77 protein-coding genes and 6 pseudogenes (1 of these 83 running past the window's edge) are annotated in these 98,898 nt (G+C 69.9%); 40 read left to right on the top strand and 43 right to left on the bottom strand.

Translation table 11 applies throughout. The annotated features are described in order from the left end of the window. Window positions 1–49: the 5' end (the start) of a DMT family transporter gene (locus ACZ7DL_RS13110; RefSeq protein ID WP_470773954.1), read on the bottom strand. Its footprint begins 878 nt before the window's first position; 49 of the gene's 927 nt are visible here — the first part of the coding sequence; it begins with the start codon at window positions 47–49; its stop codon lies beyond the left edge, outside the window. A gap of 142 nt (window positions 50–191) precedes the next feature. Here ACZ7DL_RS13110 and ACZ7DL_RS13115 point away from each other — a divergent pair, with 142 nt between their 5' ends. Next, window positions 192–725: a CGNR zinc finger domain-containing protein gene (locus tag ACZ7DL_RS13115; RefSeq protein WP_470773956.1), complete on the top strand. Its 534-nt coding sequence runs from the start codon at window positions 192–194 to the stop codon at window positions 723–725. A gap of 66 nt (window positions 726–791) precedes the next feature. On the opposite strand, the gene dhaL is transcribed toward ACZ7DL_RS13115, so the two are convergent. Further along, a complete protein-coding gene (gene dhaL, locus ACZ7DL_RS13120) occupies window positions 792–1,463 on the bottom strand; it encodes a dihydroxyacetone kinase subunit DhaL (RefSeq protein WP_470773957.1) in 672 nt (223 codons plus the stop codon). Between the two features lie 194 nt (window positions 1,464–1,657). On the opposite strand from dhaL, the gene ACZ7DL_RS13125 reads away from it, so the two are divergent. From ACZ7DL_RS13125 to ACZ7DL_RS13150, 6 genes are all read left to right on the top strand, one after another. Beyond that, entirely contained in the window at window positions 1,658–2,365 is a 708-nt protein-coding gene (locus ACZ7DL_RS13125; RefSeq protein WP_470773959.1) for a response regulator transcription factor, read from the top strand. A gap of 337 nt (window positions 2,366–2,702) precedes the next feature. After that, window positions 2,703–3,449 carry a polyprenyl diphosphate synthase gene (gene uppS / locus ACZ7DL_RS13130; protein ID WP_470773960.1) on the top strand — a complete coding sequence of 249 codons (747 nt, stop codon included), beginning with the start codon at window positions 2,703–2,705 and terminating at the stop codon, window positions 3,447–3,449. 34 nt (window positions 3,450–3,483) lie between these two features. Continuing rightward, entirely contained in the window at window positions 3,484–4,587 is a 1,104-nt protein-coding gene (locus ACZ7DL_RS13135; RefSeq protein ID WP_470773961.1) for a terpene synthase family protein, read from the top strand. Between the two features lie 46 nt (window positions 4,588–4,633). Continuing rightward, window positions 4,634–6,010 (top strand): cytochrome P450, encoded by a 1,377-nt coding sequence (locus ACZ7DL_RS13140; RefSeq protein ID WP_470773963.1) that lies wholly within the window; start codon window positions 4,634–4,636, stop codon window positions 6,008–6,010. Then, complete coding sequence (locus ACZ7DL_RS13145) at window positions 6,007–7,065, top strand: polyprenyl synthetase family protein (protein WP_470773966.1); 1,059 nt, start codon at window positions 6,007–6,009, stop codon at window positions 7,063–7,065. The genes ACZ7DL_RS13140 and ACZ7DL_RS13145 overlap by 4 nt, the downstream gene beginning before the upstream one ends. Window positions 7,066–7,171: 106 nt before the next feature. Further along, window positions 7,172–8,176 (top strand): Rieske 2Fe-2S domain-containing protein, encoded by a 1,005-nt coding sequence (locus ACZ7DL_RS13150; RefSeq protein WP_470773968.1) that lies wholly within the window; start codon window positions 7,172–7,174, stop codon window positions 8,174–8,176. A gap of 6 nt (window positions 8,177–8,182) precedes the next feature. Here the strand turns inward: ACZ7DL_RS13150 and ACZ7DL_RS13155 are convergent, their stop codons facing one another. From ACZ7DL_RS13155 to ACZ7DL_RS13180, 6 genes are read right to left on the bottom strand one after another with little or no spacing between them, the layout of a single operon-like run. Beyond that, window positions 8,183–11,200: an alpha-mannosidase gene (locus tag ACZ7DL_RS13155; RefSeq protein WP_470773969.1), complete on the bottom strand. Its 3,018-nt coding sequence runs from the start codon at window positions 11,198–11,200 to the stop codon at window positions 8,183–8,185. A 29-nt stretch (window positions 11,201–11,229) separates the two neighbouring features. Beyond that, window positions 11,230–13,290, bottom strand: coding sequence for an endo-beta-N-acetylglucosaminidase (locus ACZ7DL_RS13160; RefSeq protein WP_470773970.1), 2,061 nt, complete (start codon window positions 13,288–13,290; stop codon window positions 11,230–11,232). Beyond that, the gene (locus tag ACZ7DL_RS13165) at window positions 13,287–14,543 is read right to left on the bottom strand and encodes a glycoside hydrolase 5 family protein (RefSeq protein WP_470773971.1); all 1,257 of its coding nucleotides are present in this window, start codon (window positions 14,541–14,543) and stop codon (window positions 13,287–13,289) included. The genes ACZ7DL_RS13160 and ACZ7DL_RS13165 overlap by 4 nt, the downstream gene beginning before the upstream one ends. Before the next feature lie 28 nt (window positions 14,544–14,571). Further along, a complete protein-coding gene (locus ACZ7DL_RS13170; protein WP_470773973.1) occupies window positions 14,572–15,477 on the bottom strand; it encodes a carbohydrate ABC transporter permease in 906 nt (301 codons plus the stop codon). Further along, a complete protein-coding gene (locus ACZ7DL_RS13175) occupies window positions 15,474–16,361 on the bottom strand; it encodes a carbohydrate ABC transporter permease (RefSeq protein WP_470773974.1) in 888 nt (295 codons plus the stop codon). Before ACZ7DL_RS13175 ends, ACZ7DL_RS13170 begins: the two co-directional genes overlap by 4 nt. A gap of 6 nt (window positions 16,362–16,367) precedes the next feature. Next, window positions 16,368–17,654, bottom strand: a complete 1,287-nt coding sequence (locus tag ACZ7DL_RS13180) for an ABC transporter substrate-binding protein (protein WP_470773976.1) — start codon at window positions 17,652–17,654, stop codon at window positions 16,368–16,370. Window positions 17,655–17,911: 257 nt separating this feature from the next. Here ACZ7DL_RS13180 and ACZ7DL_RS13185 point away from each other — a divergent pair, with 257 nt between their 5' ends. The 5 genes from ACZ7DL_RS13185 (at window position 17,912) to ACZ7DL_RS13205 (ending at window position 26,081) form a co-directional block, all read left to right on the top strand. Continuing rightward, a complete protein-coding gene (locus ACZ7DL_RS13185; protein WP_470774088.1) occupies window positions 17,912–18,943 on the top strand; it encodes a LacI family DNA-binding transcriptional regulator in 1,032 nt (343 codons plus the stop codon). 58 nt (window positions 18,944–19,001) lie between these two features. Beyond that, complete coding sequence (locus ACZ7DL_RS13190; RefSeq protein WP_470773978.1) at window positions 19,002–19,358, top strand: CU044_2847 family protein; 357 nt, start codon at window positions 19,002–19,004, stop codon at window positions 19,356–19,358. A 2-nt stretch (window positions 19,359–19,360) separates the two neighbouring features. Beyond that, window positions 19,361–24,109, top strand: a complete 4,749-nt coding sequence (locus ACZ7DL_RS13195; RefSeq protein WP_470773980.1) for a trypsin-like peptidase domain-containing protein — start codon at window positions 19,361–19,363, stop codon at window positions 24,107–24,109. A gap of 155 nt (window positions 24,110–24,264) precedes the next feature. Next, window positions 24,265–25,617 (top strand): amidase, encoded by a 1,353-nt coding sequence (locus tag ACZ7DL_RS13200; protein ID WP_470773981.1) that lies wholly within the window; start codon window positions 24,265–24,267, stop codon window positions 25,615–25,617. A gap of 176 nt (window positions 25,618–25,793) precedes the next feature. After that, on the top strand, window positions 25,794–26,081 hold the full coding sequence (locus ACZ7DL_RS13205; protein WP_362032382.1) for a hypothetical protein: 288 nt from the start codon (window positions 25,794–25,796) through the stop codon (window positions 26,079–26,081). Between the two features lie 450 nt (window positions 26,082–26,531). Here the strand turns inward: ACZ7DL_RS13205 and ACZ7DL_RS13210 are convergent, their stop codons facing one another. Beyond that, a complete protein-coding gene (locus ACZ7DL_RS13210; protein WP_470773982.1) occupies window positions 26,532–27,071 on the bottom strand; it encodes an SRPBCC family protein in 540 nt (179 codons plus the stop codon). A gap of 137 nt (window positions 27,072–27,208) precedes the next feature. Here ACZ7DL_RS13210 and ACZ7DL_RS13215 point away from each other — a divergent pair. After that, a pseudogene (locus ACZ7DL_RS13215) lies at window positions 27,209–28,340 on the top strand (IS630 family transposase). 7 nt (window positions 28,341–28,347) lie between these two features. Here the strand turns inward: ACZ7DL_RS13215 and ACZ7DL_RS13220 are convergent. Then, window positions 28,348–28,833: a GNAT family N-acetyltransferase gene (locus ACZ7DL_RS13220; protein ID WP_470773983.1), complete on the bottom strand. Its 486-nt coding sequence runs from the start codon at window positions 28,831–28,833 to the stop codon at window positions 28,348–28,350. Window positions 28,834–28,892: 59 nt separating this feature from the next. Then, window positions 28,893–29,066, bottom strand: a complete 174-nt coding sequence (locus tag ACZ7DL_RS13225) for a hypothetical protein (protein ID WP_470773984.1) — start codon at window positions 29,064–29,066, stop codon at window positions 28,893–28,895. Window positions 29,067–29,558: 492 nt separating this feature from the next. Here ACZ7DL_RS13225 and ACZ7DL_RS13230 point away from each other — a divergent pair, with 492 nt between their 5' ends. Beyond that, a complete protein-coding gene (locus tag ACZ7DL_RS13230; RefSeq protein ID WP_470773985.1) occupies window positions 29,559–29,954 on the top strand; it encodes a hypothetical protein in 396 nt (131 codons plus the stop codon). 112 nt (window positions 29,955–30,066) lie between these two features. Here the strand turns inward: ACZ7DL_RS13230 and ACZ7DL_RS13235 are convergent, their stop codons facing one another. The 6 genes from ACZ7DL_RS13235 to ACZ7DL_RS13260 all read right to left on the bottom strand — a co-directional run bounded on the left by ACZ7DL_RS13235 (window position 30,067) and on the right by ACZ7DL_RS13260 (window position 39,270). Beyond that, entirely contained in the window at window positions 30,067–31,584 is a 1,518-nt protein-coding gene (locus ACZ7DL_RS13235) for an SDR family NAD(P)-dependent oxidoreductase (protein WP_470773986.1), read from the bottom strand. 389 nt (window positions 31,585–31,973) lie between these two features. Then, window positions 31,974–33,305 carry a wax ester/triacylglycerol synthase family O-acyltransferase gene (locus ACZ7DL_RS13240; protein WP_470773988.1) on the bottom strand — a complete coding sequence of 444 codons (1,332 nt, stop codon included), beginning with the start codon at window positions 33,303–33,305 and terminating at the stop codon, window positions 31,974–31,976. Between the two features lie 146 nt (window positions 33,306–33,451). Next, the gene (locus ACZ7DL_RS13245) at window positions 33,452–35,773 is read right to left on the bottom strand and encodes a GH92 family glycosyl hydrolase (RefSeq protein ID WP_470773989.1); all 2,322 of its coding nucleotides are present in this window, start codon (window positions 35,771–35,773) and stop codon (window positions 33,452–33,454) included. 284 nt (window positions 35,774–36,057) lie between these two features. Further along, the gene (gene glgC / locus ACZ7DL_RS13250; protein ID WP_470773991.1) at window positions 36,058–37,278 is read right to left on the bottom strand and encodes a glucose-1-phosphate adenylyltransferase; all 1,221 of its coding nucleotides are present in this window, start codon (window positions 37,276–37,278) and stop codon (window positions 36,058–36,060) included. Between the two features lie 50 nt (window positions 37,279–37,328). Further along, window positions 37,329–38,480: a glycogen synthase gene (glgA, locus tag ACZ7DL_RS13255; RefSeq protein ID WP_470773993.1), complete on the bottom strand. Its 1,152-nt coding sequence runs from the start codon at window positions 38,478–38,480 to the stop codon at window positions 37,329–37,331. Between the two features lie 40 nt (window positions 38,481–38,520). After that, window positions 38,521–39,270, bottom strand: a complete 750-nt coding sequence (locus tag ACZ7DL_RS13260) for a (2Fe-2S)-binding protein (protein ID WP_470773994.1) — start codon at window positions 39,268–39,270, stop codon at window positions 38,521–38,523. 228 nt (window positions 39,271–39,498) lie between these two features. On the opposite strand from ACZ7DL_RS13260, the gene ACZ7DL_RS13265 reads away from it, so the two are divergent. After that, window positions 39,499–40,797: a DMT family transporter gene (locus tag ACZ7DL_RS13265; protein WP_470773996.1), complete on the top strand. Its 1,299-nt coding sequence runs from the start codon at window positions 39,499–39,501 to the stop codon at window positions 40,795–40,797. Here the strand turns inward: ACZ7DL_RS13265 and ACZ7DL_RS13270 are convergent. Beyond that, the gene (locus tag ACZ7DL_RS13270; RefSeq protein WP_470773997.1) at window positions 40,787–41,956 is read right to left on the bottom strand and encodes a transglycosylase family protein; all 1,170 of its coding nucleotides are present in this window, start codon (window positions 41,954–41,956) and stop codon (window positions 40,787–40,789) included. The genes ACZ7DL_RS13265 and ACZ7DL_RS13270 overlap by 11 nt on opposite strands. Before the next feature lie 283 nt (window positions 41,957–42,239). Here ACZ7DL_RS13270 and gndA point away from each other — a divergent pair, with 283 nt between their 5' ends. Continuing rightward, window positions 42,240–43,679, top strand: a complete 1,440-nt coding sequence (gene gndA / locus ACZ7DL_RS13275; RefSeq protein ID WP_470773998.1) for an NADP-dependent phosphogluconate dehydrogenase — start codon at window positions 42,240–42,242, stop codon at window positions 43,677–43,679. Window positions 43,680–44,181: 502 nt separating this feature from the next. Here the strand turns inward: gndA and ACZ7DL_RS13280 are convergent. The 4 genes from ACZ7DL_RS13280 to ACZ7DL_RS13295 all read right to left on the bottom strand — a co-directional run bounded on the left by ACZ7DL_RS13280 (window position 44,182) and on the right by ACZ7DL_RS13295 (window position 47,364). Further along, on the bottom strand, window positions 44,182–44,535 hold the full coding sequence (locus ACZ7DL_RS13280) for a GNAT family N-acetyltransferase (RefSeq protein WP_470774000.1): 354 nt from the start codon (window positions 44,533–44,535) through the stop codon (window positions 44,182–44,184). A 30-nt stretch (window positions 44,536–44,565) separates the two neighbouring features. Next, window positions 44,566–44,985, bottom strand: coding sequence for an aspartate 1-decarboxylase (gene panD / locus ACZ7DL_RS13285; protein ID WP_470774002.1), 420 nt, complete (start codon window positions 44,983–44,985; stop codon window positions 44,566–44,568). A gap of 490 nt (window positions 44,986–45,475) precedes the next feature. Further along, a complete protein-coding gene (locus ACZ7DL_RS13290; protein ID WP_470774004.1) occupies window positions 45,476–45,772 on the bottom strand; it encodes a hypothetical protein in 297 nt (98 codons plus the stop codon). 167 nt (window positions 45,773–45,939) lie between these two features. Then, window positions 45,940–47,364 carry a non-reducing end alpha-L-arabinofuranosidase family hydrolase gene (locus ACZ7DL_RS13295; RefSeq protein ID WP_470774006.1) on the bottom strand — a complete coding sequence of 475 codons (1,425 nt, stop codon included), beginning with the start codon at window positions 47,362–47,364 and terminating at the stop codon, window positions 45,940–45,942. A gap of 1,320 nt (window positions 47,365–48,684) precedes the next feature. Between ACZ7DL_RS13295 and ACZ7DL_RS13300 the strand changes: the two genes are divergently transcribed. After that, the gene (locus ACZ7DL_RS13300) at window positions 48,685–50,115 is read left to right on the top strand and encodes an endo-1,4-beta-xylanase (protein WP_470774007.1); all 1,431 of its coding nucleotides are present in this window, start codon (window positions 48,685–48,687) and stop codon (window positions 50,113–50,115) included. A 208-nt stretch (window positions 50,116–50,323) separates the two neighbouring features. On the opposite strand, the pseudogene ACZ7DL_RS13305 reads toward ACZ7DL_RS13300, so the two are convergent. Further along, a pseudogene (locus tag ACZ7DL_RS13305) lies at window positions 50,324–50,476 on the bottom strand (beta-galactosidase); the annotation flags it as partial. Window positions 50,477–50,508: 32 nt separating this feature from the next. On the opposite strand from ACZ7DL_RS13305, the gene ACZ7DL_RS13310 reads away from it, so the two are divergent. Continuing rightward, window positions 50,509–50,673: a hypothetical protein gene (locus tag ACZ7DL_RS13310; RefSeq protein WP_470774009.1), complete on the top strand. Its 165-nt coding sequence runs from the start codon at window positions 50,509–50,511 to the stop codon at window positions 50,671–50,673. A 149-nt stretch (window positions 50,674–50,822) separates the two neighbouring features. Here the strand turns inward: ACZ7DL_RS13310 and ACZ7DL_RS13315 are convergent, their stop codons facing one another. Both ACZ7DL_RS13315 and ACZ7DL_RS13320 read right to left on the bottom strand, forming a co-directional pair. Continuing rightward, window positions 50,823–52,325 carry an RICIN domain-containing protein gene (locus ACZ7DL_RS13315; protein ID WP_470774011.1) on the bottom strand — a complete coding sequence of 501 codons (1,503 nt, stop codon included), beginning with the start codon at window positions 52,323–52,325 and terminating at the stop codon, window positions 50,823–50,825. Window positions 52,326–52,470: 145 nt separating this feature from the next. Then, complete coding sequence (locus ACZ7DL_RS13320) at window positions 52,471–52,596, bottom strand: hypothetical protein (protein WP_470774012.1); 126 nt, start codon at window positions 52,594–52,596, stop codon at window positions 52,471–52,473. Between the two features lie 46 nt (window positions 52,597–52,642). Between ACZ7DL_RS13320 and ACZ7DL_RS13325 the strand changes: the two genes are divergently transcribed. The 4 genes from ACZ7DL_RS13325 (at window position 52,643) to ACZ7DL_RS13340 (ending at window position 59,013) form a co-directional block, all read left to right on the top strand. Next, window positions 52,643–53,002, top strand: coding sequence for a hypothetical protein (locus ACZ7DL_RS13325; RefSeq protein ID WP_470774013.1), 360 nt, complete (start codon window positions 52,643–52,645; stop codon window positions 53,000–53,002). Window positions 53,003–54,519: 1,517 nt separating this feature from the next. After that, a complete protein-coding gene (locus ACZ7DL_RS13330) occupies window positions 54,520–57,012 on the top strand; it encodes an RICIN domain-containing protein (RefSeq protein ID WP_470774014.1) in 2,493 nt (830 codons plus the stop codon). Window positions 57,013–57,135: 123 nt separating this feature from the next. Continuing rightward, entirely contained in the window at window positions 57,136–57,279 is a 144-nt protein-coding gene (locus ACZ7DL_RS13335) for a hypothetical protein (protein WP_470774089.1), read from the top strand. A gap of 72 nt (window positions 57,280–57,351) precedes the next feature. Continuing rightward, the gene (locus tag ACZ7DL_RS13340; RefSeq protein WP_470774015.1) at window positions 57,352–59,013 is read left to right on the top strand and encodes an RICIN domain-containing protein; all 1,662 of its coding nucleotides are present in this window, start codon (window positions 57,352–57,354) and stop codon (window positions 59,011–59,013) included. A gap of 217 nt (window positions 59,014–59,230) precedes the next feature. Here ACZ7DL_RS13340 and ACZ7DL_RS13345 read toward each other — a convergent pair whose 3' ends face one another. The 4 genes from ACZ7DL_RS13345 to ACZ7DL_RS13360 form a co-directional block, all read right to left on the bottom strand. Further along, a complete protein-coding gene (locus ACZ7DL_RS13345; RefSeq protein WP_470774018.1) occupies window positions 59,231–60,874 on the bottom strand; it encodes a glycoside hydrolase family 27 protein in 1,644 nt (547 codons plus the stop codon). Window positions 60,875–61,416: 542 nt separating this feature from the next. Next, window positions 61,417–62,307 carry a carbohydrate ABC transporter permease gene (locus ACZ7DL_RS13350; RefSeq protein ID WP_470774020.1) on the bottom strand — a complete coding sequence of 297 codons (891 nt, stop codon included), beginning with the start codon at window positions 62,305–62,307 and terminating at the stop codon, window positions 61,417–61,419. Further along, window positions 62,304–63,335: a carbohydrate ABC transporter permease gene (locus tag ACZ7DL_RS13355; protein ID WP_470774022.1), complete on the bottom strand. Its 1,032-nt coding sequence runs from the start codon at window positions 63,333–63,335 to the stop codon at window positions 62,304–62,306. The genes ACZ7DL_RS13350 and ACZ7DL_RS13355 overlap by 4 nt, the downstream gene beginning before the upstream one ends. Beyond that, window positions 63,332–64,645, bottom strand: coding sequence for an ABC transporter substrate-binding protein (locus tag ACZ7DL_RS13360; protein WP_470774024.1), 1,314 nt, complete (start codon window positions 64,643–64,645; stop codon window positions 63,332–63,334). Before ACZ7DL_RS13360 ends, ACZ7DL_RS13355 begins: the two co-directional genes overlap by 4 nt. 564 nt (window positions 64,646–65,209) lie before the next feature. Between ACZ7DL_RS13360 and ACZ7DL_RS13365 the strand changes: the two genes are divergently transcribed. Further along, window positions 65,210–65,794 (top strand): HsdM family class I SAM-dependent methyltransferase, encoded by a 585-nt coding sequence (locus ACZ7DL_RS13365; RefSeq protein WP_470774025.1) that lies wholly within the window; start codon window positions 65,210–65,212, stop codon window positions 65,792–65,794. Window positions 65,795–66,205: 411 nt separating this feature from the next. On the opposite strand, the gene ACZ7DL_RS13370 is transcribed toward ACZ7DL_RS13365, so the two are convergent. Next, entirely contained in the window at window positions 66,206–66,814 is a 609-nt protein-coding gene (locus ACZ7DL_RS13370) for a TetR/AcrR family transcriptional regulator (protein ID WP_470774027.1), read from the bottom strand. Between the two features lie 121 nt (window positions 66,815–66,935). Between ACZ7DL_RS13370 and ACZ7DL_RS13375 the strand changes: the two genes are divergently transcribed. From ACZ7DL_RS13375 to ACZ7DL_RS13395, 5 genes and pseudogenes are all read left to right on the top strand, one after another. Beyond that, window positions 66,936–67,697 carry an SDR family NAD(P)-dependent oxidoreductase gene (locus ACZ7DL_RS13375; RefSeq protein WP_470774029.1) on the top strand — a complete coding sequence of 254 codons (762 nt, stop codon included), beginning with the start codon at window positions 66,936–66,938 and terminating at the stop codon, window positions 67,695–67,697. Between the two features lie 38 nt (window positions 67,698–67,735). After that, the gene (locus ACZ7DL_RS13380; protein WP_470774031.1) at window positions 67,736–68,143 is read left to right on the top strand and encodes a DUF4345 family protein; all 408 of its coding nucleotides are present in this window, start codon (window positions 67,736–67,738) and stop codon (window positions 68,141–68,143) included. Window positions 68,144–68,302: 159 nt separating this feature from the next. After that, window positions 68,303–68,452, top strand: coding sequence for a hypothetical protein (locus tag ACZ7DL_RS13385; protein ID WP_470774033.1), 150 nt, complete (start codon window positions 68,303–68,305; stop codon window positions 68,450–68,452). Window positions 68,453–68,464: 12 nt separating this feature from the next. Continuing rightward, window positions 68,465–68,974 (top strand): type 1 glutamine amidotransferase domain-containing protein, encoded by a 510-nt coding sequence (locus tag ACZ7DL_RS13390; RefSeq protein ID WP_470774035.1) that lies wholly within the window; start codon window positions 68,465–68,467, stop codon window positions 68,972–68,974. Window positions 68,975–69,046: 72 nt separating this feature from the next. Continuing rightward, a pseudogene (locus ACZ7DL_RS13395) lies at window positions 69,047–69,265 on the top strand (type 1 glutamine amidotransferase domain-containing protein); the annotation flags it as partial. A gap of 415 nt (window positions 69,266–69,680) precedes the next feature. On the opposite strand, the gene ACZ7DL_RS13400 reads toward ACZ7DL_RS13395, so the two are convergent. After that, a complete protein-coding gene (locus ACZ7DL_RS13400) occupies window positions 69,681–70,097 on the bottom strand; it encodes a MarR family winged helix-turn-helix transcriptional regulator (protein WP_470774037.1) in 417 nt (138 codons plus the stop codon). Window positions 70,098–70,253: 156 nt separating this feature from the next. Here ACZ7DL_RS13400 and ACZ7DL_RS13405 point away from each other — a divergent pair, with 156 nt between their 5' ends. The 3 genes from ACZ7DL_RS13405 (at window position 70,254) to ACZ7DL_RS13415 (ending at window position 73,929) form a co-directional block, all read left to right on the top strand. Beyond that, entirely contained in the window at window positions 70,254–71,792 is a 1,539-nt protein-coding gene (locus ACZ7DL_RS13405) for an MFS transporter (protein WP_470774039.1), read from the top strand. Window positions 71,793–71,934: 142 nt separating this feature from the next. Continuing rightward, window positions 71,935–73,224: an aldehyde dehydrogenase family protein gene (locus ACZ7DL_RS13410; RefSeq protein WP_470774090.1), complete on the top strand. Its 1,290-nt coding sequence runs from the start codon at window positions 71,935–71,937 to the stop codon at window positions 73,222–73,224. A gap of 321 nt (window positions 73,225–73,545) precedes the next feature. Further along, entirely contained in the window at window positions 73,546–73,929 is a 384-nt protein-coding gene (locus ACZ7DL_RS13415; protein ID WP_470774091.1) for a PPOX class F420-dependent oxidoreductase, read from the top strand. A gap of 333 nt (window positions 73,930–74,262) precedes the next feature. Here the strand turns inward: ACZ7DL_RS13415 and ACZ7DL_RS13420 are convergent. After that, window positions 74,263–74,433, bottom strand: a pseudogene (locus tag ACZ7DL_RS13420) (ricin-type beta-trefoil lectin domain protein); the annotation flags it as partial. Between ACZ7DL_RS13420 and ACZ7DL_RS13425 the strand changes: the two are divergent. Further along, window positions 74,426–74,593, top strand: coding sequence for a hypothetical protein (locus ACZ7DL_RS13425; protein WP_470774092.1), 168 nt, complete (start codon window positions 74,426–74,428; stop codon window positions 74,591–74,593). The pseudogene ACZ7DL_RS13420 and the gene ACZ7DL_RS13425 overlap by 8 nt on opposite strands. A gap of 258 nt (window positions 74,594–74,851) precedes the next feature. Here ACZ7DL_RS13425 and ACZ7DL_RS13430 read toward each other — a convergent pair whose 3' ends face one another. The 7 genes from ACZ7DL_RS13430 to ACZ7DL_RS13460 form a co-directional block, all read right to left on the bottom strand. Beyond that, a complete protein-coding gene (locus tag ACZ7DL_RS13430) occupies window positions 74,852–75,178 on the bottom strand; it encodes a hypothetical protein (protein WP_470774041.1) in 327 nt (108 codons plus the stop codon). Window positions 75,179–75,503: 325 nt separating this feature from the next. Next, the gene (locus ACZ7DL_RS13435; protein ID WP_470774043.1) at window positions 75,504–75,917 is read right to left on the bottom strand and encodes a hypothetical protein; all 414 of its coding nucleotides are present in this window, start codon (window positions 75,915–75,917) and stop codon (window positions 75,504–75,506) included. Window positions 75,918–75,964: 47 nt separating this feature from the next. Continuing rightward, complete coding sequence (locus ACZ7DL_RS13440) at window positions 75,965–76,345, bottom strand: protease inhibitor I42 family protein (RefSeq protein WP_470774044.1); 381 nt, start codon at window positions 76,343–76,345, stop codon at window positions 75,965–75,967. Window positions 76,346–76,466: 121 nt separating this feature from the next. Continuing rightward, window positions 76,467–78,050 carry a peptidoglycan-binding protein gene (locus ACZ7DL_RS13445; protein WP_470774045.1) on the bottom strand — a complete coding sequence of 528 codons (1,584 nt, stop codon included), beginning with the start codon at window positions 78,048–78,050 and terminating at the stop codon, window positions 76,467–76,469. 11 nt (window positions 78,051–78,061) lie between these two features. Further along, a complete protein-coding gene (locus ACZ7DL_RS13450; protein ID WP_470774046.1) occupies window positions 78,062–78,433 on the bottom strand; it encodes a hypothetical protein in 372 nt (123 codons plus the stop codon). A 742-nt stretch (window positions 78,434–79,175) separates the two neighbouring features. Further along, window positions 79,176–79,418, bottom strand: a complete 243-nt coding sequence (locus ACZ7DL_RS13455) for a DUF5302 domain-containing protein (protein WP_470774047.1) — start codon at window positions 79,416–79,418, stop codon at window positions 79,176–79,178. 211 nt (window positions 79,419–79,629) lie between these two features. Beyond that, window positions 79,630–81,045: a DEAD/DEAH box helicase gene (locus tag ACZ7DL_RS13460; protein ID WP_470774048.1), complete on the bottom strand. Its 1,416-nt coding sequence runs from the start codon at window positions 81,043–81,045 to the stop codon at window positions 79,630–79,632. A 982-nt stretch (window positions 81,046–82,027) separates the two neighbouring features. Between ACZ7DL_RS13460 and katG the strand changes: the two genes are divergently transcribed. Beyond that, window positions 82,028–84,220, top strand: coding sequence for a catalase/peroxidase HPI (katG, locus tag ACZ7DL_RS13465; RefSeq protein ID WP_470774050.1), 2,193 nt, complete (start codon window positions 82,028–82,030; stop codon window positions 84,218–84,220). A 256-nt stretch (window positions 84,221–84,476) separates the two neighbouring features. On the opposite strand, the gene ACZ7DL_RS13470 is transcribed toward katG, so the two are convergent. Then, window positions 84,477–85,703, bottom strand: a complete 1,227-nt coding sequence (locus ACZ7DL_RS13470) for an RICIN domain-containing protein (protein WP_470774052.1) — start codon at window positions 85,701–85,703, stop codon at window positions 84,477–84,479. Between the two features lie 746 nt (window positions 85,704–86,449). Between ACZ7DL_RS13470 and ACZ7DL_RS13475 the strand changes: the two genes are divergently transcribed. After that, a complete protein-coding gene (locus ACZ7DL_RS13475; protein ID WP_470774054.1) occupies window positions 86,450–86,725 on the top strand; it encodes a hypothetical protein in 276 nt (91 codons plus the stop codon). A gap of 22 nt (window positions 86,726–86,747) precedes the next feature. On the opposite strand, the gene ACZ7DL_RS13480 is transcribed toward ACZ7DL_RS13475, so the two are convergent. Then, window positions 86,748–88,394, bottom strand: a complete 1,647-nt coding sequence (locus tag ACZ7DL_RS13480) for a glycoside hydrolase family 27 protein (protein WP_470774056.1) — start codon at window positions 88,392–88,394, stop codon at window positions 86,748–86,750. A 399-nt stretch (window positions 88,395–88,793) separates the two neighbouring features. On the opposite strand from ACZ7DL_RS13480, the gene ACZ7DL_RS13485 reads away from it, so the two are divergent. Then, window positions 88,794–90,443, top strand: coding sequence for a glycoside hydrolase family 43 protein (locus ACZ7DL_RS13485; protein ID WP_470774058.1), 1,650 nt, complete (start codon window positions 88,794–88,796; stop codon window positions 90,441–90,443). Window positions 90,444–90,496: 53 nt separating this feature from the next. Then, window positions 90,497–92,506 (top strand): glycoside hydrolase, encoded by a 2,010-nt coding sequence (locus ACZ7DL_RS13490; RefSeq protein ID WP_470774060.1) that lies wholly within the window; start codon window positions 90,497–90,499, stop codon window positions 92,504–92,506. Between the two features lie 124 nt (window positions 92,507–92,630). On the opposite strand, the gene ACZ7DL_RS13495 is transcribed toward ACZ7DL_RS13490, so the two are convergent. After that, entirely contained in the window at window positions 92,631–93,644 is a 1,014-nt protein-coding gene (locus tag ACZ7DL_RS13495; protein ID WP_470774061.1) for a LacI family DNA-binding transcriptional regulator, read from the bottom strand. A gap of 350 nt (window positions 93,645–93,994) precedes the next feature. On the opposite strand from ACZ7DL_RS13495, the gene ACZ7DL_RS13500 reads away from it, so the two are divergent. The 3 genes and pseudogenes from ACZ7DL_RS13500 to ACZ7DL_RS13510 form a co-directional block, all read left to right on the top strand. Beyond that, entirely contained in the window at window positions 93,995–94,960 is a 966-nt protein-coding gene (locus ACZ7DL_RS13500) for a glycoside hydrolase family 6 protein (RefSeq protein WP_470774062.1), read from the top strand. Between the two features lie 162 nt (window positions 94,961–95,122). Next, window positions 95,123–96,397: a glycoside hydrolase family 6 protein gene (locus ACZ7DL_RS13505; RefSeq protein ID WP_470774064.1), complete on the top strand. Its 1,275-nt coding sequence runs from the start codon at window positions 95,123–95,125 to the stop codon at window positions 96,395–96,397. 489 nt (window positions 96,398–96,886) lie between these two features. Next, a pseudogene (locus ACZ7DL_RS13510) lies at window positions 96,887–97,426 on the top strand (RICIN domain-containing protein); the annotation flags it as partial. A gap of 4 nt (window positions 97,427–97,430) precedes the next feature. Here the strand turns inward: ACZ7DL_RS13510 and ACZ7DL_RS13515 are convergent. Continuing rightward, entirely contained in the window at window positions 97,431–98,534 is a 1,104-nt protein-coding gene (locus ACZ7DL_RS13515; RefSeq protein ID WP_470774066.1) for an NAD(P)-dependent alcohol dehydrogenase, read from the bottom strand. 173 nt (window positions 98,535–98,707) lie between these two features. Here ACZ7DL_RS13515 and ACZ7DL_RS13520 point away from each other — a divergent pair. After that, window positions 98,708–98,898, top strand: a pseudogene (locus tag ACZ7DL_RS13520) (methylmalonyl-CoA carboxyltransferase); the annotation flags it as partial.

Below are 98,898 nucleotides of genomic sequence, written 5' to 3' on the forward strand. Positions count from 1 at the left end.
GCGCTGCGGCCTCCGCCTCGGCGAGTTTCAGGTCGTCGCGTTCTGCCACTGAGGGGACCTCTCACTTGTGAATAACCGCCCAATGAGGTTACGCCCGGAACCATACCGAGGTCCCGAGCAACCGGTCAATGCGGTTACCCGGCGCCGAATACCCACCGTGGACAACCTGCTCGTGGGGTTACTCTTGCCGAATGAAGTTCGCATTCGTCAGTGGCAGCGTGGCCCTTGACTTCGTCGGCACCGTGCAGAGCCGACGCGACGAGGCACTGGATCTGCTCAGCGACCCGGCCGATCTGTCCGACTGGACCGCCGCCTCAGGCGTGCTGAGCGAGCCGGCCAGGGCAACCGCGGCGGATCTGTCCGCGGCCCTCCAACTGCGCGAGTCGATCTACCGCCTGACGCTCGCCTCGACGACCGGCTCGCCCTTCGACCCCGCGGACTGCGCCGTCGTCAACCGCGCCGGCACCCGGGCCCCGGTGCACAGCGAGCTGCGGCCCGACGGCACGCTGGTGAAACACGGCACGATCGGGGCCGTTCTGTCCACGCTGGCCCGCGACGCCGTCGAACTGCTCACCGAGCCGCCCGGCCAGGTGAAGGAATGCGCCGCCCCTCGCTGCACCCGGCTCTACGTCGACCGCTCTCATCGCGGCTCGCGCCGCTGGTGCGACATGGCACGCTGCGGCAACCGGGCCAAGGCCGCGGTCTACCGCTCCCGCCACGCCTGACGCGGGATCCGCCGCGATCCGGGACCGGGGCGGCCGCGATCCGAGAGCGGAGCGGCCACCGGTCGACTAGCCGGCGTCGGCTGCCGGTCGCCCCGGCCGGAGCGAGGAAAGACCCGCCGTCGCCGTCTCGGCCAGGGACCTGAAGAGCAGTGCGGTGGAGGCCGCACCCGGGTCCAGGTGGCCGATGCTGCGATGGCCCAGATAACTCGCGCGGCCGCGGCGGGCCTGCAAGGGGATCGTGGCGCGGGCGCCGGCCGCGGCGGCCGTCCCCGCGGCCGCCGCGGCGCTCGCCAATTCCCCTCCCCCGGCGCACTCGGCGCGGAAGGCGGTCAGAGCCGGGGCGAAGGCGTCGACCATGGTCTTGTCTCCGGGCTCGGCCGCCCCGAGCCTGACGATGGTCGCGAGCGCGGCGCCGAGAGCGTCGGCGAGCCCGGCCCCATCGACGGCAGGAGCCGGCAGCGCGGCCCCCATGGCCAGGAAGGCGCTGCCGTACAACGCCCCCGAAGCGCCGCCGACATGCGCCCGGAGCACGGCGCCCGTCTCGACGAGCAGCTCCCCCACGGCGTCCGGCTCCTCGGCCCGCTCCAGGAGCGTGCGCACATGGGACAGACCTCGGTGCAGGTTTACTCCGTGGTCCCCGTCCCCGATCGCGGAGTCCAGCGCGGTGAGGTGGTCTCTGCGCTCCTGGACCGCTGTCGTGAACGCCAGCAACCAGACCCTGACCAGTGCGCTGTCCACACAGCTCCCCTCCAGCTGCCGGAATGCCGAAATCTCAACCGAACCGTAATCTCCGCCTCCGCCGTTGCACAAGGGATGCCTACGGTACGGAGGTTCGGCATGGGGTAAACAATGTTCAGCATTGATGAACACTGTTCGATCAAGCTAGGCTCCTCATCCGGTCCAGGTCGCACACTCCGACGAAAGGCCTACCCATGTCTCCGGAGCCTGATCTCTTCGCGTTCGAGGAGGCTTCCGACAGAGCACGTGTGCTGGTGGCGGACCACGACCCCATCTCGCGGCACGTCCTGACCCAGGTCCTGGCCGCATCAGCCCACCTGGACGTGGTGGGCGGCGTGAACAACCAACAGCCGCTGGGTCAGTGGCCACTCGACCGCGTCGACATGGTCGTGCTGGCGTGCGCGGCACGCGAGGACGCCACCCGGCTGATCCGGCAGCTGGACGCCCGAGGCGTACGAGTGCTCGTCATCGGCACCGGCTGGAACCGTCGGCGCCTCGATGCGGTCTTCGCGGCCGGTGCCACCGGGTGCCTGGTGAAGACGGTCCAGGTCGCCGGGCTCGCCGCGGCCATACGTGCGGCGCTGTCCGGACACACCGTGCTGTCACCGGAGTTGCACACGCTCTACGCGGGTCGGGCCTCCGCCGCGCCGAGCCCGGCGCCGGACGGCTCCGCGCGGCTGCTGCACACACTCACCTCGCGCGAGCACGAGGTGCTGCGGAACCTCGCGGAGGGCAGGTCGACGGCCGAGACCGCGGTGCGGTTACGGGTGTCCCCCGCCACCGTCAAGAGCCACATCTCGCACGTGCTCACCAAACTCGGCGCCCGGAACCGGCTGGAGGCCGTGCTGCTGTTCTGGCGCGCCGACCCGCAGGCCGTGCCCGACGCGCGCCAGCCGGCCTGAACGCCACGGATGCCGGCCGCCCCTGAGGGGGTGGCCGGCATGTTGCTTTTCCCGCCTGCTCACTGACCCGCCTGCTCACTGACCTCGCCCCGGCACCGCGCGGTACGCGGTCGCTCCTCTCCCCCGCAGCCCGGGAAACGCTCGGACACCCGGGACGGACCGTCGTCGCCTCTCGCCTCCTCCTTTGGTGGAGAGCTCCTCCGCCGAAGGAGGAGCCGGGCCCGTCTCCTCCCCCGGTAAGCCGATGCGCCGGCACCCCCTCCACCAGCCAGAATCACCCGGTGGTCGCCATCCGGGCGGCTTCGCGAGGGAGGCGGCATTGACAGGAGGAGGGATGATGAGCCTTCCACTCACCACAGCCCCGGCCGACGCCGTGCTCGGTCCCCCCAACGAACTGCATCACCTGGGTGTCATCCTCGACGGCAACCGCCGCTGGGCGGCGACGCACGACGTCTCGCTGCTGACCGCCTATCGCCGAGGCGCGCAGAAGTTCGGGGAACTGCTGACATGGTGTGAGCAGACCGGAATCCCCCATGTCACCGCATGGGCCATGTCGGCCGACAACCTCCGCCGACCCAGCGCGCAGACCGCCCCGCTGATGGACGCGGTCCTCGAAGGGCTGCGGCCCGTGGCGGCCGAGGGACGGTGGCGTCTGCGCCTCATCGGCGAGTTGCACCTCCTGCCGCGCCGGCATCGCGCCGAGCTGACGGCTCTCGTCGACAGCACGGCGGGCGCGCGGGGTGGCCAGGCGAACATCGCTCTCGCCTACAACGGACGGCTGGAGATCATCAGCGCCCTGCGCAGACTCATGAGCGAGTGTGTGTCCCACGGCGGTGACGCCGACGGCGGGGAGGAGTACGTCACCGAGGACCGGCTGGCACGCCACCTCTACACCGCCGACCAGCCGGACATCGACCTCGTCATCCGCACGTCCGGTGAACGGCGTCTGTCCGGCTTCCTGCTGTGGCAGACGGCCCAGGCCGAACTCGTCTTCTGCGAACAGAACTGGCCGGACTTCAGCAGGGCCGAATTCGACCGGGCGCTAGGGGAGTTCGCCCGTCGCGTCCGCCGGTTCGGCCTGTGAAGCCCACTGTCCCGGGGAAGGAACAACAGTCTCGATGAGCAAGGTATCTGCCCCTGTCATCTCCTTCGTTCTGCCCGACATCACCTGCGCGTTCCCGGTCGAGGTCAACCCGCACTACGAGGAGGTGGAGCGGGAGGTCGCCGACTGGACCGTGCGCGTGTTCGCCCGGTACGAGCAGGTGGACGACTTCTGGCTGGAGCATGCCCGCCGCAGTGTGCACAGCCTGTGGCAGAGCATGGTGTTCCCGGACGTCAGCCGCGCGGACCTGGTCCTCTGGAGCAAGATCACCAGTGCTCTGACGGTCTTTCACGACGCCGTCGAGCGGGGGCGCGAGGCCCATGGCCCCGGCTGGGCGGCGAGTTGGCGACCGGCGTGGCACGATCTGCTGGACGGTGCCGAGCGGATCGCCCGCACCGCGGCCGCGGGACAGGACCCGGTGGTCGCGGTACTGTCCGCCGACTACCCGGCGGAGGCCAAGGAGATCCTGCGCCCTTTCGCCGAGCTGCGCCGGCAGATGACCAACCGGGTGGGCAACGACTTCATGGCGGGCCTGGGTGCCCTGGCCTCCAGCATCATCACGGAGTTCCAGGTGGGGGCCGAGCCGGCCGGCGGGGCCGCGCTCGACATGGAGGCGTATCTGGAGATACGGCTCCAGACCTACGGGCTCTTCTACATCGCGGCGCTCCCCGCCCTGAACCGCACGAACCGGCTCACCGCCGACGAGCTCGACGACCCGCGGTTCGTGGAGCTGAAGCGACTGGCGCACACGCACACCTGCCTGGTCAACGACGCGTACTCGTTCCGGATGGAGTACATCCGCAACGCGGATCGGGTCACCGCTCTGGTGCAGGCGATCCCCATGCTCGTGTACGGCCAGGGCTTGAGCTGGCAGGAAGCCGTGGACCGGCTGGTGGAGATGGTCTACGACACCGAGCGGCAGTACCTGGCACTACGGGACCGCTGGTTCGCCGAGGGTGCCTCTCCGGCCGTGCGGGAGATCTGCCGCCGGCTGGAGTGGATCATGTCCGGCAACCTCCAGTACATGAAGGTCACCCCGCGCTACCACGGTACCTATTTCCAGGGGGAGTTCACCGGCGGCCTGGTCGTCTGCGACCCGGCGGAGGCCGGCCGGATCTGATCACCGCCCCCGCATCCCGTTCCTGCCCTTTCGAGGAGAGACCTCCGTGCCGACAGCCCCGACGTTCGGTGTGGCCCCCCAGGCGCTCCCGCTGCTGGGCCACTCCCTGCGCCTCCGCAAAGATCCGCTGAGCTTTCTGGAGGAACTTCCCTCCTACGGTGACCTGGTGCAGATCCGGATCGGGCCACAACGCGCCTACGTCCTGTGCGACGCCGAGCTGGTCCACCAAGTGCTGCGCGACGACCGGACCTTCGACAAGCAGGGCATCCTCTGGGATCAACTGCAGGAACTCCTCGGAGACGGCCTGGCGACCTGCCCGCACAGCGGTCATCGCACGATCCGCAGGCTGGTGCAGCCCGCCTTCCGGCGTGACCGGTTCAACCGCTACGCGGAGGTGATGACGGAGGCGGCCGAGGCCGCGGTGGGCGCGTGGCGGCACGGGGGGCGGATCGACCTGCCCGCCGAGATGAACGCGATCACCGCGGGGACCCTGATCAAGACGTTGATCGCGGGCAATTTCAGCGAAGCCGAGATCGACGCGATCCACCAGGGACTGCACCTCATCCAGGACAGTCAGTTCCGGCGCATGCTGACGCCGCGCTTCGTGGAGAGGCTGCCGACTCCCGGCAACCGGCGTACCCGTACCGCCATCAACCGGCTGAGGGACATTCTCCAGAAGGTCATCAGGGAGTACCGGGAAAGCGGCGTCGACCACGGCGACGTGCTCTCCATGCTGCTGGCCGCGCGCACCGACGACGACGAAGGCCTGACCGACGTACAGATCTGGGACCAGGTGGTCACCATCTTCCTGGCGGGTACGGAGACCACCGCCACGGCGCTGTGCTGGGCCGTCCATCTGCTGGCGGCCCACCCGGACATCGAGCGTGAGCTGCACGAGGAGCTGGACTCGGTGCTCGGCGGCCGCACGCCCACCTTCGAGGACGTGCCCCGGCTGACGCTGTGCGGCGCGATCATCCAGGAGACGCTGCGCCTGTACCCGCCGGCCTGGCTGCTCACCCGGTCGGTCACGGAGGAGACCGAGCTGGGCGGCCACCGGCTCCGGCCGGGCGAGGTGGTGGTGGTCAGCCCGTACCTCCTCCACCACCGCGACAGCCTGCACGCCGAGGCCGGCCGGTTCGATCCGCACCGCTGGACCGGCGGGGAGCGGCCGCCGCGTGGGGCGTACATCCCGTTCAGCGCGGGCGCGCGCAAGTGCATCGGGGATGTCTTCGGGACGACGGAGGCCGTGCTCGCGCTGAGTGTGATCGCCGGCCGCTGGCGGCTGCGGCCGGAGCCGGGAACCACGATGCGGCCGGTGGCCCGGATGGCGCTCATGCCGGAACCGAAGTTCCTGCGCACCTTCGACCGGTCCGTGGACCGTACGGCGGCCCGGCCCGCCGCCCCGACGGGAACACGCCGATGACGACGAGGACGCGCACCGCCGCCGGTCCGGTAGCGGACCTCGACGCGCTGACCGAGCGCGTACGGGGCCTCATCGACGAACCGCTCCGGCAGGCGGTCAAGCAGCTCGTCACCTCGGTCGGCGACGTGTGCAGCTACCACTTCGGGTGGACCGAGGCCGATGGTTCGCCGGGTGCGGGCGCGCAGGGCAAGGCCCTGCGACCGGTCCTCGCGGTCCTCTCCGCGCAGGCGGCCGGAGCGCAGCCCGAAGTGGGGGTCCCCGGCGCCGTGGCCGTCGAGCTGCTGCACAACTTCTCCCTGCTGCATGACGACGTCATGGACGGCGACGAGCAACGCCGTCATCGGGACACCGGATGGAAGGTGTTCGGTGAGTCGTACGCCATTCTGGCCGGGGACGCACTGTTCAGCCTGGCCTACGAGATCCTCCTTGCGCCGGGATCGGCGCACGGGGCCCGCGCTGCCCGGCGACTCGCCGCCGCCGCACGTCTGTTGATCGACGGGCAGGCGCAGGACCTGGCATTCGAGAGCCGCGACCAGGTCACCGTGGAGGAATACCTGGAGATGGCCGGGAACAAGACGGGCGCGCTGCTGGCCTGCTCCGCGTCCATCGGCGCGGTGCTCGGCGGCGCGGACCCGCACACGGTGAGCGCGCTGGACGAGTACGGCCGCCAGCTCGGCCTCGCGTTCCAGGCCGTGGACGACGTGCTGGGCATCTGGGGTGATCCGGCGGTGACCGGCAAGTCGGCCAGGAACGATCTGCTGCGCCGGAAGAAGACACTCCCGGTGGTGGCCGCTCTGGCGGCGCACGGCCCCGCGTCGACCGCGCTCGCGGCACGCCTGGCCACCGACGCGGAGGGCCGGAACTCCCTCGACGACGAGGAGTACGCGGCGCGCCTGGCTCTGATCGAACAGGCGGGGGGCCGGGCCCTGGCGATGGCCGAGGTCGAACGCCGGCGCGCGGCGGCCGTGCGCGCCCTGGACGGGATCGCGCTGCCGCCGGCCGTCCGCGAGCGCCTGACCGCGCTGGCACTCGGCGTGGCATCGCGCCGTAAGTGACCCGGGCGCCGCACATCGGTACGGCGCCTCGGCACGAGTCCCCAGTTCGACGCCTCGGCACGACGTCCCCGAGACCGCACGGAAGACGCAAGGAAGGATCGAGTCCATGACGCGAGCACCGCTCGACACCGCCGGGTCCCCCAACGGATGGTTCGCGGTCGCCTTCACCACGGAAGTACGGCCGGGTCACCTGACCACCCGAGTGCTCGCCGGCGAAGAGGTCGTCGTCTACCGCACCCGCAAGGGCGTCCCCCGGATCGTGCGCCCCCACTGCCCGCACCTCGGCGCGCACCTCGGCCACGGTGGCCGGGTCGAAGGCGAGAACGTCGTCTGCCCCTTCCACCGCTTCGCCTACGGCCCGGACGGCTCCTGTGTGAGCACCCCCTACGGCACGCAGCCCCCGCGCGCCGCCCTGCGGGTGCTGCCCGTCTTCGAGGCCCACGGCCTGATCTGGGCCTGGTACCACGCCGACGGCGCGCCGCCCACCTGGGAGCCCGTCACCGTGTCCGAAGCGGGGTTCACCGGGCCGGCGAACCTGGAGAAGAGCTTCCGCGGTCATCAGCACGACTTCGTGGAGAACATCGTCGACGTCGGACACTTCGGCCCCGTGCATCACGCCCGGGCCACACTGGGCGAGATCACCCCCGACGGCCCGGTCCTGCGCGGCGAAGTGTCCCTCGACGGCTTCCACAATCTCAGGTACACCAAGGACATCACGGCACATCTGACTTTCCAGTGCGGGGGGCTGGGACAGGTCGTCGCCGTGTTCGCGGTGCCCGTGCTCGGCCTCCGCTTCCTCCAGGTGGCCGGACTGACTCCGGAGGAGCCGGGCCACCTGCGCATCCGGACGGTCACCCGGGCGAGCACCCGCTCCGCCGCAGGACACCGGCTCACGCCCCTGCTCAGCCGCGTGGTCAACTGGGCCACCCTCGCCCAGTTCCGCGCCGACATTCCCATCTGGGAGAACCGGCGCTTCACGGAACACCCCAAGCTCGCGTCCGGAGACGGCCCCATCATGCTCACCCGCCGCTGGGCCCAGCAGTTCTACGGGCCGCGGCGGGAAGAATCCGATCTCCTGGACGCGAGCGGGGCGGGCCGGACGCACCGGTGAGGGGCGCTACGCCCGCCGCAGCCGCAGGGTCACCAGCTCGAACGGCCGCAGCCGCACGGTGATCCGGTCGCCCTCCCACACCGGTGCCGCGTCACCGCCCGGCCGCTCCAGCAGGTCCGTCACGGTGACGTCCGCGACCTCGAAACCGGCCGTCAGGGTCGCCCGGGCCCGGCCGCCGTGGGCCTCGTGGAACCGCACGACCACGTCCCCGCTGCCGTCGTCGGCGAGCTTCACCGCCGTGAGCACGACGGCGTCGTCGTCCACGGTGACCAGCGGGGCGACCTCGCCGGCGCCGGTCGTGTGCCGGTCCGGCAGGTTGATCCGCCAGCCCTCGCGGACCGCGTCGGCGATCGAGGCACCCGGGACCAGGGCGTGCCGGAAGCGGTGGACGCCCTGGTCGGTCTCCGGGTCGGGGAAGCGCGGGGCGCGCAGCAGCGACACCCGGACCGTCGTGGTCGTACCGCGGTCGCCGGCGGCGCGCACCGTGCGGGTCACGTCATGGCCGTACGTCGAGTCGTTGACGACCGCGGCACCCCAGCCGGGCTCCTCCAGGTGGACGAAGCGGTGGTTGCACGCCTCGAACTTGGCCGCCTCCCAGGAGGTGTTGGTGTGGGTGGGGCGGAAGGCGTGCCCGAACTGGGTCTCGGATGCGTACCGTTCGGCGTGCAGGTCGAGCGGGAAGGCGAGTTTCAGGAACCTCTCGGTCTCGTGCCAGTCGACCTCGGTGTCGATGAGCAGCCGTCGTTCCCCCGGTGGCAGCGACAGCACCTGGGTGACCCGGGACGCGCCGAAGGTCCGCACGATCCGCACCGACGTGCCGTCCCCGCCGGCCGTGACCGACTCGGCGTCGGTGAGGTCGGTGACGGTGTTGCGGTAGAAGGAGTCGACGTCCCAGGCGTCCCACATGTTGGGGAAGTCGGGGTGGAGCTGGAGGAGGTTCGCGGCCTCACCGGGGGCGACGGTCTCGCGGTCGGCGGCGGGGTCGTAGGCGGAGACGACGAGGCCCCGGGGGTCGACGGTGATCCGCAGCAGGCCGTTGTCCAGTGTGAAGCCGCCGTCCTCGCGGGCCGCGAGTGTGGTGCCGCCGGCCGTGACCGGGGTGGCGGCACCGCCCGCCGGGACGCCGTGGCGGGCGTGCGGGGCGGCGTTGAAGAGCAGCGGCGTGGTGCCGTCGCCGGCCAGCGCGCGCTGGGCACCCTCGATGATCACGGTCAGCTCGGCGGCCAGGCGCTCGTACGTCGCCCGGGCCTCCCGGTGCACCCACGCGATGGACGAGCCGGGCAGGATGTCGTGGAACTGGTGCAGCAGGACCGTCTTCCAGATGCGGTCCAACTCCTCGTACGGATAGCGGAATCCGGTGCGTACGGTGGCGGTGGTCGCCCACAGCTCGGCCTCGCGCAGCAAGTGTTCGCTGCGCCGGTTGCCCTGCTTGGTCTTCGCCTGGCTGGTCAGGGTGGCGCGGTGCAGTTCGAGGTACAACTCGCCGATCCAGACAGGAGGTTGGGGGTACTCGGCTTCGGCCTTCTCGAAGAACGCGCGCGGTGTGTCCCAGACCACGGTCGCGGAGCCTTCGAGGTCGCGCAGCCGGGCCGCCTTGGCGACCATCTCACGGGTGGTGCCGCCGCCTCCGTCGCCCCAGCCGGTGGGCGCGAGGGAGTGCCGGGCCCTTCCCTTGTCCCGGAAGTTGCGGACCGCGTGGGCGATCTCGCTGCCCTTCATCGAGCAGTTGTAGGTGTCGACGGGCGGGAAGTGCGTGAAGATCCGGCTCCCGTCGATGCCCTCCCAGTGGAAGGTGTGGTGCGGGAACCTGTTCGTCTGCGACCAGGAGATCTTCTGCGTCAGCAGCCACTTGGAGCCGGCCGCCTTGATGATCTGCGGCAGGCCCGCGGCGAAACCGAAGGTGTCCGGCAGCCATGCCTCCTCGTTCTCGATGCCGAACTCGTCGAGGAAGAACCGCTTGCCGTGAACGAACTGTCGGGCCATCGCCTCCGAGCCGGGCATGTTGGTGTCCGACTCCACCCACATCCCGCCGGCCGGCACGAACCGCCCCTCCGCCACCGCCTTCTTCACCCGCGCCCACACCTCGGGCCGGTGTTCCTTCACCCACGCCCACTGCTGCGCCTGGGACATGGCGAAGACGAACTCCGGTTCGTCCTCGATGAGCGCGGTCATGTTGGACGTCGTACGGGCCACCTTGCGCACGGTCTCGCGCAGCGGCCACAGCCACGCCGAGTCGATGTGGGCGTGCCCGACGGCGCTGATCCGGTGGGCGGACGGCACGGCGGGCGCCGACAGCACCTCCGTCAGCGCCGCCCGCGCCCGGTGGGCGGTGCCGCCGACGTCCTGGAGGTCGAGGGCGTCCAGGGACCGTTCGACCGCGCGCAGGACGTCCCAGCGGCGCGGGGAGTCCACGGGCAGCTCGGCCATCAGCTCGCCGAGCACCTCCAGGTCCATGACCAGCTGCCAGACGCATCCGTCGAAGACGGCGAGGTCCATGCGGGTGAGCGTGTACTGCGGCTCCTGCCCGGCGGTGTCCTTGTCGCCGAGCCAGGTGGGCCGGAACGGGTGGTAGTCCAGGACGACCGGGTTGGAGGCCGCCTCGATGTGCAGGCGCACCTCCTCGCCACCCACGACGGGCGCGCCGATGCGCACCCACTGGTTGCGCGGGTTGAGGCCCTTCACCGGGGTGCCGTCGGCCCGGTAGACCAGGCCCTCGCACTGGAAGCCGGGCATGTTCTCGTCGAAGCCCAGGTCCAGCAGTGCCTCGACGGTCTTCCCGGCCCAGACCGCGGGCACGGTCCCGGTCACCCGGAACCAGCTGGTGCCCCAGGGAGCGCCCCAGCGGGCGCCCACCTCGATCGGCTCGGGCTCGGCGGCGAGCCCCTCCTCGACCGGCACGGGCTCGCCGGGCGCGTGCCACACCGCGACCTCGAGCGGCACGGACTCGGGGTACACGGCGGGGCGGATACGTTCGTCGAGGACGCGCCTGAGGCGGGCTTCCACCAGAGTGCGATCGTCATGCATGCGGGGTGCTCCCTGCGGGTTCCGGGTGGTTACCAGGTGTGGGTGACGGTCACGGGGGCCGAGGCGTTGTAGAGCTCCCCCACCGCGCGCAGTTCGAATCGTGCGGTCTTCTCGCCCTGCTCGGGCCGCAGACCGGAGAGGAAGGAGGCGCGCTGGCCGGTGGCGCCGAGGAAGCGGCGCGTGCCGTCGGGGAGGAGGCGGTGGAGGGTGTAGTGGCGGACGGTGCCGGGAGCGGCGTTCCAGGCGAGGCGGAGGTCGCCGCCGTTCGCCGCGGTGACGCGGGCGCCGGAAGGGGCGGCGGGCGGTGCCGGGGTGCCGTCGGGGCGGATGGCGAGTCCGCCCAGCCGCCAGCGCACCGGGCCCTCGGCGGCGGTGAGCCGGATGCCGAGGGCATGAAGGGTGCCGGAGAGCCCGGTGAGCGGGACGGTCACGGTCTGCCAGCCGTTGACCGACCGCACCCGGGTGTTCTTGTCGACCGAGTTCACAGCCGGATACCTGTACGGCGGTGTCTTCCCCGGCGCGCTCGGTTCGGCCGTCGCCACCGCCAGCTCGACGTTCACCTCCCCAGCGTCGCTCCGGCACGTCAGCTCGACAACCGTGTCCACACCGATCGGCAGCCGGGTCGCGTACAGGTCCAGCACCGCCGGTTGATCCAGTTCACCCGCCACCAGCACACTGCTCCCGCCCCGCCAGGCGTCGGCGAAGTCGAAGGAGACCGCCGGCCGCTCCCCCGCCGTCCGCACCACCCAGCGCCGCGACGGCAGCCGGTCCTGGAGCCCGAGGTGGTTCCAGGGCCCCTCCGCGGCGACGGCCCCCTCCTCGTACCACTTCAGCCCGTGCCCGGTGTTGAACACACTCGCGAACGGCACCGAGGTCACCGTCGACCGGTCCGCCACGGACAGCGCCGGTGCCCGCCACGGATCACTCGCGTCGGGCCGCGCCGGGTCCAGCGACCGCCCGGTCCAGAACCGGTCGTCGGCCGCGTGGAAGTCCTCGGGGGCGCGCTGGTCGGCGGGCAGGTGGTTGCGGGTCCACTCGGGCCGGTAGAAACCGATCGAGGTCACGTGCGGCTTGCTCGCCGGCACGATCGCGTCCCAGTCCACGTACGTACCGGACCCGTTCGACTCGACATCGACGCCCGCCCACAGCTCGTAGCGGCTGCGCCCGAGTTGCTGCGTCTTGGTGCCGGAGGCCGCGAGCGTGGCCCCGCTCCACCGGAAGTCCACGAACATGTCGTCGGCGGCCTGGAAGAACGCCTGGTTCTGACTGTTCAGGGCGCCCTGCCAGCTGACCGTGCCGTTCACGGTCATCGCGTCGTACCAGGTCACCCGCTGCCCCCTGGCCGCCGCGAGCGCCTTCAGCTCCTTGACGAAGCCCAGCATGGCCGTGCCCAGCGCGGTGTTCCCGCCGCCCGTCTCGGCGTTCACGAACCAGCCGTCGAAGCCGTACGCCCTCGCCACCGCGACGAGTTGCGCGGCGAGCGGGTGGTGGCCGGCGGCGTCCTTCTGCACCAGGTCCCGGGTCCACCGGAGCTGTCCGCCGTAGGCCACCGGTGGCAGGAAGATGTTCCCGAGGACCGGGACGCCGTGCCGGTGGGCCGCGTCCACGATGGGCGCGTTCGGCGCGAGGATCAGGCCCTCGCCGGCCGAGCCGCCCCAGAAGACCAGCTCGTCCAGGTAGGCCCAGTGGGTCAGGGCGTAAGCGTCGGCGGTGGCCGAGCCCTGGGAGGGGTTGCTTGAGGTCGGCCCGAAGGAGACCAGTGCCTGGACGCGGGCCTGTCCCGAGCGGGCGGTGGTGTTGGCGGGGGTGGGGGTGAAGCGGGGCGCGAGCGGCACGGACGCGGCGTTGAAGGCGAGGTCGGGGTCGTCGGCCGCGCGCCAGGTCTTCAGGCTGCGCCAGGTGATGCCGGGGCCGGGGCTGCCTGCGGGCAGCGCGTCCGGGTACCAGTACGAGGCGTACGGCGGGGTCGCGGCAGCCGCGCGCGGGGCCGCCGCGGCGGGCGGCGTGGGTACCGGGGCGGCGCCGGCGGTGGCGGTGGCGGTGGCGGTGGCGGTGGCGGCGATCAGGACGGTGCGTCTGGTGGGGTTCACGAGCGGGTGCCTCCTTGTGGGGTGGGGAGTACCTGGCCGGGAGTGACGACGTCGGTGATGCCGCGCGCGGCGAGGTGGTCCTCGTCGCCGGCGCGCGTGTCGAGCACCGTGGTGGGGCGGACGCCGTCGGCGACGAGCCGGAAGAACGCGTCGAAGACCTCGCCGCCGGGTGCGCAGCGGGAGCGTTGGGCCGGTTCGGCGGGTACGACGAGGGCCGTGCCGCGCACCGCCGGGGTGCGGTGGGTCCGGCGGGCCGCGTCGGCCAGCACCCGGGCGATGTCCTTCGGCCGCCGCTGGTCGGTGAACAGGCCGAGGGAGTACTCCAGTTCGGGGAAGTCGGCGAGGGTGCGCGGGACGTCGTGGGAGCACCACCAGGTGACGCCCCACAGGTCCGGGCAGTCCAGGACGTTGGTGATGGTCGCCGCGGCGAAGGCGGCGGCGTGCCCGGCGGGCACCAGGGGCGCGGGGGCGCCGACCTCCTGGAGCCAGACCGGCCGGTGCGGCTCGTCCGCCCAGGCCTTGCTCAGCTCGACCAGGTAGGCGGCATGGTGCTCGGCGGGCACGGAGGTACGGCCGTGCCGCTGGGCGGTGCCGTTGAACACCCAGGAGTGCACGGCGGTGACGTCGCCGAGCCGGGCGGAGTGGCCGGGGGTGAAGGGCTGGTCGTCCTGGTACCAGGCGGCGTCGTAGGAGGCGTGCAGATGCAGCCGGCCCGGGGCGCCCGCCGCGCAGGCGGCGAGCATCCGGGTGAGCCACCGCTCGGCCTCCTCGGCGGTGATCCGGTCGGGGTCGGGGTGGGGGCCGGCGGCGAACTGGTTGACCTCGTTGCCGACGGTCATGCCGAGGAAGCCCGGCCGGTCGGCGAGGGCGGCGGCGAGGGTACGCAGATAGGCGGCCTGGCCGTCGGTGACGTCCGGGTCGGTGAACAGGTTGCGGCGGTGCCAGGTGCGGGTCCAGGCGGGCAGGAAGTCGAAGCTGCTCACATGGCCCTGGAGTCCGTCCACGTTGACGTCCAGGCCGCGTTCGGCGGCCGCGTCGGCGAGGGCCACGAGCTGATCGACGGCGCGTGGCCGGATCAGGGTGCGGTTGGGCTGGAAGTACGGCCACAGCGGGAAGACCCGGATGTGGTCGAGGCCGAGCGCGGCGATCGCGTCGAGGTCGGCGCGTACGGAGTCGAGGTCGAAGTCGAGCCAGTGGTGGAACCACCCGTTGCTGGGCGTGTAGTTGACGCCGAAACGCACGGCAGGAGGCATGGCTGTCCTTGGAAGAGGTTGACGTCGTTCAGCCCTTGACCGCGCCCTCGCCGACGCCGCGGAAGAAGTACCGCTGGAGGCAGGCGAAGAGGGCGATGAGCGGCGCGACGGCGGTCACGGTGCCCGCGGCGACGAGGCGTTCGTCATTGGCGAAGGTGCCGTGCAGGTAGTTGAGTCCGATGGTCAGGGTGAACTTGGACGGGTCGCTGAGCACGATCAGCGGCCACAGGAAGTCGTCCCAGGCGCCCATGAAGGCGAAGATCGCGACGACGGCGAGGGTGCCCTTCACGGACGGCAGCGCGACGCGCAGGAACCGCTGCCAGACGTCGGCGCCGTCGACGTAGGCCGCCTCCTCGATCTCGTAGGGCAGGTTGCGGAAGGCGTTGCGCATCAGCAGCACGTTCATCGCGCCGACGGCGCCGGGCAGGACGACCCCGATCAGCGTGTTGTTCAGGCCGAGTTCGCGCATGGTGGTGAACTGGGCGATGACGATGCCCTCGACCGGCACGAGCATCGCCAGCACGAAGACGACCGTGGTCACACGGCGGCCGCGGTAGCGCAGCCGGGCCAGGGCGTACCCGGCGAGTGCCGATCCGACGCAGTTGGTCACGACACTGGCGGTGGCGACCTTCAGGGAGTTCAGGGCGTAGTCCCAGACCGGGACGGTGTCGGCGACGCGTGCGTAGTTGTGCAGGGTGGGGTGCGCGGGCAGGAAGCCGGGCGGTGAGCCGTAGATGTCCTCGGTGGGCCCTTTGAGGGAGGTGGACAGCTGCCAGAGGAACGGGCCGACGGTCAGGGCGAGGACGGCGAGGAGCAGCAGGTAGCGCCAGGCCAGCTCGCCGGCCCGGACCCGGCGGCCGTGCTCGTCGGTGACGCGCGGCTCCCGGGCCGCGGCGGCCGGCGGTTCGGGCCGCACCTTCTCCAGGACGCTCACGGCTCCTCCCTCCGGTCGGCGCGCAGCACGAGCAGCATCAGGGCGACGGTGACGACGAACACGACGACGGAGAGCGCGGAGGCGTAGCCGACCCGGCCGGTGAGGCCGGTCCCGGTGCGCTGGACGAGCATGACGAGGGTGGTGTCCTCGCCGGCGGGACCGCCGCTCGGGCCGGACATCAGGTAGACCTCGGAGAACACCTTGAAGGCGGCGACCGAGGAGAGCGCGGCGACCAGGACCATCGTGGAGCGAACGGCGGGCACGGTGACGGACAGGAAGCGGCGCACCGGTCCGGCTCCGTCCACGGCCGCGGCCTCGTGCAGTTCCCGCGGGACGTTCGCCAGCGCCGCGAGATAGATGATCATGTAGTAGCCGAGGCCCTTCCAGACCGTGACGGCCATCGCGCTCAGCAGGAGCAGCCACTGGTCGCTGAGGAAGCCGATCCGGCCGATTCCCACGGTCTCCAGCAGCGAGTTGACCAGCCCGCGTTCGTCCAGCAACCACACCCAGATCAGCCCCACGACCACGATCGAGGCGACGACCGGGGTGTAGAAGGCGGAGCGGAAGAAGGTGATCCCGGGGATGTTCTTGCGCACCAGCAGGGCGAGCAGCAGCGGCAGCACGACCAACGCCGGGACGACGCCCAGGATGTACAGGCAACTGTTGCGCAGGCCGATCCAGAACATGTCGTCGTGGACCAGCTCGCGGAAGTTGGCGAGGCCGACGAAGCGACCCGGAACCAGGGTGCGGCGGTCGGTGAAGGAGTTCACCAGGGTGGAGAGGAAGGGGTAGAGCACGAAGGCGCCGGTGACCAGCAGGCCGGGGGCGGCGAACAGCCAGGGGCTGAGGGAGTGTTGACGTTTGATGCGGAAAGGTGTGGCCATGGCCGGTCAGCCCTGCCGGAGCAGCCGGTCGGCGGCCTTGACAGCGTTGTCGAGAGCTTCCTCGGGGCTCTCCTTGCCCTGGAGCGCCTTGGCGACCTCGTTGCGCAGCGCGGTCTTCATCTGATCGCTGAACAGGACGGGTGTGTAGTTGACGGCGTTCTTCAGCGACTTGGCGGCGGCGACGCGCACCCGGGTCTCGTCGGTGCCGTCCTCCTTGGTGAAGTACGGGTCGTCCAGGGAGCCGGCGGTGCTCGGGAAGATGGCGACCTTCTCGGCGAAGGACATCTGGTGCTGTGCGCCGGTCAGGAAGTGCGCGAAGGCGACCGCGGCCGGGGTGTGCCTGGTACGGGAGTTGACCATCACGCCCATCACGTACATGTTGACGTGCCCGGTGCTGGTGATCTGGTCGGTGATGCCGATGTCGCGGTACAGACTCGGCGCGTTCTTCTTGAAGTTGCCGAGGTCCAGGGCGCTGCCGGGGTTCATGGCGACGGCGCCGGTGAGGAACTTCTTGCCGGTGGACTCCGGGGTGGCGGTCAGCGCCTGCGGGTCGAGGGCCTTGGCGTCGTACAACTCCTTGTACTTCGTGAGGAGTTCGACTCCCTTGGCGTCGTTGAAGGCGAAGCCGGTGCCCTGCTCGTTCATGAGTGGGACGCCGTAGCGGCCGAAGTCCTCGATGGTGGGCACGTTGGCGAGGGTGGCGATCTTGCCGTCGCTCTGTTGCGCCATCCGCAGGGCGTCGGCGAAGAGTTCGTCGTAGGTCTTCGGCGGCCGGTCGGGGTCGAGTCCGGCCTTCTCGAACAGGGCCTTGTTGTAGAAGAGCGGGCCGGTGTTCAGGTACCAGGGGAAGGCGTACGTGCCGCTCGTGCCCGGTATCCGATGGCTGGCCCAAGCGCCTTCGAGGTACTCGGACCTGTACTTCGCCGCCGCCTTGTCGAGGTCGAGGGCGAGGCCGGCCTCGGCGAGCGGGGCCACCAGGTCCGGGGAGACGTTGACGACATCGGGCAGGGTGCCGCCGGCCGCGTCGGCGCTGAGCTTGTCGGGGTAGCCCTCGGCGGGCTGGTCGATCCATTTCACATGGGTGCCGGGGTACTTCTTCTCGAAGTCGGCGATCAGGCCCTCGAAGTACGACTTGAAGTTGACGCGCAGATTCCAGGTCTGGAAGGTGATGTCACCCTCCACCTTGCCGGATGCGTCGGCCGAGCCGCCGTCGTCACCGCCCGAGCCGCAGGCGCTCAGCGGCAGGAGGAGGGCGACGGCAGCGGCGGTGAGGGCTCTGCGAGACATGGGCACGGTGACACGGCTCCCTTGCTGGGTGGGGCGGTCGGGTGGCGCCAGAGACCTTGCACGCGAGCTTCGGAGAAAGTCAATGCATTCATCCGGACTAAAGAAATAGTCCGTTCATTAGTGCAGGTCAGAGATGTCCGGCCGAGATCTTGCCGCAATTCGCTAATGCGCTTTAGGGTCTTGACACTCAAGCGCATTAGCGAGCACCGTCAGGAGGGGTGAGCAACGTGCCGACCAGACGGTCCCCCGCACGCCGGCCGACCATGAAGGACATCGCGCGCCGCGCCGGAGTCTCGGAGAGCGCCGTGTCGTTCGCGCTCAACGGCCGACCCGGCGTCTCCGAGGCCACCCGTGCCCGGATCCGCGGCGTCGCCGAGCAGCTCGGCTGGCGCCCCAGCACGGCCGCCCGCGCCCTGTCCGGCGAGGGTGCGGCGACGGTGGGCTTCGTCCTCGCCCGTCCCGCGCACACGCTGGGCGTCGACTCGTTCTTCCTCCAGCTCGTCTCCGGCATCCAGGAAGTCCTGGCCGAGCGGCACCTGGGGCTGCTGTTCCAGGTGGCCGAGGACGTGGCCGACGAGTGCGCGGTGTACCGGCGCTGGTGGGCGGAGCACCGGGTGGACGGCGTCCTCGTGGCCGACCCCCGTGCCGCGGATCCCCGCCCGGAGCTGCTGGACGAACTCGGCCTGCCCGCCGTCGTCATCGGCGGCGCGCCCGACGTGCGCCACCCTGGGCTGTCCACGGTCTGGGCGGACGACGCGGGCGCGATGGCATCCGTCGTGGACGAACTGACGGCGCTCGGCCACCGGCGGATCGTCCACATCGCCGGCCTGCCCGAACTGGCCCACACCCGGCGCCGTATCGCCACGCTGCGCGCGGAGGCGGAGCAGCGCGGCCTGACCGAGGTCCGCTCGGTGACCACGGACTACTCCGACACGGAGGGCGCCGCGGTGACGCGCCGGGTCCTCGGCACCGCTCTGCCCCCCACGGCCCTCATCTACGACAACGACGTGATGGCCGTGGCGGGCGCGGCCGCCGCCGCCGAGCTGGGCTTGCGCGTCCCGCAGGACGTGTCGGTGGTCTCCTGGGAGGACTCGGCGCTGTGCCGCATGGTCACACCGCGGCTGTCCGCACTGTCCCGCGACAGCGCCGAGTTCGGCCGTACGGCGGCCCGGGAACTGCTGGCCCTGCTCGACGGCGACGCGGCGCGCGCGGTGGGCGTGCCCGTGCCCCGGCTCACGGGCCGGGGCAGCACGGCGGCCGTACCGGCCAACCAGCTGGCCGACGAGGCCACTTGAGGGACCGGCCGCCGCTACGATGAACCGACCGGCAGCGGCGGGCAAGAGGAGAGCGGGCTTGGACCAGGAACTGCACGCGGACGGCGAGACGGTCGTTCCGGTCGAGATCGACGGCCAGAAGGTGCTGTTGGCGATCGGGCCCGGGGGCGGCAAGGCGGCCCCGGCTCTCGGCGAGGAGCAGGAGATCGGCTGGCGCAGGCCCCGCCTGGAACCAGTGCTCGACGGCCTGACCGCGGTCGCCCGCGCCATGGGCACGCGGCTCCAGCAGACCGGGGCGTCCAAGGCGACCGTCGAGTTCGGCTGTGACGTCTCCTTCGACACGGGTCAGTTCCTGGCCGTGGTCGGCAAGGCCTCGTCCAAGTCCACCTGGAAGGTCACCCTGGAGTGGACCACCCAGGAGGCTCCCGGGGAATAGGAGTGCACGGCTGGACAGAGCACCTGGAGGCGGCGACCGTCGCCCTGGACCTCCCGGACGGCAACGGATACGGGACCGGCTTCGTCATCGCCCCCGGGGTGGTGGTGACCTGCGCCCACGTCGTGGCCGGCGCGCGGAGCGTACGGGCGCGGATCGTCGGTTCCGGCCTGGAACTCGCGGTCACGCTGTCGGACGACGACCAGCACAAGGCGGCCAACGGACTGGACCTGGCGTTCCTGCGGTTCGACCCGGGGGCCGCCCGCACCGGCGTGGTCCTCACGGCACCCGCCCTGTCGCCCGGTGACCGCATGCGGGCCCACGGCCACCCGCAGGGGCACTACCGGCCGGGCCAGTGGGCCGCGCTGGAGTATCTCGGAGACTCGCGGCTCACCTTCGACGACCCGATGTCCATGCCGCGCGGCTACGGCACTCCGGTCGGCGAGGGCTACAGCGGCAGCCCCGTGGTCAACGAACGCACCGGCGCGGTCTGCGGCATGCTGGCCCGCTCCGACCTGGCCGGCAGCGCCCATCTGGTGCCGATCGCGGAGATCCTGGCGCGGTGCACGGCACCGGAGCCGCCCGTCACCTGGCTGCGGACCCTGACGGACGAACAGCTGCGGTCGGGCGGCTTCCGCCACCCGGGCCCCGACCTGCGGGACTACCTGGAGGCGGCGCGGGCCGAAGCGGACGAGCACCCCTACGCGAACCTGCTGAGCGGCACCAGGGACATTCCGCTCTCCACGGTGTACGTCCGGCAGGACGCGTCCGACGTCAAGGACGCACCGGACCGGCAACCGGGCGAGCGGAAACCGCCCGCCGCCGAGAGCGTGCTCGACATCCAGCGCCATGTGCTGTTCACCGGCGGCGCCGGAGCGGGGAAGTCGAGTCTGCTGCGCCGGCTGACGTACACGGCCGCCAACGCCTGGCTGGAGGACCCGGCGGGCGCGCCGTCGTACATACCCGTGCGCGTGGCCGCGGACCAGCTCGGGGACCGCCCCGTCCCGGAGGCGCTGGCCGAGGCCGTACGGCGGGATCTCCCGGGCCTGCGCCGGTCACCGTCCGCGGAGTTGTTCGCATCCGCTCCGCTGCCGGGCGTGGACTGGCTCGTCTGCGTCGACAGCCTGGACGAGGTACTGGACTCGAACAAGCGGAACAAGGTCATCCAGGTCATCCAGGTCTGGGCGGCGCGCGAGCCGCACATGCGGTTCGTGGTGGCCAGCCGTTCGCTGGTCACCTCGGAGATGCACAAGCTGAAGTCGCTTCAGCGGTACGCCCTGCTCGAGTTCGGGGACGAGGAGATCCGGAAGGTCGCACGGGCCTGGTTCGAGGCGCTGGAGGTGACGGACGCGGCACGGCGGGCGGACTGGCTGATCTCCGATCTCCGCCACGGCCGGCTCAGCGAGGTCGCCAAGAACCCGCTGTACCTCACCATGATCTGCATCGTCACGGCCACCGGTGAACTACCGCGCAATCCGGCAGAGTTGTACGCGCGGTTCATCGACTTGCTCCGGCGAAAGGGCGCCCAGCACCTCCGGTCCGGCAAGGCCGGCGGGTACGGCATCACCCCCGCGCTGCTGTCCCGGGTGCACGACGCGCTGAGCCCGGTGGCCGAGCGGCGGCAGGCCGGGGACACGCGCCCTCTGCTGGACCAGGTACTCGAGCTGCTGTCCATCGACGGCCACGACGAGCCTGTGGAACGGGACGTCGTACTGCGCGCGCTGACTTTCACCGGGCTGATCACGCAGCGGGCGGGCGGCCTCGCCTTCCTGCATCACACGGTCCAGGAGTACCTGGCGGGCTATGCCATCGCCCAGCGGCTGCCACCGGGCGCGCCGGAGGCACTGCACACCCTGCGCGAGGCGATCGCCGCCGAACGGCCGAACGTGATCCTGTTCATGGCCGCGGCCTGGCGCGCCCAGGGACACGCGCTGGACGAGTTCCTGCGCACCGCCGTACGGGCGGGCGGCTGGCGGGAGTTGCTGCTGTGCGCAACGATCCTGAGTGACGAGGCGAGCACCGACCGGGAGCTGGTGGCGTGGTTCGCGCGGGCCGTGATCAAATTGCACGGACGGCATATTTCGGCCGGGGGCGACATCCGTGAGGACACGGTCCTCGCCCGGCTCTACGCGGTGCTCCACGAGGACGACCTGCGGGACCTCGTGCGGGACAGAACCATCACGCACCTGCCACGCCTCACCGCATTGCAGAGTTATGTGCGGCGTGCGGGCCACCAAGCGTGCGATCTCGCCGACGAGCTGGCCGGTGAGACGGACCTGCCCTTCCGACAGCGCATCAGCGCGGCCCGGCTGACCGCCGCGGCGGGAGACCTCTCCACCGCCCTTGACCGGCTGACCGCCATCGCGCGTGATCCCCTCCAGCCGCCCGGTGGCCGGCTGGAGGCGGCCACGGCAGCGCTGCGTCTCGACAGCACCGCCGGAACGGAGCTGCTCGCAGACCTGCTGGCCATGGCCACGGACCTCGGGGAGACCGACATCGTCGGCGGAGTGCGGGCCATCGGGCACGCCACGGATCGGGACACGCTGAGGAGACTGAGCACAGCCCTGGCGGACAACCCGGTCCATGACAACATGAGCCCGCACCAGTCCCAGTACGTCCTGGGTTCCCTTTTTCGGAACACGTCACCCGAGGTATTGGACGGCCTGGCCATGGACTCGTCGGCGCCGCCACACCTCCGCGTCAGGGCACTCTCGGCGCGCGTAGCCGTCACGCACGCGGTGCTGTCCGACCTGCTCCGTGATCCGGCCGGTTCCGACCCACTCATCCGGTCCGTCGTTCACCTGTGCGATGATCCGCTCCTCGTGGCGAAGGCCGCACGCGACGGCAGGCTCGGCCACCCCACTCGCCAGGTCGCCGTGGAGCGGCTCGTCCAACTCGGCCGGCTCGACACAGCAGGCTCCTGCGTCGATGCGTTGCTGTCCGACTCGCTGGACGACGCCGACATCATCAGTCTTTCCGGCACCCTGCTCGACCTGGGACAGACGGCGCGGAGCAGAGAGATGATGCTCTCTGCGTTGACCGACGGGGACCTGAGCGTGAGCGATCGGCTCAGATGCGCCGCACGACTCCTTGACACCGGAGACGTCACGCCGGTGCGCGGCACGCTGACGGCGCTGATCGCCGACCCCGACGTAGCGGCCGACGACCGGTGGTCGGCCGTCCAGCTCCTGCACAGGGACACCGCCGAGCAGGAGAACCCCTTCGCCCAGATGGCGTCGGACGGCGCCCTGCCGACTTCGGTACGCCACCAGGTCGCGGAGCATCTCCTGGCCACAGGCCGGCGGGACGCCGCCGCAAGCGTGCTGCGCGCCCTGGCCGACGACGTCCTGTCCGGCATGGTGGACCGCATCCAAGCCCTCACCGACCTGGCCGAGATCGATCTCCGTGCGGCCTCCGAGACACTTCACCGGGTGCTGGACGAGCCCGGGCTCCCGGACGAGCATCTGTGGCAACTGCTGGAACTCGCCGACGCCTGCCTGCCGGACGCTCCGCTCCGCGGCCGCATCGAGGCCCTCCTGGACGACGAGACCGTCCCCGCGGCTTCCCTTCTGGAAATCGAGACGCACCACACCGAGTACCGGACTGCCATGGTCCCGCTGATGCGTCGTGTGCTCACCCGGATCGCGGACGACCCGGATGTCGGCCCCGGCCCCCGGTGCCGGGCCCTCGCGCACTGCGTCGGCTGGGTCCCTTACCCCGAGTGGAGACAGCGCATGGCCGCGCAGCGCGGCACCGACCCTCTGGTCCTCCTCAGCATGCACGTCGACCAGGCCGTGGTCGGTTCGTACGTTCCTTCACCCGGATTCTGGGAGTTCCTGAGCTTCGGCAGGATCGGGCAGGACGAGATCGACACCCCGACGGGTGTCCTCGCGAGCGTGGATCCCGGAACGGCACTGGCCCAGTGGCTGGAACTGCTCGAAAAGCGCGAGGTGTCGGCCGTCACGACTCTCCGGCCCCTGTACCGGTTGTTCCGCGAGGAAGGCTCGCAGCGCGAGGCGGACGCCCTCCTCCTCGCCTGGGCCGAGGATCCGCACGCTCCCCTGACCGACCGGATCGCCGCCGCGGAGACGGGAACCGGGAAGTCATCGGCACGCTGGTACGACCTGGCCGCCGCCCCCACCACCCCACCCGAACTCCGCGTCGAGATCTGCGAGTCGCTCCCCACCAGCGGCGCCCACAACCGCATCCCCCTCACCCGCGCCCTGGCCGCCGACCCGGCCGCTCCCCTGTCCGTCCGGGCCAAGGCCGCCGCGCTTCTCGCCGAAGACCTCGGCGAGGAGGGCCGCGCCGTCCTGCGTGCCCTCTCCAACCCGGACACCACGGACCCGGAGGCGCACCTCGCCGCGGCAGCCGCCTGGGAGAGCCTGGAGGTGGGCAACGAGGTGGTGGCCGCCTGCCGCCGCGTGCTGGAGACCGACGGCACGGCGGCCGGGCAGCGGGTGCGGGCGGCGAAGACGCTGGCGCGGTACCGTCCGGTTCGGCACGTCGCCGCACGCACCCTGAAGGCCACCCTCGCCGCCCCGGGCGCTCCCGCGGCGGCCCGCGTCGAGGCCGCCGAAGCTCTCCTCGCCCTCCGCGCGACCGCCGACGCCCACCTCGGCCTGTTCCGCCTCGCCCGGGAGACGGGTCCGGACAAGGCCCTGCGGAAGCGGATCCTGGACCTGCTCCCGTCGGACCTGCGGGCCTGCGCCGAAGCGCCGGCCGACGGCCTCGGCCGCTCCGCTCCGCCCTGAGTCACGCGCCCCGGCGGCTGGACACGGCACGCCTCCCCCGGACGGACCCGGGCTTCCGGTCGGGCGTGCGCCGTGGCCCCCTCGACGTGCGGGACCCCGAACGGGCACAGTTCTCCCGACGTGTGTTCCGTACGCATGAGTAACGAGGAGCGCCTGTGAGCAGTTGGGCCGGCCGGACCGCAGCCGAGATCGCCGCCGCCGTCCGCGACAAGCGGGTCACGCCCCGGGAGGTGGTGGCCGAGCACCTCGCGCGGATCGAGCGGCTCGACGGCCGGATCGGGGCGTTCCGGAAGGTCCGGGCGGAGGCGGCGCTCGCCGAGGCCGACGAGCTCGCTTCCCGGGCCGATCTGACCGAACTTCCGCTCGCGGGCGTACCGTTGGCGGTCAAGGACAATCTGAGGGTGCGCGGCGAGTCCTGCCGCAACGGTTCCACCGCCACCCCGGACACCCCGGCAGCCGAGGACCATGTGACGGTGGCCCGGCTGCGGGCGGCCGGTGCGGTGGTCGTCGGCCTGACGAACGTACCCGAGCTGTGCGTCTTCGGCACCACGGAGGGCCCGCACGGCACCGCCCGCAATCCCTGGGACCTCTCCCGCACGGCGGGCGGCTCCTCCGGCGGCAGTGCGGCGGCGGTGGCCGCGGGGCTGGTGCCGCTGGCGCTCGGCAACGACGGGATGGGGTCGCTGCGCATCCCGGCCGCGAACTGCGGGCTGGTCACGCTGAAACCGGGCCACGGGGTGGTGCCGGCGGGGATCGGCAACGGTGACTGGTTCGGCATGTCGGAGAACGGCCCGCTGGCCACGACGGTCGAGGATCTGCGGCTGATGCTGGCGGTCCTCGCGGACACGGAGTTCGGGCCCCAGGAGGAACGGCCGGCCTGGAGGATCGCCGCCTCCCCGCGCAGTCCGCTCGCCGGGGTGAGCGTGAGCCGGCCGTATACGACCGCGGTCCGGCAGGCGGCCGGTGTGCTGGCACGGGCCGGGCACCAGGTGCGGCGGGCCGAGCCGCCGTACCCGCTCTCCCTGGGGGTGACCGCGCTGCGGCACTGGACGGCGGGTACGGCGGTGGACTCCGCGGGCCTGGACCCGGCGCTGCTGGCCCGCCGGACCCGGGTGCACGCGGCCCTGGGCCGCCGCTTCGTCCGCCGGGTGCGCACCAGCCCGGCCCGCGAGCGGCTGCGCGCCCGGCTGACGCCGTTCTTCACCGAGTACGACGTGCTGCTCACGCCGACCCTGGCCCGCCGCTCCCCGCAGGCCGGCCCGTGGCACGAACGCGGCTGGCTGCCCAACATCCTCGCGAACACGGCGTATTCGCCGTTCACCCCGCTGTGGAACCTGACCGGCTGGCCCGCGATGTCCGTCCCCTTCGGCACCCTGCCCTCGGGCGCCCCTTGCGCCGTCCAGCTCGTGGGCCGGCCGGGCGCGGAGGGCGTGCTGCTGCGCGTGGCGGAGGAGCTGGAGCGGCTGAGCCCCTGGCGGCGGACGGCGCCGGTGGCCGATGAGGGCTAGTGCCGCATCAGGCAACGTTCGCCCTTTCGAGGGCGTGACTCCGTGTGGAGCAGCACGTCATGCGCGATGATACGACGCGGCCCAGGATCGCTATGTGAACTGGCGGACGTCGCCGTCGCCTGGTTCCGGCCCGGACGTGGCAGCCTGCCGCGTCTCTGCGATCTGGAAGGACCCAAATGCCGATCGTCCTCATCTCCCCCGAGTTCACACAGGAGCAGTACGAGGAGACGAACCGCAAGTTGACGGGGGGCAAGCACCGGATGGAATCTCCAGCCGACTGGCCCGTAGAGGGTTTGCTCGCACACATCGCGGGACAGGGCGAGAGCACCTTCCGCGTCGTCGACGTCTGGGAGTCCGAGGAGGCCCTCAACCGCTTCGCTGAGATCCTCGTTCCGATCCTCCGTGAGGCCGGTGTCGAGGGCGACCCGGAGGTGTATCCGGCACTCACGTACGTGTCCGCCTAGGGGATCAGCCGCCTCGGGGCAGTGCTGTGCCCGCCCCGTCGGCGCTGATGCCGCCGGCGGGGAGCCTTTTCACACGATCGAACAACGTCAGGTCAGCCGGTGCCACAGCAGGAAGGCACTCGCGGCGGAGTACCGCCTGGTCGTCCGGGAACCGCAGTGCCGGGAGCCTGTCTGCGGGCTCGAGCCACCGGGTGCTGCGCTGGCTCAGGCCACGTTCGCGCGGGTGACGACCGCGCTGATACGGCACTAGTGCCCCGACAGGCAACGTTCGCCGTCGCCCCCACTACGTCCAGTGCGACGACCGGCGACCGACGGCGGCCGCTCGCGTTGCGGGCCCGAGGGCGCGGGCCCGCGGAGTGGCGTGGCAGGTCCGCGCTCCTCACCCACCGGCGGCGGCGACTCCGCTCGCCCAGGCGCCGAAGCCCAGCCGCGAGGCGGCGATGAAAGCGGTCAGTGCACCGGGTCGGCCTCCTCGGCGAGTGCCTTGAGGCCACGCAGGGTGGATTCCATGTTGGTGCGGAGCTCGGCGATCCGGAAGGCCACGAACTCCTCCTCGCGCTCCGGTGCCCGGTCGATCGCCAGGCTGACCCCGGAGCGTCCCGGCCCGATCCGAGCGAGGTGCCGCAGTCTGGTACCGGTCCCCTCGGGCTCGAGCTCGAAGCGCCACGTGGCCATGGGCTTCGCGGGGTCCGGGACCGGGTCGCCGTACCGGCCGTCCGGGTCCACGACCACCCAGCCGAACACCCGCCGCTCCTCCAGTTCGACGACGTGCGAGACGGTCCGCCACTCGCCGATCATCCGGTGGCGGTTGTACCCCGCAAAACAGGCCCCCACGGCGGGCCCCCGAGCGCTGTCGAGCCATTCGGCACGCTGCAGTTCGGGGCTCAGACGGGCCGGCAGTCCGATGTCCGTCACCAGGCCCCACACTCGCGAGGGATCCGCCTCGATGTAGACGTCGCAACAGACTCTGGGCCCCTCGGCGTACCGCATGGTTTCCCTCCCTGGTGGTCCGGCCGGACGGTCCGTTGGCCGGGCCCGATCCTAGGGCCGCATCAGGAACGTTCGCCCGGCGATGAGGCGTCACTCTGTTGCTGTCCTGGGCGGCGCCGGACGGCCAGAATGATCGCGTGGCTGAACGTGTGCAGGTCCGAGAGATCGATGACGACGAGGGCAGGCGGTTGCTACGGATCGTCCGTAGAGGCACCGGTTCGGTGGTGACCTGGCGGCGGGCTCAGATGGTGCTGTTATCCGCGCAGGGCATGCACGTGGCGAAGATCGCCGAGGTGACGTTCACCAGCCCGGACCGGATCCGAGATGTGATCCACAACTTCAACGCGGACGGGTTCGACTCGCTCTACCCGAAGTACAAGGGCGGCCGGCCCAAGACCTTCAGCCTCCCCGAACGCCGCGAGATCAAGAAGATCGCCAAGTCCAAGCCGGCCGAGCACGGCCTGCCGTTCTCGACCTGGAGCCTGGCCAAGCTGGCCGACTTCCTGGTCGCCGAGGGGGTGGTCGACGACATCAGCCACGAGGGCCTGCGGGCACTGCTCCGCGAGGAGGGCGTCTCGTTCAACGCGTGAAGACCTGGAAGAGCTCACGCGATCCCGACTACGCGGCCAAGAAGGCCCGCGTCGAGCACCTCTACGCGATCGCCGACGGGGAGGTCGTCCCCGAGGACGGTGAACCCGAAGTCGTCTTATGCCTCGACGAGTTCGGGCCGCTCAACCTCCAGCCCCACCCCGGTCGGCAATGTGCCGAGCGCGGTGGGAAGCACAAGGATCCCAGCCGCGGCCCCCGGCCCCGACGCCGGGCGACCTATACACGACCGCACGGGGTCCGCCACCTGTTCGCCGCCTACGACCTGGGCAGGGACAAGCTCTACGGCCACATCAAGCCGAAGAAGAACCGGACCAGATTCTTGGAGTTCTGCCGCTACCTGCGCAGCCTCTACCCGCCCGAGATCCGCATCGCGATCGTGCTGGACAACTTCTCCCCGCACCTGACCACGAAGAAGGACACCCGGGTCGGCGACTGGGCAGCGGCCAACAACGTCGAGTTCGCCTACACGCCGACCAACAGCTCCTGGCTCAACCGCATCGAAGCCCAATTCACCGCCCTGCGCTACTTCGCTCTCGACGCACCGATCATGCCAGCCACAAGGAGCAGGGCAGCATGATCCGCCGCTACATCATCTGGCGGAACAAGCACGCCGCCGACGAACGCCTACGTGAGGTCGTGAACAGGGCAAACGTTGCCTGATACGGCACTAGTCCAGCGCCCGGTACATGATGTGCAGGCCCACCCTGCCGTGCCGGGGGTGCTCGTACGCCTCCGGGACCGTGCCGAGGATCGTGAAGCCGAGGGAGGTCCACAGCGCGACGGCGGGGTTCGTCTCGACCACGGCGTTGAAGACCATCGCGCGGTAGCCCTGTGCCCGGGCCTCGGCGAGGACGTGTTCGGCGAGGGCGCGGCCGACGCCGCGGCCCGAGCAGTCCGGGTCGACCATGAAGCCGGCGTTGGCCACACCGGCGGCGGGGCCGCCGTAGTTGGGCGTGAGGTAGGCGGAGCCGACCACGGTCCCGGAGGGGTCCTCGGCGACGTAGACGCGCTTGGCCGGGCCCATCCACAGGGCGCGGGCCGCTTCCTCGGTGGTCTCCGGGTCCCACGCGTAGGTCTCGGCGGCGGCGACGATCCGGTGCCAGAAAGGCCAGATCCGCGGCCAGTCCTCGGCCGCGGCTTCTCTGATCAGCATGGGCGTGAGTCTGTCACGCCCATGCGTGCGGCGATCGCGACGGATCCGACCTTGGAGGGTCAGTCCACGCTCGGCAGGATGTGGGGCTCGGCGAGGTCGTCCTCGTAACCCGCGAGGCGGATGGGGGCGGACCGGGCCCACACGTCGAGGCTGCCGAGTTCTCCGGGCCGGCGGCCCGCCCGCTCCGTGCCTTCTTTGGGGCGCTGTTCGCGATTCGTCTTCTCCGGTGTCACCGCGCACTCCTTATGTGTCGGGTCACCCTCGGGGCGTACCGGACAGTCCGCGCTCCGGCGCTCGACGCCCGCTCGGGTCTGAAGGGAAGGCCGGTTCGGACGCGGTGGCGCCGGTACCTCGTGTCAGAGCAGGCCGTGGTCAACCGGCTCGCCCCAGAACGGACGGTGGGTGTGGGTGGGACCCCTTACTGCTGTCCGTCCGCTCCAGATTAACCAAATGAGCAGGCATCCGCTCGATAGGGAGTGCAAACAAGCTGTAACCGATACGCTTCCGGAGCCCTCCAATGCTCCTTAATATGGCGCTTTTTGGAACAACACGCTCACTCGTCCCCCCCCTCCAATCACCCACTCGGCCTACATGACCGAACAGTCCTTCGATCCGAGTCGGCAACTACCGGCCCGACCCGGCGCAGTTCAGGTGCCGTTGGCCGGGTGGCAAGCCGGCCATGATCTGCTGACGCGGCAACGGCTGTCTCGCGGAAGGACTGACGCATGGAACTGCGCAGTGTCGAGGAGCTGATGGACCTGCTGTACGCCGGCCGGCACCAGCACGCGCTGCGGACCGCGGCGCTGTTGCGCCGCAGCCGTCCCGCCGACAAGGAGCTCCAGGTGGCGGGGCTGGTGCACGGCATCGGGCCGGTGCTGAGCCCGGGCGACGAGGCGGCGGGGGCGCACAGCGCGGCCGAGGCGGTGCGCGCCCTGCTCGGGGAGCGGGTGTTCCGGCTGGTACGCGGGGACGCGGGCCCCGCCGACGACGATGTGCTGCGGCTGCGCCAGGCCGACGAGGAGGGCTGCACGGCCGGTTTCGACGCGGGCGTGCTGGAGGACTGGCGCACGGTGCTGGAGCTGGTGGCGGCCCGCCACGCACGGCTCGGCGCGGTCGACTGAGGCCAGACGACCGCCGCACAGCGGCGGTCACGGCCGAACACCGGACGGCCGCCGCCCTGCCCCACACGGCCATCGCCCTGCACCGCGCCGGGCGCGTCACCCGCCCGGCGGCTCACCACTTGCCGGGCGCGTAGTCCTTCATGAAGACGCCGTACAGGTCCTCGCCCGCCTCGCCCCGCACGATCGGGTCGTAGACGCGGGCGGCGCCGTCGACCAGGTCGAGCGGTGCGTGGAAGCCGGCCTCGGCGAGGCGCAGCTTGTCGTAGTGCGGGCGCTCGTCGGTGATCCAGCCGGTGTCGACCGAGGTCATCAGGATGCCGTCGGCCTCGAACATCTCGTGGGCGCTGGTCCGCGTGACCATGTTCATGGCGGCCTTGGCGGCATTGGTGTTCGGGTGCCCCGCGCCCTTGTAGCCGCGGTCGAAGACACCCTCCATGGCCGAGACGTTCACGACGTAGGCCCGGCCGCTCGCCGCCTTCTTCGCCGCGTCGGCCATGACCGGGCGGAGCTTGCTGATCAGGATGAACGGCGCCGTGTAGTTGCACAGCTGGGTTTCGAGGAGTTCCACCGGGGAGATCTGGTCGATCGTCTGCACCCAGGTGTTGCTGTCGACGACGTCGGGAAGCAGGCCGCCCGCGTCGATGGCGGTGCCGTCGAGGTGCCGGGCGACGCTGGCGTTGCCCGCGACCAGGGCGAGGTCGGCGACCTTCTGTGCGTCGAGGCCGCTGGTGCCGACGGGCAGCGCGGCAAGACCGTCGACCGCGCCGGAGTTGAAGGCGCCGATGACGTGGTGGGCGGGCAGCTCGCCGGCGGGCAGCGGGGCGCTCTCGCCCTCGACCAGGGCGGCGTAGGCGGAGGGCAGGCGGCGCACGGTCTGCGTGGCGTTGTTGATCAGGATGTCCAGCGGACCCGCCTCGGCGACCTGATCGGCCAGTGCGACGGCCTGGGCCGGGTCGCGCAGGTCGATACCGACGACCTCCAGCCGGTGCATCCAGTCCGCCGAGTCCTCCATCGCCTTGAAGCGGCGGATGGCGTCCTTGGGGAACCGGGTCGTGATCGTCGTGTGCGCGCCGTCGCGCAGCAGGCGCAGCGCGATGTACATGCCGATCTTGGCGCGGCCGCCGGTGAGCAGGGCGCGCTTGCCGGTGAGGTCGGCGCGGGCGTCCCGCTTGGCGCGGTTCTCGGCGGCGCACTTCTGGCAGAGCTGGTGGTAGAAGTAGTCGACCTCGACGTAGCGCTGCTTGCAGACGTAGCAGGAGCGCGGGCGCTGGAGTATGCCCGCGATCGGGCCGGTGTCGACCTTGGAGGAGGGCAGGATGCCCTCGGTCTCGTCGTCGATGCGCTCGGCGGAGCCGGTGGCGGTGGTTTCGGTGACCTTGCGGTCGTGGGCGGTCTTGGCGGCCCGGCGCTCCTGGCGGCGGCGCTGCTTGACCGTCCGGTAGATGTGCGAGGTGGCCCGGCGCACCTTGATCGCGTCGGGGTGGTCGACCTCGAGCTGGTCCAGCTCCTCCAGCACGCTCAGGCAGACGGCCAGCCGCTCGGGGTCGATACCGGGCCCGTAGACCACCTCGTCCATGGAGACGTCCGTGGGCACGTCCATGGACGCCGAGCTGTCCTCTGTCACCGTCATCGCGCTGCCGCTTCCCTGATCACCCGCGCAGCGCTCCGACTCGCGCCCGCTTTCGAACGGGGAATTTTACGGAGCGCGGGCCACGGCACCAAACCGCTTTGATGCGATCCCCCTCACCACCCACCCCCACAACGCCGCCCCGCCGGCCCCCGCACCGCCCCCGCCCGCCGTCGCACCCCCGCCCGCCAGCCTCCCGCACCCACCCCGCCCCGCCGTCGCGGCCGGCGTCGCGGGGCGTCCGTGGCGTCCAGCGGCGCGCGGGAAGCCCGGGACCGGCACGCGCCCGCCGGCCGCCGACGTCGGGTGCGGCCCGCGGGGGCCACCCGCACCCGACGACGAAAGCCGCACAGGCGGTGCGGGTGGGGACCCTGGTCCGGCCGAAGGCCGGCTCAGTACGCGCACGCCGCCAGCAACGTCTCCATCTCGGCCGACACCGCGTACGCGAACCGGTCCAGATCCGGCACGGCCTGCGCGTCGGCGACAAGCCCGTAGTGCACGCGCCCGCGATACGTGGAGATCGCCACCGCCAGCGCCTGGCCGGGCGCGAGCGGCGCCAGCGGATAGACCTCGGTCAGCTCCTGGCCGCCGAGCCGGAGCCCGAGGCCGGGCAGCGGCACGCTGGTGACGAGGATGTCGTACCAGAGCCGGGCGGCCTGGCCGACCAGCGGCCCGCCGAGCCGGTGGCCGAGCGCCGGGACGTGGTCGGCCAGCAGGGCGACCGCCCCGGCGCCCCGGTGGGGGCCGGCGTCCTTGTTGCGGACCATCGCGGTGCGCACGGTGTGCAGGCGGCCCAGCGGGTCGGGCTCGCTCACCGGAAGCGGTATCAGATAGCCCGAGAGCCGGTTGCCCTGCGGCTGGGCCGCGTGCGAGCGGCGCCGGGAGACGGGGATCAGGGCGCGCGGCGCCACACCCTTGCTGCCGTCACCGCGCTCGTCCAGCCAGCTGCGCAGGGCGCCGGCGACGACGGCGATGAGGACGTCGTTCACGGTGCCGCCGGCGCTCTTGCGCACGCGGTGCACGTCGTCGATGTCGACGACGACCCCGGCGGTCCGGCGGGTCCCGCTGGGCGCGGAGGTGAGCGCGGGGCACGGGCGCATGCCGAGCGTGGACCGGGCCAGCGAGGCGCCGATGTCCAGCGCCCGGCCCATGTCGGACAGTGCGCCCCTGACCAGCCCGGGGACCAGTGCGGGCAGCCGGCGCACGTCGGACAGCAGGCCGCGCGGCGGTTCGATGGCGCGGGGCCCGCGCTCGGGCAGGTCGACCGGGTCCAGGACGCCGGCGGCGAGCTTCAGCGCGCGCAGCCCGTCGGCGAGGGCGTGGTGGAACTTGAAGAGCACCGCGAAGGACACCCCGTCCTCGCCGGGCAGCACATGTGCCTCCCAGGGCGGCCGCGTGCGGTCCAGCGGGCGCTCCATCAGCCGTCCGGCGGCCGCCTGGAAGTCGTTCGTCGGGGCGTGCAGCCGTACGTGGTTCAGCGGGTCGAAGTCCGGGTCGGTCTCGCGGGCGGCGCCGCCGAAGGCGAGCGGCTGCCACAGGTCGCGGATGCGCAGGCGCAGGCCGGGCACGGCGGCGGCGCGGGCGGCGAGCAGGTCGGCGGCGTGGGCCCCGGCGGTGGGCGAGTGCGCGGCGAAGACGCCGAGCGCCCCGAGGTGCATCGGGTGCCGGTCGGACTCCATGTTCCAGAACGCCAGGTCGAGTGGAGCGAGCAGGTCGGAAGTCAAGGGCTTGCCTCACGCGTCGACGACGGGTGGATCAGCAGTCAATCCCCGTCGACCGATTACGGTCAAGTACGATCAAGATACGCACAGTTAACAGCAGATTAAGTCCCGCCCCTCCGAAAGGGGCGGGATGCAGGAGACAGCTGAGGTCACCTCAGGACGGGCGGCGCCGACGTGGGTGAGGTACCCCACTCTGACGGGCGCGGGCCGACCGTGAACGCGAGCGAGCGCAGGGAGCGCAGCGAACCGGTCGTCAGATAGGTCCGGCCGTGCGGCCTTCCGTCCGTGTGCACGGCCTGGACGTAGCGGTCGGTGGCCGAGGTGCCGGGCGCGGTCACCGTCAGCCGGCCGCTCGGCCAGTAGCGGCGGTCCAGGGCGAGGTCGACGCGGTCGAAGACCGGGGTGGTCAGGCCCCAGGTGCCGAAGCCGGGCTGGACCGGGAAGATCCCGATGGACGACAGGACGTTCCAGGCGGACATGGTCCCGAGGTCGTCGTTGCCGGTGATGCCGGTGGGGCCGTCGGTGAAGAGGGTCAGCGCCGCGTGCACCACGTCCGTGGTCTTCCAGGGCTGGCCGGTGGCCAGGTAGGTGTAGGGCGCGATGAGGTCCGGCTCGTTCATCGGGTTGTAGAAGGCGGCGTTGTAGTACGCGTACGGATCGCCGTGCACCCAGACCTCGCGGGCGGTCCTCTCCGGGTCGGCGAGCAGCCGGTCGTAGGCGAAGAAGGCGTCCAGGCGGGCGTTGGCCGCGCGCGTGCCGCCGATCAGATCGACCATGCCCGGGACGTCCTGCGGGACGAGCCACTGGTACTGCCAGGCCGTGCCCTCGTGGAAGCCGATGCCGCGGGCCGGGTCGGGCGAGCCGGTGAAGGCGCCGGAGGCGTCACGGGCGCGGAAGAAACCGGTGGTGGGGTCGAAGACGTTCCGGTAGTTCCGCGAGCGGGCGGCGTAGCGGGCCGCGTCGTCCGTGTGCCCGAGGCCGCGGGCCATCTGGGCGAGCATCGCGTCGGCGAGCGCGTACTCCAGGGTGACCGAGGCGCCGTGATGGTAGTCGGAGTCACCCATCTTGGCGTACGGACGGCCCTTGACGTAAGGCGCGAACCCACCCGCGACGTACTCGGCGTTGGCCTCCCGGCCGATGCCCGGGTACGCGGCGGGCGGCACGCCGTCGGCGTTCTTCTTCAGTGCCCGGTAGGCCCGCTCCTCGAAGCCCTTCAGCAGACCGGCGTGGTAGGCGGTGGTCAGGAACGGGGTGACCGGGTCGCCACTCATGATGTTCGTCTCGACCGGGCCGTAGCCCCACTTGGGCAGCCATCCGCCGTCCTCGTCGACCGCGACGACCGACCGCGCCATGTCCCGCGCCTCGCGCGGTGCGAGCAGGCCGAGCAGCTGGGCCTGGGTGCGGTAGGTGTCCCACAGCGACCAGTTCTGGTAGTAGGTGAAGCCCCGGGCGCGGTGGGTACGGCGGTCCCAGCCGAAGTAGCGGCCGTCGGCGTCGCTGCCGATGTTGGGCGCGAGGTACGACCGGTACAGCGAGGAGTAGAAGGTCCGGCGGAGCGTGGGCGTGCCGCCCGCCACCCGGACGGCGGCGAGCCGCCGCTCCCACTCCTCGCGCGCGTGGTGGCGTACGGCGTCGAAGGGCCGGCCGCCCTCGGCACGCAGGTTGGTCGCGGCGCCGGCCGCATCGACGTACGACAGGGCGGTGGTCGCCTCGACCGTGCGGTCCTTCGTGGTGTCGAAGCGGAGATAGGCCCCGCCGGGCCCGCTCCGGGCGCCCGGGGTGACGGTCCGGCCGTCCCAGGTGCCGTAGGCGGTGAAGGGCCGGCTGAAACGGGTGATCGTGTAGACCGTGTAGGGGCCGGTGTCCCGGCAGAAGCCGTGGCCGGTGATCTCGGTGCGCACGGTGCGGTCGTCGAGGATCTGTACCGCGCTGCTCACCGGCTTGTGCAGCGACTGGGCCGCGTTCACCAGGACGTTGGCCTTGTCGGTGGCCGGGAAGGTGTAGCGCTGCACGCCGGTGCGGGCGGTCGCGGTCAGTTCGGCCCGGATGCCGGAGGCGAGGCCCACGCGGTAGTAGCCGGGGCTCGCCTCCTCGTCGTCGTGCGAGAAGGCCGCCGCGTACCGGGCGTAGTCCGTCTGTGTGACGTCGCCGGTGGTGGGCAGCACGGGCAGGTCGCCGCCGATGCGGCAGCCGACGCCCGAGAGATGGACCAGGGAGAAGCCGCGGATACGGTTCTGCGTGTAGTCGTAGCCGGTGCTGTGCCCGGTGTCCGGGGAGAGCTGCACCATGCCGAAGGGCACGGCCGCGCCGGGGAAGGTGTTGCCCTCGTTCTGGCTCCCGATGAACGGGTTCACCAGGTCGGTGAGGTGGCCGTCGGTCCGCTCGGCGGCCCGGGCGGCGGGGGTGGCGATCAGCGCCGACGCTGCCATCACCCCGGCCAGACAGAGCCTCGTGCGCCGGGTCCCTCTCATGTCGGATGACCTCCGCAGGTTGCACATCGTTGCCTGCATCCTGAGGGGCGAAGGCCGCAAACCCGGGCATCCTTGGTGTTTTCCTCGGAACGCGTCGCGCGGCGCGGGGCCGGACGACCGCGGGGTGACGCGCGGTCAGAGAGCCAGCCTGAAACCTCGTGGCTGCGCGCGAAGCCGAGTGCGGTGTAGAAGCGGTGCCCGTCCTCGCGGAACTCCGGTACGGCGGCGGCGGACATGGCGCAGACCCTATCCGGGCCGCCGTGGCCCGCCTGCCCGGTCCCGGGCTACGGGACCCGCTGGCCCTTGCCCAGCGCGATGACCCCGCCCTTGGAGACCGTGTACAGCTCGGCGTCCCGCTCCGGGTTGACGCCGATCGTGGCCCCCGGCGGCACCTCCACGTTCTTGTCCAGGACCGCGCCGCGGACCACCGCGCCCCGGCCGATCCGGACGTTGTCGTGCAGGACCGAGCCCTGGACGACCGCACCCGGGTCGACGCGCACGCCCGGCGAGAGCACCGACCGGGTGACCTGCCCCCGGATCAGACAGCCCGCGCTGATGATGGACTCGCTCGCGATACCGCCCGCGTTGAACCGGGCCGGGGAGAGCTGGTTGGAGTGGGTGTAGATGGGCCACTGACGGTTGTACAGGTTGAACGCGGGACGCTCGGCGATCAGGTCCATATGCGCCTCGTAGTAGGCGTCCAGGGTGCCCACGTCCCGCCAGTAGCCCTGGTCGCGGGTGGTCTCGCCGGGCACGTGGTTGTCGCTGAAGTCGTACAGCTGGGCCTCGCCGCGCGCGGTGAGCTGGGGCAGGATCGAGCCGCCCATGTCGTGCACGGACTGCTCGTCCTCGGCGTCCCGCTGGAGCGCCTCGATCAGCGCCTTGGTGGTGAAGACATAGTTGCCCATCGAGGCGAACACACACTCGGGGTCGTCCGGCAGACCGGGCGGGTCCGCGGGCTTCTCCAGGAAGCGCTCGACGGTACGGCCGTCCGGCCCCGGCGTGATCACCCCGAAGGAGGAGGACTCCGTGCGCGGCACCCGGATGCCGGCCACGGTGACCCCCGCGCCGCCCTCGATGTGCTGCCGGACCATCTGCCGCGGGTCCATGCGGTAGACGTGGTCGGCGCCGAACACGGCCACGTACTCGGGCTGTTCGTCGTGGACGAGGTTCAGCGACTGGAGGATCGCGTCGGCACTGCCCAGGTACCAGCGCGGGCCGAGCCGCTGCTGGGCGGGGACCGGGGTGACGTAGTTGCCGAGCAGGCTGGACATCCGCCAGGTGGTGGTGATGTGCCGGTCCAGCGAGTGCGACTTGTACTGGGTCAGCACACAGATGCGCAGCACGTCGGCGTTGACGAGGTTGGACAGGACGAAGTCGACCAGCCGGTAGGTGCCGCCGAAGGTGACGGCCGGTTTGGCCCGGTCCGCCGTCAGCGGCATCAGGCGCTTGCCCTCGCCGCCCGCCAGCACGATCCCGAGTACGGAAGGCCCTCCACGACGCATGGCCGCTCCCCTCACCGTGGTTGAACCATGGCTGCCCCGAGCCGGCCGGACTAAGCCTGCTTGAGGATCTCCTCGTACAGCCCGGCCGTGCGTCGGGCCACCGCGTCCCAGCCGAACTCCCCCACCGCGCGCGCCCGTCCGGCCTCCCCCATCCGCCGGGCCGCCACCGGGTCACCGAGCACGGTGTCCAGCGCCCGGGCGAGCCCGGACTCGAAGCCGTCGTCCGCCTCGACCAGGAGACCGGTCCGGCCGTCCGCCACGACCTCGGGGATGCCGCCCACCCGGGACGCCACCACGGGCGTGCCGCAGGCCATCGCCTCCAGGTTGACGATCCCGAGCGGCTCGTACACCGAGGGACAGACGAACACCGCGGCACGCGTCAGGAGTTGGATCACCTCCGGGCGCGGCAGCATCTGCGGGATCCAGAACACGCCCGCCCGGACCCGGCGCAGCTCCTCGAACAGGTCCCGGAACTCCCGGTCGATCTCAGGCGTGTCGGGCGCGCCCGCGCACAGTACGACCTGGGCCCCGGGGTCGATGTCCCTTACCGCGCGCAGCAGTCGGGGCACGCCCTTCTGCCGGGTGATCCGGCCGACGAACAGGACGTACGGGCGGGCGGGGTCGATGCCGTGCCTGGTGAGCGCGTCGGTGCCGTGGTCGGGCCGGTAGAGCCGGGTGTCGATGCCGTTGTGCACGACGTGGACCCGGGCCGGGTCCAGCGCCGGATAGCAGGCGAGGACGTCCTCCCGCATGGCGCCCGACACGGCGATCACCGCGTCGGCGGCCTCGATCGCGGTACGCTCGGCCCAGCTCGACAGGGCGTATCCGCCTCCCAGTTGCTCGGCCTTCCAGGGGCGCAGCGGCTCCAGCGAATGGGCGGTCACCACGTGCGGGACGCCGTGCAGCAGCTTGGCGAGATGGCCGGCGAGATTGGCGTACCAGGTGTGGGAGTGGACCAGCTCGCGGCCTTCGAGGGCGGCGGCGATGGAGAGGTCCACGGAGAAGGTGCGCAGCGCGTCGTTGGAGCCGTCGAGGGCGGACCAGGGGCGGTGGCGTACGACGCCGACCCCGCGCCCCTCGCCCCAGCAGTGCACCTCCAGGTCCACCAGGTCGGTCAACTCGCGGGCGAGGAACTCCACGTGGGCACCCGCGCCGCCGTACACATCCGGGGGGTACTCCCGGGTCAGAAGTCCCACTCGCACCCGACAACCCCCTTGCACCGGTGGCACGTTCCCTTCATGGTCACCCAGATGCGGCCCCCGGGGAAGAGCGCGGCGGGCGGGTGAGGCAGCAGTCGCCGCAGAGACCGCCGCCGGGCACCCGGTAGTACAGGCAGCAGCTGCGGCGCCGGAAGGCCGTTCCGGTACGGGTACCGGTGGCGTTCAGCAGGGGGTGGGCGAACAACTCGTCGGTGAGGGCCCGGGTGCGGGCCGCCACCTCGGTACGCCCGTGCGCGCGGGCCCAGCGGCTCAGCTCCCGGGCGGTCGCGGCGAGCGCCGAGCCCGCGTTGCCCCGGAGCAGGCCGGCGGCCACGCCGTAGCGGTCCCGCAGGGTCGCCGTCAGGGGCTCCAGGTGGCCGTGCAGCACCGTGTCGGCGAGCGTGGCCGCGTCGCCGGGCAGTGGGTGCAGCCCGGTGAGCCACAGATCGTCCGGGGCGGCGGCGAGGACGTCCCAGCGCAGCAGGCGCGGGTCCAGGTCGGGCAGCCGGCCGTACAGGACGGCGCAGCCCAGGGCCGCCGACCACAGCCGGGCGGCCAGCCCCTGCTGGGCGATGGAGGCGGCGACCCGGGGCTCACGCGTCCCGAGCCGGTCCCCGACGGTGCTCACCCGCAACACCACCGGATTCCGGTGACCGTCCGAAGTCCCCCCGCCGTACGCCTCCGCGAGGGACGGCAGCCGGGCCGCCTCGCCGCCGGCCGTGTCCGGGAGCGTACGCAGGACGAAGAAGCCGCCGAGCGGGCGCAGCGCGGCGAGATCGGGGTCGAGGTCCACGACAGGTACTGGTACCAGGTGCGCCGGCCGGGCGAACCGGCGGGTCTCCACCCCGCGTCACCCCTCCCAGGGATGATCGCCCGGCCGGTGTACTCCATCGGCAGTAGGACGCATTGCGTGCTCAGGTACGACGACGGGCAGGGCGCGGGCGGGCAGAGTGGTCGTCATGGAAGCCGACCGTACGTCGCGCCGGGCCCAGGACGCCCGCCGCCCGCAGAGGAGACACCGATGAGCGCCCTGGCGTTGTCCGTGCTCCTGTCGGTCGTCTCCGCCCTCGCCTACGCGGGCGGAGCGATCGTGCAGGAGCAGGTCTCGGTGTCCTCCCCGGACAGCGCGTATCTGCCGCTGCGCCGGCCGGGCTGGTGGGGTGCGCTGGCGCTCAACGGCCTCGGCGGCGTGCTGCACGTCGTGGCGCTGGCCTGCGGGCCGCTCAGCCTGGTCCAGCCGCTCGGCGCGCTGACCATCGTCTTCGCGCTGCCCATGGCGGCGCTGTGCGTGGGCCGCAGGGCCGGCGCGACCGCCTGGCGCGGCGCCCTCATGGCCACGGTGGGCCTCGCCGGTCTGCTGTCCCTGGTCGGCTCCTCCGCCGGGCACTCCCTCGATCCGGCCCAGCGGCTCGCGGTCGCCCTGGTCACCGGCGGGGCGGTGGCGGCGCTGGCGTTCGCGGGCCTGGCCGCACACCGGCATCCGGCGGTGCGCAGCGTGCTGCTCGCCACCGCGTCCGGTGTCGCGTTCGGCATGTCGTCGGTGTTCACCAAGACCGTCGCCGTCGACTGGAGCGGGGGCATCGGCCTTGCCGCGCTGTCCTCGCTCGCGGTCATCGGCGTGTTCGCGGCCGCCGGGGTCCTGCTGTCCCAGGCCGCGTACCGGGGCGGCGGCCTCGCGGCCCCGCTGGCCACGCTGACGGTGGTCAATCCGGTGCTGGCCGCCGCGGTCGGCATCCTGATGTTCGGCGAGATGTTCCGCTACGGCACCACCGGCACCGTGCTCGCCCTGGCCTGCGGTGTGGTGACAGCGGGCGGGCTGATCATGCTGACGACGGAACGGCTGGAACAGGCGGTACCGGAGGCTTCGGCAGAGCCGGCGGGACAGGCGTCGGCGGTACCGGAGACTTCGGCAGAACCGGCGGTACCGGAGACTTCGGCGGAGCCGGCGGGACAGGCGTCGGCGGTACCGGACTCGGCCGTGCCCGCCTCGACCGGGCCCTCGGCCGAGGCGCCCGCCGCGTCCGCCGCGCGCGGCAGGCCGACCGCCGCCGCGGCGCGTGCCCTCGCCGAAGTGGGTCTCGGCATACCGCAGCAGCGTGCGGCCGTGGAGGACGGGACGGGGCAGGCCGCTTTCGCCGGGGCGGAGGAGGCGGTGCTGCGGGAGTTGCTCGTGCCGGGGCGGGCCGGCAGCGGGGCGGACGCCGGCGGTGGCGAACCGCCGGCCGACGGTGTGCTTCCCGCGTCGTACACCCCGCTGCCCGCGGGCGTCCATGTGCCGCTGCCGGTCCTGGACCGGCACCGTACGCGCGTCAGATCCTGACGCCGCCGGCCCGCAGATAGGCGAGCGGGTCGATGTCCGAGCCGAAGCCGGGCCCCGTCCGCACCTCGAAGTGCAGATGCGGGCCCGTGACGTTCCCGGTCGAGCCGGAACGGCCGATGCGCTGGCCCGCGGTGACGCTCTGACCGGTCCGCACGGAGATGGCCGACAGGTGGGCGTACTGGGTGTAGCGGCCGTCGGCGTGCCGGAGCACCACCTGGTAGCCGTACGAGCCGCCCCAGCCCGCGGCCACCACGTGCCCGGCGGCCGCCGCCTTCACGGAGGTGCCGGTCGGGACGAGGAAGTCCACACCCGTGTGGTAGCCCTTCGACCAGTGGGAGCCGGCGACGTGGTAGCCGGTGCCGACGGACGCGGTCACCGGGGCGACGAGCGCGTGCCGGGCCGGTGCCGGGGAGTGGTGCGTGGTCGGGTGCTCCGAAGGTGCTTTCTTCTTCGGGGCCTTGGGGGGCTTGCTCTTGGTCGGGGTGCCGTTCAGGCTGAGCCGCTGGCCCGGCAGGATGAGGTCGGGGTCGGCGCCGATCGCGGCGCGGTTGCCCGCGTACAGCGTCCGCCAGCCGCCGCGCACGTGGTGATCGCCGGCGATCCCGGAGAGGGTGTCACCGTGCACCACCGTGTACATCTCGGCCCGGCCGGCCCGGGACTGCGGAGTGGTCTGCGGCTGCACGTCCTTGACGGAACCGGACTTCGGCGTAGCGGACTTCGTGGTACCGCTCTTGGCGGGGCGCGCGGACGCGGAGTCGGGGTGTACGTCGGGACCGCCGCCGCCCCGGGCCAGCCCGGCCCGCACCGAGCACACGGGCCAGGCGCCGGGCCCCTGCCCGTCGAGCACCCTCTCGGCGACGGCGATCTGCTCGTCCCGGGTGGCCAGGTCGGCGCGCGGTGCGTACCGGGCGCCGCCGTACGCCTCCCAGGTGGACTGGGTGAACTGGAGCCCGCCGTAGAAGCCGTTGCCGGTGTTGATGCTCCAGTTGCCGCTGGACTCGCAGGCGGCGACCTTGTTCCAGGTGGCCGCGTCGGCGGCACTCGCGGTGCCGGCGGCGACCAGCGGGATCGCGAGGCCGGCGCCGCCCGCCGTGACGGTGAGTGAGGCGCGGTTGATCCTGTTCGGCTGGTACCGGCGGTGCCGGCCGCGTACGGCCATGTCCGAATTCCCCTCGGCATGCGTCAGGAGGGGAAAACGTAAGCGCCGCGAACAGGCCATGACAAGACTGTGAATCGGCCGCTCGCGACGGCCAAGTGGCCGGTAACGGCCCTTTCTTGAGCCCCTCCCCGACTCGACGTGCCGGTGACTGAGGCGGAAGGCGGGCGCGCTGCGTACACATGCGTGGCGGGTCGGATGTGCGCTCGCCGTAGCGGCACGTCAGGATGGGCGAGGACCCGTACTGACGGAACCGTAGTCACGAGGCAAGCAGGGAGCAGGCGGTATGAGCACTTCAGCGCAGATCGGTGTCACGGGCCTCGCGGTCATGGGCCGCAACCTCGCCCGGAACTTCGCCCGCAACGGCTACGCGGTCGCCGTGCACAACCGTACGGTCTCGCGGACCAAGGCGCTGGTGGAGGAGTTCGGGCACGAGGGGGACTTCGTCGCGGCCGAGACCGCCGAGGACTTCGTGGCGGCGCTGGAGCGCCCGCGCCGCCTGGTGATCATGGTCAAGGCGGGTGAGCCGACGGACGCGGTGATCGAGGAGTTCGCCCCGCTGCTGGAGCCCGGCGACATGATCATCGACGGTGGCAACGCGCACTTCGCGGACACCCGGCGCCGGGAGCGGGAGCTGCGCGAGCGCGGCATCCATTTCGTCGGCACGGGCATCTCCGGCGGGGAGGAGGGCGCGCTGCACGGGCCGAGCATCATGCCGGGCGGTTCGAAGGAGTCGTACGAGTCGCTGGGCCCGATGCTGGAGAAGATCTCCGCGAAGGCCGCCGACGGCGCGCCGTGCGTGACGCATGTGGGCCCCGACGGTGCCGGGCACTTCGTGAAGATGGTGCACAACGGCATCGAGTACGCCGACATGCAGCTGATCGGCGAGGCGTACCAGCTGCTGCGCGATGTCGCCGGGTACTCCCCCGCGCAGATCGCGGACATCTTCCGCACCTGGAACACCGGCCGGCTCGACTCGTACCTGATCGAGATCACCGCCGAGGTGCTGTCCCATGTGGACCCGGCCACCGGCAAGCCGTTCGTGGACGTGGTGGTGGACCAGGCCGAGCAGAAGGGCACCGGCCGCTGGACGGTGCAGATCGCCCTGGACCTCGGCGTACCGGTGTCCGGCATCGCGGAGGCGGTCTTCGCCCGCTCCCTGTCCGGCCACGCGGCGCTCCGCGAGGCCTCGCGCGGGCTGGCCGGGCCGAAGCCGGCCCCGCTCGGCGAGTCGGAGGCCGGCGCCTTCGCGGACCGGGTGGAGCAGGCGCTGTACGCATCCAAGATCGTGTCGTACACCCAGGGCTTCCACGAGATCGCCGCGGGCAGCGAGGAGTACGGCTGGGACATCGACCTCGGCCGGGTCGCCTCCATCTGGCGCGGCGGCTGCATCATCCGCGCGGCCTTCCTCGACCGCATCCGCGCCGCGTACGACGCCCGCGCCGACCTGCCGAGCCTGCTGTCGGACGAGACGTTCGCGCAGGAGATCGCCGCCGCGCAGGACGACTGGCGCGAGGTGCTGATCGCCGCGACGCGGCGGGGTGTGCCGACGCCCGGGTTCGCGGCGGCGCTGGCGTACTACGACGCGCTGCGCGCGGAACGCCTGCCGGCGGCTCTGACGCAGGGGCAGCGGGACTTCTTCGGGGCGCACACGTACCGGCGGGTGGACCGGGACGGTTCGTTCCACACCTTGTGGGGCGGGGACCGGTCGGAGGTGTCCGCCTAGGGGCGGCCCCGGGGGCGGTCTGGGGTGGGGTGGCTCCGGGGGCGGTCCTGGGTTGGGGCGGCTCCGGGGGCGTCGCCCCTCATGGGGCGGGCGCTGTCGCCCGCCCCATGATGTCACGTGAGCGGGGGGCCCGGCTCGGGGTTGGGGACAGGTTCGGGGCCCGGGGGGATCGGGGACGGTGACGGTTCCGGTGGGCCCGGGGCCGGGGGTGCCGGTGGTGGGGTCGGGTCTGGGGCCGGCAGGGGTGGGGCGGGTTGCGGGCCCGGTTCCGGGGGCGGGACCGGGGTGGGATAGGGATCCGGCGGGGTCGGGCCGGGGCCCGGGGCCGGGCCGGGCGGAACCGGGTCGGGGTGCGGGTTCGTCATGGTGTCCTCCGGGCAGTCACGGGACGTCGCCTCTGGACTACTCCCCCGCCTACCCGACCACCGCGCGGCCACTCACCCGAGGGCAGCACCCGACGGGTCCAGGCGGGTGGCCGGCGGCACAGGGACCGCCGGCCCGCTCAGAACCGTCCCGGGTGGGCGCGCAGCCAGTCCTTCGCGGCCGACAGCAGCCCCGGGTCGGCAGGCGGGGCGACCTCGGGGTGGCGCTCGGCCCACTTCACGACGTACGGGCACAGCGGGGCGACCGGGACGCCCTCGCGCTCGGCGAGGGCATACAGCTCACGGGCGAGCGATCCGGCGATGCCCTTCCCCTCGTGGGCGGGCTCCACGATGGTGTGCACGGGCACCAGCGCCCGTCCCGGTGAGTCGAGGACGAAGTACTCGATGTGACCGACGACGTCTTCGCCGTCCGCCCCGCCGAACGCCTCCAGGCGGCCCGTCGCCCGGTCGTCGCGGATCTCGGTCTCGCTCATGGGCGCACGCTCCTGGTCCTGGTCCGCCGGTCAGGCCCCCACGGCCTGCGGGCTGCGCTGCTGGTCCGAGCCGGGCACGGGCTCGGACGGGTCGGCACCGAGAGACACGATCCGGTTCTCCGCGTCGACGTGCACGACCCGGGGCCGCAGCCGGCGCGCCTCGGCGTCGGTGACCTGAGCGTAGCTGATGATGATCACCAGGTCGCCGGGATGGACGAGATGGGCCGCCGCCCCGTTGATCCCGATGACCCCGGACCCGCGCTCGCCCTCGATGACGTACGTCTCCAGCCGGGCGCCGTTGGTGATGTCGACGATGTGCACCAGTTCGCCGGGCAGCAGGTCCGCGGCGTCGAGCAGATCCGCGTCGATGGTCACCGATCCCACGTAGTGCAGGTCGGCCTGGGTGACGGTGGCGCGGTGGATCTTGGACTTGAACATGGTGCGCAGCATGTTGGACTCCTGGAAGACGGCTCCCTGCCTGCTTTGTACAGGTCAAGGGCGGTCTTCACTGTACACCGGCATGCCTTCGACTCGAAGACTCGCATTTGCGGGCCCGCCCGGGCGGGCATCACGGTCCGTCCGTCGTGCAGGAGCCGGTCCGCCATGGTCTGAGCCCCGAGCAACGCGATGGGCACGTCGGCGAAGTCCACCAGCACCGAGTCGAAGCGCTCACCCTCGTAGGTCTGCGCAGCCCGGGCCAGCTCGACGCAGCGCACGACGAGCGGCCAGTTTCCCGATCTGGCGACGCGGCGCAGCCCGGTGGCCAGGTTGTCCCTGATCGCCGAGGCCGGGAACGCGGCCGAGACGGCGCGGGCGACGAAGTCCCGTCCGATGGGGCTGAGCACCTCGGTGTCGCGCCCAGCCCCGGCGAGTATCAGGCCCTCAGACCCTCGAACAGCCCCTTACCGGACAGCCGTGTGGCGATCAGCGCGAGCGTCGACTACAGGGCATCGGGATGGTCCTCGAATCCGAGGCGCAGGTAGCGGGCGAACGACTCGTCGTACACCCGTACCTCATCCTGCCCGGCCCGCTCGGAGAGCACCGGGGCCAGGACCTTCAGCGCACGGTCGATCCGGTGGCCCCGGTCCGGGACGATCTGCCCGAGTTCCTCGCGGGTGACCGGCATGCCGAGCAGGGTGATGATGTCCGCGACGACATCGGCTTCGGCACCGAGGGCCTCGTACAGGTGGGCGTAGTAGTCCTCCAGTGAATCGCGGTACGGGGGAAGCGCCCGCACCGTTGCGCGACAACGGCACCGGAGGTGAGAGGAACCCCGGCCGCCGCACGGCCGGGGTTCCTCGAAGCGGTGAGTGTCGGTCAGTCTGTGGAATCGCCCACGCCGTGAACCGCTCGCCCACACTCCTGCGGACCGCACCACATCACGGTCACCGTGAATCGGGAAGGTCAGCGCCGCAGAGTGAGGAGACCCGGCCGCCACGGCAGTCGGTTGTAGTCGCCGCCCGCGTCGGGGTCCTTGCCCTGGTAGAGGAACTGCAGGTTGCAGGGGTCGATGGTCATGGTCTGGTCGGGGTTGTTGCGGACCAGGTCACCGTGGCTGATGTCGTTGGTCCAGGTGGCGCCGCTGTTGGCCTTGCCCGCGAAGGGGTTGCTCTCGCCGGCGGCCTGCGGGGTCCACGATCCGTTCAGGCTGGAGGCCGTGAAGGAGCGGAAGTAGCGCCCGTTCGCGCCCATCGCCTCGACGATCATGAGGTACTGGTTCTGGCCCTTGACCTTGTAGACCTGTACGCCCTCGAAGAGGTTGGCCTTCGTGTCGCTCATGATCGTCGTGTACGACGAGCCGAAGTTGCCCGGGAAGTTCCCGATCGGCATGCTCGCCCGGTAGATCTTGCCGTTGTCACCGGCGAAGAACAGGTACATGTTCTGGTCGTCGGCGATCAGGGTCTGGTCGATCGGGCCGGTGTCGGAGCCGGAGATGCTCCCGGTGAACAGCGGCTGCGGAGAGGACCAGCCGTTGGGGTTGGTGGGGTCGCTCGACGTGCGGTAGATGAACGGCCACGCACCCCACTGGTACGCCAACACCCAGATCTTCTTGGGCGCGAAGTAGAACAGCGTGGGCGCCACCGCGGCCTGGCTCATCCCGGTCTGGCCGGCCGACGCCATGTCCGACCAGTTGGTGAAGGGACTGAACATCATCGAGCCGTACGACGATCCCGACACGTTCGACGCGTAGACCAGGTGCCTGCCGTTATGCGTCACGGTGGTGAAGTCCTTCACCGCGGCCCACCCGTTCGCCGGCTGCGCCAGCACACCCGTCGACGTCCACCGGTACGTCGACGGAAGAGGACACGTGCCGTCCGTCGGCGGCGTCCCGGTCAGACCGGTCCACTTCTGGTTGCTGCCGCCGTTGCACGTCCCGATCTGCACCGCCGTACCGTTGGCCGTGCCGATGCCCGTGACCTCTAGACACAGCCCGGACTGTACTCCGACGACCGTGCCGTCGGAGTTCACCCGCCACTGCTGGTTCGCACCGCCGGAACAGCTCCAGATCTGCACCCGGGTACCGGCCGTGGTGGCCTGGCCCGGAACGTCCAGGCACTTGTCGCCGTACACGGTGAGCTGGTTGCTGTCCGTCAGCGTCCACTGCTGGTTGGTCCCGCCCCAGCAGTCGTAGATCTGCAGGTACGTGCCGTTGGTCTGGCTGGCGCCCGGCACATCGAGACACCGGTTCGATCCGACACCGCGCAAGGCGCCGGTGGAAGCCGCCTGAGCCGGGGTGGCGACGAGCATCGCCGCCAACGCGGTCAGGACCGCAACCGCGGCGGCGAGCACCGCGGACGGATGCCTGCGGCTGAAACTTCCTCTGTGCATGGGAACTTCCTCAACCTTGAGTGGGCGGTTCCGGTCGGCCTCGTCAGAGGCTGTCCGGACTGTGGTCCAGTGCGGTGTGCAGCGGCCCGTGAACACCACGGCAGCCCGCTTGTGACTTCCTCCCGTCCTTCGCGACTTCTGGAAGACCGGTGGCGCCCGACGTCTTCGGGCGGCATGGGCGCCAGGGGTGGAGGCTCGGACGACCGAGCGCTCGGGTGGCACGGTCGAACAGGGCGACGACCAGGTATTGGCGAGGCCATGACATACGCATGCGGCACGGCTCCTTGCGGCTCTGCGTTCGGGGCGGCGTGACCCGGCGTCGCCCTGCTGTGCGGGGGATCGACTCGATCCGTCCGACATGTCGAACAAGATGCGGAGTATCGAGCACCTGAATGGTAGGGAACCGGTGAACGGCGTCAATACCTTTCGCATATGTCGATATCGAAGCCGAAACATTCGTGAGAGCCCGTCCATGAAACGGCGCACGTCACACCGACGAATGGCCAAGTAGCACCGCACTTGGCGCCGGAGCGGAGGTGGTCGAGCGCGGCCCGAACGCACCAGTGGGTTCCCGCCGACACCGAAGCGGTGGATCGGTGAGCGAACCTTCGACACCCTGCTACCGCGCCGCCACCTCGTGCGCGGCCATGAGCCCCGCCCAGCCGACGCGCCATCGCGAATCCGCTGATCGATGGCCGACGCGATGCCCCGCCGGCTCACCGGACGCGCCGCGGACCTAGGGGAGTCCACCGCCCCTCGGGCCAGGGTGCCGACGTGCGGGGCGACGCGTCCGTGCGCTCGGCAAGCTGTCGCGCCGAACCGGAAGCACTCGGAGGTTCGCGATACAGCTCGCCGGTCCGACGAAACGGCGCCGGGGCTCGCCACCCGGCTCACCCGATTTCGAAAGTTTCGAACCAGACACAGAAATTTTTCTGCGACGACTATTGACGATGCATCGCCAATGCCTCAATCATTCCTGTCTGAGAAATCGGCCCCAACTCGATATTTCGAACCACACCAGCCCTGGGTCATCCGTGCTGCACGGCAGGTCCACGCACGACTGCACTACAGATCCGCGCCCCAAACCACCTGCGCCACCCCGCTTCGTTCCGGTGAGGTTCGCACCAGCGCATCCTGGCTCTTCACGCAGTTGGGGAGGTACGCGACGCCGGGTGGCGGCCTCCCGGCTGAGCCGCGACGGAGTCCTCCGTACTGCCCGGACTCTGGCCCGCCCCGTCCGTCCGTCTGCCGAATGGGAGCGGACGATGCAATCCCCCTGCGCTTCAGTCCTTCCATGATCTCTACCTTGGAGGCACAGTCATGGGCTCGTACGCCCTTCCCAGACCCGCTGTCCGCCGGAAGATCCGCGGCATGCTGTTGGCGCTGGTCGTCGGCGTCCTCGGGGCGGCCGCCGCACTGGTCGCGCCGCCGACCGCACACGCCGCAGAGAGTACGCTCGGCGCCGCAGCGGCGCAGAGCGGCCGCTACTTCGGCACCGCCATCGCCTCGGGCAGGCTGGGCGACTCGACGTACACGACGATCGCGGGCCGTGAGTTCAACATGGTGACGGCCGAGAACGAGATGAAGATCGACGCCACCGAACCGCAGCGGGGCCAGTTCAACTTCACCTCGGCCGACCGCGTCTACAACTGGGCGGTGCAGAACGGCAAGCAGGTGCGCGGCCACACCCTGGCCTGGCACTCCCAGCAGCCCGGCTGGATGCAGAGCCTCAGCGGCAGCACACTGCGCCAGGCGATGATCGACCACATCAACGGCGTGATGGCCCACTACAAGGGCAAGATCGCCCAGTGGGACGTCGTGAACGAGGCCTTCGCCGACGGCAGTTCGGGAGCCCGGCGCGACTCCAACCTCCAGCGCACCGGCAACGACTGGATCGAGGTCGCCTTCCGCACCGCGCGCGCCGCCGACCCGGCGGCCAAGCTCTGCTACAACGACTACAACATCGAGAACTGGACCTGGGCCAAGACCCAGGCGGTGTACGCCATGGTCCGGGACTTCAAGCAGCGTGGTGTGCCGATCGACTGCGTCGGCTTCCAGTCGCACTTCAACAGCGGCAGCCCCTACAACAGCAACTTCCGCACCACCCTGCAGAACTTCGCCGCCCTCGGCGTCGACGTGGCCATCACCGAACTCGACATCCAGGGCGCCCCGTCCTCGACCTACGCCAGCGTGACCAACGACTGCCTGGCGGTCGCGCGCTGCCTCGGCATCACCGTCTGGGGGGTGCGCGACACCGACTCCTGGCGATCGGGGGACACGCCGCTGCTGTTCAACGGTGACGGCAGCAAGAAGCCTGCCTACACCGCCGTCCTCAACGCCCTCAACGGCGGTTCCACGACGCCTCCTTCGGACGGCGGACAGATCAAGGGCGTCGGCTCGGACCGTTGCCTGGACGTTCCCAACGCCAGCACCACCGACGGCACCCAGCTCCAGCTGTGGGACTGCCACAGCGGCACCAACCAGCAGTGGACTTACACCGACACCGGCGAGCTCAGGGTCTACGGCAACAAGTGCCTGGACGCCGCCGGCACCGGCAACGGCTCCAAAGTCCAGATCTACAGCTGCTGGGGCGGCGACAACCAGAAATGGCGCCTCAACTCCGACGGATCCATCGTCGGCGTCCAGTCCGGCCTCTGCCTCGACGCCGTCGGAGCCGGCACCGCCAACGGCACCCTGATCCAGCTCTACTCCTGCTCGAACGGCAGCAACCAACACTGGACCCGTACCTGATGGGACCTGCCACAGACGAAGGGGCGAATCGATGACGGCCTATGGTGCGGCTCTTCCCGCCCCTCCAGGAAGACACCCTTGACGGTCCCGGGTCGCCGCCGCGGTGGCGGCGACCCTCGCGATCGGCATGGTCGTCGCGGTAATCCGGCGCCCGGGGCGGTGACGGTGGACACCCAGTCCCATTCACCGCACACGTAGGGCCGGGGCGCAGCAGCACCCACATCCTCTCCTGCTGACACAGTTGGATGAACCCGGCGAAGTTCCGCCGGTCGGTGGTCAGGTCGAAGGTTCCCTGCCGCTCCTCCAGGTAGTTCCACATCAGGTACAGCGAGATCGTGTTCAGCCCCATGGCCCTGGCCATCTGGATGCGAGGCCCGCCAGTACGGGACCGGTATGCGTGCCGGATGCATCTCGCCGCCGCGGATCTGGAACGGCTCCCCGTCGAGCAGGAACGCCGACCCGTCCGGGGCGAAGGCGAACGAGTTCCCGGCCGCCAAGGCGTTGCCGGTGACCAGCCGTGCGGCCAGCGGGGTGATCAGCCCGGCGGCCAGAAAGTGACGGCGCTTCATGGGGATCCTCCTCGTGGAACCTGCGCGGAGCCTGCTCGGACGATCGGCCGCCGGAGTGGCAGCCCGGATCGACAGGTTGCCCATCGGTCCTCGGTGACGCGGCTGACCGGCCGGTTCACCTCACATGGCCCGATACCCTCACGACAGGGACCAGGTCTGGCTGCCGGCGCTCGCAGCGGCTCCCGTCTCCTGGTCCACCGCCGCCTTCTCGGCGGTCGACCCGTCCGCTACACCGATGTTCAGGCCGCTGTCTACGCTCACCAGCATGTAGGTACTGCCGGAGTAACTGCCGGCCAGGTCGAGCGCCCACTGCTGGTTGGTGCCGCCGTTGCACCTGAACTGCTGCAGTTGCACACCGGTAGCCGTCGACTTGTACGGCACGTCCAGGCAGAGTCCGCTTTTCACACTGGTCAGCGTGTAGATGTTGTCCGCCACCCTGGTGAGGTTCCACTTCTGGTTGTCGCCGTTGTGGTCCGGAAACTGAATGACCTTGGCCTTTTCGTCCAGGTCGGCCCCGTATACATCCATCGCCATCGAACTCTTGGCATTGATCAGTTCGTGGACTCCGCTGGACGGCAGCCCGCTGCCGGCACTCCAGGTACCGGCAGCGGGATCGAGGGACCAGGTGGGGTACTGGCCGAGGTTGACGGTCGTTCCCCTGATCGTCAGCGGAAGCCAGATCAGCTGGGAGTTGCCGAGGTCGTTCGGGTTCCAGCGGTCGCCGGCGTAGAGGTACGTGGTGCCGGACGTGCCCTGCACGGTGATGATGTTGGCCGTCTGGCTGTTGTAGGTGTTGGTTCCCGGTCCGGCGAAGTCCCGGAACGACGACCAGGGTCCGCTCAGCGATGTGGCGGTGGCATAGACGTTGTCGTTGGTGGCCCAGCCCGACAGGTGGGAGCCGAACACGTAATAGAGGCCGTTGACCTTCACCATGGCGGGCGACTCGATGCTCTTGTCGTCGCTGCCGCCCAGGACCGCAACCGCGCTGTCCACCGAGAGGTAGTCGGCGGAGAGCCGGTCGATGCGCAGACCGTGCCGGCGGTCCTCGCTCAGCAGATACGCGGTGCCGTCGGTGTCCTGGAACAGGCCGATGTCACGGCTCTCGAAGCCGAGCGGCCGGAAGCTGCCCCGGTGGGTGTACGGCCCGCACGGCGTACTGCTGGTTGCCACCCCGACCTTGGCCTCGGAGTAGCTCGGGTTGTCGATGTGCATGTACATCACGTACGTGCGCGTCGAGGAGTTGTAGATGACCTTCGGCCGCTCCACGATCCGGTTCGGCCCGAGGTCACCGCTGCTCTGCTTCGCCAAGGCCACGCCCTGATAGGTCCAGTTGGCGAGGTCGGTCGAGGTGTAGCAGGGGATGTTCCGGAATGACGCGTTGTCCTTGGTCCGCCCGGTCTTGTCCTCGCCGAAGCCGTACCAGGTGTCACCGACGTCGGCGATGCCCAGGCCGTGCAGTTGGAGGGTGTTGCCGTTCTGGTCGGTCCTGGTGGCTCCCAGGGTGAACGAGACAGTGACCGCGCTCGCCTGCGCGGTGGGAAGCAGGAGTCCCGCAAGGCTGAGGAGCAGCGTCGGTAACGCGGTGGCGACTGTGCGGAGGCGGCCGCCGGGCCGGAGGTCCCGGGATCTTCCGATGGGCATGTCTCTCACCTCTCGTTCGAGGTCTGTGGAGTCCGACGGGCTCAGTACCGGCGCGCGGTGGCCGTCGGTGCACCGACGTGGCCGACAGGAAGGGGTGCAGTCCCACTGCAGGAGACATGGAAAGGGCGACGTACCCGCCTCAGCGTCACATCACGGCATCCGCGGTCACATCGCCCCCTCCCTGCACCAGTTGCAGCCCGGCAGCGGCGATGATGACGGCGGTTGTCAGCAGCAGGCAGGCCCGAACGATGGTCTGGGCTTCTACCGGCACTTCGCCTCCAAGGACGACGTGGTCGTGGCCTATCTGCTGACCGAGGATGCCTACTACCGGGGGGGTGGCCGAACCGCTGGCCGCCGGACACCCGCCGGCGGAGGCGATCGATCTGATCTTCGAGGCCATCGCCGAGCACGCCCGCGAGCGCGGCTTTCGCGGATCGCCCTTCCTGAACGCGGACGCCGACCATCCCGTCCGCGGCCTGGTGACGTCCCACCGGGACTGGCTCCGCACCCTCTTCCAGGAGCTGCTCACCCGGCTCGGCCACGCCGACCCGGTGTCGGCCGCCGATGCGCTGCTGATGCTGTACGACGGCGCGATGGCCGCCGGCTATCTGGACGACGCGACGGCCGCCCACAAGACCCTGCTGGACGCGGTCAGGCTCATCCGATCGGGCGGCTGACCCCGTCGGGCCCGCGCGAGACAGCGGCCCTGTGCGAGGCCCCGGCCGGGCTGGGGCACGGGGTGGTTTCATGGAACCTTTTGATCCCTGTTCGACGTGCACCGGGGACCCACCGCAGGTCTCTGCCTGGAGGCCTCCCGCGCGGGAGGCCGAGAGGCCGCACCCAAGAGGCAGGAAGACCGGTCGTTCTCTCCATCGACGATAACCCCCTCAGCGGACTCACGCCAGTGGTCGATCCACTTGCAGGCTCCCTCACTGGTCCACCGCTGCCACAGAGGTCCGCCGGCTTGCACGGCCGACCTCCTCTGCTCCCTGATCTCTCGACACAGGCGACGACTGTGGTCGAGGTGGCACCGACCATCGAGACCCATGTTGCGCGGACGGCAACCAGCACAACTGCCCCGCCCGGCCCCCGCTGCAGCGTGCGGCGACCGGGTCCGGACAGGGAGAGCGCAGACGAAGAACATTGCATGACGACCCCTGGGGCAGACAGCAGCGACCCTGGAAACTCAAGGCGCAAAGACACGAGATCGATCAGAAACAAACGTCATCCAACAGCCCGCCCATGACACCTGTTCGGAGTGTCGAACGTCAAGGGCTGTGCGCGGCTTTTCTCGACTTGAGGTCACGCCAAGAGATCCGATGATCACGCGTATGGGCGTGCTCCCATGGCTCCGCGCAGCCGTGAGCCGTGGTGAGGCGTTTGAGGAAGCGCGCAGAGAAGCCCAGAACAGGCCCTGTGCGGCCAGGACATTCGCCGCAAGCGCCTCGGACTTTCACTCAACCGGCCGCGGCAAGAGCTCCCACGCCAACCCCTCAGAAAACAACATCTTCCTCGGCCCAGTGTCTTGACAGTCTTGCGTGAGCACGCGGTACAACTACGCCATTGGGCATGATGCGTTGACCTCGACCGCCGCGGACACATGCCCTGGCAGCCGTCGATGAAGAACGTTCACCGGTACTGCCTCATTGACCACCACTGATGCAGGCGGGGGTATCCCTCCCTCACGCCATCGACAGGATCACCCATGACGATCCCCCGTTCCCGTTCGCCGACCAGACCGACCGTCTCTCGGCGAGTTCGGCACTCATCGGCTCGCTGCACAACACGCACGGCCAACTTCACCGCTGCGCGACCCAAATTCCGTGTCGCTTTGGTCGCTTGAGCATCGGTCACTCGCAGCATCCGTACGGCGCCATCGAGCCGGGCAAGCCAGGCAGGTAGCACCCTTCATGTCTCGGCGCACGGACAGATCCGCATCCCCGGGGGACGGGTCCTAGGTAAGCGCGTGCCAGTTCACCGGCAGCGTCGCTGATCAGTCTCGCTGGCCCTGCGAAACCGCGAGGCGCCCCCGGCCGACCGCCGCTGCCGTGCACGGATCGGTCCAGTGCTACCCGCTCGAGAGCCGCCCACCCCCCAACCCGTAAACGCCGGCAGCCCGATGTTCGGCATGCCCGAAACGCCCTCAGGAAGGACGATCCTGATGCTTTCTCATACCCGCCCGCCTACGGTCGACATGAGAGGCCGACGCTGCTGGACGGCAGTTCTCGCCGTCGTCGGGCTCTGCTTGGCGCTGGTCACCGGCGTGGCACCGACCCGTGCACACGCCGCGACAGGGACCCCGATCAGCGTCGACGGCAATTCCCAGGGTCGCACGTTCGACGGCGTCGGAGCCATCAGCGGTGGCGGTGGCAACACCCGCCTGCTCGTCGACTACCCCGAGCCGCAGCGCAGCCAGATGCTGGATTACCTCTTCAAGCCCGGCTACGGCGCGTCCCTGCACATGTTGAAGGTGGAGATCGGCGGCGACACCAACACCACCGACGGCGCCGAATCCAGCATCGAACACTCGCCGGGCAGCATCAACTGCAACAACGGCTACGAGTGGTGGCTGATGCAGCAGGCCAAGCAACGCAACCCGAACATCAAGCTGTACGCCCTCGCCTGGGGCGCCCCGGGCTTCCTCGGCGGCCACGACTTCTGGTCCACCAGCTCACCGTCGACGGTGGACTACCTCATGACCTGGCTCGACTGCGCCAAGAAGCACAACTTCACCATCGACTACCTCGGCGGCTGGAACGAGAGGTACGACAGCAAGAAGAGCCCCGCCTGGTACGAAGCCCTGCACGCCGCCCTCGTGCAGCACGGCTATGCCGCCACGAAGGTCGTCGGCGCGGACAACAACTGGCAGAACACGGACGACATCGCGTCCAACTCCGAGCTGTCCAAGGCAGTGGACATCCTCGGCACACACTACCCCTGCGGCTACCGAAGCGATCAGAAGGACTGCTCCCCTACGCACAACGGGAGCAACGGAGCCGCGCAGGCATCCGGGAAACAGCTGTGGGCGAGCGAGAACGGCTCGGACGACGCCGACTACGGCGCCGTAGCGATGGCCCGCGGTATCAACCGCGGTTACCTGGACGGCAAGATGACCGCCTACATCAACTGGCCCATCGTGGCGTCGATCTCCCCCAACCTCGACTTCAACGGCGTGGGCTTGATCCAGGCCAATCAGCCCTGGTCCGGCGCTTACAACGTCGGCCGCAGCACCTGGACGATGGCTCAGACCAGCCAGTTCGCCTCCCCCGGCTGGAAGTACCTCGACAACTCCGGCGGCTATCTCGCCGGCGGCACCGACAAGAGCAAGGGCAGCTACGTCAGCTACGCGGCCCCGGACAAGTCCGCCTGGAGCACCGTCTTAGAGACCATGGACGCCACCGCCGACCAGACCGTCTCCCTCTCCGTCACCGGTGGTCTGCCCAGCGGCACCCTTCACGTCTGGACAACCGACCTGAGCGACGACCATCCGCGCATGGTGGCCGCGCCCGACCTGACGGCGACCGGCGGCACCTACCAGCTCACCCTGAAGCCCAAGCACCTGTACACCGTCACCACCACCACCGGGCAGGCACCCGGCACCGTCACGGGCCCGCAGCGCACCATCCAGAAACTCCCCTACTCCGACACCTTCTCCGGATACCACACGGGCTCGGAGGCCAGGTACTTCGCCGGCATGAACGGCGCCTTCGAGGCAGCGCCCTGCGGCGGAGGGCGCAGCGGCCAGTGCCTGCGCCAGATGACCACCACAACGCCGATCCGGTGGACCGACGAGTCCAGGAACCAGCCGTACACCACCATGGGCGACGTCAACTGGTCCAACTACACCGTCTCCGCAGACGTGTTGCTGGAGAAGTCGGGAGCCGGAGCCGACCTGCTGGGCCGCGTCGGCTGGCAGAAGAAGAACAACAACGGTCTCAACGCCTATCACCTGACCCTCGACACCGCAGGCAACTGGGCCCTGCAGAAAAGCGACCAGGCGTGGAACTTCACCACACTCCCGGGCGCCAGCGGCAAGCTTGAGAAGGCGCCGGGCACCGACACCTGGCACCGGCTCTCCCTCACCTTCCAGGGCAGCACCATCACCGCGAAGATCGACGCCACCCAGGTCGCCCGTCTCACCGACAGCGGCTACGGCGCCGGACAGATCGGGCTCGGCACCGTCTGGGACTCCGACACACATGGGTACTACGGCGTCCAGTACTCCAACCTGTCCGTCACCCCGGGTACGACTACGAACCTGAACGGGACCTACAAGATCGTCAACGTCAACAGCGGCCTGGCGCTCGACGCCCAGCACGAAGACACCGACAAGGGAACGCCGATCGTCCAGTATCCGTTCAAGGACCAGTCGAACCAGAAGTGGACGCTGACCGCCGACGAGGACGGTTACTACACCATCACCGGCGTCGGCAGTAACAAGGTGCTGGACGTGTCGAAGAAGACCACGTTGCCCGAAACCCAACTGCAACTGTGGGACGGCAACGACGGCACCAACCAGCAATGGGCGGTGACACCGTCGACCGACGGCGCCTTCACCATCGAATCCCGCAACAGCGGCCACCTGATCGACGTCTTCCACGGCTCAAAGGACGAAAAGGCCCCGGTCATCCAGTGGAACCCGAACGGAGGCAGCAACCAGCAGTGGAAGCTGGAGAAGGTCGGATGACCGACCCGCACTGAGCGGGGCCGCCGCGGGCCGCGGTCGACCGCGCCCCGACGACGGAATATCAGGGGCGGTGGACACCCACTGGACGCGGTGCGCCTCCTCATCGGACGTGAGGCGGCGCACGTGCACGCCCGGCCGAGACGGTGTCCGGAAAACCCGACCGGCGCGGGAGACGCGTGCGTCGCCGCGTTCGCCGCCGGCCTGGCCGCCAAGCGGACCTGCCGTGACCTGCTGCGTGGCGCACGGCCCTCACGGCCGCCGCTCTGAGGTGGGCTGCTGGAGCTCCGTATGCGCCGCGCCGGGCCCCTCACCACGCAAAGACTCAAGGAAGAGGTTCTCATGCGAATATGCAGACGTCTCGCTGCTCCGGTCGGCCTGGGCCTTGCGGCCTGTGCCCTGACCGGGACCGGCGCTACGGCCCACGCGGCCTCCGCAGCTCCCGCCTCCGGCACCGTATACACCCTGACGAACGCCGCGAGCCACATGCTGATGGACGTCCAGTACGGCGCCACCAGTCCCGGCAAGCCGATCGTCCAGTGGCCGTCGAACAACGCGGCCAACCAGCAGTGGCTCCTGACCCGGACCAGCTCCAGCGCGTACACCGTCATGAGCGCCCACAGCGGCCTGTGCCTGGACACCCCAGACCCGCAGAACTCCACCCCGCCTGTCCAGCTCGTCCAGAACAGGTGCGATGGCGCCGCCAGCCAGCAATGGAAGATCGAGCCCGTCGGCGACGGCACCTACACCCTTGCCAACGCCGCCAACGACCGCCTGCTCGTCGACAACGCCAAGTCGTCCACCACCAAAGGCACCGAGATCATCCAGTGGCCGTCCAACGGCGGCCCCAACCAGCACTGGACCCTCACCCCGCTCACACGGGTCGGCACCTACACCGCCGGCCTGATGTACAACGGACCCTCCTTCACCAACCAGAGCATCCGGATGGTCGCGCACACCAGCGTCGCCGGGTCCATGCTCCGCGTTCGACTGAGCAACCTCTACGGCACCAAACCGCTGACCATCGACGCCGTCGACCTGGCCCGGCAAGGCAGCACCCCCGGCACCGTCGTCCCCGGCACCCACCGGACCGTCACCTTCGACGGCAGCGCCTCCGTCACCATCCCCGCCGGGCAGGACGTCGCCAGCGACCCGATCCCGATGGCCGTGGACGCGAACACGGACCAGCTCGTGAGCCTCCACCTGCCGGGCACGCCCGCCGGCACCACCTGGCACGCAGAGGCACAGGAAACCGCCTGGATCTCCACCGACGGCAACCACGTCACCGACGACGGCACCGGCAACTACCCGAGCACGAAAACATCCTGGTACTTCCTCGACGGCCTGGACGTCGTCTCCCCGACCGCCACCGGAACCCTGGTGTGCGTCGGGGACTCCATCACCGACGGCGTCGGTTCCACTCGGGGCGCCAACCACCGCTGGCCCGACTACCTGGCCCAGCGCATGAACTCCGCCTCCAGCGGCCCCACCCTCGGCGTCGTGGACGCCGGCATCGGCGCCAACCGCGTGCTGACAGACGCCAACGCCAACAACCCCAGTCTCCAGAACCGATTCGCCCACGACGTGCTCGGCCAACCCGACGTCAAGAACATGATCCTGCTGGAGGGCATCAACGACATCGGCAGCAACATCGGCCCGAACGGATCCAGCCCGGTGACCGCCGCGGACCTCGAGAACGGCATGCAGGCCGTGATCCACAAAGCCCATGCCGCCGGCGTGAAGATCATCGGCGGCACGATCCTGCCCTTCAAGGACGCCGGCTACTACACGACCTACGGCGAGCAGGTCCGCCAAGCCGTCAACCAGTGGATCCGCACGAGTGGCGCCTTCGACGGCGTCATCGACTTCGACAGGGCAATGAAGGACCCCGGCAACCCTCTGGCCCTCAAACCCGCCTACGACAGCGGCGACCACCTGCACCCCAACGACGCCGGCTATCAGGCGATGGCCAACGCCGTGAACCTCTCCCTGCTCACGCCGTGACACCGTGACGTGGAGCCTCTGCGGACCCGCTGATTGAGAGCGCAGATGCAGCGTTGGGCCCCGCACTCCACGGAGTGCGGGGCCCAACGTGTCGCACGGAGTTCATAACCGCTGAAGCCCATTGTCACTGCGCGACAGGGGCGCACAGGCCGACGTGCAAGACCCCCAGGCCCGTACGGCAGGGCCTGCAGCCGCAGCTCGTCGAGGACGCGGAGGGTCAGCGTCGGGTCCAACGCTGGTTGTCGTCGCCACCGTCGCAGTTCGCGAGGATCAACGGGGAGTCGTTGACGGTGGCGCCGCCGCCGACCTTGATGCACAGCCCTGACTGGGCTCCCTTGACGGTGCCGTCGTCCTGGAGCGTCCAATGCTGGTTCGTCTGTCCGTTGCAGTTCCATGCGATGACCCGTGTTCCGGGAGCGGTGCCCTGGCGGTAGGCGTCCAGGCACATGTCGCCGAACACCCGCAGTTCCTTGTCGGGCCAGCTCGTCCACAACTGGTTGGCAGCGCCGTGGCAGTCCCAGATGATGACTTTGGCGCCCGCCTTGGCCGCGCCGCCTTCGACATCCATGCAACGGTTGGAGCGGGCACCCACCAGTGAAGAGGTGGTACTGGTGACGGGAGTGCCGCCACTCACCTTGAACGCGGCGACTCCGTGTGCGGGAACGCCGGCGCTGATGTCGCCGGACGTGGTCGATGTGTCGCCGGTCCACAGGTCGGTCAGCGTGAACGAGTTGCCGCTCAGACCGACCTGGGATGCGGCTGTGCGGACGGTCGTGGTCGCGTCGCTGCGGTTGAACAAGCCGATCGCCACCGACCCGTCGGACAGCGGCTTGGCGAACACCTCGGTGTTCTCCTGAACGTCGTGACGCACCCTGCGTCCGCCCGCGCCCAGCGGATCCTGGTCCACCGCGATCAGCCGCGGGTTGCGCAGGATCTCGCTCACATCCGCCGGCATCGACCGGATGTCGTTGCCCGCGATGAGCGGTGAGCCCATCAACGCCCACAGCGCGAAGTGCGACCGCCACTCCTCCGGCTTCAGGCCGGAATTCCCGACTTCCAGCATGTCGGCGTCGTTCCAGTGCCCGGGCCCGGACTGTGCGGCAAGGGGTGCGTTGATGTCGACTATGCCGGTGACGTTCGACCATTGGGCCTGTATGTCCTCGGTGGTCCGCCACATGTCCGCCACCTGGCTCCAGTTGTAGGTCGCCCCGGTCTTGTCGGCGTGGTAGCTGTTCGGGTTGATGCTGTAGACGATCGGCCGGCCTGTGGCACGCAGGGCGTCGCGCATCTTGGTGAACCCGGCGACCTGGTCGGCGAGGGTGCCGTCGCCGCTGCACCAGTCGTACTTCAGGTAGTCCACACCCCACGCGGCGAACTGGCGTGCGTCCTGCGCCTCGTGTCCGAGGCTGCCGGTGGATCCGGGGTAGCGGTACTGGAGGTTCGGGTTCTCCTGTGCGCAGGTCTTGGCGCCGGGTGCTTCGTAGATGCCGAACTTCAGGCCCAGGGAGTGGATGTAGTCGCCGAGCGCCTTCATGTCGGGGAACCGTCCCGAGGCGCCCTGAAGGTTGCCCTCCGCATCGCGCTGGGGGTTGAACCAGCAGTCGTCGACCACCACGTACTGGTAACCGGCCGCCTTCATGCCCGAGTCGACCATCTTTTTGGCGGACTCGCGGACCAGCTTGTCATCGATGTTGCAGCCGAAGCTGTTCCAGGTGTTCCAGCCCATGGGCGGTGTGAGCGCGGGGCTGCCGGGTGCTGCGCTCGCCGGCTGGTGCGCCCCGGCTGCGAGGAGCGCCCCGACACTGGCGAGCGCGGCGACGGCAGAGCGCAGGAGACGTCGAGGGACAAAGGTGGGCGACATTGCCTCTCCTTCGATGGGAACAGAAGAGCGGGTGCGGTGTGCGGTGCGGAGCAGGGGACGACAACGGTCGGGGCCCTCGCCTCGGCCGCTGCGGTAGTGGGGGATGTTCGCCTGGTATGCACTCGGAACAGGGAGAGCGTCGAACCTTCAGTCGATGCGGATCGCGTACAGGTCGACGTACTGGCTCCTCAGGGTCGCTCTGTCCCAGTCAGGGACGGCTCCTCCCGTCCGACTGTGGCGAGACGGCCTGGAGAGAAGCTATGGATGCAGTCGGGGCAGGCATAGAGCGTCCAGCCAGAGGCGCTCGACCGCTCGATGTGACGCACGGGGGTGGGGGCGTCCGTCCAGCGACAGCAGCTGCAGCAATGTTGGGTCTTGATCCCGTCATCACCACCTGCCGCAGACGGCTCTCGTACGTGGATTTCCATGAGACGACCTCGACGATCTCAAGGCGCAAGTGCCGGTTCGGATTGACTGCCGGCTCCGAAGTGAGTCAGGGGGAGAGGGGAAGTGCGGCGCCCGGTCTGCGGAGGCAGAGGGTGTCAGCCCTTGTTGGCCCCCAGGGTGAGGCCGCTGACGAACTGCCGTTGGAGCGCGAAGTACACGATCAGCGTGGGGATCGCGGTGAGCAGTGCGCCGGCGGCGATCAGGTTGGGGTCGGTGAAGTACTGGCCGGAGAGGTTGTTCAGGGCCGAGGTGATCGGCATGTTCTCGCCCGTCGAGATCAGCACGAGCGCCCAGAAGAAGTCGTTGTAGATCCAGATGGACAACAGGGTCGCCAGGGCCGCCATCGCCGGTTTGCACAGCGGCAGCGTGATCTGCCAGTACAGCCGCCACACTGACGCGCCGTCGACGAGGGCGGCCTCGGTCAGCTCGTGCGGCAGCGAGCGCATGTAGTTGCTCAGCACGAACGCGCAGAACCCGGACTGGAACGCCACATGGATGAGGACCAGGCCCAGCGCGGAGTCGTACAGCTTGCCGCTCTGCGTGACGCCGGGCAGGTCCGTGAGCAGGTACAGCCGGTACAGCGGGGTGATGATGACCTGCTGCGGGAGCAGGTTGCCCGCCGTGAAGACCAGCAGCAGCGCCAGGTTGAGGCGGAAGTCGAACCGGCTGACGTAGAAGGCGACCATCGACGACAGGAGCAGCGTGAGCAGCACGGCCGGCACCGCGATCAGCAGTGTGGTGCCGAAGTAGTGCATCATGTCCGACTGCTGGAACGCGTTCGTGAAGTTGTCCAGGCTCAGCTTGTCCGGCCAGGACACATACCCCTTGGTGCTGGTCTCGCTGTACGGCCGCAGGGCCGAGAAGATCGCCCACAGCAGCGGGGCGAGCCAGGCCAGGGCCGTACCGGCGAGGAACACGTGGAGGACCAGCCGGGCAAGTCGGATCCGCCTGTAGGTGCGGGGCGGGGCGGCAGCCGAGGCGCTCACGATCGTCGTTCCTTCCGCAAGGTGCTGATCAGGTAGGGGATGATCACGGCGAGGGAGATCAGCAGCAGGACGACGGCGATGGCGGAGCCGTAACCGATGCGGCTGGACTCGCCGATGATGTTGTTGGTGACCAGGATCGAGAGCAGTTCCGTGCCCTGGGCGCCCTTGTTGAAGACGAAGACCAGGTCGAAGGCGCGCAGGGCCTCGATGATGGTGACGACCAGGACGATGCTGTTGGTGGGGCGCAGGGTGGGGAAGATGACGTTCTTGAACGTTTGCCACTCGTTCGCGCCGTCCAGGGCCGACGCCTCGCGCAGGGAGGGGTCGACGCCCTTCAGGCCGGCCAGGTAGAGGATCATCAGGTAGCCGGTGTGCCGCCAGCAGGCGGCGACCAGCACAGCCCAGAGGTTGAGCTTCGGGTCGCCGATCCAGTCGATGTAGTGGCCCGGCTTGTTGGCCCCGATGAGGCTGTTGATCAGGCCCGTGTCCGGGTTGTAGACCAGCTGCCACACGAAGCCGATGACCGCGAAGGACACCACGACGGGCAGGAAGAAGGCCGTCTGGTAGACCCGGCTGAACCGGATCTTCTTGTCCAGCTGTACCGCCAGGAACATCCCCAGCGGCATGGGCACGAGGAGCAGTACGGCCAGCCAGATGACGTTGTGCTCGACGGCGGGCCAGAACTGCGGGTTGTCGGTGAACAGTTCACGGAAGTTCTGCACTCCGACCCACTTGATGGAGTCGAAGCCGATGCCGTCCCAGGTGGTGAAGGCGAGCGCGATCGAGGCGAGGGCGGTCACCCAGACGAGGGCGACATGCAGGACGGTCGGCACGCCGGCCATGAGCCACAGGGTGACCCTGTCACGGCGGGTGAGCAGCCGCCGGTGCCCCTGGGGCACGCGTACGCGCCTGTGCCGGTCATTCGTCTTTGCTTCCGGAGGCCCCGGGGGCGGGGGCGTAGGGGTAGTCGTCGCCCCCGGGGTGCTGGTGGTTCCGGTGCTTTTACCGGTGTTCGGAGTGATGGTCATGACTCAGCGAAGATCGTCTTCTTCTGGCGCTCGATGGAGGACAGGATGCTGTCCACGCCCTTGGGGTTGCGGATGAAGTTCTGCAGCGCGGGCTGCACCACCGTGGAGGTGAAGTCCGGGCGGCTGTCGCGGTCCATGAACTGGGTGAGGCTCTTGGCGCCCGAGATCATCGCGTACGCCTTCTTCTGCAGCGGCGTATAGGAGGAGGTGGGAGCGTTGCTGGAGGCGGCGACGACGCTCGGGTCGGATGCGAGATAGAAGGACTCGGCCTGCGGGGTGCCCAGGAACTCGAGGAGCTTTACCGCACCCGCGCGGTTTTTCGGTGCCTTGGAGAGCATGAAGCCGTCGGTCGGCGCCTCGACGGTGTCCTGGCCGTAGGCGGAGTTGATCTCCGGGAAGGCGAAGAAGTCGAGGTCGTCCAGGTCGGCCTTGTTGGTGAACTGCTGCGCGACGAAGGAGCCCAGCAGGTACATGCCCGCCTTCTTCGACACCAGCGTCTGCGCGGCGTCCTGCCAGGTACGGCCGACGGCGCCGTCCTGGTGGTAGGGCAGGAGCTCGGCCCAGTGGTCGAAGACGGTCTTCACCTTGGCGTCGGTCCACGACTCCCTGCCCGCCATCAGGGACTTGTGGAACTCGTGGCCGTTGAGGCGGAAGTTGACCTGGTCGAAGGTGCCCATCGCGGGCCAGCCGTCCTTGTCCCCGAACGCGATGGGGACCAGGCCGTCCTTCTTCATCTGCTTGCACAGTGCGACGAGTTCGTCCCAGGTGGTGGGGACCTTGTAGCCGTACTGCCGGAAGACGCTCTTGCGGTAGAAGAGCGCCCACGGGTACGTGTACAGCGGCACGAAGTAGTACTTGCCGTCCTCGCCCTTGCTGAGCTGCTTCATCACGTCGGAGAAGTTCTGGCCGATGGTCTGCCACACCTCGTCGATCGGCGAGGCGAGGCCCTTGGCCGCGAAGAACTGCATGCGGTAACCCGCGAACCAGGTGAACACGTCGTCCGGCGTGCCCTGCAGATACGAGTTGATCTGCTCCTGGAACGTGTTGTGGTCCTTGGTGTTCACCGCGACCTTGATGCCGTCCTTCTTCTGGAAGGCCGCGTAGATGTCGGCGAACGCCTTCTTCGGCACCGCGTCCGAGGCGTTGGAGCCCAGGGTGACGGTCTTCGGGTCACCACCGGAACCGCTGCTGCCGGCGCAGGCACCCAGCAGGGGCACGGCCGCGCTGAGCGCTACGGCGCCGCCTGTCCCGCGCAGCAGAGTGCGGCGGCTCGGGCCGACAAGGGAGGGACCGGAGGGAGGGACTTGCATAAGAGCTCCTGGGACTGAGGACGAGCTGGCATCACGCAGCGAAACACACAGAGACGCAAGGTCGACCAGAAATCAACGGGATCGAACAACGAGCCCCATAAGACCCGTTCGGTCCGTCGAACGTCAAGGGCCGTGCGACACCTTTTGAAACTTGCGGGAAAGGAGCAGGTGGACGGGCAGAGACTCTGCGGACATCTCTCGGAAGCTGAGTAGGATTCATCTTTTACCAAGCCGCAAGACGGATGCGCGGCCTGCGACTTGGCCCAATGAATGAGCGCACCTCAGGTTCTGGCGCTCCTCGCGCTCTTATGACTTGAGGCAACCGCACGAAAGCGGCAGCCTCACCTGGACCCTCACACCTGTTGGTTTCCTTGTTCACGGCTAGGCATGGACACACGCCTGACGGTCCACTCGTCTTGCGCCAGGAGTGAGCGAACTTGTTTGACCTTGTTGACCTTCCAACTCCGTGGCGCCAGACCGGTCGATGCAGGAAGTGCTTGGGTCGGGAGGGGCGGCGTAGTCGGCCGCATCTTCCACAAGGCCCAGAACCGCCTCCGCCGCCCAGTGCACCTCCAGAACCTGATTCAACAGGTCGGGGAGGGGCTCCCGTGGTGGGACGAACGGCCGGAGTGGCGCGCCCCGGTCTTCGACGCGTTCCTCGCCCGGTGCTCTCAAGACCACCGGACCGCCGCAGGCCAGTACTTCACCCGCCGGGAGCTGATCGACGCCATCGTCGCGTGCTGCCGTCCGACCGTCGAGGACACGACCGGGGACCCGGCCGCAGGCACCGGGGGATTTCTCGTGCGGTCCTTCGAGTACATCGCCCGACACCTCCCGCCGGGCGTCCCGCCCGCCCAGCGGGAACAACTGTCACACGGCGCGATCCGCGGGACGGAACTGGTGGACGCGACGGCGCGCCTCGCCACCATGAACCTGTTCCTGCACGGCGTCGAGCGCCTCGACGGCAACCGGGCGGCCATCAGCGGCCTGGTCCCGGATGCGCCAGGGCACCGTACTGGCGAACGCCGGCAAGGCCACGGTCTTGCGCCTCCCGCTCGCTACCTTGAGTCCGTAACGGGCGAGGGCTGTGCCCGCGGGCGGAAAGTCAACAAGGCTCCGGCTCCTCCCTTGCGCCGAATTCGACGATGAGGCTTCCGGACTGTTCAACCCCCGTCTTGGCTTCGCTGCCACGAGGGGTTCGGTTGCTGCGACAGGGTTCGAAGGCGACCCCAGGAGATCAAGGAGTCGGCGAGCCCGGCCGCCGAGCCAGCAAGGCCCTCCGGGGCAGCAGTAACCGGTGAGGCTTCCCACAAGCGGGCCGATCGGTTGGCGCCCGGACGGCGAGGGGGCTATCGTCGACAAGTAGAACGACCGGTCTTCCTCCCTCGTGAGGAAGGGGGTCTGTATCGGCCTTCCCGGCCGGGCTGCCTCCAGGGCGAGATCTGCCATCAGGTCGCCGGTGCACGTCGAAGAGAGATCAAAAGTTCCGTGAAACCAATCCGCGCCCCGGCCCAGCCGGGGCACCGCACAGAGCCGCTGCCTCATGCGGCTCCGACGGGATCAGCCTCCCGACCGGATCAGCCGGACCGCGTCCAGCAGGGTCTTGTGGGCGGCCGTCGCGTCGTCCAGGTAGCCGGCGGCCATCGCGCCGTCGTACAGCATCAGCAGCGCACCGGCGGCCGACACCGGGTCGGCGTGGCCGAGCCGGGTGAGCAGGTCCTGGAAGAGGCTGCGGATCCAGTCCCGGTGGGTCGCCACCAGGCCGCGGACCGGGTGGTCGGCGTCCGGGTACTCGGCGGCCGCGTTCAGGAACGGCGATCCGCGGAAGCCACGCTCGCGGGCGTGCTCGGCGATCGCCTCGAAGATCAGGTCGATCGCTTCGGCGGGCGGGTATGCGGCGGCCAGCGGTTCGGCCACCTGCTTGTAGTAGGCGTCCTTGGTCAGCAGGTAGGCCACAACCAGGTCGTCCTTGGAGGCGAAGTGCCGGTAGAAGGTCGCCTTGGTCACCCCGGCCTCGGCGATCAACCGCTCCACGCCGATCGCGCGGACGCCCTCGTAATAGAACAGCCGCGATGCGGCCCGGACCAGGCGTTCGCGAGGCGGCAGGTCTCCTTCGACCGTGCTCTCCTGACGCTTGGCGTTGGTTGTCTTCTGCCCAGTAGTGCTCACTTCCCCATTGTGCCCGTGGCGCGGCCCTGAGTGGCCCCCGCCCTCATACGGCCTATCAGGGCCGTCACCCCCTGTCCCGTACGGCCCAAGCAACGTGGCCGCGCATCGAAAGGTTTGAACGATGACTCGTCGTCTTGAAGGAACTGTCGCCCTGGTCACCGGCGCGTCCAGCGGTATCGGCCACGCCACCGCCCTCGAGCTTGCCAGCGAGGGCGCGTCCGTGGCCCTGGTCGGCCGGCGCGAGGACCGGCTCACCGGCCTCGCCGCGGAAATCTCCAAGGCCGGCGGCAAGGCCCTGGTCGTGCCCGCCGACATCACCACCGCCGAGGCCGCCGCGGAAGCGGTCGAGCGGACCGTCGAGGGCCTGGGCCGCCTGGACACGCTGGTCAACAACGCCGGCCTCATGCTGCTCGGTCCCACCCCCGGCGCGGACCTGAACGAATGGCAGCGCATGGTCGACATCAACCTGATGGGTCTGATGTACACCAGCCACGCGGCCATCCCGCACCTGGTCAAGGCCGCCGCCGACGGGCCGCGCCGGGTCGCCGACATCGTCAACATCAGCTCGCTGAACGGCCGCAACGCCTACGCCATGATGGCCGTGTACACCGCCACCAAGTTCGGCGTCACCGGCTTCAGCGAGGCGCTGCGCCAGGAACTGGCAAAGCAGCATGTCCGTGTGTCCGTCGTCGAGCCGGGCAGCGTCGACACCGAACTGCGCAGCCATAACTCCGACGCCGTCCAGCAGCTCCTCAACGCCGGACTCGGCGACGTCGAACGGCTGCAGAGCCAGGACATCGCCGACACCGTCGGCTACATCGTCACCCGTCCCCGGCACGTGGCCGTCGCCGAACTGCTCGTACGCCCCACCGAGCAGGCCTGAGCCCGAGGCCGGGTCCACTCCGAGACAAACAAGGAGGCGTGGTAGCGGTCGGCACTCCTGTCGCAGCAGCCGGCACCATCGTCCGTGTCTGCCTGCTGTTGACCACCGCCATCGCGCTCGGAGACGGCCTGCAGCAATTGGCGCATGGAGGCCCGGCGGACGCGGACAACCTGCAACGCTTCATGACAGGCGTCTACGTCGGCTGGGCTCCCCTGTTCTTCTGGGCGGCGGCAACGATCCGTCGGCGAGGCGTGCTCGTCTACTTCCTGGCGGTTCCGATCTTCCTCGGGGGCGTCGGTCGGCTGGTCTCCTTCTCCCCGTACGGCATTCCCAGCCCAGCGGGAGTCTTCCTCGCCTCCGACCTCCTGGATTTCCTCCTCGCGATCGTCATCGTCCGGGCACCTTCCACTGCGCTCAGATCCAGACGAGCGACGGCCGCCGCCTGAGGCACCGGTCCCCGGCGGGCAGGGCAGGGGCTGTGATCGCAGCCTGGGCGTGCAGAAGCCGGTTGCGTCCAGCGCCCTTCTGCCATGCCCGGCCCAGAATATGCGTGCGACCGGCAACAAGCCGTGGGAAAAGTGAGACGGAAAAAGATACTGACGGTGGTGACCAATCAGGGCACCTACGGGGCGAGCGAGCACCGGACCGGCCTGTGGCTGGGTGAACTCGTCCATTTCTACGACAAGGCAGTGAAGACCGGCCACACCGTGGATGTGGTAAGCCCGGCGGGCGGCGAGATGCCTCTCGACCCTTGAAGCCTCGGCCGGTTGTTCGTCGACAGAACGGTTCGCACGTATCTCGACGACCCGGCCTTCATGGACGGTTCGAAATCCACCCGTCCTGTCGCCGAGGCGGATCCGGACGACTACTCCACGATCTTCTTCACGGGTGGTCACGGAACCATGTGGGACTTTCCCGACAGCGCTGACGTGCAGCGAACAGCCGACGCCATCTACGCCGGAGGCGGCATCGTCTCCTCGGTCTGCCACGGCACCTGCGCCCTCGTCAACCTCCGTGACACCGACGGGAACCCGCTCGTACAGAACCGCACCGTCACAGGCTTCGCGACGGTCGAGGAAAGACTGGCCGGCGTGAAGAGCAGGGTGCCGTTCCTCCTGGAGGACGAACTGCGCGTGAAGGGAGCCAAGTATGTGCGCTCCACCGTGCCGATGACGCCGCACGCCGTGCGTGACGGCCGCCTGATCACGGGCCAGAACCCGATGTCCACCAAGGCCGCCAGCGACTTGATTCTCGGTGCCTTGGCCGAGACCGACTGACAAGCACAGAGACTCGGGACGTCGGCATCCGCGAGGCGCCTCCCGATCAACTCAGCTCTAGGAGACCCCTCCATGTCGAAGATCCTTTTCGTGATGACCGCAGCCGACCACTGGACGCTGGCCGACGGAACCAAGCATCCGACCGGCTTCTGGGCCGAGGAGGCCGTCGTCCCGTACCAGGCGTTCACGGCGGCCGGCCACGAGATCGTCGTCGCCACGCCCGGTGGTGTCGTGCCGCCCCTGGACCAGGGCAGCCTGGCGCCGCCGTTCAACGGCGGCGAGGAGGGCGCGACGCCACGCCGTCCGCGGCCGCGCTAACAGCCGCCTGCCTACCTGACTTGGACATTCGCGCCCATCCCCGTACGAAAGGCATCTGCGAAAAGGGAGTCCAACGCTCTGCTGCGGTTGGCCCAGCGCAGCGCTTCACGGCATCTACAACCCGAGGACCGCGACATCGCGGCCAAGCGATCAAGGCGTTCGCCTGGCTCTACAGCGCGCAGTTCCCAACGCGGAGAAGAAGATCATCGGCCTTGAGGCCGAGCTGCCGGCGCATACAACCTCCCCGCCGGACACTGACCCGCTGCGGACGGCCAACCCCATCGAGTCCACCCTCACCACCGACCGCCTGCGCGTGAAGGTTACTTGCGTGGCCCCGGTCGGCGCGCCAGTCACCGCTCGATTGTTCGACAGAACAGCACCGCGCACATCAACGCGGGAAGACGACCGTCAGCAGTCGGAAGAGTTCGGCGCGCTCCTCGTCGGACAGCTGGTCCAGGCCGGTCTGCGTCTGCTCCATCCGTTCTCGGATCGTGTCGATCGCCTTCTCGCCCACCTCGGTGAGGGCGACGTTCTTCACGCGGCGGTCGGTGGTGCTGACCTCGCGCCGGACCAGATCTCGCCTTTCGAGCCGGTCGATGATCCCGGTCATGTTCGACGCGTCGCAGGCGAGGGTGTGCGCGAGCGCGCGCATCGAGGCGGGAGCGCGGCGCAGCACCGCGAGGGTCTTTGCCTGACTGGAGGTAAGGCCCGTGTCGGCGGCGGCGGCCGTGAAGTCGGCGTAGTGCGTGCTGACCGAGTGGGCGAGCAGCTCCATGAGCAGGGCCTTGGACGGGATGGACGGCATATGTCGAGCGTACCGCGAAAAGCTTGAGCACCTCAATCTTTGACATTCGCCATCTCTCCATTGTTTCATGTCCTCAAGTATCGAGTACCTCAATGGTTTGGGTCCTTGACCATCGATGCGTCCAACCTTTCGCAACCTTCCACCGGAAAGAAGACCGTGAAGTCCTCCCTTGCCACCGCGCCGGAGCGCCGCACCGGCAGCCTCAGCCTCGTCCTGGTGCTGGGCCTCGCCGCCATGGTCGTGTCGATGATGCAGACCCTGGTCATCCCGATCCTCAGCATCATCCAGAACGATCTCGGCGCCACCACGGCCCAGGTCAGCTGGGTCACCACGGCCACGCTGCTGTCGGCCGCGGTCTTCACGCCGCTGCTGGGCCGCCTCGGCGACCAGCGCGGCACGAAGCCGACCCTGCTCGGCGTGCTGGTGGTCATGGTCGCCGGATCCGTGCTCGCCGCCACCACGAGCTCCATGCTGCTGCTCATCGCGGCCCGCGTGATGCAGGGCGCCGCCACCGCGATCTTCCCGCTCGCGCTGTCCGTGCTGCGCCAAGAGGTCGAGCCCCCGCGACTGCCCGGCGCCATGGCCCTGGTCAGCGGCACGCTCGGGGTGGGCAGCGGCCTCGCCCTGGTCAGCGCCGGACTCCTGACGCAGGGTGCGCACCCCGACTACCACCAGGTCTTCTGGCTGGCCGCAGCCCTCGCCACCATCGCCCTGATCGCCGTTGCCCTCGCCGTGCCCGCGCCGCGCACCCGGACGGGCGGGCGCACCGACTGGCTCGGCGCCGCCGGCCTCGCCCTTCTGCTCGTCCTGCTCCTGCTGCCCATCTCGCAGGGCCACACCTGGGGCTGGACCTCACCGCGCACGCTCGCCCTCTTCGTCGGCGCCGCCGTCACCACGGTCCTCTGGGTCGTCGTCGAGCGCACGGTCCGCGACCCCCTGGTTGACATGAAAATGTTCGTCCACCGCCCGGTCCTGTTCACCAACATCGCCGGACTGCTCGTCGGATTCGCCATGTTTGCGCAGTTCATCGGCGTCTCCTACCTCGTCCAGACACCCGCTGAGATCGCCGGCTACGGCTTCGGCGCCTCCGTCCTGCGTGCCTCCGTCCTCTACCTGCTGCCCTCCGCCCTCGTCTCGCTCGTGGCCGCCCAGTTCGGAGGGATGCTGGTACGCCGCATCGGCGCGCGCCTCACCCTCGCCGCCGGTGCCGCCTTCGGCGTCATCGGTTTCGCGTGGCTGACCCTCGCCCACGACACCACCGCGTCGGTGATCCTGGCCGGCATGGTCGTCGGCGTTGCCATCAGCTTCGGCTACGCCGCGATGCCCGCCCTGATAGTGGCCGGCGTTCCCCACCACCAGACCGGCATCGCCAACGGCATCAACTCCATCTCCCGCTCCACCGGCAGCGCGATCGGCAGCGCGGTCATCACCTCGCTGCTCGCCTCCAAGACGCTCGACAACCTGCCCCCCGGGGTCCCCGCCCTGCCCGCCGAGAGCCAGTACACCCTGAGCTTCGCCCTCGCCGGCATGGCGTTCGCCCTCGTCATTGGTGTGGCCATGGTCGGCCTGGCAATCCGCCGCAGGTCCACCTCGCCCGCCACCGACACGGCCGCCCTGTCAGACGACAGCCAAGCCACATCCGCCCCGTCGGGCGACGGCGAACCCACGACCGCACGCACGGCCGCCACGGTCTGAGCGCACCACCTCCACGGCCGCGACTTCCCTGCAGCCGGATGCCGACCGGCTTTCCCTCCCAACCGAACAGGACACGACCGTGACCGTCACCAAGTCGGCCTTCACCCTCGACGACACCTTCACCGCCGCCGAAGCCACCGCGCTGGTGGACCGGCTGCGCGCTGCCTTCCGCACCGGCCGTACCAAGCCCCTGGCCTGGCGCCGGACACAGCTGACCCGTCTGCGCGACCTGCTCACCGACAACCGCGCGGCGATAGCCGACGCCCTCTACGCCGACCTGTGCAAGAACCGCGCCGAGGCCGACGCCATGGAGATCGACCTCACGATCGCCGAGATCGACGACTACCTGGAGCACTTGGAGGAGTGGACCGCCCCGCAATCCGCCCCGGTGACGGTGCCCGGAATACCCGGCAGCACCGCCCGCACCGAGTTCGACCCCCTGGGTGTCGCCTTGATCATCTCGGCGTGGAACTACCCGATCAATCTGCTGCTGGTGCCCGTCGCGGGCGCGCTCGCCGCCGGGAACGCGGTCGTCATCAAGCCCGCCAACTACGCCGCCCGCACCTCGGCACTGCTGGCCGAGCTGCTGCCCGCGTATCTCGACACCGACGCGACCGCGGTCGTCGAGGGCGGCGCGCCGGAGACCAGCGTGCTGCTGGAGCAGCACTTCGACCACATCTTCTACACCGGCAACGGCACGGTCGGCCGCATCGTGATGACCGCCGCCGCGAAGAACCTCACCCCCGTCGTCCTCGAACTCGGCGGCAAGTCGCCGGTGTTCGTGGACCAGGACACCGACATCGCCACGGTCGCGCAGCGCCTGGCGCAGACGAAGTTCGCCAATGCCGGACAGACCTGCGTCGCCCCCGACTACGTCCTGACCGACCCGGACACCGCGACCGAACTGCAGGCCGCCCTGGCCGTCGCGATCAAGGGGTTGTTCGGTGAGGACCCGCAGACCTCCGACGCCTACGGGCGGATCATCAACGAGCGGCACTTCGACCGGCTGTCCGCGCTGCTGGGCTCCGGCCGGACGGTCACCGGCGGGCAGACCGACCGCACAGACAAGTACATCGCCCCGACCGTGCTCGTCGATGTCCGGGCCGACGATCCCGTGATGCAGGAAGAGATCTTCGGCCCCATCCTGCCGATCCTGACCGTGGCCGACCTGGACGAGGCGATCGCGTTCATCACCGGGCGCGACAAGCCGCTCGCCCTGTATGCCTTCACCGAGAACGACACCACCAAGCGCCGCCTCGCCGCCGAGACCTCTTCGGGCGGCCTCAACTTCGGCCTGCCGATGCACCACCTCGCCGTGCCGACCCTCCCCTTCGGCGGCGTCGGCGAGAGCGGCATGGGCAACTACCACGGCCGCTACTCCATCGAGACGTTCAGCCACCGCAAGGCCGTCCTCGACGTCCCGCTGAACTGAACCATCCCCTCAGGGCGGCGGCACGCAATTCCACCTGGCGACCTCATGCGCGCGCCGCCGTCCGGCAGCCCTCGGAAGAAGGCACCCACGTGCGCGGCTTCGTGGGTGTTGCCGGTCGGCCATCGTCGTCTCCAAGTTCACCCACAGCACCGGGCCCAGCTGCTCAACAAGACCAGCAACGCGCCCACCCTCAACCAAATCGAGCTGCCTCCGCACTTCTCTCAGGACGAGAGCATGACCGCTGCCGCCGAACTGACATCGCAGTACGCCTCCCAAGAGGCCAACGGCCTCGAACGCCATAGCAAGGAGCGGAAACGCATCATGGACAACACGCTGCTGGAGCGGCTCGGCGCCGGCAAGTACATGCTGGTCACCAGCTACCGCAAGAACGGCGCCCCGGTCGCCACCCCGGTGTGGGTGGTGCGCGACGGTGACACGCTGGGCGTGCGGACCCCCGCCGACTCCTGGAAGGTCAAGCGGATCCGGGCCCGCGGCGACATCCTCGTCGGCCCCTGCGACCTGCGCGGCAACCCGACGGGCGACCAGGTCCCGGCCACCGCCGAGATCGTCGACGAGGCGACCGGCGCCCGCTACCGCTCCCTCATCGCGCGCAAGTACGGCATCCTCGGCCGCCTCATGATCCTCCACAGCCGACTCCGGGGAGGGGACAGCACTCTGGGCATCCGTGTGCGGCTCGCCTCGTAGCGGGTGACGTATCCTCGGCTCTCCGTCCGGTGAGGCTCGCCGAGGCGCTGGAAGATCGGGTGCCGCACTTCACCCACGTACCGCTGCAATTGGCCGGCGCGGACGTGCTTCCCGTAGTCGATGACCACGAGCGACGCCGCGTGCTGGGAGGGTGGAGATCTCGTCGAGGGCGAGCCCGTTGAGGTCGATGAGATGGTTCGGCCGCCGGATGCCGTCGCGTATCAGGGTGGTCAGATCGGTGACGCCGGAGAGCACCACATGGCCACGCCGCCCTCGATGTGGGCGAACACCGCCGTAGGCACCGCAGGCTGTATGCGACGGATCTCAGGTTGGGGTCCACTTCTGGTTGGTGCCGCCTGTGCAGTCCCGGATGATGACTTTGGGGCTGCTGTTTTCGGCGTCGAGGCACTTGTTCCCGTAGACGACGAGTTCACCTCGCGAGGTCTGCTGGAACGTCTGGTCGCGTCCGCCGGAGCAGTCCCACAACTGTGCCTGGGTGGAGTCCCTCGGCCCATCCGCCTCCGCACAGCTCTTCCTGCGCGCCTCCACCGACGGGGTCACGGACAACACCCACTTCTCGCAGTACGGCGCCACCGCGATGGCCGAACCGGTGCTTCACGACATCCGGGAGCAGCGCCTGTCCCTGGCCGCTTACCTGCGCTGACCGACGTCCGTCAGCGCCCCTCCCTCGGAGACATGATGAAGAACTCGCGGATCCTGATCACGACGTTACTGGTGCTCGCCCTGTCTGCTCTCGGCGTGCACACCACCTCCGCCGCCGGCCGTGTCGCGGCGCACTGCGCCGGCGCCTCCCGCGCCGCGGCCCCGGCCGGACGAGCGGCGGCCCAACCTGTCGCCGTGTGGATGGCGACTCCACCATGGCCAACCCGAGTTCCGGCCGTTGTCCGGTCGGCTGGGGCAGTCAGTTCGACGCTCTGTTCAACAGCGACGTGACCGTCAAGAACCAAGCCGTCGGAGGCCGCAGCATCCAGACCTGGCTGTACGAGCCGAACGTGAGCGGCACCAAGGGCCCCGACGGCGAGTGCCCCCTCATGTCCAACACGTACTCCTCACGCCGGCAGGCGATGCTGAACGTGAGCACCGGGATGAAGGCGGGCGACCACCTGTTCATCCAGTTCGGCATCAACGACTCCTCCTCGACCTGCCCGAAACACGTGTACAGCCTGCGCTTCTGCCCGAACAACGGCGACCACGGAGGCAGCGGGCCCCTGGGCGCCTTCTTCTGCAACGACCACACCCACTTCGAAACCTACGGCGCCCAGCGGATCGCCGGGCTCGTCGCCGGGTGCTCCAGGGCTCACGCTGACCCGCTGCCGCCCTTTCTGACGCGGCGCCAGTCACTGACACACACATGTCGTAGACCGCTTCGCGAAGGCGCCGGTGAGCAGGAGCAGGAGCAGGACCGCGAGGGCGGCCGGCCCCACCCACTCGGCGGGGACGCGCCGTGGCCGGCGGCGGGTTCGGGGGCGGGACGGGTCTTCTCCGTGAAGCCCACGATGGGCAACCGCCCGGTGGCCCCACACCCGCCGCCGTACTCGGATCGGCTCCTCAGATCACGTACTCCGGCCCCGCGCCCGGGTCAGCTGCTTCAGTTCGATGATGGTCGCGACGGCGCGCAGCCAGGTGGCCGCGGTGTCGTCGACGGCGATCCCGCCCACGAGTTCGGTGCCGGCCCGCAGCCACTCCCGTACGACGACGGCCGCCCCCCGGCGGGGCAGGGGCTCGGGCAGCTCCGCGGCACGGGCGAGTCCGCCGGCGCGCACGGTGTCGGCGAGGAAGGCGACCGAGCGCGGCTCGGTGCCGAGGCGGTCGAGGATGACGGCCGCGGCCGCGGCGCCGTCGCCGAACAGGGCGGTGCGCCGGGGACCGGGCTCGGCGGCGAGGCCGTGACGCAGCAGGACGGTGATGTCGAGCCGGGCCAGCTCGTCGTCCGTCCGGTCCGGCGGGTACGGGGCGTCGTCGTTCATGGCGGGGCCTCGGGTGTCTCGTCTCATCTGACTCGGTCCGCTGCGGCTCAGTCGACGGTGACGGTGTAGGTGATGCGTTCGGGGGCCTGGGAGGGGGTGTCCGCCCCCGTGGACGGGGTGGCGGAGGGTCCGGTCGTCTCGGGGGGCAGGGTGGAGGTGTTGCCCTGGCAGGTGGTGAACGTGCAGTGCAGCAGCGTGAACCGGGTGGTCCCCCTGCCCTTGGCCTCGAAGGTGAAGGTGAGCCGGCCGCCGGCACCGTCCACCGGCTCGTCGCCGGTGTCCGACGCGTAGTCCTGGCCGCGGCTGACCAGCACCGAGCTGTCGGGCTCGGGGTCGACCAGGTACCAGTACTCGCGGGTGGAGGCGTTCTGGTCGACGGTGAGCGTGAAGCGCTCGCCCGGCTCTGCAGTGATGCTGGTGTCCTTCACCGGGTGGCTCGTCGGGCGGCTCGCGGTGCTCGTGGAGCCGCCGGCCGGTTCGTCGGTGTCCGAGCCGCAGCCCGTGGCGAGAGCGAGGAGCGCGGCTGCCGCGATCGCGGCACCGCCCCTGCTACCGCGGAAGATAGACGCTGTACGCGTTGGGGAGATCACTGGTGGAAGCCTTGCCCATGTGGCCGTTGATGAAGTCGTCCTCGCTGACCCAGGTGGTCGAGCCCCAGGGGTTGTACACCTGAAGCATGTCACCCTCCTGGGCGATGATGGTCATCGCATGGGCGCCCTCCTTACCCGAGACGTCGACCGGCACCGGCCGCCCCTGCGCCACCGACTTCTCGACTTCGGTGAGGACCGCCCTGCGGTCGGCGGCGCTGTTCAGGTCCTGGCGTTCGTAGTCACTGCCGGTGGCACTGCCGACGGCGGAGTCGTTGATCCGTTCCTGCCCCTCGGGCCCCATGCCACCCCAGTTCTCACCGCCGTCGCCTTCGGTGTGCAGCCGGTGCTGTTCGGCCACCAGGCGCTGCTTGAAGGCGTTGGGGTCGTCCTGCTGCCCGTCGGGGCCGCCGGTGAGGTCGAGCGCGTAGAGGGGGTCGACCATGGCTCGGGACGTGACGGTGGACGAGGCCACGCAGGTACCCTCGGAGCCGTCGCCGCCCTGAATCCACCGCTGGCCGTCGAACGTGACGTAGTCCTTGTTGTTGTTCGAGCCGTCCGGCGCCTGGCCCTTGTCGTTCATGCTGTCCGCGGCGGTGACCACCGGAGTGAGGTGCCGGCGCAGCCAGTCGGGGTCCTTGCCGTGGATCTTGTCCTGGAACTTCCCGATCTCGGCGACGCTGTGGCCGGCGGCCAGGGCCTTCATCAGGTAGGCCCGCTCCTGCGGGCTGTCCGACTTCGCCAGCATCCGCTCCAAGGCCATCTCGTCGTCGAGGCTCAGCAGGTCCATACGCGTCGACGCGCGCGTCAGGTCGCCGGCCGTGAGAATCTCGTTCAGCTCGGTGTCGGCGCCCGCGACGCCGGTGTCGGCGAGCATCAGCTTGTCGACGGCGGTGAGTTCGCTGGTGTCCATCTTCCCGGCCCGTGCCTCGGCGGCCCACTTGTTCAGGTCCCGGGCCGCGACGCGGGTGGCCTCCTGCGCGTCGGAGACGGCGGCGTGCATCAGGTCGACCGCGTAGGAGCCGAAGTGCGCGGCGTTCTTGCGGTCCCACTCCTCCTCGTCGTTCTCGTGCAGGTCGTCGAAGAAACCGTCCCTGCCTCCGAGCGTCTTCTTCTGCTCCAGCAACTGTCCGCGGCCCTGCTCGTCCTTGCGCTGCGCGGCGCCGATCGCGTCGGCCAGCGTCAGCAGCACCGTCGCGCCACCCTGGAAGGCCTCGCTCATCTGGGTCACGGACCGCCCGGCGGCGTTCACCACGTCGGAGGCGAGGACACTCGTGTCGCCGACCCACACCTCCGGAAGACCCTTGCGGCCCACCCGGTCGACCTGGTCGAAGACGCTGCCGACCTGGTCGACCTGGCCGCGGTAGAGCGTTGCCAGGCCCTCCAGCACGCCTGGGTCGCCGCCCGGTTCGGGCACCGAGAGGGCGTCGTCGATCAGGTCGAGGAGCTCGTTCTTGCTCCCGGCACCGAGCATCTTCTCGGACAGCCCGGCGAGCCACGCGAGGCGGAAGGAAGGAGAGTCGAGGGGAGAGAAGAAAAACGACACCGGCCCGTTCCTCAGTAGCTCGACAGGGCCGAAGTGCGCCCGCCCCGCGTCGATGTGTCGGTGAGGCTGCTCGTGCCGCCGACGGGGACGCTGTCCGCGTGCGTCTTCACCAGGCCGTCGGTGCCGTGGTAGGTCTTCTTGGCCAACTGCACCTTGCTACCGAGCTCGTGCAACGCCGACGCCAGTGTCTCGGCCTCCGCCTCCCAGGCCTTGACGAACGCGTTCAGCGCCGACGCGGCGTCGTCGCCGCCGACATCGCCGTACGAGTAACTCGTGCGGGACTTGACGGCCGAGCTGACGCCGTCCATGTCCGTGCCGGCGGCGTCGAGTTGCTGGGCCTGGCCGGTCATGCCTGCCTTGACCTGGTAGCCGTCCGAGACCACCGCGCCTCCCCCGTATGCAATCGATCGTGACCGCGGGCAGGCTAACACCCACTGCATGTACGAAGATCACATGTCATTCGCCACGCACACCTCCTCCACATCACCCGCCCCACGGCACGCCTGGGCGCTCATCCCGGCCCGGACGATCGGCCGCAACTCGCCGTAGGCGTGCAGCACGTACGAGCCGACGCCGCGGCCCACCCCGCTCTTCCGCAGACCTCGAATCGGCGCCTCCACGGTGCGGCTGGCCGTGTTCCCGCCGACGCCGCCCGCCCGCAGCCACCGGGCTACGCGAAAGGTCGGGTCAAGTCGCCCGACCGGATGTCGTCAGTCAGGCCGTAGTCGCTGTCGTCGGCGCGAGGTACGGCCTCCAGCCCGCAGGAGCCGGTCATCCTGCGGATCGCCCCGGCCCGAATCGGCATTGCATCTCCGAGGATTCGGACGGCCCCGGTGGTGACGCCGGCTGGGATGGCCAGATGCGCCGGCGTCGCACCGGGCCGTCAGCTGCGTCCTGGCCACCGTGCAACGCCGGCGGCCGGACGTCCTGGCCGGGAATGCCAGTGCGGCGGCGCCACCGACCCGCGTCAGCCGCGGTTGGGCCATTTCCACAGGCGAAAGCCCCGGCTACGCCTCGCCCGCAACGCGCACCCGGGCAGGCGCACGTTGCGGGCCACGGCACCGGGCGCGCGAGTGGACAGCGCGCAGAGTGCCGGCAAAGCGGCCGGACCGCGGGACTGACGACTCAGCCGCCGCTCTTACGCCTGAACGACCGCTGGCTCGCAGCCGGGCCGTGCGCCGCACGCACCTTCGACGCATCCGGGTTGGCGGCGACATCGGCCGCGTCCGCCTGCGCACCGCGCTTGCGCGCCAGGGCTTCACGGAACTTGCGCTTGAGGTCGTAGTTGCCGTCGCTGTCCGGCGCCAGAGGGGACGTCTCGGGGGCAGCCGGCTCCGAACCTTCCGTAGGTACGGGCTCTGCGGTCATGGTGACCTCCTGGGTTCGGGAGTGGGCGAGCACAGCTTGTCACGCCGGGCGCAGTGCGGGGCGCCGGCAACATCATCCTGGTTCGTTTCGGCGGGTATCCCTCTCGCGGCCGAGGGCGTTCGCTTCCTGGTGGGGGCACAGGACGGGCTTCGGGCCGGGCCGAGGGATGTCGATCCCGTGGCCAGGAGATTCGGAGTAAGGGCAACGGCTCTCAGCCGTTGCGACGCACGAGGGCGGCCTTGCGGGCCTCGGCGAGCTTGCGAGCCTCGCCGGCCTTTCGGGACTTGCCGCCGGCACCGCGGGAAGGGTCCTTGCTGGTGCCGAGGCCGCGGAAGGGAGCGTTGCTGTTCTTGGGTCGGGGGACGGCGGGCCCGCCGTCGAGCGGGATGCCGGAGGGAGCCTTGGCGCCGGTGATCCGGCTCAGTTCCGCCTCGCCCGAGCGCACCTTGGTGACGGTCGGCTCGATGCCGGCTCCGGCCATCATGCGGCTCGTCTCGCGGCGCTGGCCCGCCAGCACGAGCGTGACCACGCTGCCGGACTGACCGGCGCGGGCGGTACGGCCGGCGCGGTGCACATAGTCCTTGGGGTCGGTGGGCGGGTCGACGTTGACCACGAGATCGAGGTCGTCGACGTGCAGGCCACGGGCGGCGACATCGGTCGCCACCAGAACGGTGATCTGGCCGTTCTTGAACTGCGCCAGGGTCCGTGTGCGCTGTGGCTGGGACTTGCCGCTGTGCAGGGCCCCGGCGTGCACCCCGCTGGCCCGCAGATGCCGGGTGAGCTGGTCGACGGCGTGCTTGGTGTCGAGGAACAGCAGTACGCGGCCGTCGCGGGCGGCGATCTCCGTGGTGACGGCGTAGCGGTCAGGGCCGTGGACGACCAGAACGTGGTGCTGCATCGTCGAGACCGTGCCCGCGGACGGGTCGACCGAGTGGACGACGGGGTCGTGGAGGTAGCGGTGGACCAGCTGATCGACGTCACGATCCAGAGTGGCCGAGAAGAGCATCCGCTGACCGTCGGGGTGCACCTGGTCGAGCACGTCGGCAACCTGCGGCAGAAATCCCAGGTCGCACATCTGGTCGGCCTCGTCCAGCACGGTGATCCTCACCCGTCCCAGGCGGCAGGCCTTGCGCTCGATCAGGTCGTGCAGGCGCCCGGGGGTGGCGACGACCACCTCGGCTCCCTCGCGCAGCTCGGCGACCTGCCGGCCGATCGACACGCCGCCGACGACCGTGGCCATCCGCAGCCGCAACGCCTCGGCGTACGGCGCCAGCGCCTGGGTGACCTGTTGGGCCAGCTCCCGGGTGGGCACGAGGATCAGAGCGAGGGGCTGCTTCGGTTCGGCGCGCCGCCCGGCCGTACGTGTCAGCAGCGGCAGGCCGAAGGCGAGCGTCTTGCCCGATCCGGTGCGCCCGCGCCCCAGGACGTCGCGTCCCTCCAGGGCATCGGGCAGTGTGGCGGCCTGGATCGGGAAGGGTTCGCGCACCCCGAGTGCGCTCAGTGTCCGCAGCACCTCCACCGGCAGTTCCAGGCCGGCGAAGGAGACGGCCGGGGGCAGCGCCGGAGTCGTGGCCTCGGACTGGGCGGGACCGCCGTGAGCGATGCCGGAGTCGTGGGGATGCTTCATGAACAGCCTTCCGCAGGGGGGACGTACCGAGGAAGGCCCGGCAGGATGGAACGGCCCACGCACAAGTGGAACCGAACAGGCAGAATCGCCCACCGCGACGACCACGCAAACGCATGACACTAACACAAGGCAAGGCATGACATCGCGCAGTGAGACGGGATCGCCCCTCCCGCGTCGATGACCCGACGCAGCCCGACAGCCTTCCGGTATCCGTGGTCCGAGCTCCCAGCTCACCGAGCTGCGCCGCTGCATCACCGGGGGTGATCGCCCCACACGTGCTTGCAGCAGGTCGTCCTTCTTCCCACCTCCTCACCGGTACGGGTTCGGGTGGCCAAGCAGTCCGAGGAACCGCATCGTCCGAGATCCGGGCCGTGCCCGGGCCGGCGATCCCACCGAAGCTCAGATTTGCTGTTCAGTGCCGGCGGAATCAGGCTTCTTTCCGGAGGGCCGGCGTCCAGGATGCGTGCCGCTTCGTGATACTCCCGGGCATCAGATGCCGTAGGTACTTTTTGCAGGTCAAGGGCGGTTTCCGGAGCTTACAACGATTCCCATGGCGTCCAATCCCGGGTCTGGCTGCGTCATCTCCCCGTTCCCTCTGCCCGGCCTCGAAGAGCTCCACGGCCTGCATCCGTAACCGTTCCCGCGCGGCCCTTTCGGGCGTCGGCCGACCCGCCACCCCGCGAGACCGCTCCTCCGGCTAGTCCGGGGGCTTGTCGCATCGGATTCGGCTTGTGTCGAAAGCCGGCACGAGAGCACAAAGGACGCCGCTTCTCTCACATCTGTCATACGGGGTGCTCTGCGTGTTTCATGGAGGTGTGGTCCGCGGTGCGCGACGATACGGACGCGGCACAGCACCTTTTCCAGCCGGTGGGCGCCATGGCGCGCTGAGTGTGTGGGTCGACGTGCTCGACACCAGCAAAAGCCGACAACGTCAAGAGCAGCAGCCAGCAGAAGGAACACCGAGACAGGAAGAAGGACGGGCATGTCCGGCAGTGAAAGCGAGAATCCGGCAATCCCTTCACCGACGCCCACGCCGACTCGGCGGCCCAGGACGAACCGGGACTGGTGGCCGAATCAGCTGGACCTTCAGGTTCTCCACCAGCACTCGCCCCGAGCCAATCCGCTGGACGAGGACTTCGACTACGCGAAAGAGTTCGCGACCCTCGACGTCGACGCGCTGAAGCATGACGTCTTCGAGGTGATGACGACATCCCAGGACTGGTGGCCTGCCGACTACGGTCACTACGGGCCGCTCTTCATCCGAATGAGCTGGCATGCCGCGGGCACGTACCGCATCGCGGACGGCCGCGGCGGTGGCGGCAGCGGCGCACAGCGCTTCGCCCCCCTCAACAGCTGGCCGGACAACGCGAGCCTGGACAAGGCGCGCCGCCTGCTCTGGCCGGTCAAACAGAAGTACGGCCGGAAAATCTCCTGGGCTGATCTTCTGGTCTTCGCGGGAAACTGTGCCATGGAATCCATGGGGTTCAAGACGTTCGGGTTCGGTTTCGGGCGAGAGGACATCTGGGAACCCGAGGAGATCTTCTGGGGACCCGAGGACACATGGCTCGGAGATGAGCGCTACAGCGGCGACAGGGAACTCACCGGTCCTTTCGCCGCCGTGCAGATGGGACTGATCTACGTCAATCCGGAGGGGCCCGACGGCAACCCGGATCCGATGGCTGCCGCCCGGGACATTCGTGAGACGTTCGGGCGCATGGCGATGAATGACGAGGAGACGGTCGCGCTCATCGTCGGCGGCCACACCTTCGGCAAGTGTCATGGCGCGGTCGACCCCAGTTATATCGGCCCCGAACCCGAGGCCGCCCCCATCGAGCAGCAGGGCCTCGGCTGGCGGAACACGTACGGCAGCGGCAAGGGCCCCGACACGCTCACCAGTGGCCTGGAGGGCGCGTGGACCACCGAGCCGACCAAGTGGGACAACGGCTACCTGGACAACCTGTACGGGTACGAGTGGGAGCTGACGAGCAGCCCCGCCGGCGCCCACCAGTGGACTCCCACGGATCCCGCGGCCCGGAACACCGTGCCCGACGCCCATGATCCGTCGAAGCGGCACGCCCCCATGATGCTGACGACGGACCTCGCGCTGAAGGTGGACCCGGTCTACGGACCGATCACGAAGAGGTTCCACGAGAACCCGGACGAGCTGGCGGCGGCGTTCGCCAGGGCCTGGTACAAACTGCTGCACCGCGACATGGGACCCGTCTCGCGTTACCTCGGCCCGTGGATTCCCGAGCCGCAGCTGTGGCAGGACCCCGTCCCCGCCGTCGATCACGAACTGGTCGGGGACGAGGACATCGCCGCCCTCAAGGGCAGGATCCTCGCCTCGGGCCTTTCCCTCTCCCAGCTGGTCACCACCGCCTGGGCGTCGGCGGCAAGCTTCCGCGGCACCGACAAGCGCGGCGGGGCGAACGGGGCACGGATCCGGCTCGCGCCGCAGAAGGACTGGGAGCTCAACGACCTCCCCGAGGTGACCGAGGTACTGCGGACGCTCGAGCGCATCCAGCAGGACTTCAACCTCTCCCGGACCGACGGAACCCGGGTCTCCCTCGCCGACCTGATCGTCCTCGGCGGGTGCGCGGCCGTCGAGCAGGCCGCGAGGAACGCCGGGTACGACATCGCGGTCCCCTTCGCACCGGGGCGTACGGACGCCTCGCAGGAGCAGACCGACGCGGCGTCGTTCGCCGTGCTGGAGCCCACGGCGGACGCCTTCCGCAACTACCTTCCGGCGGGCGAGAAGCTGTCCCCGGAGACCCTCATGCTGGACCGTGCCAACCTGCTCACACTGACCGCTCCCGAGATGACGGTGCTGATCGGCGGCATGCGGGCTCTGAACACCGGCTTCAAGGGGTCTCCCCACGGCGTTTTCACCCACCGGCCGGGAATCCTGACCAACGACTTCTTCGTCAACCTGCTCGACATGGGCACGGAGTGGAAGGCGTCGGCTACGGACGAGAACGTGTTCGAAGGCCGGGATCGCGTCACGGACGAGGTCAAGTGGACCGCCACCGCCGTCGACCTGATCTTCGGTGCGCACCACCAGCTCCGAGCCATCTCGGAGGTCTACGCGTCCCAGGACGCGGGAGAGAAGTTCGTAGGTGACTTCGTTGCGGCGTGGAACAAGGTGATGAACCTCGACCGGTTCGACCTCGCCTGAGTCCGACGTCCCGGTCGGCCCTCATCGGCCGACCGGGACGTGGACAGATCGCGCAGAGGTGCCGTCACCGGGTCGGCAACCTCAGTCCTTGAAGAACGGGCCCGTGCTGCGGGCGAGCCGTCTGCTCAACGCCGCCGCCAAGCCCGCGAAACACATCCGATGAGGTCCGGGCCGAGGTGGCTCGTCTCCGCGTCCCAGCCCGGCCCGGACGGCTCGCCGGATCCGACTCCGTGGTGCTCCCCGGTGGCCGGTGCCGTCACCAGGCTGTCGGCAGGCCGGCGATGAACGACGTGAGCCGGTCGGCGATGAGTCGGTCGTCGTGCGCCGAGTAGTGCCAGTCGCAGCCCAGGAAGTCCAGCCCCGAGTCGTCGAGGAACCAGTAGCGGACCCGGCTGTCGCCGGCGGCGTTGCGCGCCTTGACCACCTGCTGGACATGGGCGGCGAACTGGCCGGCACCGACTGCCACGATGGTGGTCGCGGCCCCGTAGCGCGTCCGCAGCTTCTGGAGGAACTCGCCGTAGGCGGTGCGGTAGGCAGCCGCGAGGCTGTCGGGCGTCCACGGCTCACCGGGGTTGATGGAGGTCGAGAAGTCGTTGGTGCCGAGGTTGACCACCACGAGCTGAGGACGCCAGGTGCCCGGGTTCTGCCAGACGTCGCCGGCCACGTTCAGCAGGGCACGGTCGTAGAAGGTCCGGTACGTGACGTCCGGCGAGTGTCCGTTGTAGTTGCGTACCATGCCGAGACCCGAATAGGCGTTGAGCTGGTAGTCGGCGTTCAGTTGCCGGGCGGTGAGGGCGCCGTAGCTCACGTCGGCGTTGGTGGTCCGCCTGACCTGGTCCCAGGCACAGTCTCGGGAGGTCGAGAGGTTGCCGTAGCCCACCGTGAGGGAGTCCCCGATGAACTCGATCTGGCGGTTGCGGGCCGTCGGTTTGCTCAGCACGGCACCGCCGGGCGCGGCGACGAAGCCTCCGAACGTGCTGGTGTCCCCCGGACTGTCGTTGCGCTTGACGAGCCGGACGGTGTGCGCACGGTCCGGCAGGCCGTTGATCCAGTGTGTGGTCCGGCCCGGCGTGACGAGCGTGGCGACGGTGGCTCCGTCGACCTGGACGTCGTAGTCGGCGGCCGGGTCATCGAGTACGACGCCCACGCCGGTGCCCCGGACGGTGCCCTCGAAGTACACGCCGGGCCAGCTGTACTGCACCGTGTTTCCGGCGTCCTTGACCCGCCCCGCGGTGTGCACCTGCGCCAGCACTCCCGTCGCGCGGACCAGTTGCCACTGCTGGTTGGTCCCGCCCCAGTCGGCGTACTGCACGACCTTGGCGCCGTCCGCGGTGGAGGCGCCCTGCACCTCGACGGCCTTGCCACTGTTCCGGTTGACCAGCACGTACCAGGCGTTCGGATCCACGTCGGCCGCCTGTGCCGTCCCGGCAGCCCCGATCCCGGTCAGCAGCGCCGCCAGTAAGGCGGTCACCGCGGTGAGCACCGCCGCTGGCCTCCCGCGCCTCCACCGGGACCGAAATGCCATACACATGCCCTTCATCCGTGTCTCCTTCACTGAGTGCGGCCGCCCGTCCGCCGGGGGTGCGCGCCCCGGGGTGGGGACCAGCCGCGTCGACGTGCGAACCACTGGCCGGCGTTGCCGTCGCGGATCCCTTGAGAGGGGTGCGTCGTCGGCGGTCGCGGCCGGCCAGGCGTCCATCGCGGGGACTTCGGCTATCGCCGGGAATCGCTGTCCCGTCCGCCCGAGGTGGTTCACTTGCCCTCCCGTCGAGGACGCGTCGCCGGCTCGGAGAAGGCGTCCGGACGCTCTGGGCGCTCCGGGCGCGATGCTCTCGGTGCTCACCATATTGTCGAAGCGCTTCGAACATAAGCTCACGGCAACAAACAGCCCCTCAGACCCAATCTGAATGAGGGTATGGCGGACGAGGACAGTGGCGTCGTCGAAGCGTTTGATCAAGATGCCTGCCGCTTCGGGGGCAACACCGCGGGCTCCGTGAACATTCATGGGCCGAACAGCGGCAACCCCCGTCATTTCGCAGCAACCCTTTCGCTTCCCGCGGTCACTGAGCTGTGCACCATCGGCTCTGTCTTCCGAACGGACAGACGTGAAGACAGACATGAAGGCGGCGAGGCAGGCCGCGCGGCAGCGCAGACGTCCAGGGCGTGCGGCGTGTACGTCCTCGTCGGTGCGGCGAACGGCGCCTCCGTCACGGTGCGGATCAGCAACGAGTGGCCGCTTGTACTGCTGCCGCAGACCCGCTGCTTGCGGACCGAAGCGATGTTGTACCCGGCCGCTCACCCGACGACCAGCTGGACCCGTACCAGCGGTTCAACACCGCCTTCGCGCCGGACTACGCCGAGAAGGCCATCCGTCTCACTCCCGCCTTCCTCAACGCGGTCGAGGACGACGCGCGAGTGAGACTCGCCTTCCGTGTCTGGAGGGGCGCCACGACGACGTACTACGTGACAAGGTCGGGAGGCACGGTGGCCGGCACGACGTCCTGAGCCGAGGCCACCGGCCCCGGCATCAGGTGCGGGTCCACTTCTGGTTGGCCTGGCCGCTGCACGTCCACAGGACCAGCGGCGTCCCGTTGGCGGTGCCCGCCCGGTCGACGTCGAGGCACAGCCCGGCGTGGACGTTGCGGATCGACCCGTCGGAGCCGACTGTCCATTGCTGGTTGTTCTGGCCGTTGCAGGGCCAGGTGATGACACGGGTGCCGTCGGCGGTGCCCTGGTTGTAGGCGTCCAGGCACTTGTCGCCGAAGACTCGGATCTCGCCGCCCGCCCATGTGGTCCACAACTGGTTGGCGGCTGTGTGGCAGTCCCAGATCAGCACCTTGGCCCCGGCGGCGGTGGAGGCGTTGTCCACGTCCACGCAGCGGCCGGACGCGTTGCCGCGCAGCCGCGAGGTGGTGGCGGCCAGCGGGCTGCCGCCGGTCACCCGGAACACGGCCACGCCGTGCGCGGGGACGCTCGCCGAGATCTGCCCGGACGTGGTCTGTGTGCCGCCGTTCCACAGCTCTGTCAGGGTGAACGGCCCGCCGGAAAGGCCGACTTGCGCGGCCGTCGTGCTGACCGTCGCGGTGCCGCCTCCCCGGTTGAACAGGCCCACCGCGACCGAGCCGTCGGACAGGGGTTTGGCGAACACCTCGGTGGCGCCGTCGTCGCGCACCCTGCGCCCGCCCGCGCCCAGCGGATCCTGGTTCACCGCCAGGAGCCGCGGGTTGCGCAGGATCGCGCTCACGTCGGCGGACATGGTGCGGATGTCGTTGCCGGCCATGAGCGGGGCGCCCAGCAGCGCCCACAGGGCGAAGTGGGACCGGGACTCGGTCAGCGACAGTCCGGGGCGGCCGACGACCAGCATGTCGGGGTCGTTCCAGTGTCCCGGGCCCGACTGCGCCGCCAGCGGCGCGGTGACGTCCAGGACGTTGCCGACGCCCATCGGGTAGCTGTTGGTGTTGCCGTTCTGCCAGATGTCGAGCAGGTCCTCCGTCGTCCGCCACAGGTCGGCGACCTCGCCCCAGTTGTACGTGGCGCCGGTGATGGCGTGCAGGCTGTTGGGGTTGATGCTGTAGACGATCGGCCGCCCGGTGGCGCGCAGGGCGTCGCGCATGAGCGTGAACCGCGCAACCTGCTCGTCGCGGGTACCGCTGGTGGAGCACCAGTCGTACTTCAGGTAGTCGACGCCCCACGCGGCGAAACTGGCGGCGTCCTGGGCCTCGTGGCCCCTGCTTCCCGTGGACCCCGGGTAGCCGCCCGTGGCCTGCGCGCAGGTGCGCTCCCCCGGCACCTGGTAGATGCCGAACTTCAGCCCCTTGCTGTGGATGTAGTCCCCGAGCGCTTTCATCCCGCTCGGGAACTTGGCCGGATCGGCCCGCAGGTTGCCTGCCGCGTCGCGCTGCGGGTCGAACCAGCAGTCGTCGACCACCACGTACCGGTAGCCGGCGTCCCGCATGCCAGAGGACACCATCGCGTCGGCGGCCTGGCGAACCTGGGTCTCGGTGATCCCGCACCCGAAGCTGTTCCAGCTGTTCCACCCCAGCGGTGGGGTGAGCGCCGGGCTGCCCGGCGCGGCCGAGGCGGCGGAGTGAGCGGAGGCCGTCACGGACGCGGTGACCGTCAGCGCGGCGGCCGCGAGGAGGCGGAGCAGTCGTCCGCCTGATCGTCTGGGCACCAAGGGCTCCTTTTCTGGGGCGCCACTGAAGAGGTTCGAAATTTCGGCAGCCATTCGGAAAATCTATGGTGCCACGGATGGTAGAGAGGCGAGCGAACATGTCAACACCTCCCGACGAATCGCCTCCGACACGGGACGCCAGGACCTGAAAATGCGACGACCTGAACGTTCCGGGTGCCCGACCCGAGGCGATGCGAGCCCCCGAGTCCACGAATGTTTCGAAGTGTGCCCCGAATCCTGCGAGAGGTATTGACGAGGTTCACCGCCCCCCTATCATCCAGGTTGCTCGACAAATCGATCCACGTTCGACATTGCGAACACGCTGGAGCCGCTTCCCTCCGAACAAAGCCTCCGGGTGACGCCCACCGCAACGGCCGAGCCGCAAGGAGTACGCCACACATGGATCTGTCATGGCCTCATCACCACGTGTCCCGTCGCAGCGCGCTGGCGGCCGCCACCGGCCTGGCCACCGGCGCGCTCCTCCCTCTGGCCGGAGCCTCCCGAACCGCCGCCTCCGCTCCCACCCAAGGGTCGGCCAGCGCAGCCGCCACGCAGTACACGAACCCGGTGATCTGGCAGGACTTCGCGGATATCGACGTCATCCGCGTCGGCGACACCTACTACGCCTCGGCCTCGACGATGCACTACTCGCCGGGCGCGCCCGTCCTGCGGTCGTACGACCTGGTGAACTGGGAGATCGCCGGTCACTCGGTGCCCGTCCTCGATTTCGGTGCCAAGTACGACCTGAACGGCGCCCGTGGCTATGTCAGAGGCATTTGGGCGTCGTCGCTGGCCTACCGTCCGGGCAACAGGACCTTCTACTGGCTCGGCCAGATCGACTTCGCCCGGACGTACATCTACACCGCCACCGCCGTCGAAGGGCCGTGGAACAGGCTGACGGCGATCGACACCCCCTACTACGACGCGGGGCTGCTCGTCGACAGCGACGACTCCCTGTACGTCGCGTACGGCAACACCACCATCAGCGTGGCCCAGCTCTCGCCCGACGGCCGCAACCAGGTGCGCACACAGCAGGTGTTCACGGCACCGTCGAGCGTCGGCACCCTTGAGGGCTCCCGCTTCTACAAGATCAACGGGCAGTACTACATCTTCCTGACCCGCCCCGCGAACGGCCAGTACATCCTGAAGTCGTCGAACGGCCCCTTCGGCCCGTACACCTTGCGGCAGGTCCTCCTCGACCTGCGCGGACCGATCCCCGGCGGCGGCGTCCCGCACCAGGGCGGACTGGTGCAGACGCAGAGCGGTGCCTGGTACTACCTGGCCTTCGTCGACGCGTACCCCGGCGGCCGGATGCCCGCACTCGCACCGGTCACCTGGACCCCGGACGGCTGGCCCGTCGTCCAACTGGTGAACGGCGCATGGGGCACCTCGTATCCCAGCCCGGCCGTGCCCCCTCCGCCCCGCCAGGTCACCCCCATGATCGGTGTCGACACCTTCGACGGCACGACCCTCAAGCCGCGATGGGAGTGGAACCATAACCCGGACAACACCAAGTGGTCGGTCGGCAACGGCCTCACCCTGCGGACCGCGACCGTCACCAACGACCTGTACTGGGCTCGCAACACCCTCACGCACCGCATCCAGGGGCCCACCTCCACCGCCACGGTCCACCTCGACCACTCCGCGATGCGGGACGGCGACCGGGCCGGACTCGCTCTGCTGCGCGACTCCTCCGCGTGGATCGGGGTCAGACGCGACGGCGGTGTGACGCGGGTGGTGATGGTCAGCGGGCTGACCATGGACAGCAGCTGGAACACCACCGGCACGGGCACCGAACTCGCGAGCGCGCCCGTCTCCGGCGGCCGGATCTGGCTGCGTGCGAGCGCGGACATCCGTCCCGGCGCGCCGCGCCCCGGGACCTTCTTCTTCAGCACCGACGGCACCACCTTCACCCGCCTCGGACCCGCCTTTTCCATGGGAAACGACTGGAGGTTCTTCATGGGCCACCGATTCGCCCTCTTCAACCACGCCACTCAGGCACTCGGCGGCGCGGTCCGCGTCACGCGGTTCGAACTGTCCACGCCCTGAACCGGTCCATCGATCGCACCACCCCACCCCCCACCCACCCGACGAGGAGAACCATGAACCCGCTGAAACGGCTCGGCAGGCGCCGAGCCTCGGTCTTGGGCCTGCTGGCCGCAACCGTCCTGATGACGCCCGGGACCGCTACCGGCTCACCCGACGCCGTCCAGGCTTCCACTCTGGGCACCCAAGCGGCCCAGTCCGGACGGTACTTCGGAACCGCCGTGGCATCGGGCAGGCTCGGCGACGGCACGTACTCCACCATCCTGGACCGCGAGTTCAACTCGGTCACGCCCGAGAACGAGATGAAGTGGGACACGACCGAGCGGTCCCGCGGCTCGTTCAACTTCGGCCCCGCCGACCAGATCGTGGGCCGCGCAACCTCCCACGGACAGCGGGTACGCGGCCACACGCTGGTCTGGCACTCCCAACTGCCCGGCTGGGTCAGCTCCATCACGGACGCCGGCACGCTGCGCAGCGTGATGAACAACCACATCACCACCGTGATGAACCACTACAAGGGCCGGATCCACTCCTGGGACGTGGTCAACGAGGCCTTCGCCGACGGCGGCAGCGGCCAGCACCGCCCCTCGGTGTTCCAGAACCTGCTGGGCGACGGTTTCATCGAGCAGGCGTTCCGCACGGCTCGGACGGCCGATCCGTCGGCCAAGCTCTGCTACAACGACTACAACATCGAGGACTGGAACGCCGCGAAGACCCAGGGCGTCTACCGCATGGTGCGCGACTTCAGGTCGCGGGGCGTGCCCATCGACTGCGTCGGCTTCCAGGCCCACTTCGGCACCGGCGGCCCGCCCGCCGGCTTCCAGACGACGCTGGCGAACTTCGCCGCCCTCGGCGTGGACGTCCAGATCACCGAGCTGGACATCGCGCAGGCGTCGCCGACCGCGTACGCGAACACGGTCAGGGCCTGCATGAACGTCGCACGCTGCACCGGCATCACCGTCTGGGGCATCCGCGACAGCGACTCCTGGCGCAGCGGTGAGAACCCGCTGCTCTTCGACCGCAACGGCGCCAAGAAGCCGGCGTACAACGCGGTGCTGACCACGCTGGGCGGCACCCCCGCCGCCACCGGCAGCGCCCCCAACGCCGCTGCCCTGCCCAGCCGTTACTCGTGGAGCTCCAGCGGCCCGCTGATCGCACCGAAGCCGGACGCCACCCACAATATCGCCGGAATCAAGGATCCGACCGTCGTCCAGTACAACGGCAAGTACCACGTGTTCGCGAGCGTCGCCAGCTCCTCCGGCTACAACCTGGTCTATCTGAACTTCAGCGACTGGTCCCAGGCCGGCTCGGCAACGCACCACTATCTGGACCGCACCGCCATCGGGTCCGGGTACCGGGCCGCGCCGCAGGTCTTCTACTACGCGCCGCAGCGCCTGTGGTACCTCGTGTACCAGACCGGCAACGCCTCGTACTCCACCAACCCCGACATCAGCAACCCCAACGGGTGGAGCGCGCCGCGCAACTTCTACTCGTCGATGCCGGACATCATCCGGCAGAACATCGGCAACGGCTACTGGGTCGACATGTGGGTGATCTGCGACAGCGCCAACTGCTACCTCTTCTCCTCCGACGACAACGGACACCTGTACCGCTCCCAGACGACCGTCGGCCAGTTCCCGGGCGGCTTCACGAACACCGTCATCGCGGCCCAGGACTCCAACAAGTACGCCCTGTTCGAAGCGAGCAACGTGTACAAGGTGCAGGGCGGTAACCAGTATCTGCTCCTCGTCGAGGCCATCGGATCGGACGGCCGGCGCTACTTCCGCTCCTGGACATCAGGCAGCCTGGCCGGCTCCTGGACGCCCCTGGCCGCATCCGAGAGCAACCCGTTCGCACGGGCCGCCAACGTCACCTTCCCCTCGGGCGCCTGGACCCGGGACATCAGCCACGGCGAGATGATCCGTGCCGGCTACGACCAGACACTCACCATTCCCGCCTGCCGGCTCCAGTACCTCTACCAGGGCATGAACCCCAACGCGGGCGGCGACTACAACAGCCTCCCGTGGCGGCTCGGCCTCCTCACCCAGACCAACTCGACCTGCTGACCGATTGCGGGCCCCCGGCTCGGACCGGGGGCCCGTCTCTCCCGTTCGGCGGGCCGGCGACGACACGGACACCTCGTTGGCGCTCCTGGGCGCACGGTCACGAACGTGCCTGCACAGTCGGTCGTCAGGCGCTGGAGCGGGTGACCAGGCGGGTGGGCAGGATCAGCGGGGTGGGGTCCTGTCCGTGGATGAGCGCGACGAGCATGCGCGCCATCTCCCGCCCGAAAGCCTCTATGGGCTGACGGACGGTGGTGAGCGGCGGATCGGCGACCTCGGCGACGGCCAGGTCGTCGAAGCCGACCACTGCGACGTCGGCGGGGACCAGTCGGCCCGCCCGGCGCAACGTGCGCAGCGCTCCCGCCCCCATGTTGTCGTTGGCGGCGAACACCCCGTCGAGACCGGGGTGGTTCGCCAGCAGTGCGGCCATGGCGGCGGCTCCGCTGCGCTCGGTGAAGTCCCCCTCCTGCGGCGGGAACGGATCGAGGCCGGCTGCCAGCATGGCGTCCCGGTAGCCGCGGTACCGGGCACGCCCGGCCTCGGTGTCCAGACGCCCGCAGATCGCGGCTACGCGACTCCGGCCGCGCGAGAGCAGGTACTCGGTCGCCTCCCGCGCTCCACCGACGTTGTCGACGTCCACGTACCACCGGGGGGCCGAACCGACCGGGCGTCCGCCGAACACGACGGGCATCTCAGCCTCCTCGGCCATACGGGTCAGCGGATCGTCCTCGCGCAGCGCCATCAGCATGACGCCGTCGGCGCCCTTGGACCGAAGGAGTTCCTCCACCCGCTTGCGGCCCCGGTCGGAAGCGGCCAGGCACAGCATCAGATGCAGGTCGGCCTCCTCCAGAGCGGCCGACGCCCCCACGATCACCTGGGCGAAGAACGGATCCGCGAAGATCGACGGATCCTCTCCCGCGACGACCAGGGCGGCCGCTCCCGTCTGGCGGGTGGCCAGAGCGCGGGCGGTCGGGTTGGGCACGTAACCGATGTGCCGGACGGCCCGTTCGACCGCCTCGCGTTTGGCGCGGCTGACGTGCGGGGCGTTGTTGAGGACGCGGGAGGCCACGGAGCGGGAGACGCCGGCGAGTTCGGCCACCTCGTCGAGCGTCGGCTGCCGACGCGGCGCATCTTCTGCCATGAGCCATGAGCCTTTCCCCCGCGATCGGACGGGAGAGGTCTGGGAGCGCTTCCAGTCACGAGGACTGTAGAGCCTTGTCTTCGCCATGTGAAGGGCGGGTCGTACTCCGGCCCTTGACAGCTTCACGAGCCCGCCACACGATACCGACCACACCCCGAGGGTTCTCAGTGCCTTTGGGACCGCTTCCAATGGGAGCGCTCCCAATCCGGCTGCCGACCCGTTCGGACGTGTCGTCCCTGCCGAAGGGCCACCGGCACAAGGGGACGTCGTACCACCGCACTTCCTCAGCGCGTCGCACGCTCGGGACGAGAGCGTGCGACGCACCCCTGCCAGGAAACCGAGGTACAGTCATGCGCCGCAGACTCCGCGTCCTGGTGGCAGCGCTCTTCGCTCTGCCGCTGGCGCTCACCGTCGCACCGTCCGCCCACGCGGCCGACCCGACCACCATGACCAACGGGTTCTACGTGGACCCCGACTCCAGCGCGAAGAGGTGGGTCGCCGCCAACCCGGGGGACGGCCGGGCGCCCGCGATCAACGCCTCCATCGCCCAAACCCCGATGGCCCGCTGGTTCGGCTCCTGGAGCGGCACCATCGGCACCGCCACCGGCGCGTACGCAGGCGCCGCGGACCACTGGGACAAGCTGCCCATCCTCGTCGCCTACAACATCTACAACCGCGACTACTGCGGCGGGCACTCCGCGGGCGGTGCCGCTTCGCCGTCCGCCTACGCGAGCTGGATCGCCCAGTTCGCCGGCGGGATCGCCGGCCGCCCGGCCGTCGTCGTCCTCGAACCGGACTCCCTCGGGGACTACGGCTGCATGACGCAGGCGCAGATCGCCGAACGCCAGGCCATGCTCACCGGGGCCCTCGCCCAGTTCAGCCGCCAGGCCCCCAACACCTGGGTCTACCTCGACGCCGGCAATCCGGGCTGGGCGAGCCCGGCGACCATGGCCCAGCGCCTCCACGACGCCGGCCTCCGACAGGCCCACGGCTTCTCGCTCAACATCTCCAACTACTTCACCACGGCCGAGAACACCGCCTATGGCAACGCCGTCAACAGCGAGCTCAACGCCCGCTACGGCTACACCAAGCCGTTCGTCGTGGACACCAGCCGCAACGGCAACGGCTCCAACGGCCAGTGGTGCAACCCCTCAGGCCGCCGCATCGGCACCCCCACCCAGAAGGGCGGAGGCGCCGAGATGCTCTTGTGGGTCAAGACCCCGGGCGAGTCGGACGGCAACTGCGGCGTCGGAGCAGGCTCCTCGGCCGGACAGTTCCTCCCCGAGGTCGCCTACAAGATGATCTACGGCTACTGATCCAGGACTCCCGTGACCCGGTACATCCACGCCCCGCGGCCGGGCCACGGGCGCCGTCCGCCACGCCCCGGCCGGGGCCACCGCTCACGTCTTGCGCACAGGCAGTCGACGGCCGGACCGGCAGCGGGCGCTCTCTCATCCATCCACCGCCCAGGAGCAGCCATGCAACCACGCAGCCTACGGCGCCGCGCGGCCGCCGTCGTCGCGGCACTCACCGCCTGCGCCGCCCTCACCACGACGCAGGCGCAGGCCGCACCCGCGCAGGACGTGATCACGCCGGCCACGAAGTTCTACGTGGACCCGCACAGCAAGGCCGCGAAGCAGGCTCTCGTGGACTTCGGAAACGGCGACATCGACAACGCCACGAACATGGCCAGGCTCGCGAGCTGGCCGCAGGCCGAGTGGTTCACCGAGGGCACGCCCGAGGAGGTGCGCGCCAAGGTGAACAAGCTCGTCCACCGGGCCCGGGCCGTCAACCGGACCCCCGTCCTGGTCGCTTACAACGTCCCGGGCCGGGACTGCACGCAGTACTCCAGCGGCGGAGCCGCATCCTCCGCCGCCTACCGGCAGTGGATCGACGCCTTCGCCGCCGGCATCGGCGACAACAGGGCGGTGGTGGTCGTCGAACCGGACGGCCTGGCCCTCCTCCCCAAGGACTGCGGGCCCACCACCGACCCGACAGGCGAACTCACGGCCGCCCGCATCGCCGACCTCCAGTACGCCGTCCAGACCCTCAAGGCCAGGACGCACACCGCGGCCTACCTGGACGCGGGCAACGTCCAGTGGCGGCCCGTCGGCGACATGGCGCAGCGGCTGCTGGACGCCGGCGTCCGGTACGGCGACGGCTTCTCCCTGAACGTGTCCAACACCCACCCCACCGACCACAACGCCAGGTACGGCACCTGGATCGCCAAGTGCATGTGGTACGCCACCGAGGGACCCGAGCACGCACGCGGCCACGCCGACCGGTGCGCCGGCCAGTACTACTCGTCCGCCGCACCCAACGACGGCACCCCCGGCAACGCCGTCTCCTCCGCCGACCCCACCACCTGGCGGTGGACCGACGCCTGGTTCGACCAGAACGTGGGCACCCCGCCGGCGGAGGAACTGCATCACTTCGTGATCGACACCAGCCGCAACGGTCTGGGCGCCTGGACCCCGGAACCGGGCAAGTACACGGGGGACCCGGAGAGCTGGTGCAACGCGCCCGGCCGTGGCCTCGGCCCGCGCCCCACCGCCGACACGGGCGTCCCGCTCGTCGACGCCTACCTGTGGATAAAGATCCCCGGTGAGTCCGACGGCAGCTGCACGCGCAGCACCGGCGGCACGATCGACCCCGAGTACGGCATCGTCGACCCGCCCGCCGGCACCTGGTGGCCCGACCAGGCCCACACACTGGCCCGCAACGCGGCGCCGCGCCTGACGTTCAACCACTGAGCTCGGCCGGGCACCCTGCACGTGTCCAGCCCACGCGCTGCCGTTCACCCGTGGCTGGACGCTTCCGGTCCTCTGCGGCCCGGCGATGCGGGAAACACCCGACCGGGTGGGTGTAACGCCCACGCAAGGCCGGGCCGTTCGGGCGCAGTCGCCGCACCGGGTCAAGGGCGAGAGCTTTCCTCCAGTTCCTCGAAGAAGGACTCGTGCTTGAGAAAGGAGACGTCGCAGGAGGACCCGGTGGTGGATCTCCAGTCGGACGGTGGCCTGCTCGTAGCACAAGGAATGTCGCCGCGAACTCGGCGCGGGACCCCGTGACGTACGTACAGCCGGGCGCAGGGAACCGGCGGGACGGGCGCGTTGTCGCAGCGGCCTCCCGCCCCGTTGACGGTCACGGTGCGCGTGACTACCGTGCGCCTCAGATCTTCGACACACCGACCATTGTTCGATATTTCACTCAATAAGAGCGCTCCCGCACGGCACTCCAAAAGGATGGCACATTATTGGCATGTACATGATATTCCGGTCCGGTGGAGGCGCGGGAGGCCAGCGGCGGTGCTCACCGCGGTGACCGCCTTACTGGCAGCGCTGCTGACCGGGATCGGGGCTGCCGGGACGGCACAGGCGGCCGGCGTGGATCCGAACGCCTGGTACGTGCTGGTCAACCGGGGCAGCGGCAAGGCGCTCGATGTGTCCGGCGCGGACACCGGAAACGGCGCATCCGTCCAGCAGTGGACCCGGTACGACGGGGCCAACCAGCGCTTCCGGTTCGTCGACTCGGGCGGCGGCTTCTACCGGCTCAAGGCGCAGCACTCCGACAAGGTGCTGGATGTCTACAACCACTCCACCGCCGACGGGGCAGCCCTCGTGCAGTGGAGCGACGCGGGCGGCACCAACCAGCAGTTCCGGCTGGCCGACTCGCCGGACGGCTACATCCGGCTGATCAACCGGAACAGTGGCAAGGCCGTCGAGGTGCAGGGTGCCTCCACCGCGGACGGCACCAAGGTCGTGCAGTACGCCGACTGGGGCGGGAGGGCTACGTGTGGAGCACGATCGGTTTCACGGTCCTGCCCGTCTCGGCGTCCCGCACGGCGAGGCCGATCTCTTCGAGCGGGTACATCCGCACGAGCTTGTCGAAGGGGAACCGTCCGGCGAGATGGAGATCGACGAGCTGCGGAATCAGCAGCTCGGGCACGCTGTCCCCCTCGATGACACCGTGGAGGGTGCGGCCCATCAGCTGGGCCAAATTGATGGGCGCGTCCTGGCCGGTTCCGCTGGAGCCCGCGAGGGCCGCGGCTCCGCCCATGGCGAGCGCGCCCACGGCGGTGCGGACCGTCTGCGGCAGCCCGACCGCGTCGAGGCAGAAGGGCACACCGTCGGGGCAGATCCGCTTGACCGCGGCCACGACATCGCCGGCTCCGGCGTCTATCAGGTGCGTCGCGCCGAGTTCGGCGGCCAGGTCGAGCCGGTTGCGGTGCAGGTCGACGGCGATGATCGGAGCGCAGCCCAGGACAGCGGCGGCCATGACGGCAGCGAGCCCCACCGCTCCGGCGCCGATGACGGCGAGGCCGGCGCCCGGAGGCGGCTTGAGGACGTTGAACACCGCGCCCGCACCGGCGATCATCCCGCACCCGAGGGGCCCGGCGAGGTCCAACGGTGCCTCGTCCCGGATGCGGATCACGGACCGCTGGTGGGTGACGACGTGGCCCGACAGCGACGACTGACCGAAGAAGTGCCCGTTCAGCTCAGCTCCGGTGGCGTCCCGGTAGGCGGTGGATCCGTCGGCGCGGCGCCCGCGCAAGTTGAGCGGAAGCCATTGGGCACAGTGCATCGGATGCCCGGAAAGGCAGTTGGCGCAGTGGCCGCAGCTGCGTGGTGCGAGGACGACCCGGTCGCCGACCGCGCAGGTGTCGACCGCCGTTCCGACCGCCTCGACGATGCCGCTGCCCTCGTGTCCGAGCACGGCCGGCAGAGCGGGCGGCAGGATCTGGTCGCGGACGAGCAGGTCGGTGTGACAGATACCGGTTGCCACCACGCGGACGCGCACCTCGTCCGGTCGCAGTTCGTCCGTCACCGAGATGTCCTCGAGCACGAATTCGGCTGCCTTGTCGCGCAGCACCGCTGCCTTCGTCGTCACCATTTCTCAAACCCTATGCGGTTCGGTTTCATGGACAACCCCTAAGAATCCGTTGTGCGTCCGTGCGCCGGTTGTCCTGCGCTACGGGATAACGGCCACGGGAAATTCAGGGGTTGTCCGCAGGCGACGAGGCTGACACGTTCTTGGACATCAGGTATTCCGAGGAGCGATGTGGAATGACCATCACGCAGGCCTCTCCCGCCGAAACAGCGACGGCTCCGACGCCCTCGACGGACGCGCGCGGACGGGTCGCCGAGCTGCACGCCATCCGTGCCCAGGCCGTGGCCGGTCCCAGCGAGAAGGCGACCGAGGCGCAGCACGCCAAGGGCAAGCTGACGGCGCGGGAGCGGATCGAGCTGCTCGTGGA

The sequence above is a fragment of the Streptomyces sp. NPDC036984 genome (assembly GCF_055607665.1).

What these genes read in the sequence shown, in the direction of transcription:
- ACZ7DL_RS13115 (WP_470773956.1), top strand. Translation starts at nt 192, where the DNA reads ATGAAGTTCGCATTCGTCAGTGGCAGCGTGGCCCTTGACTTCGTCGGC.
- ACZ7DL_RS13125 (WP_470773959.1), top strand. Translation starts at nt 1,658, where the DNA reads ATGTCTCCGGAGCCTGATCTCTTCGCGTTCGAGGAGGCTTCCGACAGA.
- uppS (WP_470773960.1), top strand. Translation starts at nt 2,703, where the DNA reads ATGAGCCTTCCACTCACCACAGCCCCGGCCGACGCCGTGCTCGGTCCC.
- ACZ7DL_RS13135 (WP_470773961.1), top strand. Translation starts at nt 3,484, where the DNA reads ATGAGCAAGGTATCTGCCCCTGTCATCTCCTTCGTTCTGCCCGACATC.
- ACZ7DL_RS13145 (WP_470773966.1), top strand. Translation starts at nt 6,007, where the DNA reads ATGACGACGAGGACGCGCACCGCCGCCGGTCCGGTAGCGGACCTCGAC.
- ACZ7DL_RS13150 (WP_470773968.1), top strand. Translation starts at nt 7,172, where the DNA reads ATGACGCGAGCACCGCTCGACACCGCCGGGTCCCCCAACGGATGGTTC.
- ACZ7DL_RS13155 (WP_470773969.1), bottom strand. Translation starts at nt 11,200, where the DNA reads ATGCATGACGATCGCACTCTGGTGGAAGCCCGCCTCAGGCGCGTCCTC.
- ACZ7DL_RS13165 (WP_470773971.1), bottom strand. Translation starts at nt 14,543, where the DNA reads ATGCCTCCTGCCGTGCGTTTCGGCGTCAACTACACGCCCAGCAACGGG.
- ACZ7DL_RS13175 (WP_470773974.1), bottom strand. Translation starts at nt 16,361, where the DNA reads ATGGCCACACCTTTCCGCATCAAACGTCAACACTCCCTCAGCCCCTGG.
- ACZ7DL_RS13185 (WP_470774088.1), top strand. Translation starts at nt 17,912, where the DNA reads ATGAAGGACATCGCGCGCCGCGCCGGAGTCTCGGAGAGCGCCGTGTCG.
- ACZ7DL_RS13205 (WP_362032382.1), top strand. Translation starts at nt 25,794, where the DNA reads ATGCCGATCGTCCTCATCTCCCCCGAGTTCACACAGGAGCAGTACGAG.
- ACZ7DL_RS13210 (WP_470773982.1), bottom strand. Translation starts at nt 27,071, where the DNA reads ATGCGGTACGCCGAGGGGCCCAGAGTCTGTTGCGACGTCTACATCGAG.
- ACZ7DL_RS13220 (WP_470773983.1), bottom strand. Translation starts at nt 28,833, where the DNA reads ATGCTGATCAGAGAAGCCGCGGCCGAGGACTGGCCGCGGATCTGGCCT.
- ACZ7DL_RS13230 (WP_470773985.1), top strand. Translation starts at nt 29,559, where the DNA reads ATGGAACTGCGCAGTGTCGAGGAGCTGATGGACCTGCTGTACGCCGGC.
- ACZ7DL_RS13235 (WP_470773986.1), bottom strand. Translation starts at nt 31,584, where the DNA reads ATGACGGTGACAGAGGACAGCTCGGCGTCCATGGACGTGCCCACGGAC.
- ACZ7DL_RS13245 (WP_470773989.1), bottom strand. Translation starts at nt 35,773, where the DNA reads ATGAGAGGGACCCGGCGCACGAGGCTCTGTCTGGCCGGGGTGATGGCA.
- glgC (WP_470773991.1), bottom strand. Translation starts at nt 37,278, where the DNA reads ATGCGTCGTGGAGGGCCTTCCGTACTCGGGATCGTGCTGGCGGGCGGC.
- ACZ7DL_RS13265 (WP_470773996.1), top strand. Translation starts at nt 39,499, where the DNA reads ATGAGCGCCCTGGCGTTGTCCGTGCTCCTGTCGGTCGTCTCCGCCCTC.
- ACZ7DL_RS13270 (WP_470773997.1), bottom strand. Translation starts at nt 41,956, where the DNA reads ATGGCCGTACGCGGCCGGCACCGCCGGTACCAGCCGAACAGGATCAAC.
- gndA (WP_470773998.1), top strand. Translation starts at nt 42,240, where the DNA reads ATGAGCACTTCAGCGCAGATCGGTGTCACGGGCCTCGCGGTCATGGGC.
- ACZ7DL_RS13280 (WP_470774000.1), bottom strand. Translation starts at nt 44,535, where the DNA reads ATGAGCGAGACCGAGATCCGCGACGACCGGGCGACGGGCCGCCTGGAG.
- panD (WP_470774002.1), bottom strand. Translation starts at nt 44,985, where the DNA reads ATGCTGCGCACCATGTTCAAGTCCAAGATCCACCGCGCCACCGTCACC.
- ACZ7DL_RS13295 (WP_470774006.1), bottom strand. Translation starts at nt 47,364, where the DNA reads ATGCACAGAGGAAGTTTCAGCCGCAGGCATCCGTCCGCGGTGCTCGCC.
- ACZ7DL_RS13300 (WP_470774007.1), top strand. Translation starts at nt 48,685, where the DNA reads ATGGGCTCGTACGCCCTTCCCAGACCCGCTGTCCGCCGGAAGATCCGC.
- ACZ7DL_RS13310 (WP_470774009.1), top strand. Translation starts at nt 50,509, where the DNA reads ATGCGTGCCGGATGCATCTCGCCGCCGCGGATCTGGAACGGCTCCCCG.
- ACZ7DL_RS13315 (WP_470774011.1), bottom strand. Translation starts at nt 52,325, where the DNA reads ATGCCCATCGGAAGATCCCGGGACCTCCGGCCCGGCGGCCGCCTCCGC.
- ACZ7DL_RS13325 (WP_470774013.1), top strand. Translation starts at nt 52,643, where the DNA reads ATGCCTACTACCGGGGGGGTGGCCGAACCGCTGGCCGCCGGACACCCG.
- ACZ7DL_RS13330 (WP_470774014.1), top strand. Translation starts at nt 54,520, where the DNA reads ATGAGAGGCCGACGCTGCTGGACGGCAGTTCTCGCCGTCGTCGGGCTC.
- ACZ7DL_RS13340 (WP_470774015.1), top strand. Translation starts at nt 57,352, where the DNA reads ATGCGAATATGCAGACGTCTCGCTGCTCCGGTCGGCCTGGGCCTTGCG.
- ACZ7DL_RS13345 (WP_470774018.1), bottom strand. Translation starts at nt 60,874, where the DNA reads ATGTCGCCCACCTTTGTCCCTCGACGTCTCCTGCGCTCTGCCGTCGCC.
- ACZ7DL_RS13355 (WP_470774022.1), bottom strand. Translation starts at nt 63,335, where the DNA reads ATGACCATCACTCCGAACACCGGTAAAAGCACCGGAACCACCAGCACC.
- ACZ7DL_RS13360 (WP_470774024.1), bottom strand. Translation starts at nt 64,645, where the DNA reads ATGCAAGTCCCTCCCTCCGGTCCCTCCCTTGTCGGCCCGAGCCGCCGC.
- ACZ7DL_RS13375 (WP_470774029.1), top strand. Translation starts at nt 66,936, where the DNA reads ATGACTCGTCGTCTTGAAGGAACTGTCGCCCTGGTCACCGGCGCGTCC.
- ACZ7DL_RS13400 (WP_470774037.1), bottom strand. Translation starts at nt 70,097, where the DNA reads ATGCCGTCCATCCCGTCCAAGGCCCTGCTCATGGAGCTGCTCGCCCAC.
- ACZ7DL_RS13415 (WP_470774091.1), top strand. Translation starts at nt 73,546, where the DNA reads ATGGACAACACGCTGCTGGAGCGGCTCGGCGCCGGCAAGTACATGCTG.
- ACZ7DL_RS13435 (WP_470774043.1), bottom strand. Translation starts at nt 75,917, where the DNA reads ATGAACGACGACGCCCCGTACCCGCCGGACCGGACGGACGACGAGCTG.
- ACZ7DL_RS13455 (WP_470774047.1), bottom strand. Translation starts at nt 79,418, where the DNA reads ATGACCGCAGAGCCCGTACCTACGGAAGGTTCGGAGCCGGCTGCCCCC.
- ACZ7DL_RS13460 (WP_470774048.1), bottom strand. Translation starts at nt 81,045, where the DNA reads ATGAAGCATCCCCACGACTCCGGCATCGCTCACGGCGGTCCCGCCCAG.
- katG (WP_470774050.1), top strand. Translation starts at nt 82,028, where the DNA reads ATGTCCGGCAGTGAAAGCGAGAATCCGGCAATCCCTTCACCGACGCCC.
- ACZ7DL_RS13485 (WP_470774058.1), top strand. Translation starts at nt 88,794, where the DNA reads ATGGATCTGTCATGGCCTCATCACCACGTGTCCCGTCGCAGCGCGCTG.
- ACZ7DL_RS13490 (WP_470774060.1), top strand. Translation starts at nt 90,497, where the DNA reads ATGAACCCGCTGAAACGGCTCGGCAGGCGCCGAGCCTCGGTCTTGGGC.
- ACZ7DL_RS13495 (WP_470774061.1), bottom strand. Translation starts at nt 93,644, where the DNA reads ATGGCAGAAGATGCGCCGCGTCGGCAGCCGACGCTCGACGAGGTGGCC.
- ACZ7DL_RS13500 (WP_470774062.1), top strand. Translation starts at nt 93,995, where the DNA reads ATGCGCCGCAGACTCCGCGTCCTGGTGGCAGCGCTCTTCGCTCTGCCG.
- ACZ7DL_RS13505 (WP_470774064.1), top strand. Translation starts at nt 95,123, where the DNA reads ATGCAACCACGCAGCCTACGGCGCCGCGCGGCCGCCGTCGTCGCGGCA.
- ACZ7DL_RS13515 (WP_470774066.1), bottom strand. Translation starts at nt 98,534, where the DNA reads ATGGTGACGACGAAGGCAGCGGTGCTGCGCGACAAGGCAGCCGAATTC.